The sequence below is a fragment of the Nocardia lasii genome (assembly GCF_042658545.1).
Lineage (GTDB): Bacteria > Actinomycetota > Actinomycetes > Mycobacteriales > Mycobacteriaceae > Nocardia > Nocardia lasii.
In genome coordinates, this window is record NZ_JBHSQN010000013.1 from 229,717 (window position 1) to 338,509 (window position 108,793).

At 69.4% G+C, this 108,793-nt stretch carries 106 protein-coding genes, 1 tRNA gene and 1 pseudogene; 63 read left to right on the top strand and 45 right to left on the bottom strand.

Features of this window, described 5'->3' with window-relative positions; all coding sequences use genetic code 11:
* The 4 genes from octT to lexA all read left to right on the top strand — a co-directional run.
* The coding region (gene octT, locus ACFP3H_RS19445) for a diglucosylglycerate octanoyltransferase (protein WP_378608054.1) at positions 1 to 1,578 on the top strand (1,578 nt) is incomplete at its 5' end.
* Between the two features lie 3 nt (positions 1,579 to 1,581).
* Complete coding sequence (locus ACFP3H_RS19450) at positions 1,582 to 2,424, top strand: DegV family protein (RefSeq protein WP_378608056.1); 843 nt, start codon at positions 1,582 to 1,584, stop codon at positions 2,422 to 2,424.
* A 72-nt stretch (positions 2,425 to 2,496) separates the two neighbouring features.
* Positions 2,497 to 2,994 carry a GNAT family N-acetyltransferase gene (locus tag ACFP3H_RS19455; RefSeq protein WP_378608058.1) on the top strand — a complete coding sequence of 166 codons (498 nt, stop codon included), beginning with the start codon at positions 2,497 to 2,499 and terminating at the stop codon, positions 2,992 to 2,994.
* 33 nt (positions 2,995 to 3,027) lie between these two features.
* Entirely contained in the window at positions 3,028 to 3,681 is a 654-nt protein-coding gene (lexA, locus tag ACFP3H_RS19460; protein ID WP_378608060.1) for a transcriptional repressor LexA, read from the top strand.
* 5 nt (positions 3,682 to 3,686) lie between these two features.
* On the opposite strand, the gene ACFP3H_RS19465 is transcribed toward lexA, so the two are convergent.
* The gene (locus tag ACFP3H_RS19465) at positions 3,687 to 4,310 is read right to left on the bottom strand and encodes a DUF2332 family protein (protein WP_378608062.1); all 624 of its coding nucleotides are present in this window, start codon (positions 4,308 to 4,310) and stop codon (positions 3,687 to 3,689) included.
* A gap of 178 nt (positions 4,311 to 4,488) precedes the next feature.
* Here ACFP3H_RS19465 and ACFP3H_RS19470 point away from each other — a divergent pair, with 178 nt between their 5' ends.
* The 5 genes and pseudogenes from ACFP3H_RS19470 to ACFP3H_RS19490 all read left to right on the top strand — a co-directional run bounded on the left by ACFP3H_RS19470 (position 4,489) and on the right by ACFP3H_RS19490 (position 12,151).
* The gene (locus ACFP3H_RS19470; protein ID WP_378608064.1) at positions 4,489 to 5,466 is read left to right on the top strand and encodes a ComEA family DNA-binding protein; all 978 of its coding nucleotides are present in this window, start codon (positions 4,489 to 4,491) and stop codon (positions 5,464 to 5,466) included.
* A 934-nt stretch (positions 5,467 to 6,400) separates the two neighbouring features.
* Positions 6,401 to 8,053 (top strand): annotated as a pseudogene (locus ACFP3H_RS19475) (ComEC/Rec2 family competence protein); the annotation flags it as partial.
* A gap of 1,348 nt (positions 8,054 to 9,401) precedes the next feature.
* Positions 9,402 to 10,373 (top strand): DNA polymerase III subunit delta, encoded by a 972-nt coding sequence (holA, locus tag ACFP3H_RS19480; protein WP_378608066.1) that lies wholly within the window; start codon positions 9,402 to 9,404, stop codon positions 10,371 to 10,373.
* A 5-nt stretch (positions 10,374 to 10,378) separates the two neighbouring features.
* Positions 10,379 to 10,789: a bleomycin resistance protein gene (locus ACFP3H_RS19485; protein WP_378608416.1), complete on the top strand. Its 411-nt coding sequence runs from the start codon at positions 10,379 to 10,381 to the stop codon at positions 10,787 to 10,789.
* A 162-nt stretch (positions 10,790 to 10,951) separates the two neighbouring features.
* Complete coding sequence (locus tag ACFP3H_RS19490; RefSeq protein WP_378608068.1) at positions 10,952 to 12,151, top strand: LCP family protein; 1,200 nt, start codon at positions 10,952 to 10,954, stop codon at positions 12,149 to 12,151.
* A gap of 6 nt (positions 12,152 to 12,157) precedes the next feature.
* Here ACFP3H_RS19490 and ACFP3H_RS19495 read toward each other — a convergent pair whose 3' ends face one another.
* Positions 12,158 to 12,403, bottom strand: a complete 246-nt coding sequence (locus ACFP3H_RS19495; protein ID WP_378608070.1) for a hypothetical protein — start codon at positions 12,401 to 12,403, stop codon at positions 12,158 to 12,160.
* A 115-nt stretch (positions 12,404 to 12,518) separates the two neighbouring features.
* Positions 12,519 to 12,779: a 30S ribosomal protein S20 gene (rpsT, locus tag ACFP3H_RS19500; protein ID WP_378608072.1), complete on the bottom strand. Its 261-nt coding sequence runs from the start codon at positions 12,777 to 12,779 to the stop codon at positions 12,519 to 12,521.
* 313 nt (positions 12,780 to 13,092) lie between these two features.
* On the opposite strand from rpsT, the gene ACFP3H_RS19505 reads away from it, so the two are divergent.
* The 3 genes from ACFP3H_RS19505 to ACFP3H_RS19515 are packed head-to-tail and all read left to right on the top strand — an operon-like array spanning position 13,093 to position 16,539.
* The gene (locus tag ACFP3H_RS19505; RefSeq protein ID WP_378608074.1) at positions 13,093 to 14,718 is read left to right on the top strand and encodes a circularly permuted type 2 ATP-grasp protein; all 1,626 of its coding nucleotides are present in this window, start codon (positions 13,093 to 13,095) and stop codon (positions 14,716 to 14,718) included.
* A gap of 4 nt (positions 14,719 to 14,722) precedes the next feature.
* Entirely contained in the window at positions 14,723 to 15,700 is a 978-nt protein-coding gene (locus ACFP3H_RS19510) for an alpha-E domain-containing protein (RefSeq protein ID WP_378608076.1), read from the top strand.
* Positions 15,697 to 16,539 carry a transglutaminase family protein gene (locus ACFP3H_RS19515; RefSeq protein ID WP_378608078.1) on the top strand — a complete coding sequence of 281 codons (843 nt, stop codon included), beginning with the start codon at positions 15,697 to 15,699 and terminating at the stop codon, positions 16,537 to 16,539. The genes ACFP3H_RS19510 and ACFP3H_RS19515 overlap by 4 nt, the downstream gene beginning before the upstream one ends.
* A 145-nt stretch (positions 16,540 to 16,684) precedes the next feature.
* Here the strand turns inward: ACFP3H_RS19515 and ACFP3H_RS19520 are convergent, their stop codons facing one another.
* On the bottom strand, positions 16,685 to 17,236 hold the full coding sequence (locus ACFP3H_RS19520; protein ID WP_378608080.1) for a type II toxin-antitoxin system PemK/MazF family toxin: 552 nt from the start codon (positions 17,234 to 17,236) through the stop codon (positions 16,685 to 16,687).
* 105 nt (positions 17,237 to 17,341) lie between these two features.
* Between ACFP3H_RS19520 and lepA the strand changes: the two genes are divergently transcribed.
* A complete protein-coding gene (gene lepA / locus ACFP3H_RS19525; RefSeq protein ID WP_378608081.1) occupies positions 17,342 to 19,180 on the top strand; it encodes a translation elongation factor 4 in 1,839 nt (612 codons plus the stop codon).
* 10 nt (positions 19,181 to 19,190) lie between these two features.
* Here lepA and ACFP3H_RS19530 read toward each other — a convergent pair whose 3' ends face one another.
* From ACFP3H_RS19530 to ACFP3H_RS19540, 3 genes are read right to left on the bottom strand one after another with little or no spacing between them, the layout of a single operon-like run.
* Positions 19,191 to 20,441, bottom strand: a complete 1,251-nt coding sequence (locus ACFP3H_RS19530; protein WP_378608082.1) for a HAMP domain-containing sensor histidine kinase — start codon at positions 20,439 to 20,441, stop codon at positions 19,191 to 19,193.
* A complete protein-coding gene (locus ACFP3H_RS19535; protein ID WP_378608083.1) occupies positions 20,438 to 21,130 on the bottom strand; it encodes a response regulator transcription factor in 693 nt (230 codons plus the stop codon). The genes ACFP3H_RS19530 and ACFP3H_RS19535 overlap by 4 nt, the downstream gene beginning before the upstream one ends.
* A 51-nt stretch (positions 21,131 to 21,181) precedes the next feature.
* Positions 21,182 to 21,592: a hypothetical protein gene (locus ACFP3H_RS19540; protein WP_378608084.1), complete on the bottom strand. Its 411-nt coding sequence runs from the start codon at positions 21,590 to 21,592 to the stop codon at positions 21,182 to 21,184.
* A gap of 280 nt (positions 21,593 to 21,872) precedes the next feature.
* On the opposite strand from ACFP3H_RS19540, the gene ACFP3H_RS19545 reads away from it, so the two are divergent.
* On the top strand, positions 21,873 to 23,924 hold the full coding sequence (locus ACFP3H_RS19545) for a hypothetical protein (protein WP_378608086.1): 2,052 nt from the start codon (positions 21,873 to 21,875) through the stop codon (positions 23,922 to 23,924).
* Between the two features lie 77 nt (positions 23,925 to 24,001).
* Entirely contained in the window at positions 24,002 to 25,771 is a 1,770-nt protein-coding gene (locus ACFP3H_RS19550; protein WP_378608088.1) for a GTPase, read from the top strand.
* Here the strand turns inward: ACFP3H_RS19550 and ACFP3H_RS19555 are convergent, their stop codons facing one another.
* The gene (locus ACFP3H_RS19555; RefSeq protein ID WP_378608090.1) at positions 25,772 to 27,739 is read right to left on the bottom strand and encodes a glycoside hydrolase family 15 protein; all 1,968 of its coding nucleotides are present in this window, start codon (positions 27,737 to 27,739) and stop codon (positions 25,772 to 25,774) included.
* Between the two features lie 141 nt (positions 27,740 to 27,880).
* Here ACFP3H_RS19555 and ACFP3H_RS19560 point away from each other — a divergent pair, with 141 nt between their 5' ends.
* The gene (locus tag ACFP3H_RS19560) at positions 27,881 to 28,111 is read left to right on the top strand and encodes a hypothetical protein (RefSeq protein ID WP_378608092.1); all 231 of its coding nucleotides are present in this window, start codon (positions 27,881 to 27,883) and stop codon (positions 28,109 to 28,111) included.
* A 93-nt stretch (positions 28,112 to 28,204) separates the two neighbouring features.
* Here the strand turns inward: ACFP3H_RS19560 and ACFP3H_RS19565 are convergent, their stop codons facing one another.
* A complete protein-coding gene (locus tag ACFP3H_RS19565) occupies positions 28,205 to 29,254 on the bottom strand; it encodes a M48 family metallopeptidase (protein ID WP_378608094.1) in 1,050 nt (349 codons plus the stop codon).
* Between the two features lie 74 nt (positions 29,255 to 29,328).
* On the opposite strand from ACFP3H_RS19565, the gene ACFP3H_RS19570 reads away from it, so the two are divergent.
* The 9 genes from ACFP3H_RS19570 to ACFP3H_RS19610 all read left to right on the top strand — a co-directional run bounded on the left by ACFP3H_RS19570 (position 29,329) and on the right by ACFP3H_RS19610 (position 40,170).
* Positions 29,329 to 29,418 (top strand): Ms4533A family Cys-rich leader peptide, encoded by a 90-nt coding sequence (locus ACFP3H_RS19570; RefSeq protein ID WP_019045829.1) that lies wholly within the window; start codon positions 29,329 to 29,331, stop codon positions 29,416 to 29,418.
* A 212-nt stretch (positions 29,419 to 29,630) separates the two neighbouring features.
* Positions 29,631 to 30,683 (top strand): sulfate ABC transporter substrate-binding protein, encoded by a 1,053-nt coding sequence (locus tag ACFP3H_RS19575; protein WP_378608096.1) that lies wholly within the window; start codon positions 29,631 to 29,633, stop codon positions 30,681 to 30,683.
* A 92-nt stretch (positions 30,684 to 30,775) separates the two neighbouring features.
* Complete coding sequence (cysT, locus tag ACFP3H_RS19580) at positions 30,776 to 31,627, top strand: sulfate ABC transporter permease subunit CysT (protein ID WP_378608418.1); 852 nt, start codon at positions 30,776 to 30,778, stop codon at positions 31,625 to 31,627.
* Entirely contained in the window at positions 31,624 to 32,430 is an 807-nt protein-coding gene (cysW, locus tag ACFP3H_RS19585; RefSeq protein WP_378608098.1) for a sulfate ABC transporter permease subunit CysW, read from the top strand. Before cysT ends, cysW begins: the two co-directional genes overlap by 4 nt.
* Complete coding sequence (locus ACFP3H_RS19590; protein ID WP_378608100.1) at positions 32,427 to 33,422, top strand: sulfate/molybdate ABC transporter ATP-binding protein; 996 nt, start codon at positions 32,427 to 32,429, stop codon at positions 33,420 to 33,422. Before cysW ends, ACFP3H_RS19590 begins: the two co-directional genes overlap by 4 nt.
* 372 nt (positions 33,423 to 33,794) lie before the next feature.
* Positions 33,795 to 34,799, top strand: coding sequence for an AurF N-oxygenase family protein (locus ACFP3H_RS19595; protein ID WP_378608102.1), 1,005 nt, complete (start codon positions 33,795 to 33,797; stop codon positions 34,797 to 34,799).
* Between the two features lie 12 nt (positions 34,800 to 34,811).
* Positions 34,812 to 36,398, top strand: a complete 1,587-nt coding sequence (locus ACFP3H_RS19600; protein WP_378608104.1) for an FAD-dependent oxidoreductase — start codon at positions 34,812 to 34,814, stop codon at positions 36,396 to 36,398.
* A gap of 493 nt (positions 36,399 to 36,891) precedes the next feature.
* Entirely contained in the window at positions 36,892 to 39,228 is a 2,337-nt protein-coding gene (locus tag ACFP3H_RS19605) for an Hsp70 family protein (RefSeq protein WP_378608106.1), read from the top strand.
* Between the two features lie 189 nt (positions 39,229 to 39,417).
* Positions 39,418 to 40,170 (top strand): HAD family hydrolase, encoded by a 753-nt coding sequence (locus tag ACFP3H_RS19610; RefSeq protein ID WP_378608108.1) that lies wholly within the window; start codon positions 39,418 to 39,420, stop codon positions 40,168 to 40,170.
* Position 40,171: 1 nt separating this feature from the next.
* On the opposite strand, the gene ACFP3H_RS19615 is transcribed toward ACFP3H_RS19610, so the two are convergent.
* The gene (locus ACFP3H_RS19615) at positions 40,172 to 40,570 is read right to left on the bottom strand and encodes a VOC family protein (RefSeq protein ID WP_378608110.1); all 399 of its coding nucleotides are present in this window, start codon (positions 40,568 to 40,570) and stop codon (positions 40,172 to 40,174) included.
* Between the two features lie 92 nt (positions 40,571 to 40,662).
* Between ACFP3H_RS19615 and ACFP3H_RS19620 the strand changes: the two genes are divergently transcribed.
* The gene (locus tag ACFP3H_RS19620; protein WP_378608112.1) at positions 40,663 to 41,601 is read left to right on the top strand and encodes a helix-turn-helix transcriptional regulator; all 939 of its coding nucleotides are present in this window, start codon (positions 40,663 to 40,665) and stop codon (positions 41,599 to 41,601) included.
* Positions 41,602 to 41,781: 180 nt separating this feature from the next.
* Here ACFP3H_RS19620 and ACFP3H_RS19625 read toward each other — a convergent pair whose 3' ends face one another.
* On the bottom strand, positions 41,782 to 42,474 hold the full coding sequence (locus ACFP3H_RS19625; protein ID WP_378608114.1) for an SGNH/GDSL hydrolase family protein: 693 nt from the start codon (positions 42,472 to 42,474) through the stop codon (positions 41,782 to 41,784).
* Positions 42,475 to 42,490: 16 nt separating this feature from the next.
* Positions 42,491 to 43,903, bottom strand: coding sequence for an MFS transporter (locus ACFP3H_RS19630; RefSeq protein ID WP_378608116.1), 1,413 nt, complete (start codon positions 43,901 to 43,903; stop codon positions 42,491 to 42,493).
* A 102-nt stretch (positions 43,904 to 44,005) separates the two neighbouring features.
* Here ACFP3H_RS19630 and ACFP3H_RS19635 point away from each other — a divergent pair, with 102 nt between their 5' ends.
* Positions 44,006 to 44,620: a TetR/AcrR family transcriptional regulator gene (locus tag ACFP3H_RS19635; RefSeq protein ID WP_378608118.1), complete on the top strand. Its 615-nt coding sequence runs from the start codon at positions 44,006 to 44,008 to the stop codon at positions 44,618 to 44,620.
* A gap of 253 nt (positions 44,621 to 44,873) precedes the next feature.
* Here the strand turns inward: ACFP3H_RS19635 and ACFP3H_RS19640 are convergent, their stop codons facing one another.
* The 5 genes from ACFP3H_RS19640 to ACFP3H_RS19660 form a co-directional block, all read right to left on the bottom strand.
* A complete protein-coding gene (locus ACFP3H_RS19640; RefSeq protein ID WP_378608120.1) occupies positions 44,874 to 45,704 on the bottom strand; it encodes a sirohydrochlorin chelatase in 831 nt (276 codons plus the stop codon).
* Entirely contained in the window at positions 45,704 to 46,999 is a 1,296-nt protein-coding gene (locus tag ACFP3H_RS19645; protein WP_378608122.1) for a sulfate adenylyltransferase subunit 1, read from the bottom strand. The genes ACFP3H_RS19640 and ACFP3H_RS19645 overlap by 1 nt, the downstream gene beginning before the upstream one ends.
* A gap of 84 nt (positions 47,000 to 47,083) precedes the next feature.
* Complete coding sequence (gene cysD / locus ACFP3H_RS19650) at positions 47,084 to 48,037, bottom strand: sulfate adenylyltransferase subunit CysD (protein WP_378608124.1); 954 nt, start codon at positions 48,035 to 48,037, stop codon at positions 47,084 to 47,086.
* Positions 48,034 to 48,753 carry a phosphoadenylyl-sulfate reductase gene (locus ACFP3H_RS19655; protein ID WP_378608125.1) on the bottom strand — a complete coding sequence of 240 codons (720 nt, stop codon included), beginning with the start codon at positions 48,751 to 48,753 and terminating at the stop codon, positions 48,034 to 48,036. Before ACFP3H_RS19655 ends, cysD begins: the two co-directional genes overlap by 4 nt.
* A 20-nt stretch (positions 48,754 to 48,773) precedes the next feature.
* Positions 48,774 to 50,546: a nitrite/sulfite reductase gene (locus tag ACFP3H_RS19660; RefSeq protein ID WP_378608127.1), complete on the bottom strand. Its 1,773-nt coding sequence runs from the start codon at positions 50,544 to 50,546 to the stop codon at positions 48,774 to 48,776.
* Positions 50,547 to 51,030: 484 nt separating this feature from the next.
* Here ACFP3H_RS19660 and hemW point away from each other — a divergent pair, with 484 nt between their 5' ends.
* The 11 genes from hemW to ACFP3H_RS19715 all read left to right on the top strand — a co-directional run bounded on the left by hemW (position 51,031) and on the right by ACFP3H_RS19715 (position 63,423).
* On the top strand, positions 51,031 to 52,248 hold the full coding sequence (hemW, locus tag ACFP3H_RS19665; RefSeq protein WP_378608419.1) for a radical SAM family heme chaperone HemW: 1,218 nt from the start codon (positions 51,031 to 51,033) through the stop codon (positions 52,246 to 52,248).
* A gap of 240 nt (positions 52,249 to 52,488) precedes the next feature.
* Positions 52,489 to 52,731 carry a hypothetical protein gene (locus tag ACFP3H_RS19670; RefSeq protein WP_067456243.1) on the top strand — a complete coding sequence of 81 codons (243 nt, stop codon included), beginning with the start codon at positions 52,489 to 52,491 and terminating at the stop codon, positions 52,729 to 52,731.
* Positions 52,732 to 52,987: 256 nt separating this feature from the next.
* On the top strand, positions 52,988 to 54,022 hold the full coding sequence (hrcA, locus tag ACFP3H_RS19675; RefSeq protein WP_378608129.1) for a heat-inducible transcriptional repressor HrcA: 1,035 nt from the start codon (positions 52,988 to 52,990) through the stop codon (positions 54,020 to 54,022).
* Between the two features lie 131 nt (positions 54,023 to 54,153).
* Complete coding sequence (dnaJ, locus tag ACFP3H_RS19680; RefSeq protein ID WP_378608131.1) at positions 54,154 to 55,308, top strand: molecular chaperone DnaJ; 1,155 nt, start codon at positions 54,154 to 54,156, stop codon at positions 55,306 to 55,308.
* 4 nt (positions 55,309 to 55,312) lie between these two features.
* Positions 55,313 to 56,053, top strand: coding sequence for a 16S rRNA (uracil(1498)-N(3))-methyltransferase (locus ACFP3H_RS19685; protein ID WP_378608133.1), 741 nt, complete (start codon positions 55,313 to 55,315; stop codon positions 56,051 to 56,053).
* 114 nt (positions 56,054 to 56,167) lie between these two features.
* Positions 56,168 to 57,247, top strand: a complete 1,080-nt coding sequence (locus tag ACFP3H_RS19690; RefSeq protein WP_465263768.1) for a PhoH family protein — start codon at positions 56,168 to 56,170, stop codon at positions 57,245 to 57,247.
* 107 nt (positions 57,248 to 57,354) lie between these two features.
* Positions 57,355 to 57,903, top strand: a complete 549-nt coding sequence (gene ybeY, locus ACFP3H_RS19695; RefSeq protein WP_378608137.1) for an rRNA maturation RNase YbeY — start codon at positions 57,355 to 57,357, stop codon at positions 57,901 to 57,903.
* Complete coding sequence (locus ACFP3H_RS19700) at positions 57,900 to 59,261, top strand: hemolysin family protein (RefSeq protein WP_378608139.1); 1,362 nt, start codon at positions 57,900 to 57,902, stop codon at positions 59,259 to 59,261. The genes ybeY and ACFP3H_RS19700 overlap by 4 nt, the downstream gene beginning before the upstream one ends.
* Positions 59,254 to 59,589 carry a cytidine deaminase gene (locus ACFP3H_RS19705; protein ID WP_378608141.1) on the top strand — a complete coding sequence of 112 codons (336 nt, stop codon included), beginning with the start codon at positions 59,254 to 59,256 and terminating at the stop codon, positions 59,587 to 59,589. Before ACFP3H_RS19700 ends, ACFP3H_RS19705 begins: the two co-directional genes overlap by 8 nt.
* Positions 59,582 to 60,490: a GTPase Era gene (era, locus tag ACFP3H_RS19710; protein ID WP_378608143.1), complete on the top strand. Its 909-nt coding sequence runs from the start codon at positions 59,582 to 59,584 to the stop codon at positions 60,488 to 60,490. The genes ACFP3H_RS19705 and era overlap by 8 nt, the downstream gene beginning before the upstream one ends.
* Before the next feature lie 92 nt (positions 60,491 to 60,582).
* The gene (locus ACFP3H_RS19715) at positions 60,583 to 63,423 is read left to right on the top strand and encodes a type 1 periplasmic-binding domain-containing protein (protein ID WP_378608145.1); all 2,841 of its coding nucleotides are present in this window, start codon (positions 60,583 to 60,585) and stop codon (positions 63,421 to 63,423) included.
* A 199-nt stretch (positions 63,424 to 63,622) separates the two neighbouring features.
* Here the strand turns inward: ACFP3H_RS19715 and ACFP3H_RS19720 are convergent, their stop codons facing one another.
* On the bottom strand, positions 63,623 to 65,050 hold the full coding sequence (locus ACFP3H_RS19720) for an amidase (RefSeq protein WP_378608147.1): 1,428 nt from the start codon (positions 65,048 to 65,050) through the stop codon (positions 63,623 to 63,625).
* 143 nt (positions 65,051 to 65,193) lie between these two features.
* Here ACFP3H_RS19720 and ACFP3H_RS19725 point away from each other — a divergent pair, with 143 nt between their 5' ends.
* From ACFP3H_RS19725 to ACFP3H_RS19745, 5 genes are all read left to right on the top strand, one after another.
* Complete coding sequence (locus ACFP3H_RS19725; protein ID WP_378608149.1) at positions 65,194 to 66,057, top strand: alpha/beta fold hydrolase; 864 nt, start codon at positions 65,194 to 65,196, stop codon at positions 66,055 to 66,057.
* Complete coding sequence (locus ACFP3H_RS19730; RefSeq protein ID WP_378608151.1) at positions 66,044 to 66,646, top strand: TetR/AcrR family transcriptional regulator; 603 nt, start codon at positions 66,044 to 66,046, stop codon at positions 66,644 to 66,646. The genes ACFP3H_RS19725 and ACFP3H_RS19730 overlap by 14 nt, the downstream gene beginning before the upstream one ends.
* Before the next feature lie 57 nt (positions 66,647 to 66,703).
* Positions 66,704 to 67,462, top strand: coding sequence for a DNA repair protein RecO (gene recO, locus ACFP3H_RS19735; protein WP_378608153.1), 759 nt, complete (start codon positions 66,704 to 66,706; stop codon positions 67,460 to 67,462).
* A gap of 95 nt (positions 67,463 to 67,557) precedes the next feature.
* Positions 67,558 to 68,367 carry an isoprenyl transferase gene (locus ACFP3H_RS19740; RefSeq protein ID WP_378608155.1) on the top strand — a complete coding sequence of 270 codons (810 nt, stop codon included), beginning with the start codon at positions 67,558 to 67,560 and terminating at the stop codon, positions 68,365 to 68,367.
* 65 nt (positions 68,368 to 68,432) lie between these two features.
* Positions 68,433 to 68,786, top strand: coding sequence for a YbjN domain-containing protein (locus tag ACFP3H_RS19745; RefSeq protein WP_378608421.1), 354 nt, complete (start codon positions 68,433 to 68,435; stop codon positions 68,784 to 68,786).
* A gap of 4 nt (positions 68,787 to 68,790) precedes the next feature.
* On the opposite strand, the gene ACFP3H_RS19750 is transcribed toward ACFP3H_RS19745, so the two are convergent.
* Entirely contained in the window at positions 68,791 to 69,528 is a 738-nt protein-coding gene (locus ACFP3H_RS19750) for an LGFP repeat-containing protein (protein ID WP_378608157.1), read from the bottom strand.
* Positions 69,529 to 69,633: 105 nt separating this feature from the next.
* On the bottom strand, positions 69,634 to 70,254 hold the full coding sequence (locus tag ACFP3H_RS19755) for a TetR/AcrR family transcriptional regulator (protein ID WP_378608159.1): 621 nt from the start codon (positions 70,252 to 70,254) through the stop codon (positions 69,634 to 69,636).
* A 102-nt stretch (positions 70,255 to 70,356) separates the two neighbouring features.
* On the opposite strand from ACFP3H_RS19755, the gene ACFP3H_RS19760 reads away from it, so the two are divergent.
* Entirely contained in the window at positions 70,357 to 71,331 is a 975-nt protein-coding gene (locus ACFP3H_RS19760) for a hypothetical protein (protein ID WP_378608161.1), read from the top strand.
* A gap of 236 nt (positions 71,332 to 71,567) precedes the next feature.
* Here the strand turns inward: ACFP3H_RS19760 and ACFP3H_RS19765 are convergent, their stop codons facing one another.
* From ACFP3H_RS19765 to ACFP3H_RS19805, 9 genes are all read right to left on the bottom strand, one after another.
* Positions 71,568 to 72,326 carry an ESX secretion-associated protein EspG gene (locus ACFP3H_RS19765; protein WP_378608163.1) on the bottom strand — a complete coding sequence of 253 codons (759 nt, stop codon included), beginning with the start codon at positions 72,324 to 72,326 and terminating at the stop codon, positions 71,568 to 71,570.
* Positions 72,313 to 73,665, bottom strand: a complete 1,353-nt coding sequence (locus ACFP3H_RS19770; RefSeq protein ID WP_378608165.1) for a hypothetical protein — start codon at positions 73,663 to 73,665, stop codon at positions 72,313 to 72,315. Before ACFP3H_RS19770 ends, ACFP3H_RS19765 begins: the two co-directional genes overlap by 14 nt.
* Positions 73,662 to 74,042: a hypothetical protein gene (locus tag ACFP3H_RS19775; protein ID WP_378608167.1), complete on the bottom strand. Its 381-nt coding sequence runs from the start codon at positions 74,040 to 74,042 to the stop codon at positions 73,662 to 73,664. The genes ACFP3H_RS19770 and ACFP3H_RS19775 overlap by 4 nt, the downstream gene beginning before the upstream one ends.
* An 11-nt stretch (positions 74,043 to 74,053) precedes the next feature.
* On the bottom strand, positions 74,054 to 74,626 hold the full coding sequence (locus ACFP3H_RS19780) for a DUF3558 domain-containing protein (RefSeq protein ID WP_378608169.1): 573 nt from the start codon (positions 74,624 to 74,626) through the stop codon (positions 74,054 to 74,056).
* Positions 74,627 to 74,769: 143 nt separating this feature from the next.
* Positions 74,770 to 75,264, bottom strand: a complete 495-nt coding sequence (locus tag ACFP3H_RS19785; protein ID WP_378608171.1) for a hypothetical protein — start codon at positions 75,262 to 75,264, stop codon at positions 74,770 to 74,772.
* 10 nt (positions 75,265 to 75,274) lie between these two features.
* A complete protein-coding gene (locus tag ACFP3H_RS19790; protein WP_378608173.1) occupies positions 75,275 to 77,116 on the bottom strand; it encodes an alpha/beta hydrolase in 1,842 nt (613 codons plus the stop codon).
* Entirely contained in the window at positions 77,116 to 77,409 is a 294-nt protein-coding gene (locus ACFP3H_RS19795; RefSeq protein WP_378608175.1) for a type VII secretion target, read from the bottom strand. The genes ACFP3H_RS19790 and ACFP3H_RS19795 overlap by 1 nt, the downstream gene beginning before the upstream one ends.
* A gap of 107 nt (positions 77,410 to 77,516) precedes the next feature.
* On the bottom strand, positions 77,517 to 77,942 hold the full coding sequence (locus ACFP3H_RS19800; protein ID WP_378608176.1) for a Fur family transcriptional regulator: 426 nt from the start codon (positions 77,940 to 77,942) through the stop codon (positions 77,517 to 77,519).
* 3 nt (positions 77,943 to 77,945) lie between these two features.
* Positions 77,946 to 78,290 carry an ArsR/SmtB family transcription factor gene (locus tag ACFP3H_RS19805; protein ID WP_378608178.1) on the bottom strand — a complete coding sequence of 115 codons (345 nt, stop codon included), beginning with the start codon at positions 78,288 to 78,290 and terminating at the stop codon, positions 77,946 to 77,948.
* A gap of 187 nt (positions 78,291 to 78,477) precedes the next feature.
* Between ACFP3H_RS19805 and ACFP3H_RS19810 the strand changes: the two genes are divergently transcribed.
* Both ACFP3H_RS19810 and ACFP3H_RS19815 read left to right on the top strand, forming a co-directional pair.
* Positions 78,478 to 79,878: a glycine--tRNA ligase gene (locus ACFP3H_RS19810; protein WP_378608180.1), complete on the top strand. Its 1,401-nt coding sequence runs from the start codon at positions 78,478 to 78,480 to the stop codon at positions 79,876 to 79,878.
* Between the two features lie 182 nt (positions 79,879 to 80,060).
* Entirely contained in the window at positions 80,061 to 81,356 is a 1,296-nt protein-coding gene (locus ACFP3H_RS19815) for a phthiocerol/phthiodiolone dimycocerosyl transferase family protein (RefSeq protein ID WP_378608422.1), read from the top strand.
* A 24-nt stretch (positions 81,357 to 81,380) separates the two neighbouring features.
* Here the strand turns inward: ACFP3H_RS19815 and ACFP3H_RS19820 are convergent, their stop codons facing one another.
* Positions 81,381 to 81,854: a GyrI-like domain-containing protein gene (locus tag ACFP3H_RS19820; protein WP_378608182.1), complete on the bottom strand. Its 474-nt coding sequence runs from the start codon at positions 81,852 to 81,854 to the stop codon at positions 81,381 to 81,383.
* A gap of 275 nt (positions 81,855 to 82,129) precedes the next feature.
* Between ACFP3H_RS19820 and ACFP3H_RS19825 the strand changes: the two genes are divergently transcribed.
* Positions 82,130 to 83,434, top strand: coding sequence for a diacylglycerol/lipid kinase family protein (locus ACFP3H_RS19825; RefSeq protein WP_378608184.1), 1,305 nt, complete (start codon positions 82,130 to 82,132; stop codon positions 83,432 to 83,434).
* Positions 83,435 to 83,440: 6 nt separating this feature from the next.
* Here ACFP3H_RS19825 and ACFP3H_RS19830 read toward each other — a convergent pair whose 3' ends face one another.
* Positions 83,441 to 85,423, bottom strand: a complete 1,983-nt coding sequence (locus ACFP3H_RS19830) for a TPM domain-containing protein (protein WP_378608186.1) — start codon at positions 85,421 to 85,423, stop codon at positions 83,441 to 83,443.
* A gap of 58 nt (positions 85,424 to 85,481) precedes the next feature.
* On the opposite strand from ACFP3H_RS19830, the gene ACFP3H_RS19835 reads away from it, so the two are divergent.
* On the top strand, positions 85,482 to 86,159 hold the full coding sequence (locus tag ACFP3H_RS19835; RefSeq protein WP_378608188.1) for an MBL fold metallo-hydrolase: 678 nt from the start codon (positions 85,482 to 85,484) through the stop codon (positions 86,157 to 86,159).
* Positions 86,160 to 86,162: 3 nt separating this feature from the next.
* On the opposite strand, the gene ACFP3H_RS19840 is transcribed toward ACFP3H_RS19835, so the two are convergent.
* Both ACFP3H_RS19840 and ACFP3H_RS19845 read right to left on the bottom strand, forming a co-directional pair.
* Positions 86,163 to 86,444 carry an MGMT family protein gene (locus tag ACFP3H_RS19840; protein WP_378608190.1) on the bottom strand — a complete coding sequence of 94 codons (282 nt, stop codon included), beginning with the start codon at positions 86,442 to 86,444 and terminating at the stop codon, positions 86,163 to 86,165.
* Positions 86,441 to 86,608: a hypervirulence associated TUDOR domain-containing protein gene (locus ACFP3H_RS19845; protein ID WP_378608192.1), complete on the bottom strand. Its 168-nt coding sequence runs from the start codon at positions 86,606 to 86,608 to the stop codon at positions 86,441 to 86,443. Before ACFP3H_RS19845 ends, ACFP3H_RS19840 begins: the two co-directional genes overlap by 4 nt.
* A 190-nt stretch (positions 86,609 to 86,798) precedes the next feature.
* Here ACFP3H_RS19845 and ACFP3H_RS19850 point away from each other — a divergent pair, with 190 nt between their 5' ends.
* Genes ACFP3H_RS19850 through dnaG form a run of 3 tightly spaced genes read left to right on the top strand, consistent with a single transcriptional unit; the run spans position 86,799 to position 90,634 of the window.
* Positions 86,799 to 87,428, top strand: coding sequence for a YdcF family protein (locus ACFP3H_RS19850; protein WP_378608424.1), 630 nt, complete (start codon positions 86,799 to 86,801; stop codon positions 87,426 to 87,428).
* Positions 87,412 to 88,683, top strand: a complete 1,272-nt coding sequence (locus ACFP3H_RS19855; protein WP_378608194.1) for a deoxyguanosinetriphosphate triphosphohydrolase — start codon at positions 87,412 to 87,414, stop codon at positions 88,681 to 88,683. Before ACFP3H_RS19850 ends, ACFP3H_RS19855 begins: the two co-directional genes overlap by 17 nt.
* 25 nt (positions 88,684 to 88,708) lie before the next feature.
* Complete coding sequence (dnaG, locus tag ACFP3H_RS19860) at positions 88,709 to 90,634, top strand: DNA primase (protein ID WP_378608196.1); 1,926 nt, start codon at positions 88,709 to 88,711, stop codon at positions 90,632 to 90,634.
* An 87-nt stretch (positions 90,635 to 90,721) separates the two neighbouring features.
* On the opposite strand, the gene ACFP3H_RS19865 is transcribed toward dnaG, so the two are convergent.
* The gene (locus ACFP3H_RS19865; RefSeq protein ID WP_378608198.1) at positions 90,722 to 90,967 is read right to left on the bottom strand and encodes a hypothetical protein; all 246 of its coding nucleotides are present in this window, start codon (positions 90,965 to 90,967) and stop codon (positions 90,722 to 90,724) included.
* Positions 90,968 to 91,178: 211 nt separating this feature from the next.
* Here ACFP3H_RS19865 and ACFP3H_RS19870 point away from each other — a divergent pair.
* From ACFP3H_RS19870 to ACFP3H_RS19885, 4 genes are all read left to right on the top strand, one after another.
* A tRNA-Asn gene (locus ACFP3H_RS19870) sits at positions 91,179 to 91,251 on the top strand.
* Between the two features lie 48 nt (positions 91,252 to 91,299).
* On the top strand, positions 91,300 to 91,440 hold the full coding sequence (locus ACFP3H_RS19875; protein WP_378608425.1) for a type II toxin-antitoxin system Phd/YefM family antitoxin: 141 nt from the start codon (positions 91,300 to 91,302) through the stop codon (positions 91,438 to 91,440).
* Positions 91,437 to 91,691 carry a Txe/YoeB family addiction module toxin gene (locus ACFP3H_RS19880; RefSeq protein ID WP_378608200.1) on the top strand — a complete coding sequence of 85 codons (255 nt, stop codon included), beginning with the start codon at positions 91,437 to 91,439 and terminating at the stop codon, positions 91,689 to 91,691. Before ACFP3H_RS19875 ends, ACFP3H_RS19880 begins: the two co-directional genes overlap by 4 nt.
* Positions 91,692 to 91,836: 145 nt before the next feature.
* Positions 91,837 to 92,235, top strand: coding sequence for a DUF4870 domain-containing protein (locus ACFP3H_RS19885; protein ID WP_378608202.1), 399 nt, complete (start codon positions 91,837 to 91,839; stop codon positions 92,233 to 92,235).
* 91 nt (positions 92,236 to 92,326) lie between these two features.
* Here ACFP3H_RS19885 and ACFP3H_RS19890 read toward each other — a convergent pair whose 3' ends face one another.
* Positions 92,327 to 92,518 carry a hypothetical protein gene (locus ACFP3H_RS19890; RefSeq protein WP_378608204.1) on the bottom strand — a complete coding sequence of 64 codons (192 nt, stop codon included), beginning with the start codon at positions 92,516 to 92,518 and terminating at the stop codon, positions 92,327 to 92,329.
* A complete protein-coding gene (locus ACFP3H_RS19895) occupies positions 92,515 to 93,039 on the bottom strand; it encodes a hypothetical protein (protein ID WP_378608206.1) in 525 nt (174 codons plus the stop codon). The genes ACFP3H_RS19890 and ACFP3H_RS19895 overlap by 4 nt, the downstream gene beginning before the upstream one ends.
* 128 nt (positions 93,040 to 93,167) lie before the next feature.
* Between ACFP3H_RS19895 and ACFP3H_RS19900 the strand changes: the two genes are divergently transcribed.
* Positions 93,168 to 93,623 (top strand): DUF6892 domain-containing protein, encoded by a 456-nt coding sequence (locus ACFP3H_RS19900; protein WP_378608208.1) that lies wholly within the window; start codon positions 93,168 to 93,170, stop codon positions 93,621 to 93,623.
* Between the two features lie 70 nt (positions 93,624 to 93,693).
* Complete coding sequence (locus tag ACFP3H_RS19905) at positions 93,694 to 95,286, top strand: serine/threonine-protein kinase (protein WP_378608210.1); 1,593 nt, start codon at positions 93,694 to 93,696, stop codon at positions 95,284 to 95,286.
* 5 nt (positions 95,287 to 95,291) lie between these two features.
* On the opposite strand, the gene ACFP3H_RS19910 is transcribed toward ACFP3H_RS19905, so the two are convergent.
* From ACFP3H_RS19910 to ACFP3H_RS19930, 5 genes are all read right to left on the bottom strand, one after another.
* Positions 95,292 to 95,459: a hypothetical protein gene (locus tag ACFP3H_RS19910; RefSeq protein ID WP_378608212.1), complete on the bottom strand. Its 168-nt coding sequence runs from the start codon at positions 95,457 to 95,459 to the stop codon at positions 95,292 to 95,294.
* Positions 95,460 to 95,966: 507 nt separating this feature from the next.
* Positions 95,967 to 96,593 carry an MBL fold metallo-hydrolase gene (locus tag ACFP3H_RS19915; RefSeq protein WP_378608427.1) on the bottom strand — a complete coding sequence of 209 codons (627 nt, stop codon included), beginning with the start codon at positions 96,591 to 96,593 and terminating at the stop codon, positions 95,967 to 95,969.
* On the bottom strand, positions 96,587 to 97,672 hold the full coding sequence (locus ACFP3H_RS19920) for an S-(hydroxymethyl)mycothiol dehydrogenase (RefSeq protein ID WP_378608214.1): 1,086 nt from the start codon (positions 97,670 to 97,672) through the stop codon (positions 96,587 to 96,589). Before ACFP3H_RS19920 ends, ACFP3H_RS19915 begins: the two co-directional genes overlap by 7 nt.
* A 37-nt stretch (positions 97,673 to 97,709) precedes the next feature.
* Positions 97,710 to 97,949 (bottom strand): three-helix bundle dimerization domain-containing protein, encoded by a 240-nt coding sequence (locus ACFP3H_RS19925; RefSeq protein WP_378608216.1) that lies wholly within the window; start codon positions 97,947 to 97,949, stop codon positions 97,710 to 97,712.
* A gap of 74 nt (positions 97,950 to 98,023) precedes the next feature.
* A complete protein-coding gene (locus tag ACFP3H_RS19930; RefSeq protein WP_378608218.1) occupies positions 98,024 to 98,674 on the bottom strand; it encodes a TetR/AcrR family transcriptional regulator in 651 nt (216 codons plus the stop codon).
* A gap of 155 nt (positions 98,675 to 98,829) precedes the next feature.
* Between ACFP3H_RS19930 and ACFP3H_RS19935 the strand changes: the two genes are divergently transcribed.
* Entirely contained in the window at positions 98,830 to 100,863 is a 2,034-nt protein-coding gene (locus ACFP3H_RS19935; protein WP_378608220.1) for a CocE/NonD family hydrolase, read from the top strand.
* Positions 100,864 to 100,877: 14 nt separating this feature from the next.
* On the opposite strand, the gene ACFP3H_RS19940 is transcribed toward ACFP3H_RS19935, so the two are convergent.
* From ACFP3H_RS19940 to ACFP3H_RS19950, 3 genes are read right to left on the bottom strand one after another with little or no spacing between them, the layout of a single operon-like run.
* Entirely contained in the window at positions 100,878 to 101,654 is a 777-nt protein-coding gene (locus tag ACFP3H_RS19940) for a DUF72 domain-containing protein (RefSeq protein ID WP_378608222.1), read from the bottom strand.
* 1 nt (position 101,655) lies between these two features.
* Entirely contained in the window at positions 101,656 to 102,615 is a 960-nt protein-coding gene (locus ACFP3H_RS19945) for a TIGR03557 family F420-dependent LLM class oxidoreductase (RefSeq protein WP_378608224.1), read from the bottom strand.
* A gap of 22 nt (positions 102,616 to 102,637) precedes the next feature.
* Positions 102,638 to 102,901: a plasmid stabilization protein gene (locus tag ACFP3H_RS19950; protein WP_378608226.1), complete on the bottom strand. Its 264-nt coding sequence runs from the start codon at positions 102,899 to 102,901 to the stop codon at positions 102,638 to 102,640.
* Positions 102,902 to 103,016: 115 nt separating this feature from the next.
* Between ACFP3H_RS19950 and ACFP3H_RS19955 the strand changes: the two genes are divergently transcribed.
* From ACFP3H_RS19955 to ACFP3H_RS19970, 4 genes are all read left to right on the top strand, one after another.
* A complete protein-coding gene (locus ACFP3H_RS19955; RefSeq protein ID WP_378608228.1) occupies positions 103,017 to 103,664 on the top strand; it encodes a rhomboid-like protein in 648 nt (215 codons plus the stop codon).
* Positions 103,665 to 103,771: 107 nt separating this feature from the next.
* Positions 103,772 to 104,674 carry a metal-dependent hydrolase gene (locus ACFP3H_RS19960; RefSeq protein ID WP_378608230.1) on the top strand — a complete coding sequence of 301 codons (903 nt, stop codon included), beginning with the start codon at positions 103,772 to 103,774 and terminating at the stop codon, positions 104,672 to 104,674.
* Entirely contained in the window at positions 104,671 to 105,765 is a 1,095-nt protein-coding gene (locus ACFP3H_RS19965) for a PDR/VanB family oxidoreductase (RefSeq protein ID WP_378608232.1), read from the top strand. The genes ACFP3H_RS19960 and ACFP3H_RS19965 overlap by 4 nt, the downstream gene beginning before the upstream one ends.
* 32 nt (positions 105,766 to 105,797) lie before the next feature.
* Positions 105,798 to 107,570: an SDR family oxidoreductase gene (locus ACFP3H_RS19970; RefSeq protein WP_378608234.1), complete on the top strand. Its 1,773-nt coding sequence runs from the start codon at positions 105,798 to 105,800 to the stop codon at positions 107,568 to 107,570.
* Positions 107,571 to 107,575: 5 nt separating this feature from the next.
* On the opposite strand, the gene ACFP3H_RS19975 is transcribed toward ACFP3H_RS19970, so the two are convergent.
* The gene (locus ACFP3H_RS19975; RefSeq protein ID WP_378608236.1) at positions 107,576 to 108,079 is read right to left on the bottom strand and encodes a glycine-rich domain-containing protein; all 504 of its coding nucleotides are present in this window, start codon (positions 108,077 to 108,079) and stop codon (positions 107,576 to 107,578) included.
* Between the two features lie 53 nt (positions 108,080 to 108,132).
* Here ACFP3H_RS19975 and ACFP3H_RS19980 point away from each other — a divergent pair, with 53 nt between their 5' ends.
* Positions 108,133 to 108,480 (top strand): hypothetical protein, encoded by a 348-nt coding sequence (locus ACFP3H_RS19980; protein WP_378608238.1) that lies wholly within the window; start codon positions 108,133 to 108,135, stop codon positions 108,478 to 108,480.
* Positions 108,481 to 108,793: the final 313 nt, after the last annotated feature.

Genomic DNA, 108,793 nt, shown 5'->3' on the forward strand with positions numbered 1-108,793 from the left:
TCCGGCTCGGGGACGGCGGATTCCGACCCGGTTGCGGGCTCCGACGGTGAGGACGCCGCCGATCCTGCCTCGAATTCTGTTGCGGGGCAGGAAGATGCCGTCGCAGCGGACGAAGTCCAGGAGACTACGGCTACCGTCGCTGATTCGACTGCGGCGCATTCTGACTCCGATACCGTCTCCGAGAACGCTTCTGCCGCTGTAAATGCCGTCGGCAATGAGGCGCCGGAGGCAGCGGGCGAGCACCCGATAGTCGATCCGCTTGGTGCGCAGGAAGATTCCGTCACCGCCGGTGCGGCCCCCCTCGTTCAGGCGGCCGAGTCCACGGTGGACGTAGATACTTCGGCCGCGCCGGTCGGCGGATCCACGGTCGAGACTTCGACCGAGGTCGCCGACAGTTCCGCCGCAGGGTCGACCCCCACGGGGGAGATCGACAGTGCCGCAACCCAGGTAGCCGTCTCCGCGGCACCGATCGACACGGGGGCGGTCGGCGATTCCGCCGGCCCGGCCGTCGTCTCCGCGGCACCGACCGCGACGGGCGCAGTCGATGATTCCGCTGCGGTGGCTGTCGACGGTTCGACTGCCCGGGTAGTCGCCTCCGCGGCACCGAATTCCACGGAAGCTGTCGACAGTTCCGCTGTCCCCGTTGCCGTCATCGCACCGACGACCGCCACGGACACTCTCGCCTCCGCCCCCGCCTCGGTCGACGCGGAACCGGCCGAACTCGCGCCCGCGGCTCCACTGCTCGCCGAGCCGACTCTTTCCACCTCGGTCCTGGAATCCCCTGCGCGCCAGGAGGAATCCACCACGGTGGCGACCACCGAGGCCCCGCTGGTTCAGCAGGTCGCGGCCCCGCGCCCGGTCGAGTCCGCGGCTCCGCGTCCGGTGCTGCTGGTGATCGCCGACTCCCTCGCCTACTACGGCCCCAAGGGCGGCCTGCCCGCCGACGATCCCCGGATCTGGCCGAATATGGTTGCCGCCGAACTCGATTGGGATGTCGAACTGATCGCCCGGATCGGCTGGACCTGCCGCGACGCCTACTGGGCGCTGATCGGCGACCCCCGGGTGTGGGCCGCGGTGCCCCGCGCCGGCGCGGTCGTCTTCGCGGTCGGCGGCATGGACACCCTGCCCTCGCCGCTGCCGACCGCGCTGCGCGAGATGATCCGCTACATCCGACCGCCGCGTCTGCGCCGTGGTGTGCGTGCCTCCTACAACTGGTTGCAGCCCAAGCTGTCCAAACTCGGTCGCCCCGTTGCCCTTCCGCCCCGGGTCAGCGTCGACTATCTCGAGCAGTCGCGTACCGCCCTGAACCACCTGCGGCCGGAGTTGCCGGTGGTGGCGGTGTTGCCGTCGGTGCATCGGTGCGAGGCCTACGGCCGCGTGCATCGTGGTCGGGCCCGTGCGGTAAAGGCGCTGCAGGCGTGGTCCGGGCGCACCTCGGTGCCGCTGGTGGATCTCGGCGAGGCCGTGCGTGAGGACATCGAATCCGGTTCGGCCAACCCCGACGGCATCCACTGGGGTTGGGCGGGGCACGCCGCGGTCGCGACGGCGATGACCAAGGCGTTGCAGGAGGTCAAGTAGTCCGTGGCCGTTGTCGTGGTCACCGATTCGGCGGCGGGATTGTCCGCGGACCTCGTCGCCGAGCTCGGTATCGAAGTGGTGCCGTTGCACGTTCTCGTCGGTGAGCGCGAGATCCGCGAGGGCATCGATCCCATCGAGATCGATTACACGGCGGATTCGGTCACCACCTCGGCCGCGTCCCCCGGCGAGCTGCGCGAGGCCTACGAACGCGCGCTCGACCACAGCGACGGCGACGGCGTAGTGGCCGTTCACCTGTCGCGCCGATTGTCGGCGACCTGGGAATCGGGTCGACAGGCGGTGCGCGATATGGGCGCCGAAAGTCGTGTGCGCGTTGTCGATTCGCTCGGCGCCGGCCTGGCGACCGGGCTGCCGGTGCTGGCGGCCGCGCGGCGCGCCAGGGCGGGCGACGCGGTGGACGCGGTCTACGAACGCGCGGTAGCCGCGGCGAGCAAGATGCGCACGTTCATCCTGGTCAACCGGACCGAACAGCTCCGCAAGGGCGGCAGGCTGAGCAGCGCGGCGGCGTTCTTCGGCAGTGAACTGGTGACCAAGCCGCTGTTGCAGCTGGTGGAGGGCAAACTCGAACTGCGCGAGAAGGTGCGGACCAGGTCGCGGGCCTACAACAAGCTGGTCGACGCCGCGGTGGACGCGGCGGCTCTCGACGGCGCCGCGCTCGGCATCCAGCACCTCGGTGCGCCCGAAGCCGCCGAGACCCTGGTGGCACAGCTGCGCGAGCAGCTGCCCGACGTGCGCGAACTCCATGTGGCCGAGTTCGGTCCCGCGCTCGGCGTGCATCTCGGTGTCGGCGCGCTCGCGGTCGCGGTGCTGCCCGGCGGATGTGCCTGAGCCGTGCCGGGTCAGAATCTCGCTGAGGAGAATCCCTCCGGTGTGGGCCCCGGCCTGCCTACCGTGGACGGTATGGACCGCACCTCTGCCACACCCCAACTCGACGTGCCGTTGCGCGTGCGCACGGTCGACTGGGACGACCCCGATGCCGAGACGCTGCGCGCGGAGATGTCGGCCGAGGTCGGCCCGCGCTACGCCTACCTCGAGCTCGGTGAACGCGGACTCACTCCGAACGCGGTCGACCTCGACACCGTGTACCGCACCTTCGTCGCCTACTCCGACACCGAACCCGCCGGTCACGCCGCCGTGCGGTGGAACGACGGCGACCTCGAACTCAAGCGCATGTTCGTGCGCCCCGCCTACCGGGGCACCGGCACCGCGACCGCGCTGCTGCGCGCCGCCGAAGCCGCCGCGCGCGAAGTTGGCCGGCCGCGGCTGATCCTGCAGACCGGGCATCTGCAGCCCGACGCGGTGCGCTTCTACGAGCGCAGCGGCTACCACCGGATTCCGCTGTTCGCGCCGTATCACGTGCTGCCGCTGTCGAACTGCTTCGCGAGGAACCTGGACTGAGGTCGTGCTCGCGGGTGGTTCTACGATTCCCCGATGACCGGATACGACGACTTCGACCATTTCGACGCCGCGAACCTGCCGCCCCGCAGGCAACACATCCTGGCTGTGATCAGGGATTCGGTACTCGCCCACGGCTACGCGCCCAGCACGAGGGAGATCGCCGACGCGGTGGGCTTGCGATCCACCTCCACGGTGTCCCGGCACCTGGCGGCCCTGGAGGACGACGGGTATCTGCGTCGCTCGTCCACCGTCACCCGTCCCATCGACACGCGCCTGTTCCTGCGCGGCTCGTCCACCGGCGCCGATTCCGACGCCTCGGTCTCGGTCCCCGTCGTCGGTGACATCGCCGCGGGCACCCCGATCCTCGCCGAACACAACCCCGACGACGTCATGACCCTCCCGCGCGAACTGGTCGGCCGCGGTGAGGTTTTCGGCCTGCGCGTGCGCGGCGACTCGATGATCGACGCCGCGATCTGCGACGGCGACCTCGTCGTGGTCCGCAGCCAGCGCGAGGCCAACTCCGGCGACATCGTGGCCGCCATGATCGGCGAGGAAGCCACCGTCAAGGTCTACCGCCGCCGCAACGGCCACGTCCTCCTCGAACCCCGCAACCCCGCCTACTCCGTCATCGACGGCGACGAAGCGATCATTCTGGGCCGCGTCGTCTCGGTGATGCGCCGCCTCTGACCCCGCTACGCCGGACCGAACCAGTCCAGCGACTGCCCGTGCGGTCCGGCGTAAGCCAACGGTTCGTCGTCGAGCGCGAGCACCAACCGGGCCGCTGCCTCGGTGTCGCGCGGGGGGCAACCGGTCGACGAGCCCCCGGGGAGTCGGTCCGGGATCGGGACCGGGCCGGTGGTGGTGCAGGTCAACATGACTCGTGATGGGCCATCGAGCGGATCCAGTGCGGTTGCGTCGTAGCGGTAGCTGAAACGGTCCGGGTACAGGCATAGTCCGGCTGAGGTGCCGACTTCGACGAGTGCGAGGGGACCGGGGAGCTGGGTGAGGACGGGGAGCAGGGTGGCTGCTCGGCCCGCCTCGTTCGTCTGTGTTCGTCGGCGCAGTGCGGTTGCCGAGATCGCCGCCCAGTTCGCCCGTACCTGCTCGCGGTACTCGGCGTAGGGAACCGCGGTCGCGCCGTTCACTCGCGCGGCAGCCAGGACCAGGTTGGGTTGTCGCTTGTCCGTGGGCAATTCGTTGATCAGCGCCAACACCACCGGGTCCGCGCTGATATCGAGTGCGCGCCTGTGGTACAGCGCCGAGTTGTCGCGTGCCTCGCGGAGCGCGAAGTCGCGAAATCGTTGTGCGAGTTCCATATCTACCTGAGTACGTCGATTCGGCCATGCGCGCACCGTATCCACTCAGGTCGACGAGACTCCGCCTGCGAAGGCTCATGAAGGGGAGTTATCCACAGGGAAAAAGTTATCCACAGGTTTCTTGTTTGCCCAGGTCGGCCGGATAGCGCGGGAGCGGCGTCGGCATAGCGTCGATCCCATGTCACGACACGAAGAGCACGAGCGGGTACGGCAGCGGTTGGGTGGGTTGGCGGTGCGGGAACGGGCGGACAGTCCGCCACCGCACGGTCCCGAGTCGCGTTCCGGTGCGGGCGACCCACGCGGTGATGGCGAAGGTCATTGGGACGATGACGAACTCGCGCCCTCCTCGGATCCGGTCGGAACGCCGGGGTGGCTCGACGACGGCGGCTCCGCCGGGCGAAAGCGGTTGGTGCCCGAGCGCTTTCGGGAAGCTCGGTTGGATCCGGGTCGACGCGGTGCGGTGGTGCTCGGGTTGGTCGGGGTGATCGCGGTGGTGCTGACCGGCGTGCTGGTGCTGCGCGATCAGCCGGTCGCGCGGGCCGTGCCGCCGGTTCCGGTCCTGCGTGCCGAAAGCATCGCTGCCCCTGCGGATCCGACCCTCGCGGTGTCCGCGGTCACCGGGCCGGGGTCGGGCACCCCCGCAGAAGTCGTGGTGAGCGTCGTCGGTCTGGTGGAAAGGGCCGGGCTGCACCGCCTTCCGGACGGCTCCCGGGTCGCCGACGCCATCGACATGGCAGGTGGCACCCGCGAAGGCGCCGACCTGGCGGGGCTGAACCTGGCCCAACGCCTGTCCGACGGTGACCAGGTGGTGATCGGCACCGCCGATCCTCGAGCGGGCCAACCCCGCGTGGGCAGCACCACGATCGGCGCGGGTCACGCACCGGACGCGTCGACCACCGGTGGTTCCAGCACGTCGGGCTCGCCCACGACCGGGCCGGTCTCCGGCGGCGCGGGCGCCGGCAAGTCCCGCGTCGACCTCAACACCGCCACCGAGGCCGAACTGGACGCCCTCCCCGGCGTCGGCCCGGTTACCGCCAAAGCGATCCTCGCGTGGCGCTCGACCAACGGCCGCTTCACCGACGTAGCCCAACTCGGCGAAGTCGACGGCATCGGCCCCGCCCGCCTGGCCCGCCTCCGCGACCTGGTGACGACATGATGCGGCTGGTCGGCCCACCCGAGTGGCAGGAACCGCGCCGCCCCTCAACGGATCACTTCCCCGCGACGACGGTGCGTGACTTCGGCGTAGCGATCGCCCTGACCGAACTCGAACGCACAACCCAACACCCGGACGTGACCACATGAACTGCCCGATCTGGCCGTGCGCGCGACACGAGAGCCACAGCACCACACCTGATCCCCCGACCTGCACATCAGACCCGAACGATGCCCTCCCGCCGGTGTGCTCGAAAGGTTTGGGCGAGAACCGTTGTGCCGATGACCGAGCTGAGGGGAAGTCCCGGAGGGCAAAGTCGAGCCGTGACGACGGGGCCGGTTGATGCGGTCGGGGCTGGGCAGCGGTCCGATCCCGGCGCCACCGAAGTCGTCGGGCATCCCGAGCCGCCCGTTCGGGTTGTGACGACCGGGCGGGTCGAGGCCAGGTTGGGCATGGCGAACCGATACGGGGCGTTGGAGGCCGGCGAGGCGTCTGGGGGAGTGGTCGTTCGGAGGCACGGGCCGGGAGCGAACTGACGGCGGAACGGGCGGGGAGCGAGCTGACGGAAAGGGCGGGGAGCGAGCTGACGGCGGAAAGGGCGGAGAGCGAACTGACGGCGGAAAGGGGGTCAGGCGGGACCGGGCGCGAGGAATGGACTGGCGGTTGTCGAGGTCGGGCGTGATGCGTTGGAGGGGGCGGGCTGGTGATCGGGGAAGGAGGGCGGCGGGTGGATCGGGGGGTGTTGGGGGAGGCGTTGGGTCGGGTGGAGCGGGGGCTGCGTGGCGGGGAGGCCGAGCGGGGGGAGGGGGTGGAGGAGACCGAGCGGCAGGTGCTCGATATGCGGTTGGTGCCTGCGGCGCTGGGGTGTTGGGGAGTGACGATCGTGGCGATCACGGTGGGCTGGGTGGCGGGGTTGGTGGTGGCCGGGGTGGCGGCGATGGGGGCTACCGGGTGGTGGGTGGTGCGGCGGTGGGCGGTGGCGCGCGGGCGGGAGCGGTGGCGGGTGGTCGCGGTGGTGGGGTTGGCGGCGACGGTGCTGAGTGTGGGATTCGGGGTGGCGGGGGCTTGGCGGGAGCATCATGTGCGGTCACATCCGCTGCGGGAGGCGTTCGGACGTTCGGTGACCGTGGTCGCGGTGGTCACCGATGACGCGAAGCCGATGCGCGGCAGCACGTTCGGGGGTGAGCGGCGGTGGATCGTGAAGGCCGCGCTGCGGGAGTTCGGGCGCGGGCAGGGGTGGACGGAGGCCGGCGGCGCGGTGGTAGTGCTCGCCATGGGAAGTGACTGGGCACAGCTGTCGCCGGGTCAGGCGGTGCGGTTTCGGGCGGAGGTGAGTGAACCCAACCGCGCGGATCTGACGGTGGCCACCCTGCGCGGGGCGGAGGCACCGGAACGGATCGGTGTGCCGCCGTGGTGGCAGCGGTTCGCCGCGAGTGTCCGAGGTGATCTCGTCGATGCTGCGGGGCGTGCCCTGCCGCCGGCTGCGGCGGGGCTGCTGCCCGCGCTCGTCGTGGGCGACACCTCGGCGCTGTCCACGGAAGTGCGCGATGCGTTCGAAATCGCAGGGCTCCAGCATCTTTGCGTGGTCAGCGGGGCGAACTTCACGATCATCCTGACAGCACTGCTCGCACTCACCCGGCTACTCACGGCGGGCCCCCGGGTCAGTGCGGCGGCGGCCACGGCGGTGGTCGTGATGTTCGTGGTGATCGCCCGCCCGGACCCGAGCGTGCTGCGCGCGGCGGCGATGGGGTCGGTGACCGTGCTGGCCTTGCTCACCGGTCGACGGAAACAGGCACTACCGGCCCTGTGCGGGGCGGTGATCGGATTGCTCGCTGTCGCACCGCAATTAGCGGTCAGCGCCGGATTCGCCCTGTCGGTGTCGGCCACGGCCGGACTGATCCTGCTCGCGCCGAGCTGGGCGGACTGGCTGCGGGCGCGCGGGTGGTGGCGAGCACCGGCGGAGATCGTCGCGGTGTCGGCGGCCGCGTTCGTCGTCACGGTGCCGCTGTTGGTCGCGCTGTCGGGAAAGGTGAGTCTGGTCGCGATCGTGGCCAACGCGCTCGTCGCGCCGGTGGTCGGGATGATCACGGTGATCGGAGCCGTGGGCGCGGTGGTCGCGTGCGTGTGGGGCGAGGGCGCGGTGTGGGTGCTGTGGTGCGCCCGACCGCCGATGTGGTGGTTGCTCGGGGTCGCGGACCATTCGGCGGCGGTGCCGGGCGCGATGATGAAGGTGCCGGGCGGTGCCGTTGGGGGACTGGTCGCCACGGCGGTCGTCGTCGCGCTGGTCGGGGCGCTGTGGTGGTCGCGCACCCGCCGACTCCTGGCGGTGACCGCGCTGGGGATCGCGATCGTGCTGCTCCCCGTGCGTCTTCTGCAACCCGGTTGGCCGCCGTCGGGTTGGGTGCTCGCGATGTGCGATGTGGGCCAGGGCGACGGATTCGCGCTCTCGGTCGCGCCGGGCGCCGCGATCGTCATCGACGTCGGCCCCGACTCCCGCGCGATCCGCACCTGCCTGGACCGCCTGGACATCACCCACATCCCACTACTGATCCTCACCCACCCCCACGCCGACCACATCAACGGCCTCGCCGGCGCCCTCCGCGGCCGCACCGTCGACGCCATCGCCACCGCCCCCGGAGAACTCCGCCCCGCCATCGCCCGAACCTGCGCCACCACCCACCCCCTCCCGACACCACAGCCCCACTCGACCGGCCCGGATCAGCCGTCACCGACCCGGTCCGGGATCGCTGCCCACCCGACCTCGACACCACAGCCCCACTCGACCGGCCCGGATCAGCCGCCACCGACCCGGTCCGGGATTGCTGCCCACCCGACCTCGGCACCACAGCCCCACTCGCCCGGCGGGGATCACCTGCCGCCCGGCCAGGCTGGTGCTGTCCTCCGCCCGAGCGCGGCTCCACCGCCACACTCGGCGGCCGCGGAGGAACTGTCGCCAACGCGCTCTGGGGCCGCCGGGCGACCCGATTCGGCACCGCAGCCACGCTCCACCGGCGCAGATCAGCCGTCGCCGAGCCGGTCCGGGATCGCCCTCCACCCGACCTCGGCACCACAACCCTCGGCCGACATGGATGAGCCGCCGCCGGACGGGTCCAGCGCTCTTGCCGGGTCAGCGCAGCACAACGGCGGGTCGGGCCGAATCCCGCCGCGGCAACAGGCGGATACGTCCCGGGGATCAGGAGAGAGGATCTGCCCTAGCGGAACGCCGGGGGAGTGGCTGACGGGTGACGACAAGGCACTCGGGAAACAGGCGGGGGAACAGGCGGATTCGCATGATCACGGCGGGGAGAGCGGCGGTGTGGAGCGGGTGGTGGAGCTGGCCGGGGAAGCCGGGGTCTCGCTGATGGAACTGTTCGCCGGACACGTGCTGACGTTCGGGGCGGTGGAATTGACGGTGTTGGGACCGGAAAGGAGAGTGCCGACTTCGTTGGCGGGCGATGAGGCCAACGATCGATCGTTGGTGGTGCGGGCGCGGACGCCGGCCGGGACCGCACTGTTCACCGGGGACATCGAGGCCGAGGCGCAGCGGCGAGTGCTGCGTACCGCGAACGTGCGGGCCGACATTCTCAAGGTCCCCCATCACGGATCTCGCACCACCACACCGGAATTCCTGCGCGCGGTGGCTCCGCGACTGGCCCTGGTCAGTGCGGGCGCGGGGAACAGCTTCGGTCACCCACACCCCACGGTGACCACCACACTGACCGCGCTCGGCGCCACGGTCGCGCGGACAGACCTCGACGGCGACGTGATGGTGGTGGGCACCGGCGCCGACCTACGAACCGTCACCGCCCGCCGTCGGGGGCCGCGGCGGAAAGGTGACGGCACGGGCGATGGGACCCCGCACCGGAACCGCGCCCCGAGATCAGCCCACCGCACGCCGCGCGCGCTCACCTGTCGGCGCCCCTCCGTAGGATCGGCTCGTGAGCGAACGCCCTGCCTCGGTGCACCTGGTCCTCGGCGACGAGGAACTGCTGGTCGAACGTGCGATCGCGAAGGTGACCGCGCAGGTGCGCGCGGGCGCCCCCGACCCCGACTCGGTGCCGGTGGATCGACTGCGGGCCGGGGACGCGAGCACCGCCGAGCTGGCGGAACTGTTGAGCCCGTCGCTGTTCGCCGAGGACCGGGTGATCGTGCTCGAGTCGGCCGCGGAGGCGGGCAAGGACGCGGTGGCGGTGATCACCGAGGCGGCGGCGGACCCGCCCGAGGGCGTGGTGCTGATGGTGCTGCACTCCGGCGGTGGTCGCGCCAAGGCCCTGGCCCCCGCGTTGCAGAAGAAGGGCGCGACCGTCCACGAGTGCGCCAAGCTCACCAAGGCCACCGAGCGGGTGGAGTTCGTGCGTGGCGAGTTCCGGGCCGTCGGGGTCAAGGTCTCACCCGAGGTCGTGCAGGTACTGCTCGAGTCGGTCGGGTCGGAGCTGCGCGAATTGGCCGCCGCCTGTTCGCAATTGGTGTCCGACACCGGCGGCAAGGTCGACGCGAACGCGGTCCGCCGCTACTACTCCGGCCGCGCCGAGGTGACCGGTTTCGACGTCGCCGAACTCGCCGTGGCAGGCGATCGCCGTGGCGCGATGGAGGCGCTGCGCTGGGCCACCGACCGCGGCGTCCCGCACGTCCTGCTGGCCGACGCCCTCGCCGACTCCGTGCACACCATCGCCAAGGTCGGCTCGGCGGGTCGCGGCGACCCCTTCGCCCTCGCCCAGAAACTCGGCATGCCCCCCTGGAAGGTGAAGAAGGCCCAGGCTCAAGCCCGCGGCTGGAACCCCACCACCATCGGCACCGCCCTGCAGGTCGTCGCCACCCTCAACGCCGACGTCAAAGGCGGTGCCGCCGACGCCACCTACGCCGTGGAACACGCCCTCGCCCGCATCCTCGACCTGCGCGCCACCGGCTGAACCCCATGCCCCGGTTGATACCTGAACTCATCTGCTCGGATCTTCGGGCCAGCCTGGAGTTCTACCGCCTACTCGGATTCGGCATCCGATACGAGCGACCCGAGGAGCGTTTCGCCTACCTCGAACGTGACGGCGCCGACCTCATGCTCGAACAACCGACCGACCATGACCGCCTCTACCCGCGCGCGCCGCTCGAACACCCCTACGGGCGCGGCATCAATCTCACCATCGACGTGGACGACGTCACCGCGGTGCACACTGCCGTCACCGCCGTCGGCGTGACTCTCTACCTCCCGCTGGAAGACCGCTGGTACCGGCGAAGCGCCGATGCCGTCGGGGTGCGCCAGTTCGCAGTGCAAGATCCGGACGGCTATCTGCTGCGGATTTCGCAGGATCTGGGCACGCGGCAGCATTGACCGGCGCCGCGCGTCACCCCAATCGGGACCGAATCGCGATGTCTGTCCGGTCTTACAGCTGGCACAGTTGATCATGAGATGGCGGAGTCGACTGGGAGCCGGAACGGACGTAGCGGGCGCGGTCGACGCGCTCGGGGTTCGGCGGGGCGTGTTGCTCGGCAGGTGGTGAAGGGGTTCGCGGCGCTGTTGTCGGCGGTGGTGGTGATGGTGACCGCGTACGGGTGGTCGACGGCGGGCAGTTTCGACGCCGGGTTCCTGCGGTCGTACGCGATCGGGGAGGACGCACCGCACTCGCTGGGTGGTGACATCAACATCCTGCTGATCGGGTTGGACACCCGCCGCGATCACAACGGCGACGAACTCTCGCCCGAGATCCTCGAGCAACTACACGCCGGCGACGGTGACGAGGGCGGCTACAACGCCAATACCCTGATCCTGGTCCATATTCCGGCCGCGATGGACAAGATCGTCGCGGTGTCCATCCCGCGCGACGACTATGTGCCGGTCAGCGGCATCCCCGGCTACACCCACGCCAAGATCAAGGAGGCGTACGGGTTGAAGAAGGCGGCCGTGCAGGACCAGATGATGGACGACGGCGTCACCGATCGGCGCGAGCTCGAGCAGGCGGGTCGGGAAGCGGGTCGGGCCTCGATCGTGGCGGCCGTGCGGGACCTGACGGGTGCGCCGATCGATCGGTTCGCCGAGGTCACGCTGGCGGGCTTCTACGATCTGGCCGACGCGCTGGGCGGGGTGGAGGTCTGCTTGAACAAGCCGGTCAAGGACTCGGAGTTCTCCGGGGCCGATTTCCCCGCGGGTCGCCAGCACCTCGACCCCGCCCAGGCCCTGGCTTTCGTCCGGCAGCGGCACGGCCTGGAGAACGGCGATCTGGACCGCACCCACCGCCAGCAGGCGTTCCTGACCTCGGTCGCCCGGCAGTTGCGCAGCGCGGGCACCCTCACCGACCCCGGCAAACTCAGCGCCCTGATGGACGTGGCCCACCGCAATATCGTGCTCTCCGACGGCTGGAACATGACCGATTTCGTGCGCACCCTCGGCACCACCGACGACCCGGAGGTCGAGTTCCGCACCCTGCCGGTGCTGCGCTACGACGTGATCAACGGTCAGTCGGTCAACATCGTGGACAAACAGGCCATCCGCCGCGAGATCGCCATCGCCTTCGGCCTGCCGGTGCCCACGAGCACCACCCAGCGCTCCTCCTCGCGCACGTCGGCACCGCCCACCTGGTCGGAGAAGACGGGCGGCTGGCAGACCGGCGCGACCACCTCGGTGCGCGAAACACCCGACGTGGGCAAACCGGTCCGCAGCGACATCACCTCGGGCCAGGTGCCCTGCGTGAACTGAGCCGACTCACTCGCCGACGACGGCCAGCGGCTCCTCGTCGTCCTCGAGGTCGTCGCAGCGGCCCTCCCACTCGTCGTAGAGCGGCACTTCGTCTTCCCGGGTGACGATCCAGGCCAGGGACAGACCGTCGTCCTCGTCGGGCACCATCACGTTCTCGATCTTGAGCCCGATGCCCAGGATCTCCGCCGCGCGGATCACCTCGGCCAGGTCATCGCCTCGTACCACTGTCTGATTCGCGTACACCGTCAACATGGCGCGAATGGTAGCCCCCGGGTGGCGGTACGACAAAAGCCGCCGTGGTCATCGAGGCCACGACGGCTGCGTCTTGCGTTGTCGTCGATCAGCGAGCACCGGGCTCGCCGACGAATCAGATCTTGTTCAGAGCCAGCGCGAGCGCGGACTTCTTGTTGGCCGCCTGGTTGGCGTGGATGACGCCCTTGGACGCGGCCTTGTCGAGCTTGCGGCTCGCGAACTGCAGCTGGGCAACAGCCTTTTCCTTGTCACCGCTGGCAGCGGCCTCACGGAAGTTGCGGATCGCGGTGCGCAGCGCGGACTTGACCGACTGGTTACGCTTGCGCGCTTCCTCGTTGGTACGGATCCGCTTCATCTGGGATTTGATGTTGGCCACGCCTGTATCCTCTGGTTTCCTGTCGCTGGGTGGTGTTCGGTGAAAGCTCGTCGGGCGCGCGCCCACGATGCAGCAGATGGTGCTGAACTACGGGTAACACCGCGCCGAAGATCGAGGTTACCAGCTCGCCATCCCCCGACGAAATCGGCCCCCGCGACGAACAGCGCCGGGGCGCGCTCGCCGGATTCGTATATATCGGAGGTGATGCAAAGAATTTACCTGCGTCTCACACGACGCTGCTGCCGGGTGATGCACAGTTTTTGTCATGACCTCCACCACTGCGCCGAGTACGGCTCGATCTGCATCACCGGCGATGGTGAGAACGAACGGGCATCCGGCTTCCACGCACACCGGATTGTTCGAGGGATACGGCCCCGGCCGGTTCGCTGACGCGTTCGACGAGATGTTCGAACGCTCGGGCAAGGTCCGGGCGCCGTACCGGGGAATCCATGCCGCGATGGTCGCCAACGACGTCGATGACCTGGCCAAACGCTCCGACGCGTTGGACCGGGCGTTCATCGATCAGGGCATCACCTTCTCGCTGTCGGGCCAGGAGCGGCCCTTCCCGCTCGACCTCGTGCCGCGTGTCATCGCCGCCGCCGAGTGGGCCAAACTCGAGCGCGGGATCAAGCAGCGGGTCACCGCGATGGAGCTGTTCCTCGCCGACGTCTACGGCGAGCAGAACATCCTGCGCGACCAGGTGATCCCCAAGCGGCTCGTGACCTCGTGTGAACACTTCCATCGGGAAGCGGCCGGGCTGGTCCCGCCCAACGGGGTGCGCATCCATGTCTCCGGCATCGACCTCGTCCGCGACGAGAAGGGCGACTTCCGGGTCCTCGAGGACAATCTGCGCTCCCCGTCGGGCGTGTCCTATGTCATGGAGAACCGGCGCACGATGGCCCGGGTGTTCCCCGATCTGTTCTCCTCGCACCGGGTCCGCGCGGTGGGTGACTACCCCGGCCACCTGTTGCGCGCGCTGCGGGCCTCGGCGGCGCCCAACGAGGCCGACCCGACCGTGGTGGTGCTCACCCCGGGCGTGCACAACTCCGCCTACTTCGAACACTCGCTGCTCGCCAGACAGATGGGCGTGGAGTTGGTGGAGGGGCGCGACCTGTTCTGCCGCGACAACGTCGTCTACATGCGCACGACCGCGGGCGAGCGCCAGGTCGACGTGATCTACCGGCGCATCGACGACACCTTCCTCGACCCCATGCACTTCCGGCCCGATTCCGTGCTCGGCGTCGCCGGGGTGCTCAACGCCGCGCGCGCGGGCAATGTGGTGATCTCGAGCGCGGTCGGCAACGGCGTCGGTGACGACAAGCTCATCTACACCTACGTGCCGCAGATCATCGAGTACTACCTCGGCGAGAAGCCGATCCTGGGCAATGTCGACACCTTCCGCTGCTGGCTCGACGACGAACGCGAGGAGGTGCTCGACCGGGTCGCCGAACTGGTGATCAAGCCGGTCGAGGGTTCCGGCGGCTACGGCATCGTGATCGGCCCCGACGCCACCGCGCGCGAGCTCGAGGCGATCAAACGCAAGGTCAAGGCCGATCCGCGCGGCTGGATCGCGCAGCCGGTGGTGCAGCTCTCGACCGTGCCGACCAAGATCGGCAACGACCTCGCGCCGCGCCACGTGGACCTGCGCCCGTTCGCCGTCAACGACGGGGAGGACATCTGGGTGCTGCCCGGTGGGCTCACCCGCGTCGCGCTGCCCGAGGGCTCGCTGGTGGTGAACTCCAGCCAGGGCGGCGGCAGCAAGGACACCTGGGTGCTGGCCGCGCGCTCGGGCACCGACGAACGCGAACTGGCCGGTGACGAGCTGGTCAGCGAACCGCCGCAGGCCGATTCGTTCGAACTGGGTCGCGAACTCAGTACGCCGCAGGCCAACCAGCAACAACAGCAGCAACAGCAGACCCAGCGGCTGATCGGGGAATAACACCATGCTTGCTCGAAACGCCGAATCCCTCTATTGGATCGGCCGATACGTCGAGCGCGCCGACGACACCGCGCGCATCCTGGACGTCGCCGTGCACCAACTGCTCGAGGACGCCACCGTCGACGCCGACCGCACCTCCCGCGTGCTGCTCAAGGTGCTCGGCATCGAACCGCCCGAGGGCCTGCGCCTGGACGTGTGGTCGGTCACCGACCTCGTCGCGTTCAGCCACGCCCACGGCGTCTCGATCAGCGATTCCATCACCAAGGCCCGCGAGAACGCCCGCGGTGCCCGTGAGGTCACCTCCAGCGAGATGTGGGAGTGCCTCAACGCCACCTACAACGGCATGGCGGCGGCGGAGAAGGCCGCGCGTGGGCTCGGCCCGCACGAGTTCTTCTCCTACATCAAGGGCCGCGCGGCGATGTTCACCGGACTCACCGACTCGACCCTGAGTCGCGACGACGGCTACCGCTTCCTGCTGCTGGGGCGCTCGATCGAACGCATCGACATGATGGTGCGCCTGCTGCTCTCGCGCGCGGGCGACAAGACGTCCTCGCCGGCGTGGGTCACCGTGCTGCGCTCGGCGGGCGCGCACGACACCTACCTGCGCACCCACCGCGGCGCCCTCGACGCCGCCAGGGTCGCCGAGTTCATCCTGATCGACCGCCTGTTCCCGCGCTCGGTGTTCCACACCCTGCGGGTGGCTGAGGCGTGCCTGACCGAACTCGATCAGCGACCGGGCAGCCGCGTCGGCGCCCGGCACGAGGCCCAGCGCGTGCTCGGCCGCGCCCGCAGCGAACTCGAGTTCCTGCCCCCCGGTGTGTTGTTGGAAGACCTGCAGGCCCGCCTGTTGGCCCTGCAGAAATCGTGCCGCGAGCTCAGTGAGGCCGTGTCACGCCAGTATTTCCATGCCGCCCCGTGGGTGGCGTGGACCGACGTGCGCAGCAAGCAGGACGTTCGCGTGCAGGTAGAGGGAGAGCTATGAGTTGGCGGATCAGGGTGGTGCACACCACCGGTTATGTCTACGACGCGCCCGTGACGCGCTCGTTCAACGAGGCCAGGCTCACCCCGCGCGCCGACAGCAGACAGAACGTGATCCTCAATCGCGTCGAAACCGTGCCCGCGACAAGGGCTTACCGCTACACCGACTATTGGGGCACCGCGGTCACGGCCTTCGACCTGCACGCACCGCACACCGAACTCGAGGTGACCGGGTCCTCGGTGGTCGAGACCGAGCCGTTCGCCGAACCCACCGAGGAACTGACCTGGGACGAGTTGCAGGGCGGGCGCATCATCGACCGCTTCGACGAAATGCTCAGTCCCACCGCGTATGTGCCGCGCGACCGCAAGCTGGCCACGGTGGCGCGGCAGCTCTCGCGCGGGGAGGAACCCGCCAAGGCGGTGGTGCGCGCGGCCGAGTGGGTGCACAAGGAGATGGACTACATCGCGGGCACCACCTCGGTGCACACCTCCGCGCTCGAGGCGTTCGCCGAGCGGCGCGGCGTGTGCCAGGACTACGCGCACCTGACGCTGGTGTTGTTGCGCAGCATGGGAATTCCGAGCCGGTACGTGTCGGGGTATCTGCACCCGAAGGCGGGCGCGGAGATCGGCGAGACCGTGGCCGGGGAGTCGCACGCGTGGATCGAGGCGTGGACCGGGCAGTGGTGGGGTTATGACCCGACCAACAATCTGGCCGTCAACGAACAGCACGTCTCGGTCGGGGTCGGCCGCGACTACGCCGACGTGCCGCCGTTGAAGGGCGTGTTCTCCGGGGGCGGCTCGACCGACCTGGAAGTGGTGGTGGAGGTCACGCGGCTCGCGTAGGACTGCTCGAGGCCCGGGGATCAGCGCTGCCCAGAGCTGATCCCCGGGTTGTCGGTGTGGTGAACGCGCGGCCCGGTCGGGAGTCGCGGCGGACCACCGACCAGTCGTCGAGCACCGATCCGCTCGGGCTGGACGCGAAACCGATTCAGCTCCAGCTGTATTCGGCGACCAGGCGGTGCGCGACCAGGTCGAAGGTCTTGCGTTCGACGATGGCGCCCTCGCGACGGATTCCGTCCTCGGGAACGTCGAGCACCCGGTCCAGGCGCACCCAGCTCGGTCGCCCGTCGTGATCCCACGGGCCCGTCCCGATCCCGACCCAGTTGTGATCGTGGGCGCGCTCGGCCTGTGACGACAGCATCAACCCGAGCAGGGTCCTGCGGTCGCGTCCGACCACCAGCACCGGCCGGTCCTTGCCGTTGGTCGGGTCCTCCTCGAAGGGCACCCAGGTCCACACGATCTCGCCCGGATCGGCGCGCCCGTCGAGCTGCGGGCAGTAGACGATCTGGCGGGCGCGATGGGCGGTCGGCACCGGCGTGGAGGCCGTCGGACGCACGGCCACAGCGGGTCCGGGCTTGGTCGACAGCACGTCCACCAGCTTCTCGAGCAACCGCGGTCCCTGCTTGCGCACGATCTTGGGCCCCTGTTCCTTGGCGATGACGCCGAGTTGTTTGCCGAGACTGTTCCAACTGCTGGCCATCTGTGAAATATAACGCCGACCCCCGCTTCGGTGCACCGGTGAGAGGGGCGGAGTTCGGCTCATGGGACGATAGGCCCAGTTCGCCGATACCCCTCGAGGAGTGGAGTGGCTTCCAGTTTTGTCGATACGACGTTCACCGATCCGTCCCGGATCAGGAACTTCTGCATCATCGCCCACATCGACCACGGCAAGTCGACCCTTGCCGATCGGATGTTGCAGCTGACCGGTGTGGTCGAAGCGCGGGCGATGCGCGCGCAGTACCTGGACCGGATGGACATCGAGCGTGAGCGCGGTATCACGATCAAGGCCCAGAACGTGCGGTTGCCGTGGCAGGTCGACGGCACCGAGTACGTCCTGCACATGATCGATACCCCGGGCCACGTCGACTTCACCTACGAGGTCTCCCGCGCGCTCGAGGCCTGTGAGGGCGCGATCCTGCTGGTCGACGCCGCGCAGGGCATCGAGGCGCAGACCCTGGCCAACCTGTATCTGGCGCTGGAGAAGGATCTCACGATCATTCCCGTGCTGAACAAGATCGACCTGCCCGCCGCCGACCCCGATCGGTACGCGGCCGAGATCGCCCACATCGTCGGCTGCGAACCGGACGACGTGCTGCGGGTCTCGGGCAAGACCGGTGTCGGCGTGCGAGAACTCCTGGACAAGGTGATCGAGGCCGTGCCGCCGCCGGTCGGCGACGCCGACGCCCCCGCGCGCGCGATGATCTTCGACTCGGTCTATGACACCTACCGCGGCGTGGTCACCTACATCCGCGTGGTCGACGGCAAGATCTCCCCGCGCGAGAAGATCAAGATGATGTCGACCGGTGCCACCCACGAGTTGCTCGAGGTCGGCATCGTCTCGCCCGAACCCAAGCCCACCCAGGGTCTGGGCGTCGGCGAGGTCGGTTACCTGATCACCGGGGTGAAGGACGTTCGCCAGTCGAAGGTCGGCGATACCGTCACCAGCGCGCGCAACGGCGCCGTCGAAGCCCTCACCGGCTACCGCGAGCCGCGCCCGATGGTCTACTCGGGTCTGTACCCGGTCGACGGTTCGGACTACCCGGACCTGCGCGACGCGCTCGACAAGCTCCAGCTCAACGATGCCGCGCTCACCTACGAGCCGGAGACCTCGGTGGCGCTCGGCTTCGGTTTCCGCTGCGGCTTCCTCGGGCTGCTGCACATGGAGATCACCCGCGAGCGGTTGCAGCGCGAGTTCGACCTCGACCTCATCTCCACCGCGCCCAACGTGGTGTACCGGGTGGAGATGGAGGACGGCACCGAACACGTCGTCACCAACCCGTCGTACTGGCCCGAGGGCAAGGTGCGCCACATCTACGAGCCCATCGTGAAGTGCACGGTGATCTCGCCGAGTGAGTTCATCGGCTCGATCATGGAACTGTGCCAGCAGCGTCGTGGCGAGCTGGGCGGCATGGACTACCTGTCCGAGACCCGCGTCGAACTGCGCTACACGATGCCGATGGCCGAGATCATCTTCGACTTCTTCGATCTGCTCAAGTCGCGCACCCGCGGCTACGCCAGCCTCGATTACGAAGAGGCAGGCGAGCAGGAAGCCGATCTGGTCAAGGTCGACATCCTGCTCCAGGGCGAGGCGGTCGACGCGTTCAGCGCGATCGTGCACAAGGACGCCGCGCAGGCCTACGGCCACAAGATGACCACCAAGCTGCGCGAACTGATCCCGCGCCAGCAGTTCGAGGTGCCGATCCAGGCCGCGATCGGCGCGAAGATCATTGCCCGCGAGAACATCCGGGCGATCCGCAAGGACGTCCTGGCCAAGTGCTACGGCGGCGATATCAGCCGTAAGCGCAAGCTGCTCGAGAAGCAGAAGGAGGGCAAGAAGCGCATGAAGACCATCGGTCGCGTGGAAGTCCCCCAGGAAGCCTTCGTGGCGGCGCTGTCCTCCGACTCGGACAAGCCCAAGAAGTAGTCGCTCGAACTCAGGCGCCGGTCCCCACCGGCGCCTGAGTCGTCGTTACGCGCAGCCGCACCCCGCCCAGTGGGCTGTGCTCGAGTTCGGCGGTACCGGAATGCAATACGGCCTGCTGCCGGACCAGGGCGAGACCGAGGCCGGAACCGGGGGAGCCGGGGCGCTTGGCGAAACGGTCGAAGGCGTTCCGCGCCAAGGATTCCGGGAGTCCGGTGCCGTTGTCGTCGACGGTGATCTCGACGCCGTCGGGAGTGGGATGCGCGGTCACGAGGACCTCGGTGGCGTGGCCGTGGGTGACCGCGTTGGCCACGGCATTGGTGACGATCAACCCGATGCCGCCGGGAAGTCCGTGCAGCGCAAGCGACTCCGTGACCAATTCGACCGCCACGCCGGGATGGGACCGGCGCGCGTTCTGCACCGCCCGGTCGAGGACCTCGGCGAGGTCGAACTCCTCGAACGCGTCGCGATCGGTGAGTTCGCCGATGGCCAACCGTTCCAGATCGGTGAGCGTGCGCTCGATCTGACTCTCGGCCGCCAGCACCTCGGCCAACACCACACCGCGCTGGTCGGCGGGCAATTCCGCGGCCTCGAGCACCTGTAGGTCGGTGCGCATGGCGGTGAGCGGGGTGCGCAGTTCGTGTGCGCAGACGGCGGCGAAATCGCGGGCGCTCGACAGGGCCTGCCTGGTCTCGTCGTGCGCGGTCTCGAGCCGGACCAGCATCCGGTTGATGGCGTCGGAAAGCTCCTCGGCCTCCTTCGCGCCCCGGCCCGACAGCGGCGGCAATTGGTCGAGGGTGTCGATCTCGTGGGTGGCGTTGGCCAGGCGGCGCAGCGGGCGGGCGACGAATCCGGCCAGCACCCAACCCAATACGGCCGCGATCACCACCGCGGCGACGCCGATCCCGAGCCCGATGAGCTGACTGCGGGTGATCGCGGCCGCGGCGGAATCGCGATCGGGATCGAGCTGGACCACCAGCCCCGGCGCCCCGTGGACCTGCGCGAGCGCGCTGTCGCCGCCACTGTCGGGAATCGTGATGGTGCGGTCGAGAGGTACCGCCGGCGTGGAATCGGCGGGCGGGTCGGGCAGGTCGATCCGGGTCGCAACGCGCACGTGCATCCCGGACACGGTCCGGTCGACCTGGCTCGTCCCCGTCACCGTCAACAACGCGGCATAGGAGAGGCCGAGGGTGACGGCCACCAGCGCGGCCACCACCGCCGAGACCAGCGCGACCCGGAACCGCAGCGACCGCGCGGCCCTCACGGCTGATCCCGCAGCACGAACCCGACCCCACGCACCGTGTGCACCACCCGCGCGACCCCGTCGACCTCGAGCTTGCGCCGCAGATAGGACACGAACACATCGACCACATTGGTGTCGGTGTCGAAGTCGTATCCCCAGACCGCGGACAGGATCTGCTCGCGCCCGAGCACCACGCCCGGATTGCGCGCCAGCATCGCCAACAGCTCGAACTCGCGTTTGGTCAGCTCGACCGGTGTCGAGCCCGCGTGGACCCGATGCCCGGTCAGATCGATCACCACCGCGCCGACCTGCACCGTCTCGCCCGCGGTCGCCACCGTCATCGGTCGGCGCCGCAGCAGCGCGTGCAGGCGGGCGACCAACTCGCCCAGATCGAACGGTTTGGTGAGGTAGTCGTCGGCGCCCCGCTCGAGCGCGGCGATCCGGTCGCTGACCGCGCTGCGCGCGCTGAGCACACAGATGGGGATGTCGTTGCCCATCGCGCGCAGGGCGGTGACCACCCCGACCCCGTCGAGTTCGGGCATGTTCACATCCAGCACCATCGCGTCGGGCCGGGCGGAACCGACCAGGGTGAGCGCACGGGCACCGTCGGCGGCGGTGATCACCTCGAAGCCGGAGAGCTCGAGGCCGCGCCGGAGCGACGCGAGCACCCTGACCTCGTCGTCGACGACCAAGATCTGCTGTCCGGTCATGCGCTCACCCTAGTGTCGTCCCTTCGTTGTCTCTGGTCGGTCGGGGATTCGCTACGCGGCCGGGTCGTAGGGTCGGGCCGGAACGACGTCGGCGCCCTCGGGTGCGGGGACGGTGACGCGAACGCCGTCGCCGCGGAACGCGGTGCATTCCGCCGACCCGGGGCCTTCGACGATCACGGCCTGCGCCGGAACGGGAACTGCGTGCTCGAGCGGGGTAGCCGGCACGGGGCCGTCGATGATCACGGTCTGCGAGTGCCCGCCGGGCGGCGTGGGAACGAGGTGATCGACATGCGGTCCGGCCGTGGCTGACGGCGGCAGGTCCGGTGCGACGCACACGACGGTGGCGCGCTGCTCGGACCCCGTGACCGGATCGGCGGACGCGGCCCCGGCTGTCGTGGCGGTGAGTACGGCGAGCCCGCCGAGCAGTGCGGCGGTCTTGGCGCGGGGGGACAGTGTGGTCATGGTCTGGCTCCTGACTGCGGTTTTCCGCCGACCCCTCGGTCGGCGAATCCCGACGGTAGGACGAGGATCTTCACGTTCGGTTGAGCGATCGTTAGAGTTCGGTGGGGAACGTCGGCCCCGGTTTTCGAGGGCTCGCCGAACGGCGCTGTCCGCCATTAGAGTGGGCGGCGCACGTTCTGCCCGAAATGACAGTTCGACGTTCCCGAAATAGTGTTTGATGGGCCTCACTTCGCCTCGTGCTGTGGTGAGGCACAACAGCGATGCGAGTGTTGGAGCTTTGATGACGCGTGATCTGCCGATCGACGATGATGCCGCGCGCACAGAAGGAGCCGACACCGCCTATCGCGTCGCCAACGGCGTCGCCAGGGTCGCCAGGGCGGGCGCGTATGTGACCGGCGGTGCGCTGGTCGCGGCCAACGGGACCGCGCGCGAGCCGGGCACCAGCCACGCCGACAGCCGCTACGCGGGCTGGTCGCAGCAGACCGGGTCCGCCGATCCGAGCCCGGACGCGCCGAGCCCGATCGTCACCTTCCCCGATCTCCCCGTGGAACCCGAGTTCGATGCGCGGCCCTACGACCCGTTCCCCGGGGTGTCGGCCGAGGCCACGCTGGTCGCCGAGGCGGACGAATCCGAGTGGCGCCCCGAGACTTCCGGCAGCGACCGCGATTTCCGCGTCCCCGCCACCGACGAGTCCTCCAGCGCGATCGGCATTCCCGGCTACCGCTACACCGATCCCGGCTACGGCGAGAGCCTCCCGCTGCCCGGCACCGGCCCGGACGCGGGCCTCGAGCTGCCCGATTCCGACGGCACCGCACCCGGTTTCGAGCTGCCCGGCTTCGGCCAGCCCGGTCTGGGCCTGCCCGGTTTCGACGGGCTGCCCGGCAACGGCTTCGGCATCCCCGGCTACGACAGTGTCGGGCTGCCCGGCGCGGGTCCGGCGGGCCCCGGTAGCCCCTTCGACGGCATCGGCGATCTCACCGGATTCTTCGACGGCGTCGGCGCGATGATGACCACCAACTGGCAGGTCGACGCCCACGTCGGCCTCGACGGCGTGTGGTTCACCTCGCAGATGAAGGTGGACCTGCAGGTCGGCCAGGTCGGCGACCAACTCGACAACTACAGCCAGTGGCTCGGCTCCGGCCTGAAGGTCCCCGGCGAACCCGGTGGCACCCTGCCGACCGGCGTCGGCGGCCCGTCCACCGGCAGCGCGGGCCCCGACGGGCTTCCGGGTCTCCCCGGCTTTCCCGGCTCCTCCTCGGCCGCGCCGGGCGATCCCTCGAACACCCCCGGCCTGCCCGGTGCCTCGAACACCGCAGGCCTGCCCGGCGCCTCCGCCGGCGCTCCCGGTACCTCCGCCGGTGCCCCCGGCCCATCCGGTCTGCCCAGTTCCTCGGGCGCTCCCGGCCTGCCCGCCCCGACCATCGCCCCGGCCCCGGCGCTCGCGGCCCCCGCCCCCGCCCCGGCCCCAGCGACCCCGTTCGCGCAGACCCCGATCGCCCCGGCCCCCGCGCCGATCGCCCCCGCCGTGGTGGCCCCCGCCGCCATGAACCCCGTCGTGGCCACTCCGATGCAGACCACCATCCAGCCCGACGCCGCCTCCACCCCGATCGCGAATGTGCTCGTCCCGGCGGCGGTCTCCCCGCTGACCGCGCCCGCCGCCGACGTGCCCTCGCTGTTCGCGCCGAGCACCCCCACCAAACCTGTTGAGCTGCCCGATCTCTCGGGCACCACTGGCACCCCGACGACCGCGCCGGTGACCGTGCCCACCCCGTCGCCGACGATCGACCTCGACACCCCCACCACCGTGAAGCTGCCCGAGGCGCCCACGGCGACCCCGACCACCCCGGACCTCACCCAGGCCCCCATCACCGTGACGCCTTCCGTGCCGGTCATCCCGACCGTGCCCGAGACCAGCACGCCGGGAACCACCGGCGGGGTCACCACCGCGCCCTCGACCGGCGCGAGCACCCCCTCGGTCGTGACCCCGACCCCGTCGGCGGCCAACCCGACCCCCACGGTCGACGTCCCGACCCAGACCGCGCCGCAGCCGACCGCGACGGTGCCGACCCAGCAGCCCACCGTGCCCGCGACCAGCCAGCCCACCGTCGACATCAACCCGCCCACGATGCTCACCCCCGCGCCCACCGTCGCCCCGACGGTCGTGCCGGTGAAGCCGCCGCTGGTCGAGACCAAGCCGATCGCCGCCGAGTTCGATCATCACGGCGGCGGCTACCATGGCGTCTCGGCCGGATTGTTCGATGCGGGTCTCGGCGGCGATGTGATGGTCGCCGCGTTTCCCGTCGAGCACCACGGGTATGAATTCGTGGTCTGAGACACGACGATCGGCCGTGTCGACGCAGTGAGAGTGAGGGACTTGTGTCTGCCGCAGCCGGATTGCAGACCGCGACGGTGAAACATCCGGATGCGATGGCGCCGGTGCTGTCCCTGGTCGACGAACTGCGGGAGCTGGTCCGCTCCGCCGGACGCAACGATCTCGACGCGCGCCTCGGCATGGTGCGGGCCAGGATCAGCGATCCGCGGGTGCGGATCGTGGTCGTCGGCGAGCCGCAGGCGGGCATGAGCACGCTGGTCAACAGCCTGGTCGGGTCGCCGGTCAGTGCCACCGAGGGCAAGCCGAGCGTGCCGGTGATCGTCGAGTACGGCGCCGCGCCCACGGCGATGCTGGTGAAGTCGGCGCCCGGCGGTCGGGTCGAACGCGTGCCGGTCGATCCGCTCGACCCGCTGCCCGCCCTGACCACGCTCGGTGTGCTGCGCGCCGAATTCGCCGAGCCGAGCGAGCTGTTGGCCGACGGCCTCGTCGTGATGGACGCGCCGGGCGCGAGCGCGCATCAGGCCGCCGCCTGGTCGATGATCGCCGCCGCCGACGTGGTTCTCTACGCCGCCGACGCGGCCGCCGAACTCACCGAGGCCCAGCTGGACTACCTGCGCCGGATCGAGCAGGTGTGTCCGTCGGTGGTCTGCGTGCTCACCAAGATCGACCGCAATCCGCACTGGTCACTGACCCAGCGCCGCAACCGCACCCTGCTCGACGGCGCGGGCCTGAACTTCGCGGTCGCGCCGGTGTCGGGGCTGCTGCACCGCCAGGCCACCGAGTACGGCGACCAGCAGCGCGACGCCGAGTCCGGTGTCCCGCAGCTCATCGACCACCTGTACGAATCCGTGGTCGCGCGGGCGGATTCGGTGGCGGTGGCGGCCGCGGTGCGCGATATCGCGCTGATCACCGACCAGCTCACCGTCACGTTGCGGGCCGAGGCCGAGACCCTGCGCGACCCCCATCGTCGCGCCGAGATCACCCAGCGCCTGGCCGCCGCCCGCACCGCGGCCGACCAGTTGCGCCAGCGCACTGCCACCTGGCAGGTCACCCTCGTCGACGGCAGTGCCGAACTCGGCGCCGATATCGAACACGATCTGCGCCACCGGTTACGCAGCCTGGTGCGCGAGGCCGAGGCCGAGATCACCCGCACCGACCCCGCCCACAAGTGGGCCGACTTCGCCTCCGAACTCGACGCGCGCATCTGCGAGGCGGTCGAGGAGAACTTCGTGATGGCGCACTACCGCGCCGTGGAACTCACCGAGCAGGTGGCCTCGAAGTTCCCGCCCGACAACCGAACCCCGCCGCTGCCCGAACTGCGCCTGACCAACCCCGGTGACGTGCTGGAGCCGGTGCAGCCGCTCGAACCGCTCGAGAGCGCCAAAGCCGGTGTGGGACAACAGCTGTTGACCGCCCTGCGCGGCTCGTACGGCGGCATCCTGATGGTCGGTCTTGTCACCAGCCTGCTCGACATGTCGCTGGTGAACTGGTACTCGGTGGGCGCGGGCGTGCTACTGGGCATCAACGCGCTGTGGGACGACCGCAAGAGCCGCAAGCAGCGCCGCCAGGCCGAGGCCAAGGTCGCCGTGGCCCGGTTGGCCGACGACGTGATCTTCCAGGTGGGCAAGGAATCCCGTAACCGCCTGCGCACCCTGCAGCGCGTGCTGCGCGACCACTACACCGAGATCGCCGCCGAGGTGGGCCGCACCGCCGACGAGGCCCTGCGCGCCGCCGAGGAGACCGGCCTGCGCTACGGCGACCACCGCGAACTGCGCATCACCGAGATCGACGCGGGCCTGCGCACGATCGCGGGCCTGCGCGCGCGAGCCGACCACCTCACCTACTGACTACGGCCGATTGGCCGGGGTGTGGGCGGGCTGGAACTGTCCGGCGTTGCGCTGATCCTCCGCCCTGATCACATGGGTGACCGCGTTGATCAGGGCCAGATGGGTGAACGCCTGCGGGAAATTGCCCAGGTGGCGGCCGGTGCGCGAGTCGATCTCCTCGGCGTAGAGGCGCAGCGGACTCGCCAGCCCGAGCAGCCGTTCGCACAGGTGGGTCGCGCGTTCGAGTTCGCCGATCTCCACCAGCGCCGACACCAGCCAGAACGAGCAGATGGTGAACGTGCCCTCCTCGCCCTCCAGCCCGTCGTCGGTGGTGTCGGTGTGATAGCGCAGCACCAGCCCGTTGACGGTGAGGTGGTTGGCGATGGCGAGCACCGTGGCGCGCACGCGGGGGTCGTCGGGCGGGAGGAACCGGGTCAGCACCACCAGCAGCAGGGACGCGTCGAGGGTGTCGCCGCCGTAGGTCTGGGTGAACACACCCCTGGTGTCGACCCCGTGTTCGAGCACGTCGTCGCGGATCTCCTCGGCGATCGCGAACCACTCGGCCGCGCGCGTGCGACGCCCGTGCAGTTCGGCCAGGCGCGCGCCGCGGTCGAGCGCCACCCAGCACATCACCTTCGAGGAGGTGAAGTTCTGTGGTTCGCCGCGCACCTCCCAGATTCCGCGATCGGGGTTGCGCCAGTTGGCGATCGCGGCGTTGACGGTGCGTTCCAGCAGCGGCCACAGCGATTCGGGGACCTGCCCGCGCGACTTCACGTGCAGGTACACCGCGTCGAGCATGGTGCCCCAGATGTCGTGCTGGTCCTGGTCGTAGGCGGCGTTGCCGATCCGCACCGGCCGCGCGTCGTCGTAACCGGACAGATTGGGCAGCTCGTACTCGGTGATGTGGCGTTCGCCGCCGATCCCGTAGAGCACCTGTAGTGGCAGCGCGTCACCGTTCTCGCCGGTGGTCACGTCGTCGAGGAAGGCGAAGAAGTCGTTGGCCTCCCGGTCAAGGCCCAGGGTGTACAGGCCCCACAGGGCGAAGCTGGCATCGCGCACCCACGTGTAGCGGTAGTCCCAGTTGCGGTGTCCGCCAGGGGTTTCCGGCAGCGAGGTGGTGGAGGCGGCCAGCAGCGCACCGGTCGGCGCGTAGGTCAGGCCCTTGAGCGTCAGGGCGCTGCGCTGCAGGTAGCTGCGCCACGGATGGTCGGGGAAATCGCCGAGGGTGATCCAGCGCCGCCAACACTCGGTGGTGGCCCACATCTTCTCCGCGGCCTCGTCATAGGTGGCGGGCGCGGGCAGTTCCGACCAGGTGAGCGCGACATACACCCGATCGCCCTCCGACATCCGCGTGCGCGCCCGCGCCTCCCGGCCCTCCAGACCCAGCCGCAGATCGGTGGTGAGCACCAGCGTCGGCCCGGACTCGGGTTGCCCGGCCGCGCGCGCGGTGGCCTGCTCGTAGACCTTGCCGGTGTACTCCCACTTGGCCCCGCCCTGGTGATAGTCGAAGGAGGGCTGGCAGCTCATCTCCAACTCCACGGTGCCGCTCACGCACTTGACCGTGCGCAACAGGATGTGTTCGGCGTCCCAGTCCATCGGGGTGCGTCGATGGGTCTTGGACCGGGCGATGTTGTTGTGCCACGGGCCCAACACCAGGGTGTCGCGCACGATCAACCAGCCGGTCTCGGTCTGCCAGGTGGTCTCGAGGATCATCCCGCCCGGCAGATACCGCCGCGCCGCGGGCACATTCACCCCGTAGGGGCCGATGCGGAAGTGGCCGGCGCTGCGGTCCAGGATCGCGCCGAACACGCTGGGGGAGTCGGGGCGTGGCACACACATCCACTCCACCGAACCGCTGCTCGCGATCAGGCAGCTGGTCTCGCAATCGGACAGGAAGGCGTAGTCGTCGATCGGCGGGAAGGCGCCGCGACGACCACTGGAGGAGACCGGACTCAGAATCGGCAGGCTGTCAGCGCTGGAAGACTCCATACCCCATGATCACGCCCGATATGCGTCGGCGTCCACCGCTGCGCGCGAGGTTCTCGGCGTATCCGCCGGTCGGCGCCGCGATTTCGGGTGCGCGCGAGCGGGCGGGAAAAGTGGCCCGCGCGAGCGACTAGGCTGGGCGACGTGGAACGCATCGCGGGTTGGTGGGACGGGTTCGAACTGTGGGTGGCGGGATTGCCGTTCATCCCGCAGTTCCTTGTTGTGCTGGTCGGGATGGTTCCGGTGAGCTTCGCGATCGCCTTCCTGCTCGACCGTGGGCTGCGCGCGGTGTTCCGGGCGCTGGGCCGCGACGACGCCGAACCGGCCCCCGCGGTCGCGGCCGAGCGTGAGCCCGTCGGCAGCGGGGTGCGGTGATGCCACGCTCCCGCGTTCAGCTCGCGCTCATCGCTCTGCTCGTGCTCGTTGTCATCGCGTGGTTCTTCACGCGATGACAACGCGAGCGCACGGCTAGTTCTTACGCCAGTCGTCGAAACGCTTGCCCAGGTCCGAGACGGTGCGTCCGACCTCTTGGCCCACCGTGCTCACCGCCGAGCCGACATCGCGGCCCAGATCGCGCACGGTGCGCACCAGCAGGTCGTCGGACTGGTCGAAGGACTCGCGATAGTGTCGCGCCGCCTCCTTGACCTCGTCGCTGATCTTGGCGTTGCGATCCTGTTCGCGGCGCGGATACGCGCCCGCGAGCACCCGCTCGTAGTCGCCGGACTGGATCCACCGGCGCAGCTCGGCCGCCCGCAGGACCGAGAACGGGTGGGTCTGCAGTTCGAGATTGAGCAGCTTGAGCACCCCGTCGCGCAGGTCGCCCGAGCGCAGGTAGTCGTCGGCCTGGTCGAGGAACGCGCCGTGGTTCATCTCGTGCAGCCACGCCCCGCCTGCGGTCTTCATGTGCACGCGCACCGAGGCCTCCACGTCCTGGCTGCACAGCAGGCCCGCGCGGTCGCCGGACAACTCCGACTTGCGACTCCACTCCAGCAGCGCCGCCACGATCGCGCGCAACGCCCACCCGCCGACCGGCAGCCAGCCGACCGAGGCCGACAGCCGCATCAGGTGCATGAGCATCGTGCGATACACCGCGTGCCCCGACAGCGCGTGCCCGAGTTCGTGGCCGATCACGAAGCGCAGTTCCTCGGTGTCCATCAGCTCGAGCAGCCCGGTGGTGAGCACGATGAACGGCTTGTCCATCCCGATGGTGAACGCGTTCACCGACGGGTCCTGCAGCACGAACATCTCCGGCGTGGCCTGCGCGTCGAGCACCCCGACGCAGTCCGCGCGCAACTCGTGCAGCGTGCGGAACTGGCGTTCGTCGACCCGCACGGCCGTGGCCAGATACATCAGCCGGTGCTGGCGCTCGCGCAACAACCCCGACAGCGCCCGCAGCACCGTGTCGAAACCGCTCAGCGAGCGCAACGCCACCAGCGCGGTGCGGTCGGCGGGGTGTTCCCATGCGCGCGTACTGATCTCCGGGAAACGTGTGCGCACCCGGTCAGGAGCCATGGTCATGTGGTGAAATCCCCCCTGGTTAGAGAACTCTCGTCAATTGCGATCATCATGTCCCAATCTGCTACAGTCTGCCTGTGTCGTCGAGTGTCGCCCCGCAGATCCGCCATGAGTTGGCGTTGATCGCTGTCGGCAACCTCGCGGTCGCGGACATCCTCTGTCGATGATCGGCCACCGGACACGCCTGCGCGTTTCTGCCCAGTAGACTGGCGCGCGCTTTCCATCGCAGTCGTCGTCCGTAACTCCGGGGGCCCCAGGGCCCGAGTCGCGCCACTGTCGCGGTGTCCATCATCGCGACAGGTCTACCGATCGTCGAAAAGCACTCCCTGTCGCACGAGAATCATTGTGCCGCAGGTCCTTTCCCGAAAGGTTCACCCCGATGTCTCGCAATACCTGGATCGGCTCGCGTCGTCGCGCCGCCGCTATCGCGCTCACTGCTGTCGCCGCGGTCACCCTGGCGGCCTGCGGTGGTGGCGCCAGCGACTCGACCGACGGCGATGCCACCGTGGCCGACGGCAGCGGGGGCACCATCAACCTCTACGCCTACGCGGTCCCCAAGGTCGGCTTCGACAAGGTCGTGCCCGAGTTCAACAAGACCGACGCGGGCAAGGGCGTCGTCGTCCAGGCCTCGTACGGCGCCTCGGGCGACCAGTCGCGCAAGGTCAAGGACGGCGCCGAGGCCGACCTGGTGAACTTCTCCGTCGAGCCCGACATCACCCGTCTGGTCGACGCGGGCCTGGTCGACGCGAACTGGAACGCCGACGCCAGCAAGGGCATTCCCTTCGGCTCGGTCGTGACCCTGGTCGTGCGCAAGGGCAACCCCAAGAACATCAAGGACTGGGACGACCTGCTCAAGCCGGGTGTCGAGGTCGTGACCCCGAACCCGTTCAGCTCCGGTTCGGCCAAGTGGAACCTGCTCGCCCCCTACGCGGCCAAGAGCGACGGCGGCAAGAACCAGCAGGCCGGCCTGGACTACCTGTCGCAGCTGGTCTCGCCCGACCACATCAAGGTGCAGCCCAAGTCGGGCCGCGAAGCCACCGAGACCTTCCTGCAGGGCACCGGTGACGTGCTGCTGAGCTACGAGAACGAGGCCATCTTCTCCGAGCGCAACGGCGATCCGGTCGAGCACATCAACCCGCCGGTCACCTTCAAGATCGAGAACCCGGTCGCGGTCCTGAAGAACGCCAAGAACCTGGACAAGGCCACCGCGTTCCGCGACTTCCTGTTCACCGCCGAGGGCCAGAAGGCGTGGGCGCAGGCCGGCTTCCGTCCGGTCGATCCGAAGGTCGCCGCCGAGTTCGCCAAGGACTTCCCGACCCCGGACAAGCTGTGGACCATCGATGACCTCGGTGGTTGGAAGGCCGTCGACAAGGACCTGTTCGCGCAGGGTACCGGCAAGGTCGCGGTCATCTACGACAAGGCCACCAAGTAGTCGGTGACCCGGCTCACACGCGATACTGGACAACTGTGACTGACAGCAGTGGGCACGCCGGGATCGGGGAAACCCCTGATCCCGGCGTTGCCGTGAAACTGGACAAGACGCCGCCGTCCGCGCGCGGGCCCCGCTGGTCGTGGCTGCGCGTCACCGGCTCGGTGGGCCCGGTCGGCATCGGCATCGCCCTCACCTGGCTCAGCGTCATCGTGCTGTTGCCGCTGGCCGCGCTGACGGTGAGCTCGTTCGAGCAGGGCTGGTCGGGCTTCTGGGACGCGGTCACCGCGCCCTCGGCGCTGGACTCGTTGCGGATCACCGTCGGCGTCTCGATCGTGGTGGCCGTGATCAACGTGGTGATGGGCACCCTGATCGCCTGGGTGCTGGTGCGTGACGAGTTCCCCGGCAAGGGCATCGTCAACGCGCTGATCGATCTGCCGTTCGCGTTGCCCACGATCGTGGCCTCGATCGTGCTGCTCTCGCTCTACGGCCCCAACAGCCCGATCGACATCCACCTCAACGCCACCCAGCCCGGCCTGGTCGTCGCGCTGGCGTTCGTGACGCTGCCGTTCGTGGTGCGTTCGGTGCAGCCGGTGCTGATCGAGGTCGACCGGGAGGTGGAGCAGGCCGCGCTGTCGTTGGGCGCGAGCAACTGGGTCACCTTCCGCCGCATCGTGTTGCCCACGCTGACCCCGGCGATCATCTCCGGCGGCGGCCTCGCCTTCGCCAGGGCGATCGGTGAGTACGGCTCGGTCGTGCTGATCGGCGGCAACATCCCGCGCGAGACGCAGATGACCTCCCAGTACATCCAGCAGCAGATCGAGGTCGACCGGCCGCTCAACGCCGCCGCGGTGTCGGTGGCGCTGCTCGTCATCGCCTTCGCCACCCTGCTGGTGCTGCGCATCCTGGCCGAGCGCACCGCGCGCAGGGAAGAGGCGGCACGATGAAACTGTCCGGATTCACCCGGATCTCGCTGCGCACGGTCGCCCTGGGCTACCTGCTGATCCTGCTGGTGCTGCCGCTGGTGATCATCCTGCTGCGCACCTTCGAACGCGGGATCGGCGCCTTCATCGCCTCGATCACCACGCCCGCGGCGATCTCGGCGTTCCAGCTGTCGATGATCATCGTGGCCATCGTCGTACCGCTCAACGTGGTCTTCGGTGTGGTCACCGCCCTGGCGCTGGTGCGCAGCAAGTTCCCCGGCCGCAGCCTCATGCAGGGCATCGTCGATCTGCCGTTCGCGGTGTCGCCGGTGGTCGTCGGTGTGGCGCTGATCCTGCTGTGGGGCGCGGGCGGCTGGTTCGGCGGCCTGGAATCAGTGGGCTTCAAGGTGATCTTCAGCCTGCCGGGCATGGTGATCGCGACCATCTTCGTGACGCTGCCGTTCGTGGTGCGCGAGGTGGAACCGGTCCTGCACGAGATCGGCGACGATCAGGAGCAGGCCGCGGCCACCCTCGGCGCCTCGCGCTGGCAGACGTTCTGGCGCATCACCCTGCCCGCGATCCGCTGGGGCCTGACCTACGGCGTCGTGCTCACCGTGGCCCGCGCGCTCGGCGAGTTCGGCGCGGTCATCATGGTCTCCACCGCGATGCCGGGCAAGTCGCAGACGCTGACGCTGCTGGTCCACGGCCGCTATATCGACGACCACAACACCTTCGGCGCCTACTGCGCGGCCACGCTGTTGATGGGCATGGCCCTGGTCGTACTCCTCCTGATGACTCTCCTCGAACGCAAGCGGGGCACCGAATGATCACCGTGACCAACGCGCGCAAGAACTACGGTTCCTTCGCCGCCCTCGACGATGTCAGCATCGACATCCCCGCCGGCCAGCTCACCGCCCTGCTCGGCCCCTCGGGTTCGGGCAAGTCGACGCTGCTGCGCTCGATCGCCGGACTCGAGTCGCTGGACTCGGGCGTGGTGGTGATCGCGGGCAACGACGTGACCCACGTGCCGCCGCAGAAGCGCGATATCGGCTTCGTGTTCCAGCACTACGCGGCGTTCAAGCACATGACCGTGCGCGACAACGTCGCCTTCGGGCTGAGCATCCGCAAGCGGCCCAAGAAGGAGATCGACTCCCGCGTCGACGAACTGCTCGGCATCGTCGGTCTCGACGGTTTCCAGCACCGCTACCCGGCGCAGCTCTCGGGCGGTCAGCGTCAGCGCATGGCGCTGGCCCGCGCGCTGGCGGTGGACCCGCAGGTGCTGCTGCTCGACGAGCCCTTCGGCGCGCTCGACGCCAAGGTGCGCACCGATCTGCGCCAGTGGCTGCGCAGGCTGCACGAGGAGGTCCACGTGACCACCGTGCTGGTCACCCACGACCAGGAGGAAGCCCTGGACGTGGCCGACCGGATCGCGGTGATGAACAAGGGCCGCATCGAGCAGGTCGGTTCGCCCGAGGACGTCTACGACCGGCCCGCCAACGAGTTCGTCATGTCGTTCCTCGGCGCGGTGGCCCGGCTCAACGGCCACCTGGTCCGCCCGCACGACATCCGGGTGGGGCGCGATCCGTCGATGGCGATGGCCGAGCACGAGGGCACCGCGGAGTCGGCCGGGGTCACCAGGGCCACGGTCGAGCGGATCGTGCGCCTGGGCTTCGAGGTGCGCCTGGAACTGCGCAACGCCGCCACCGGTGATCAGTTCGCCGCCCAGGTGACCCGTGGCGACGCCGCGGCGCTGCGGCTGACCGAGGGGGAGACCGTCTACGCGCGCGCCACCCGCATCCCGGACCTGCCGACCGTCTAGACCGCACCGATCACGACCGGGGCCCCGCGACACCGTGTCGCGGGGCCCCGTCGTGTTGTCGACGAATTCGCCGGGGCGCTCGCGCGGGGTCCGCGGCCACGGATCGGCGCAGGTTGACCGGTACCGGCGGTCCGACTTCCGATTCGCCGCGCTCGATAGCGAACCAATTTTCGCGTCCTCGTGCGGGCTCATGGTGACTGTGCATGACACAGTGTCACAGGTAGAGGCGTTTTTACTGGTGAGTAGCTTTTTTGACCGGCGTTTCGACGCGCCGAACACGCGAAATCCGGCGTTCGGCGGAGTTGACGTGACTCTCTGTAGGTGTAACCATTGGAAACAGTAAACGTCCCTAGAGGAGAGGCAGTGACGACGATGTCTGCGCCAACCACCCCTGACGTCGATCCTGTAGTCGTGGAGGCTCAGGCGTACGCCGAGAAGTTGCTGATGCTGTCCGAGGCGTCGGTGGATCGCCACTTCGACCCGTTCGAGGACATCGACTGGGACGCACCCGACTTCCACCCCGATCACAAGCCCGAGCGCTGGATCCTGGTCACCTCGGCCGACCCCATCGGTCGCCACCCCTGGTACCAGGCGCTCCCGCAGGAGACCAAGATCGCGATCGGCAAGGTCCGTCAGGCCAACGTCGCCAAGGTCGGCCTGCAGTTCGAGGCCATCCTGATCATCGGGATGATGCAGCACATCTTCAACCTGAAGAACAACGACCCCGAGTTCCGGTACTGCTCGCACGAGATGATCGAAGAGCACAACCACACCCTGATGTTCCAGGAGATGGTCAACCGCGTCGCCGACGTGCCGGGCATGAACCCGCTCGTGCGCTCGCTGCGCCACCTGGCCGCCCCCGCGGGCGCCTTCCTGCCCAACTTCTTCTTCATGGCCGTGCTCGCCGGCGAAGAGCCGATCGACCACATCCAGAAGGACATCCTGCGCTCGGGTGACGACATCCACCCGATCATGCGCGGCGTGATGGCGATCCACGTGGCCGAGGAAGCTCGCCACATCTCCTTCGCCCACGAGTTCCTCAAGAAGAACGTCCCGGCCCAGCCCGCGCTGAACAAGGCCGTGCTCTCGATCACCATGCCGATCGTGATGTTCGTGCTCGGCCGCGCGATCGCGACCCCGCCCAAGACCTTCTTCAAGCAGTTCGACATGCCCGCCGACGTGCGCAAGGAGCTGTTCTACGGCTCCAAGGAAGCCAAGCGCACCTTCGCCGACTACTTCGTCGACGTGCGCGCGCTGGCCGAGGAGATCGGTCTGATGAACCCGATCGCCCGCAAGGTCTGGCAGCTGCTGGGCATCGACGGCCCGTCCAGCCGATACCGCTCCGAGCCCAAGCGCTCCGCCAAGCACGCTGCCTGAGACGATAGCTCTATGCCATACGTTGTCACCCAGTCATGCTGTAGTGACGCCTCGTGCGTCTACGCATGTCCGGTCAACTGCATTCATCCCACCCCGGATGAACCGGATTTCCGCACCGCGGAGATGCTCTACGTCGATCCGTCGGCCTGTGTGGACTGTGGCGCCTGCGCCACGGCCTGCCCGGTCGACGCGATCACCTCGTCGAAGAAGCTGACCGAAGAGCAGAAGCCGTTCATCGAGATCAACGCCGACTTCTACCGCGTGCAGCGCGACCGTCCGACGTTGGCCGCACCGGTGATGCCGCCCGCGATCGACACCCGGCGTTCCCCGCTGCGCGTCGCCATCGTCGGCTCGGGCCCCTCGGCGATGTACGCCGCCGACGAGCTGCTCACCCAGCCCGGCGTCGCCGTCACGATGTTCGACCGGCTGCCGCAGGCCTACGGTCTGGCCCGCCTCGGCGTCGCGCCCGATCACAAGCGCACCCGCAAGGTCGCCGACCTGTTCGACGTGATGTCCAAGCAGGACGACTTCGGTACCTACCTCGATGTGGAGATCGGCGAGCACATCAGCCACGCCGAGCTGCTCGAGCACTTCCACAGCGTGATCTACGCCGTGGGCGCGTCCTCGGATCGCAAGCTCGGCATCCCGGGCGAGGGCCTGGCGGGCAATGTGTCGGCCACCGATTTCGTGGCCTGGTACAACGGCCATCCCGAGCACGCCGACGACCGGTTCGATCTGGATCAGAAGCGCGTCGTCATCGTCGGCAACGGCAACGTCGCCCTGGACGTGGCCCGCATCCTGACCGTCGATCCCGCGCTGCTCGCCGATACCGACATCGCGCCGTACGCGTTGACGGCGTTGCGCGAGAGCAAGATCGAAGAGGTCGTGGTGCTCGGCCGTCGTGGTCCGGCCGAGTCGGCGTTCACGGTGCCCGAGTTCGTCGGCCTGCTGGCCGCCGATATCGACATCGCGATCGAGGGCGAGCTGCCCCCGGTCACGCCCGAGCTGCCCTACAAGGTCGAGCAGAAGCTGCGCCTGCTGCACAGCGTCGCGGACCGGCCCTTCGGCGAGCGCAAGCGCATCGTGTTCCGCTACCTGTCCTCGCCGGTGGAGATCGTCGGCACCGACGCGGTCACCGGGGTGCGGGTCGAACGCAACGAGCTGGTCGCCGGCGCCGAGGGTCGCACCAGCGCGGTGCCGACCGGCGAGGTCGAACTGCTGGAGGCCGGGGTCGTGCTGACCTCGGTCGGCTATCGAGGGGTGCCGACCGTCGGTCTGCCGTTCGACGAGGCGCGCGGGGTGATTCCGAACGAGGCCGGTCGGGTGCTCACCGCGCCCGGTGGCGAGGTGCTGCCCGGCACGTATGTGACCGGCTGGATCAAGCGTGGTCCGACCGGTTTCATCGGCACCAACAAGTCGTGCGCGCAGGAGACCGTGCAGCAGCTGGCCGCTGATTTCAACAGCGGTTCGCTGCGGGCGCCGGTGCGTGACGCCGCCGCGTTCGATCGGCTCGTGCGCCTGCGTCGTCCGCAGGCCGTCGCCGGTGGTGCGGCGGTGCCGCGCGAGGCCGGTTTCAAGCGCATGTTCGCTCGCGGCTGAGGTCGCTCGTATCCACGAAGGCCCGCATCGTCACTGGGAGACGATGCGGGCCTTCGTCGCGTTGACGTGTCAGTGAAAATGGCGTCTACTGATAAATAGGAAAACAATTCCTCGATAATCGCAATCGCGTCGATGGTAAATGAATTGGTTACCGGTCGGTAAGTGCGTTAATTTGCCTTGATAACAAACCTGTGGAATGTGTAGTGCAGCAACGAAATTGATTACTCGCGAGTAGCTGCTTCTCGTAGTCTGCAATTCACCGCCCAGCGTTCAGGGGGGTAGATATTTAATCTTCAACCATCTCACCAGGGTCTATTCCCCGGGTATGGCTCATAACCGTCGCCGAGGTATCAATCCGGCAGCAATTCGCCCACACGGCAGTTAATCTGGGCGAGCTGTTTGGAAGACGACCGCGGCCACATGGTGCGCTCGCGTGCTGGACGTGGTCACGGTGCGTTGACGGGATAGCGAAAACATGACCAGAGGTCTGGGCTTGAGTATCGGTGTGGCCAATGCGATGTCGGCGGTAGTCGCCGACGATCCGGCCAAACCGTCGGTGCGCGCACGCCGCACCGCACTGACATTCGACGACGCGGGCAGGCCCCGCATCGGCGCGATCAACGAATTCGCCTCGGCGATCACGGATTTCGCCGACCTCACCCGCGAGCCGGAACCGATCGTGATCGGTGGGCGGTTCTTCTCCGCGAGCGATCTGATCGCCGCGGTCGTGGCCGGTCTGGTCGAGTTGGCCGAACCGCCCTCGGGCATCGTATTGACCTATCCCGCGGTGTATTCCGAGAAACAGGTCTCCCGGCTCGGTCAGGCGCTGCACCTGGCAGGCCTCGGGCAGGTGCTGCTCGTGCCGGAGCCGGTCGCGGCGGCGGAATGGTTGGAAGTCGATCGCGGACCGCTGAATTCGGGTTTCGTGCTCGTCTACGACCTGGGTGCCACCAGCCTCGATCTCACGGTCGTGCGCGTCGGCCCCGACTGGCCGCACCACCCGATGATCGGAACTCCCGTGCGGTCCACCGACTTCGGTGGCAAGCCGCTCGGTGAGATGGTCGCCCGATACGCGGGCGAGCCCGGTCAGGGCCGGGCCACCCAGACGCTCACATCCATGGTCAATATCGACAGCCTGCGCGCCGACCACATCCGCGACACCTTCCCGCTGGTCAGCAATGCCATGTCCGCGGCCGGACTGCGCCTGGCCGACCTCTCGCGCATCCTGCTCGTCGGCGGCGCCTCGCGCCCACCCGAAGTGGTGCGCACGCTCGGTGAGCTCGGCGTCCCGGTGGTCTCGGTCGCCGATCCCGGTCAGGTCATCGCCGCCGGTGCCGCCGCGCTGGCCGCCCGCACCTTCGCACCCGAACAGCGCGGCGGCGCCACGGTGCCCCACGTCGCGGTCTTCTCCAGCGCCGCGGTGGTTTCCGCGCTGGCCATGTCGGCGATGACGGTCTTCGGCAGCCCCTTCGACCCCGGCCTCACCCCCGTCCACGACCGCTTCCCCGCCTTCGGCGCCCCCGTCGACGCCCTGCTCTACGACATGAGCGCCGACCTGCTCGCGACCGGCACCACCGGCCTGATCGACCAGGTCGACCCGACCAACAGCCGAATCCGGCTCGCGGCCGCCGCCCGCAGCGCCTACGAGAACTTCGTCGCCCCCGCTGGCCCTCGCACCGAAGCCCGCGGCGGCGCCCGCACCGGCGCCGACCGCAGCGTCGCGGGCAACCACGACCGGCGCAACGACTGCAAGTCCCCCGTCCAGGCTCGCACCACCTACGGCGACCCCGCCCGCTTCATCAACCCCTTACCCTTCGGCCAACCGGCCGCCCCACCCCAGACAACCCCCGGCCTCCCCGGCGGCGGCCCGATCGCCGGACCCGGGCCTGTTCCCGGAATACCCGGTGTTCCAACGATTCCCGGCACACCGGGCACCGTGCCCGCGCCTGGCACCGTGCCCGCGCCTGGCACCGCGCCTGCGCCCGGTACCGCGCCCGTGCCTGGCACCGCTCCGGCCCCTGCGGCTGCTCCGGCGGGTGGTGCACCGACAACCAACAGTGTCGGAATCACCACCGGCCTCGGCACATCCACCCCGTCGGCCGAAACCTCTACCGGCACAGCACCTTCCGATACGGGCCCCGGTGGTGCACCCGCTGGCGGTACGCAGTCCGGTGGTAGCGGTGGTGGCACGGCTGGTTCGCCTGGCGGAACCTCCGGCGGCACAGACACTTCCGGCGGCACCGGCGGTGCGCCGAGCGGAGGCGGTGCACCCGGTGGCGGTGCACCCGGTGGCGGCAACGGCGGTGCCTCCGGTGGCGGTGCATCCGACGGTGGGGGTGGCGGTGCCTCCGGTGGTGGGGCGTCCGGCGGTGGGGGCGGGGCAGCCTCCGGCGGTGGAGGTGGCGGTGCTTCCGGCGGTGGCGGTGGGGGCGGCGGCGCATCTTCCGGTGGCACGGGTGGCGGAAACTCATCCAGTGGCGGCTCCGGTGGCAGCGCATCGAGTGGCGGCGGTGGCACATCGGGCGGCGCATCCGCCGGTGGCGGCTCGGGCGGCGGCGCGTCGAGTGGCGCGTCGGGCGGCGGTGTATCCGGTGGCGGCGGCTCCGGTGGCGGCGCATCATCCGGCGCCGCGTCGGGCGGTGGCGCGTCCGGCGGAACCTCCTCCACCGGCGGAGGCAGCGGCAAGCCCGCCAACGGCGGAAACTCCTCGGGCCGCGGGAAATCATCCGGCGGCGGAAAGTCCTCCGGCGGCTCGGACAGCGGCGGCTCCTCTTGCGGTGGCGGCGGTGGCGGCGGTGGCGGCGGTGGCGGCGGTGGCGGGCGCCGCTGACCAGGGCTGGCCACACAAACGTTCGGTCGGTGGTAGGGCCGACTTCGGTGCGCAGTGTCGTTCGGGGCGAGGTGGGTTCGGCGGGGGTGTGCGGGTGGGTGGGGAAAATGGGAGGTGGGGGGAGGTGGGGGCGGGCACAATGGGTGGGTGGGATCAGATGGGGGAGCGCCGAAACTGATTGCGCTCGATGTGGATGGGACCCTGTTGGCTACGGGGTCGCAGATCAGCGCGCGGGTCGCGGGGGCGGTGGCCGCAGCGGTGCGGGCGGGGGCGCATGTGGTCGTGACGACCGGGCGCACGGTGCTCACCACGCGACCGGTGCTGCGCGAGTTGGGGTTGGCCGACGGGCACGCGCTGTGTTCCAACGGCGCGGTGCACATCGATGTGGCGCGGGGCGAGCCGGTGGCGGTGCAGTCGTTCGATCCGGGTCCGGCGGTGCTGGCCTTGCGCACCCTGTTCCCGGAGATGATCTTCGCCGCCGAGCGGGTGGGGATCGGCACCTGGGCGACCGGGCACGGGCCGGGGGAGTACTCGATCGGCGACTTCCGGCTCGTCGATCACCGCCAACTCAGCAGTCAGCCGACCCCGCGTCTCAACGGCTGGTGGCCCGCGGGCACCCCGGAGGAGATGCTGCGCCTGCTCGAGACCTTCGATGTTCCCGAGGCGTCCTGGGTGCACGGCGAATACGGTCCCTGGCTCACGGTTTCGCGTCGCGGTGTCTCCAAAGGCTGGGCGCTGGAACAACTCCGGCTGCTGCTCGGGGTCGAACCGGAGGCCACCCTCGCCATCGGCGACGGCTTCAACGACCGCGAAATGCTGCGCTGGGCAGGCCATTCGGTGGCCATGTCCGGCTCGCCCCCGGATGTGATCGCCCTGGCCGACGAGGTGACCGGCCACGTCAGCGAGGACGGTGTCGCCACCGTCCTCGAACGTTGGTTCTGAGTCAGCCCGCCATCGCCACATAGTGCGGGTTGCTCATGATCCCGAGTACATTGCCGAACGGGTCGAGCACCGCCGCGGTCGCGAACCCGGCCCCGTCCCCGCGCTCGGTGATCGGCTCGTACTCGGTGGCGCCGAGCTCGAGCAGTCGGGCGAAGGTGGCGGCGAGGTCGTCGACCTGCCAGAACACCAGCCCGCCTCCACCGGGTGCGTTGTGCGCGCCCGACGGCGCGTAGGCGCGATTGATGATTCCCAGTTCGGCCTGCAACGGCCCGAGCCGGAATTCGTAGTAGCCGCCCGGTACCTCGTAATACGGTGCCGTGCCGAGGAATTCGCTGTACCAGTCCTTGGCGGCGGTGAGGTCGTCGGCGTAGTAGGTGGTGGTGGCCATTCCGCGCAACATGTCTGCTCCATTCGGTCGTCGCTTCGTTATCGATGACTTTGCCAGGCAAAGTGCTCACCGAATGAGCACTTTGTTCGGCAGAATGGTCGAGTATGCGAGCGGACAGATTGGTAGCCACCCTGCTGTTGATGCAGGCGCGCGGTCGGGTGACCGCCGCCGAGGTCGCCGCCGAACTCGAGGTCTCCGTGGCGACGGCCCGGCGCGATCTCGAGGCCCTGTCGGCCGCGGGCATCCCGGTGTACCCGCAGTCGGGTCGCGGCGGCGGATGGTCGCTGATCGGCGGCGCCCGCACCGACCTGTCCGGGCTCACGGCCGGGGAGACCAGGGCCTTGTTCCTGCTCGCCGGACCCGCCGCCCACGCCGCGCCGGAGCTGAAATCCGCGCTGCGCAAACTGGTTCGGGCCCTGCCGCACACCTTCCGCGAGGACGCGGCCGCCGCGGCTGCCGCGGTGGTTGTCGACCCGGCTCGCTGGGGTCGCCCCGACCCACAGGCCCCCGCCGTCCTCGACTCGCTGCGCCGCGCGGTAGTCGATCGTCGCCGCGTTCGCATCGCCTACCTGCGCAAAGGTGAGCGCACCGTCCGCACGATCGACCCGTGGGGCCTGGTCGAGAAGGAAACGATCTGGTACCTCATCGCGGGCACCACCGCCGGCCGCCGAACCTTCCGCCTCGACCGCATCGAGGAGGTCACGATTCTCGACGAAACAGCCGACCGCCCTGCGGATTTCGACCTCCAGGCGGAGTGGTCGGAGATCGTCGAGCGGGTGGAGGACCGCCGCGCCGCCGTCGCCGCGACAGTCCTCGTCTCCCCCGAACTGGCCCCCGTCCTGGCCGACCAGCAGGGCCGCCACTGCACCCTCCTCGGTCCCGCCCCCGATGGCCGGGTGCGCGCCCGCATCACCGCCGACACCACGAAGATGGTCGCCCGGCAGTTGGCGGGCTGGGGCGCCGACCTCGAGGTGCTCGGCCCCGCCGAGGTCAGAGCCGCCCTGGTGGCACTCGGCACCGAACTCGTCCGCGACAACAGCTGAACACCACGCCCGACTCCCGCAGGCCGCGCCCCGACGCCAAGGGCGAAGCGCTACGACCCCGCGATCAGCGCTGGCTGTACCTTCGCGGCGGTTGCGGCCTGCTTGTGGTGGAGGTGCTACGACCTCGCGATCCGCGTGGGCAGTGCCGTCGCAGCGGCACACCTGCCCACGGCGAAGGCGCTACGACCCGGCAATGCGCGCCGACAGCGTCTTCACCGTCTCGCTGGCTACGACCGCCTGTCCACTCGTGGTGAAGTGGATCAGGTCCGCGCTCATCAGGTTCGGCCGTGTTTGCACCGGGTGATTCCAGAATTCGGTGAGGACCGCGTCGAACTCGACAGCCACGGCGCGCGTCACCTCGTTGAGTGCGATCATCTGCGCCCGCATGGGGCGCATCGGCGCCATCCGCTCGGTGCTCCACACATCGGCCACCGTGAACACCGACAGCTGTGCGCCGGTGGCGGCCAGGGCGCGCAGGATTGTCGAGAGGTTGGCGTGCACTCCCGCGATATCCCCACCGGTGAACAGGTCGTTGCCGCCGCAGCTCACGTGGACGAGATCCGGTGCGAAGTCCACGATCTCGGCCAGTTGGTGTTCGATCACCTGCGCGGTGGTCGCGCCGATTCGTCCCGTATTGCGGTAGGCCAGTGCGGGATTCACCGCGCGCAGGTCCGCCGCCAGCCGGTCGGCCCAGCCGAGCGGCGCGTATCCGGGGCTCGGGTCGCCGGTTCCGGCGGCGAGCGAGTCGCCGAGGACCGCGAACCGCTGCCACGGCGCGCCCGCGAGCAGGGCGCCGACCTGTTCGGGCGCGAGCACCAACGGATCCTCGGCCTCGACCGGGTACCGCACGGAAAGTGGTGTGCTGGAAGACATGTCGTACTCCTTGGGTTCAGTTGGTCGGACGGGCCGGTGCCGGCCACGCGAGCAGTAGGGCGACGGCGAGGCTGATCGCGCCGCAGACGCCGAAGACGAGGTGGAATCCGCTCAGTGCGGTGTCGGCGCCGGCGAAGATGGCGGCCAGCAGCGCGACGCCGAGCGCGCCACCCACCTGGCGGGCGGTCAGGTTCATGCCGATCCCGGCCGCGAACTGTTGCGGCGGAACCGAACTCGCCGCGGCGGTGCCGAGCACGGTGACCACGATCCCGATCCCGCCGCCGCCGAGCAGCCCGGCAGGCACCCACGCCGACCACAGGGCCGGATCGGGTCCGAACGCGTCGGTCGCCATCCACCCCTGCGAGGCCGCGGCCATCAGCCCGCCGAGCACACCGATCCATCGCATCCCGTTCGGCGAGGTGATCCGCCCGGTGAGCACGGCGGTCACCATCGAGGCCACCGCGCCGACGGTCAGCGCCGCCGCCGACTCGAGCACCGAGTACTGCCAGATCGCGTTGAGGAACAACGGTCCGGCCAACAACCACGCGAACATCGACGCGCCGAACAGGAACGAGCCCGCGTTGGCGAGCGCGAATTGCCTGGTGCGCCACAGTGATACCGCGACGGCGGGACTGGCGTGGTGGCGTGAGCGAACCAGCGCGAACACCGTCAGCGCCACGCCGCCGATCAGGGCGACGAGCGTGCCGGGCGCGGTCCAGCCCCACGACCCGCCCTCGGTGACCCCCGCCACGATCGCCCCCAGCCCGATCGCGATGGACAGTGTGCCGAGCGGGTCGGGCAGCGCGCTGGTGCGCGCGGCGGTCTTCGCGCCTCCGGGCAGCTTCAGCCCCGGGATGATCAGGACCAGCGCGATCGGCACATTGATCAGGAAGATCGCGCGCCAACCGAACACCTCCACCAGCGCGCCGCCCAGCGCGGGCCCGACCACCGCCGCGAACCCGCCCGCCGCCGACCACGCGCCGATCGCGGCGCCGATCTTCTCGCGCGGCGTGGCTTCGAGGACGAGACCGAGCGCCGCCGGAACCATGAACGCCGCCGCCACGCCTTGCAGCACGCGCCCGGCGATGAGCCATGCCGCGTCGGGTGCGAACCCGCACAGCAGCGAGGTGACCGCGAATCCGGCCAGGGCCAGCGCGAACAGTCGGCGACGGCCGAGTACGTCGGCCAGGCGCCCGGCCGGGGTGAGCAGGGCGGCGAAGGCGATCGCGTACCCGCTGACGATCCAGGTGAGGGTGCCGGTGGCGGTGTCGGGATAGCTCTGGGCGATGGTCGGGAACGCGATATTGACGACCGAGAGGTCGAGGAAGGCGATGAAGGCCGCGCCCGCGGCGACCGCCAGGGTGCGGCCCGCGGCGTCGGCGGGGGTGGTGGCGGGGGGATCGTCGGGCCGAGCTGACACGTCGGTCATGCGGAATCCTTCGGGAGAAGAAATAAGAACGTACGATCGTTCGTAAATTAAAGTACGACCGATCGTTCGCCTTCGCAACCCCGTGGTGGAACAATGACTCCCATGACCGAGCTGACGGAACCCACCGACCAGCGCCTGGCCAAGGGCGCCCGCGCTCGGGCCACCATCGCCCGCCGCGCGGCCGAACTCGCCTCTGTCGAGGGCCTCGACGGGCTGAGCATCGGGCGCCTGGCCGCCGACCTCGGCATCAGCAAGAGCGGCATCGCCACCCTGTTCGGCACCAAGGAGGCCCTGCAGCTCGCCGCCGTGCAGTCCGCGCGCGAGACCTTCGTCGACCGCGTCATCGCCCCGAGCCTGCGCACGCCCCGCGGCGCCGCCCGCGTCCGCGACCTGGTCGAGCGCTGGTTCGCCCACATCGACAACCCCCCGTTCCCCGGCGGCTGCTTCCGCGTGGCCACCCTGTCCGAGTTCAGCAGCAAGTCGGGCCCCGTCCACGACGCCGTGGTGGCCGACCACGACGAGTGGTTCACCTTCCTCGCCGACGAGGTCCGCAAGGCCAGGGCCATGGGCGAACTCCCCGACACCGACCCCGACCTGCTGGTCTTCGAACTCGACGCGATCGTGAGCGCCGCCAATATCGCCCGCCAGACCGGTGATTCGGCCCGGGTGAACATGGCCCGCGCGATCGCCGACCGACTACTGGGCGTGCAGGCGTAGTCGGCCCGCCAGGATTTTGCCCGGGTGGACGAGGCTCGTGCGAGCATCGACCGACTGTTGGGCGCGCAGGCGTAGACACCCGCCACGATTCGGCCTGGGCGGACGTGGCTCGCGTGATCGCCGACCGACCGGTGGGCGGATGGGAGTTGACGACCCGCCGCCCGTCAAGTGCTGAATGGGTGTCGTGCGTGGCTGAAGCGAGCGGTGAGGGTGAACGGCGGACGCGAGTCGGGTGCGCGCCGCGCGAGTGGGATCAGGCGGAGAGTTCGAGATCGGTGGTGACGGCGCCGTCGTAACGGGCCCAGATCACCGAGACCAGTGCGGGATGCGCCCCGATCACCTCCGCGTGAACAACCCCCGGCGCGGCGGCGACCAGCCGATCGGTCAGCAGCCCCGGCGCCAGGAACCACGGCGCCACCGCGATCCGCTCGGCACCACGCGCCCGCAATCGTTCGACGGCCCACTCGACACCGGGTTCGACTGTCGCGAAACAGATTTCGGTCGGGCACCCGGTCAGATCCGCCAGCCGTCGCGCCACCACCGCGCTCCGCCGATTAGCGGCAGCATCACGCGAACCGACAGCAGCCACGGCGATCCCGAACGACTCCGGCGAACCGGTCGACGGCACCACGCTCAGTGGCAGGGTGCCGCAGGGCGCGGGCATCGGGCACACCGCCGCGACACGGTCGGCGAGGGCCGAGAGGAGTAGGGGATCGGGGCCGAGGACCGGTGCTTGGGTGAGCCGTAAGCGGGGGTGGTGGTGCGCGGCCGCCGTGAGCAGGGCGGGTAGGTCGACTCGGGCGTGAAAAGCGTTGCCCAGCAACAGGGGAACGACGATGACCTCGGTGTGGCCCGCGGTGGCGAGGTCGTCGACCACGTCCGCGAGCGCGGGCTCGTTGAGATCGAGGAAGGCGAGCCGGACGGCGATGTCGGGCCGGGCGGCGGCCACCCGCGCCACCACGGCCGCCATCGTCGTGGCCGAACGCGGATCGCGGCTGCCGTGGGCGACGGCGATCAGCGCGGGCCCGCCGCCGTCGCGCGGCACCACGGGGGCACCACGCGACGGGGCGAGCAGGCGGTACATCAGGCCGGGGTGCCGACCTCGACCGAGGTCAGCACGTCGCCGACCAGGCCAGCGGCGAGGGTGTTGCCGCCGGCGGGGTCGATCAGCAGGAACGACCCGGTGTGGCGGTTGGTGCGGTAGTCGTCGGCCGGGATCGGTTCGGCCAGGCGCAGCGACACGCGACCGATGTCGTTGAGCTCCAACGTCTCCGGGCTCGGCACCGCCGTCAGGGTCTGCTCGTCGAATCGCTCCACGAGCGCGCCGACGATCGCCTGGGTGGTCTTGGCGCCGTGCTTGAGCAGCAGCCGCGCGCCGGGGCGCAGGGCCTTGTCGCCCAGCCAGCAGACCGTGGCGTCGAAGGTGTCGATCGGCTCCGGCGCGTCGTGCGCCGAGGCGATGATGTCACCGCGCGAGATGTCGACCTCGTCGGCCAGGATCAGCGTCACGCTGCGCCCGACCTGCGCCACGGCCAGCTCGCCGTCGGGGGTGTCGATGCGTTCGACGGTGGTCTTCTTGCCCGAGGGCAGCACCACGATCTCGTCACCGGGGGAGACCGAACCGGCCGCGATCTGACCCGCGTAGCCCCGGTAGTCGGGGTACTCGGCGGTGCGCGGACGGATCACGTACTGGACCGGGAAACGCAGGCCCAGCGCGTGGGTGCCGGTCGAATCCGCGTCCACCGGAACCGATTCCAGGTGCTCGATCAGCGAGGGGCCGTCGTAGTACGGGGTGTTCTCGGAGCGGCTGGCGATATTGTCGCCGTGCAGCGCCGAGACCGGGATCTCGATGACGTCCTCGGTGGCCCAGCCCAGCTTCGAGGTGAGCTCGTTGAACTCCGCGGAGATCTCGGCGAACACCTCGGCCGGATTGTCGACCAGGTCGATCTTGTTCACCGCGAGCACCAGGCGCGGCACCCCGAGCAGCGCGAGCACCGCGGCGTGGCGACGGGTCTGCTCGATGACGCCCTTGCGCGCGTCGGTCAGCAGGATCACCAGCTGCGCGGTGGACGCGCCCGAGACCGTGTTGCGCGTGTACTGCACGTGCCCCGGGGTATCGGCGAGCACGAAAGAGCGCTTCGGCGTGGCGAAGTAGCGGTAGGCCACGTCGATGGTGATGCCCTGCTCACGTTCGGCGCGCAGGCCGTCGACGAGCAGCGACAGGTCGGGCGTGGACAGTCCACGGTCGACCGAGGCGCGGGTGACGGCGTCGATCTGATCGGCCAGCACGGACTTCGTGTCGTAGAGCAGCCGTCCGACCAAGGTGGACTTGCCGTCGTCGACAGAACCGGCGGTGGCCAGGCGAAGTAGGTCGCTCACTGTTCTGCCCCCGTCCGACCAACGTGGCTGTAACCATGGTCGTCGACAGAACCGGCGGTGGCCAGCCTCAATAGGTCGGACATATCAGAAATAACCCTCTCGCTTGCGGTCTTCCATGGCGGCTTCCGAGACACGGTCGTCGCCGCGAGTGGCGCCACGCTCAGTAAGTCGGGACGCCGCGACCTCGGCCAGGATGGCCTGGTTGTCGGCGGCGTCGGAGATGATGGCGCCGGTGGTGGAACCGTCGCCGACGGTGCGGTAGCGCACCGAACGGGTCTCGAGCACCTCGTTCTCGTTCGGCCCGCCCCACACGCCGGGCGTCATCCACATGCCGTCGCGCGAGTACACCGGACGCTCGTGCGCGTAGTAGATCGACGCCAGGTCGATGTCCTCGCGGGCGATGTAGCGCCAGATGTCGAGCTCGGTCCAGTTGCTCAGCGGGAACACCCGCACGTGCTCACCGGCGGCGTGCTTGCCGTTGTAGAGGTTCCACAGCTCGGGGCGCTGACGCTTGGGATCCCACTGGCCGAAGGCGTTGCGCAGCGAGAAGATTCGCTCCTTGGCGCGCGAACGTTCCTCGTCGCGACGGCCGCCGCCGAAGACCGCGTCGAAGCGGTGCTCGGTGATGGCGTCGAGCAGCGGCACGGTCTGCAACGGGTTGCGGATGCCGTCGGGACGCTCGGTCAGGCGACCGTCGGCCAGGTACTCCTCGACCGAGGCCACGTGCAGGCGAAGGCCGTAGCGCTCCACGACCTTGTCGCGGAACTCGAGCACCTCGTCGAGGTTGTGGCCGGTGTCCACGTGCAGCAGCGTGAACGGCAGCGGCGCGGGCCAGAAGGCCTTGAGCGCCAGGTGCAGCAGGACGGTGGAGTCCTTGCCGCCGGAGAACAGGATCACCGGACGCTCGAATTCGCCCGCGACCTCACGGAAGATGTGGATCGCCTCGGATTCCAGCGCCGCGAGGGTGTCGAACTCGGACAGGCCGAGTTCGCGTTCGGTGGTGTTGGTACTCACAGGCTCACTCCCGGTGATAGTCATGATTGGTGTAACCCGCATTCGGTCTTGGCGATACCGGCCCAGCGCCCGCTGCGCGGATCGGATCCCGGCTCGGGCTTGCGCGTGCACGGCGCGCACCCGATGGACGGATAACCCTCTTCCACCAGCGGATTGACGAGGATGCCGTTGGCCTCGATGTAGGCCTGCATCTCGTCGTCGGACCACGGTGCGATCGGGTTGATCTTCACCAGGCCGAAGGCTTCGTCGAACGAGATCAGCGGTGCGTTGGCGCGGGTGGGCGCCTCCACCCGGCGGATGCCGGTGATCCACGCGTTGTAGCCGCTCAGCGACTTCTTCAGCGGGACGACCTTGCGCAACCGGCAGCATTCGGCGGCGTCGCGGGCGAACAGATCCTTGCCCAGCAGTGCGTCCTGCTCGGCGACACCGGCCTCGGGCGCCACGTTGACAACGTTGACCCCGTACACGGCCTCGACCGCGTCGCGGGTGCCGATGGTCTCGGCGAAGTGGTAGCCGGTGTCGAGGAACAGCACGTCCACGCCGGGGCGGGTCTGCGCCGCGAGGTGCACCAGCACACCGTCCTGCATGTTCGAGGCGACGATGTAGCCGTTGCCGAACACCCGGTCGGTCCAGGCGATCAACTCGGCGGGCGAGGCGTCGGGGCCGAGTTCGGCCGCGCCCTGCTCGGCGAGCGCGCGCAGTTCGTCTTCGGCCAGTTTCGCCGCGAGATTCGTTGTCACAGTGGGGATCTCCTCATCGCCTATCGCAGGTCGGCTTCGTCGGCGCGTACAGCCCACACCGCGAAGCGTTCCCCTGATTCCCGGTTCTTGACGAAGTTGCGCACCACGCGCTCGATGTAGTCGCCGAGTTCGACGCTGGTCACCTTGTGCTGGCGCAGCTTGCGGCCGAACGCGCTGTCCAGGCCGAGGCTGCCGCCCAGGTGCACCTGGAAGCCCTCCACCTGCGTGCCGGTGCCGTCGTCGACGAGCTGGCCCTTGAAGCCGATGTCGGCGATCTGGGACCGGCCGCACGAGTTCGGGCAGCCGTTGATGTTGATGGTGATCGGCACGTCGAGTTCGGCGTTGATGTCGGCCAGGCGCTGCTCGAGTTCGGGCGCGAGCACCTGCGAGCGCTTGCGGGTCTCGACGAAGGAGAGTTTGCAGAACTCGATCCCGCTGCACGCGAGCAGGTTTCGTCGCCAGATCGACGGCCGGGCCTGCAGGCCGAGCGGCTCCAGCTCGTCGATCAGCGCGTCGACCTGGTCGTCGGCGATGTCGAGGATGATCAGCTTCTGGTACGGGGTGAAGCGGATGCGATCGGAGCCGTACTTCTCGGCGGCGTCGGCGACCTTGCTCAAGATGGTGCCCGAGACGCGACCGGCGATGGGGGAGAAGCCCACGGAGTTCAGCCCGTTGCGCAGCTTCTGCACACCGACGTGGTCGATGGGCTTGGCCGGCTGCTCCGGTGCGGGGCCGTCGATCAGCTTGCGCTTCAAGTACTCGTCCTCGAGCACCTGGCGGAACTTCTCGATGCCCCAGTCCTTGATCAGGAACTTCAGGCGGGCCTTGGTGCGCAGGCGGCGGTACCCGTAGTCGCGGTAGAGCGAGACGACCGCCTCCCACACATCCGGCACCTCGTCGAGCGGCACGAACGCGCCCACACGCTGGGCCAGCATCGGGTTGGTGGACAGACCGCCGCCGACCCACAGGTCGAGGCCGGGGCCGTGCTCGGGATGGTTGACGCCGACGAAGGCGATGTCGTTGATCTCGTGCACCACGTCCTGCTGGCCCGAGATCGCGGTCTTGAACTTGCGGGGCAGGTTGGAGTATTCCTTCTTGCCGATGTAGCGCTTGACGATCTCGTCGATCGCCCAGGTGGGGTCGATGATCTCGTCGAGCGACTCCCCGGCCAGCGGCGAACCCAGCACCACGCGCGGGCAGTCGCCGCACGCCTCGGTGGTGTGCAGGCCGACCGACTCGAGCCGACGCCAGATCTCCGGGACGTTCTCGACCTCGATCCAGTGGTACTGGACGTTCTCGCGATCGGACAGGTCGGCGGTGTCGCGGCCGAACTCGGTGGAGATGGCGCCGATGGTGCGCAGCTGGGCGGCGCTGAGGGCGCCCGCGTCGCAGCGGACCCGCATCATGAAGTACTTGGCTTCGAGCAGGTCGATGTTGTCGTCGTCGGTGTAGGTGCCGTCGTAGCCCTCTTCACGCTGGGTGTAGAGACCCCACCAGCGGAAACGGCCACGCAGGTCGGCCTTGTCGATCGAGTCGAAGCCGCCCTTGGCATAGATGTTCTCGATGCGCGCGCGCACGTTGAGCGGGTTGTCGTCCTTCTTGGACTGTTCGTTCGGGTTCAGCGGTTCGCGGTAGCCGAGGGCCCACTGGCCCTCGGAACGGCGGCGCACGGGCTTGCCGGTACGGGCGCGCGGCGCGACCGGGGCATCGCCGGTGGGCCGAACGGGGCGCTTGGCGGTCGGCCGCTGCGCGCCGGCTTGCTCGGTCGAACCGGCGTCGGTGCTCGACGTCATGGTGGGGTCGCTCCTGCGGGGTGATGGGACACGTGCTGAAGGCGCGAGGGGCTGGCTCGCGTCAGGGAGTCAGCGGGCCGATGAAAGTCGATGGCACCGGGGGATACCCGGGCGTGGAGCCGCTGCGCTACCGGTGAGAACCGGGCCGACAACAGGCGCTACAGACACGCAGGAAGTCGACGTGGCGACGGGCCACGAGACGTACTCCGGTTGCGTGCATGCGTCCTATTGTGCCATGTCAGCCGGGTCGCTCCGACCGCAAGGAGATATTTCCCGCAGTTTCTAGGGAAATCCCCTGGACGGTCGTACCATCCTGTGACCGGCGTCATAGGGCCCGGCGCGCGGTGGCTCGTGATGCCGCGATCGCCACGGGTGTGCGCCGCGCCACACCGGGGCGGGTCGCGTGAGCCGGTCGATCGGCGCGGGTCCGCGAACCACGACCGCCGCGGGGCGGCGCGCCGGGACCCGGCAGACTGGAGGGGTGATTACCAGCGCTGCTTCCGGGGCCCCCGGCGTGAGTCCGGCCGACGCCGATCGGCCGGTGCTGCGCGATTTCGGCGGCGGCGCGTTCGGGGTGTACGTGCACGTGCCGTTCTGCGCCACGCGCTGCGGATACTGCGACTTCAACACCTACACCGCGGGCGAACTCGGCACCTCGGCCTCGCCGCAGTCCTGGCTCGAGGCGCTGCGCGGGGAACTCGCGACCGCCGCGACCGAATTCGGCGCACTGCCCAGTTCCACGCCCGAGGTCTCGACGATCTTCGTCGGCGGCGGCACCCCCTCGCTGCTCGGCGGCGACGGCCTGGCCTCGGTCCTCGACGCCGTGCGCGCGAACTTCACCCTGGCCGCCGACGCCGAGGTGACCACCGAATCGAACCCGGAGTCGACCTCGCCGGAGTTCTTCGACCGCATCCGCGCGGCCGGCTACACCCGGGTGTCGCTGGGCATGCAGTCCGCCGCGCAACACGTGCTGAAGGTGCTCGACCGCACCCACACCCCCGGCCGCGCGGTCGCCGCCGCCAAGGAGGCGAGGGCCGCCGGGTTCGGGCACGTGAACCTCGACCTGATCTACGGCACCCCCGGGGAGACCGACGCCGATCTCGACGCGAGCCTGGACGCGGTGCTGGCCGCCGGAGTCGACCACGTCTCGGCCTACTCGCTGATCGTCGAGGACGGAACGGCGTTGGCGCGCAAGGTCCGTCGCGGTGAACTGCCCGCCCCCGACGACGACGTGCTCGCCGCCCGCTACGAACGCATCGACAGCCGGCTGGCCGAGGCCGGACTGTCCTGGTACGAGGTGTCGAACTGGGCCGCCGACGACGACGCCCGCTGCCGCCACAACCTCGGCTACTGGGACGGCGGCGACTGGCTCGGCGCGGGCCCCGGCGCCCACAGCCACGTCGGTGGCGTGCGCTGGTGGAACGTCAAACACCCCGCCCGCTACGCCGACCGCGTGGCACTGGGTGGCCTGCCCGCCGCCGGGTGGGAGGCCCTCACCGACGACGAGCGCTACACCGAACACCTCATGCTCACCGTGCGCCTGCGCACCGGCCTGCCACTGGCCGATCTCGCCCCCGGCGCGTCGCGGGCCCTGGACCGCGTCCTCGCCGACGGCCTCGCCCGCGTCGCCGACGACCGGCTCGTGCTGACCGACCGCGGCCGACTGCTCGCCGACGGCATCGTGCGTGACCTGCTCGACTGATCGACAGCGTTTCGACCGCGCTCGGAATCGCGCGCCGGTGATGTCCTCGTGATCTGATTTTCGGACAGTTTCGGGATTGGGACCGGAAACAAAGATCGCCCGGTCATCGTGGGGTAGAAGACTGATGCACACCTGGTGACAGCCCTGCGCGAGCGGGGTGCGCGAACGGCATTTTCGACGGGTTCGAGGTGGAAGATAACGATTAGGGGCGTAAGCTTCGGCTCGATCCTAGGGAGTTATATGTCCACCGAACGGCACATCACCCTCGTCCACGAGCAGAGCGAATTCGCCGAGGCGCGCTCCGCTGAGAAGGCGGAGAACGCTCGTCAGTGCGCGGTCGCCGCGCGGACGGTCGCTTCGCACTCCAACGACGCCGAAGACTGCACCTCGCTGCTGGCGATGCTCGGCCTCGATGCCCTCGCGGGCAAGCAGGTAGGCGCACCCGACTCCGCCGCTCGCTGCGGCGCGGCCGCCCGCGTCTGACTCGACCTCGGCCGCCCGTGCTCGGGCGGCCGCTGTCGTCTCTCCGGTCGACTCGCTGACACCGCTGTCGGTTCGCGTCGCCGATCACTGTTCACCGCCCCCAGCGCCGGATGATCGCCGGTGCCGAGCGCTCGCGCGATCCGGCGATGTCGGCCCGGCCGACTAGACTGGACAGGGTGACGCCGCGCGCGTCAGCGTGCGACCCTGTGCGAACGGTCCGCATGGCGTGTCCGGTTCGAGCGAGGAGGTGGGGTCGATGGCGTCGAGCACCGAGGATCGGCGTTTCGAGGTCCTGCGAGCGATCGTCGCGGACTATGTCGCCACCAAGGAGCCCATCGGCTCCAAATCCCTCGTGGAACGGCACAACCTCGGCGTCTCCAGCGCCACCATCCGCAACGACATGGCCGTGCTCGAGGCCGAGGGCTACATCACCCAGCCGCACACGAGCTCGGGCCGCATCCCCACCGACAAGGGCTATCGCGAGTTCGTCGACCGTATCGCCGAGGTGAAGCCGCTCTCGGGTGCCGAGCGGCGCGCGATCATGGAGTTCCTCGAATCCGGCGTCGACCTCGACGACGTACTACGCCGGGGCGTGCGCCTGCTGGCCCAGCTCACCCGCCAGGTCGCCGTCGTGCAGTACCCCACCGTCTCGGCCTCGATCGTGCGCCACATCGAGGTCGTCGCGCTCAACCCGGCCCGGCTGCTGCTGGTGGTGATCACCGACACCGGCCGCGTCGATCAGCGCATCGTCGATCTGGGCGCGGTGATCTCCGACGAGGACCTCGCCGCCGTGCGCGGCCTGCTCGGCAGCGCGATGGACGGCAAGCTGCTCTCGGTGGCCAGCGCCTCGGTGGCGGGCGTGCCCGAACGTGCGCCGGCCAAGATCCGTGACGTGCTCGTCCGGGTCTCCACGGTCCTGGTCGAGACGCTGGTCGAGCACCCCGAGGAACGTCTCGTACTCGGCGGCACCGCCAACCTCACCCGCAATGTCGCCGACTTCGGCTTCCCCGGCTCCCTGCGCACCGTGCTCGAGGCGCTCGAGGAACAGGTCATCGTCTTGAAATTGCTCGCCGCCGCGCAGCAGCCCGGACAGGTGACGGTGCAGATCGGCGAGGAGACCCAGGTCGAGCAGATGCGCGGCACCTCGGTGGTGTCCACCGGTTACGGCGCGGCGGGCGCGGTCCTGGGCGGCATGGGCGTGCTCGGACCCACCCGGATGGACTATCCGGGCACGATGGCCTCGGTGGCCACGGTCGCCCGCTACATCGGCGAGGTCCTCGCCGAAAGGTGACCTCGCCGCCCGAACGACCACGGCCGGGCTGTAAAGTTCGATACTTCGGCCGGTAAAGTTGAGTGGATTCGACTAAAGAATGCGCCCGGCGCTGTCGCCGGCCCACACCGACCAAGGACTAGAGAACTCACGTGGCACGGGATTACTACGGACTGCTCGGCGTCGGCAAGAACGCCACCGACCAGGAGCTCAAGCGCGCTTACCGCAAGCTGGCCCGCGAACTGCACCCCGATGTGAACCCGGACGAGGTCGCCCAGGCCCGCTTCAAGGAAGTCTCCACCGCCTACGAGGTGCTGACCGACCCGGAGAAGCGGCGCATCGTCGACCTCGGCGGCGACCCGCTCGAGAACGGCGGCGGCGGCGCGGGATTCAGCGGTGCCGGTTTCGGCGGGCTCGGCGATGTCTTCGAGGCGTTCTTCGGCGGGATGAGCGGCCAGGGCGGTGGTCAGCGCAAGCCGCGCGGGCGCGTGCAGCCCGGCGCCGACTCGCTGATCCGCACCCGGCTGAGCCTGGCCGAATGCGCGGTCGGCGTCACCAAGCACCTGACCGTCGACACCGCCATCCTGTGCGATGTCTGCGTGGGCTCGGGCACCAACGGCAACTCCAAGCCGGTGCGCTGTGAGACCTGTGACGGCGCGGGCGAGGTCCAGTCGGTGCAGCGTTCGTTCCTCGGCCAGGTCCTCACCTCCCGGCCGTGCCCCACCTGCCGTGGCGCGGGCGAGACCATTCCCGATCCCTGCCACAAGTGCGGCGGCGACGGTCGCGTGCGCGCGCGGCGCGAGATCGCCGCGCCCATCCCGGCCGGTGTCGCCAGCGGCATGCGGGTTCGCCTGGCCGCCCAGGGCGAGGTCGGCCCCGGCGGCGGGCACGCCGGTGACCTCTACGTCGAGGTCGTCGAGCAGCCCCACGACACCTTCGTGCGCGACGGCGACGACCTGCACTGCACCATCCGGGTGCCGATGGTCGACGCGATCCTGGGCACCACCGTGGTCGTCGACACCATTCTCGACGGGCCCACCGAACTCACCGTTGCCCCGGGCACCCAGCCCGGCGAGGTCCTGCAATTGCGCGCCCACGGCATGCCCCGGCTGCGGTCGGGTGCGCGCGGCGACCTGCTCGCCCACCTCGACATCGTCGTGCCGAGCAAGCTCGACGGCAAGCAGACCGACCTGCTGCGCAAGTTCAAGGGCATGCGCGACAAGGATCGCGCCGAGGTGATGTCGACCCAGTCCGAGCACAACAGCGGCCTGTTCGCCCGGCTGCGCGCGTCGTTCAGCGGACGCTGAGCCCGTGGCCGCGACGGTCTTCTACCTCGACGAGGTCCCCGAACCGGGTTCGATCGCGGTGCTCGACGGCCCGGAGGGTCGCCATGCCGCGACCGTGCGCCGGATCAAGGTCGGCGAGCCGATCACCCTGTCCGACGGCAACGGTGTGCTCGCCGACTCCGAGGTCGTCGCGGCCCAGAAGGATCGACTCGAACTGGCCGTGCGCGACCGGCGCCTCGCCGCCCCGCCCACGCCGGCGGTGACCGTGGTGCAGGCGCTGCCCAAGTCGGATCGCTCGGAGTTGGCGGTCGAGCTGATGACCGAGGCGGGCGCGGACCTGATCGTCCCCTGGCAGGCCGCGCGCTGTGTCGCGAACTGGGAAGCCAAGGCCGCCAAGGGAATCGACAAGTGGCGCGCGGCGGCCAAGTCCGCGGCGCGGCAGTCCCGGCGCGCCTACATCCCCGAGATCGCGGGCCTGCATCGCACTCGCGACCTGGTCGAACTGGTGCGTCAGGCGAAAGCCGACGGCGCGGTGGTCGCCGCCCTGCACGAATCCGGGGCGGGCAAATTCACCGAACTGCCCCTGTCCGCGGCGAGTGAGGTCGTGCTGATCGTCGGCCCCGAGGGCGGCCTCGACGACAGCGAACTCGCGGCCCTGACCGAGGCGGGTGCCGACATCGTGGTGCTCGGCCCGACCGTGCTGCGCACCTCCACCGCGGCCGCCGTCGCGTTCGGCGCCCTGGGAGCCCTGACTCCGCGCTGGTAGCACGAGCATTTTTATCCACTGTGCGGTGTCAGTGCTCGGCGGTAAACTGGTCTCATCGAACACCAGGTCGAGACCGGAAGCAGGCTATAGCCACTTTTGAAGAACACAGGCGAGATCGGCGATCCCACCACTCCAGTAACCGGCGGTCCCGGTGCCTCCGCACCGGCGCCGCGCACCGTGCGTTCCAGCATCGAGCTCGCCCCGGAGTCGGTTTTCGGTTTCCTCGGCTCGGCTGACCAGAACCTGCGTCAGCTCGAGGAGCTCCTGCCCGCCGACATCCACGTGCGCGGCAGCACGGTCACCATCACCGGCAAGGCGGGCGATGTGGCGCTGGCCGAGCGCGTCATCGAACAGCTCGTGGCGCTGACCGGGCGCAACCGGGTGATCACCCCCGAGGCCGTGCGGCACACCGTCTCCATGCTCACCGACGAAGGCGTGTCCGAATCGCCCGCCGAGGTGCTGAGCCTGGACATCCTGTCGCGCCGCGGCAAGATCATCCGCCCCAAGACCCTGAACCAGAAGCGCTATGTCGACGCGATCGACGCCAACACCATCGTGTTCGGCATCGGCCCCGCGGGCACCGGCAAGACGTATCTGGCCATGGCCAAGGCGGTGCAGGCCCTGCAGTCCAAGCAGGTCACCCGCATCATCCTGACCAGGCCCGCGGTCGAGGCCGGCGAGCGCCTCGGCTTCCTGCCCGGCACGCTCAACGACAAGATCGACCCGTACCTGCGCCCGCTCTACGACGCCCTGCACGACATGATGGACCCCGAGGCCATCCCCAAGCTGCTGGCCTCGGGCGTCATCGAGGTCGCGCCGCTGGCGTACATGCGCGGCCGTTCGCTCAACGACTCGTTCATCATTCTCGACGAGGCGCAGAACACCACCGCCGAGCAGATGAAGATGTTCCTCACCCGCCTCGGCTTCGGTTCGCGGATGGTGGTCACCGGTGACATCTCGCAGGTCGACCTGCCCCACGGGCAGCGCTCGGGTCTGCGCGCGGCCGCGGAGATCCTCACCGACATCGACGACATCCACTTCTCGGAGCTCACCAGCGCCGATGTGGTCCGTCACCGGCTGGTCTCCGACATCGTCGACGCCTACGACCGGGCTGAGTCAGAGACCCGCGCGGTCCCGGGCCCGCACTACCCCGGCAATCGCGCCCAGCGCAGGGCCGCAGGAAAACGCGGCTGACACACTCCTTCGTCGCACCCTCTGGTCAGTCCAGAATCGAGGCGGACACGACCGGTGGGTCCGATGCCGCTCCCGGCGGCATCGGACCCAGACCGTAGGCTGAACAGGTGAGCATCGAGATCGCCAACGAATCGGGCATGGACATTCCCGAAGAAGACCTGGTCAGCGTCGCGCGTTTCGTGATCGGTCGGATGGATGTGCATCCGGCCGCCGAACTGTCGATGGTGCTCGTCGATCTCGACACCATGGCCGACCTGCACGTGCGCTGGATGGACCTGCCCGGCCCCACCGACGTGATGTCGTTCCCGATGGACGAGCTGGAGCCCGGCGGTCGCCCCGACAGCCCGGAGCCCGGTCCGTCCATGCTCGGCGACATCGTGTTGTGCCCGGAGTTCGCGATGGGTCAGGCGCAGAAGGCCGATCACTCCCTCGATCACGAGCTGGCCCTGCTCACCGTGCACGGCGTGCTCCACCTGCTCGGCTACGACCACGCCGAGCCGGAGGAGGAGAAGGAGATGTTCGCGCTGCAGGCCCAGCTGCTCGAGGAGTGGTACGAGAGCCTGCGCGAGGAGCAGCGCCGCGCCGAACTGGCCGAGCGTGACGACCGACTACTCGGCAAGGCAGGTTTCACCACTCCCGGTGAAGGCCCCGCGTGACCGCACTGACCCTCATCCCGCTGGCGATCGCGTTGATCGGGATCGGTGGGGTGTTCGCCGGGGTGGACTCGGCACTGAACACGGTGTCCCCGGCCCGCCTCGACGACATGGTCCGCGAGGACCGACCCGCAGCCGCGCGCCTGCGCGCGATCGTCGACGACCGCCCCCGCTATATCAATCTCGTTGTCCTGCTGCGCATCCTGTGCGAGATCACCGCCACCGTGCTGCTGGTGGCGGCGACGCTGGACTTGTGGACCGAGACCGTCGCGCTGCTGGTCACCGCCGCGCTGATGGTCGTCGTCTCCTATGTCGTGATCGGTGTCGGCCCGCGAACCCTGGGCCGCCAGCACGCGTACTCGATCGCGCTGGCCGCCGCGGTGCCGTTGCAGATCATCGGCGCGGTGCTGAGCCCGGTGAGTCGCCTGCTGATCCTGCTCGGCAACGCCATCACCCCCGGTAAGGGCTTTCGCAACGGCCCCTTCGCCTCCGAGATCGAGCTGCGCGAAGTGGTCGACATGGCCCGCGAGCGCGGCGTGGTGGCCGACGACGAACGCCGGATGATCCAGTCGGTCTTCGAACTCGGCGACACCGCCGCCCGCGCGGTGATGGTGCCGCGCACCGAGATGGTCTGGATCGAGGACGACAAGACCGCCGCCCAGGCGATGTCGCTGGCTGTGCGCTCCGGCCATTCCCGGATCCCGGTGATCGGCGAGAACGTCGACGACGTGCTCGGCGTGGTCTACCTCAAAGACCTTGTGCCCTATGCCGATCGGGCCCGCAAGGTCTCGGTGCGCGATGTCATGCGCCCCGCGGTCTTCATCCCCGATTCCAAACCGCTCGACGCCCTGCTCGACGAGATGCAGCGCCGCCGCAACCACATGGCCCTGCTCGTCGACGAATACGGCGGCATCGCCGGGCTGGTGACCATCGAGGACGTGCTCGAGGAGATCGTCGGCGAGATCAACGACGAGTACGACACCGACGAGACCCCGCCCGTGGAAGACCTCGGCGACGGCCGCTTCCGGGTGTCCTCGCGCCTGTCGGTGGAGGACCTGGGGGAGCTGTACGGCCTCGACATCGAGGATGACGACGTCGACACGGTGGGCGGGCTGCTCGCCCACGAACTGGGCCGCGTTCCCCTGCCCGGTTCCAAGGTGACCGCCCACGGTTTGGTGTTGCGCGGGGAGGGCGGCGCCGACGCGCGCGGCCGCATGCGGGTCAACACCGTGCTGGTGCGCGCGGCCACCGACAAGGCCGACAAGAAGACCGACAAGCCCCGCAAGGGCACCACCGACGAGGCCACCGCCGACACCGACAAGGTGCGCGTGCCCGACGACAACGGAGACAACCATGAGTGAACTCGACCCCGAGGACAACAAACTGCTGGTGCTCGCGCGCGGCGCGCAGGGCCGCACCGGCGGCGCGAGCGGCGCCGCCGTGCGCGACACCGACGGCCGCACCTACGCCGCGGGCGAGGTAGCCCTGACCACCCTGCGCCTGACCGCCCTGCAGGCCGCCGTGGCCGCCGCGATCTCGAGCGGCGCCGAGGGTTTCGAAGCCGCCGTGGTGCTCGGTGGCGACGCCGACGACGCGGGCATCGACGCCGTGCGCGAGGTCTCCGCGTCGGCCTCGGTCATTCGCGTCGACCGCACCGGCGCCGTCCGCAGCGAGGTGCACCGTGGCTGACGGCAAGGAATTCCATTCCGGCTTCGTCTGTTTCGTCGGCCGCCCCAACACCGGCAAGTCGACGCTGACCAACGCCCTGGTCGGCACCAAGATCGCGATCACCTCCTCGCGCCCGCAGACCACCCGCCACACCATTCGCGGCATCGTGCACCGCGAGGACGCCCAGCTCATCCTGGTCGACACCCCCGGTCTGCACCGCCCGCGCACCCTGCTCGGCCAGCGCCTCAACGATCTGGTCCGCGACACCTACTCCGAGGTCGACCTGATCGCGCTGTGCATTCCGGCCGACGAGAAGATCGGCCCCGGTGACCGCTGGATCGTCGAGCAGATCCGGATGATGGCGCCCAAGACCAAGATCCTCGGCGTGGTCACCAAGATCGACAAGGTGGGCCGCGACGAGATCGCCCACCAGCTGATGGCGCTGTCGAAGCTGCTGGGCCCGGAGTCCGAGGTCATTCCGGTCTCGGCCGTGAAGGGCGAGCAGGTCGAGGTGCTCGTCGATCTGATCGCCGCGCAGCTGCCCGAGGGCCCCGCGTTCTACCCCGACGGCGAGATCACCGACGAGCCGGAGGAAACCCTCATGGCCGAGCTGATCCGCGAGGCCGCCCTCGAGGGCGTGCGCGACGAGCTGCCGCACTCGCTGGCCGTGGTCATCGAGGACGTCGAGCCCTACGCGGCCAACGAGGACATGCTCGAGGTGCACGCGCTGCTCTACGTGGAGCGCCCGAGTCAGAAGGCGATCATCATCGGCAAGAACGGCGCCCGCCTCAAGGAGGTCGGCACCAACGCCCGCAAGCAGATCGAGAACATCCTCGGCACCCGCATCTATCTGAACCTGCACGTGAAGGTCGCCAAGGATTGGCAGCGCGATCCCAAACAGCTGGGGCGCCTGGGCTTTTGACCGTTTGATCCTCGGTCGATCGGGGTATCGTTTCGCGAACAGAACGGTTCGCGCGGCGGTGTCACGCTGATCGACCGGGGAGGGGAGCGGACGTGCCCGATGCCAACGATGTCGGCAAACTGCTCGAGCTGCTCCGCGCGCTCGAGATTCCCGATACCCGCCCGCGCGTGCTGCGCACCCTGGTCCGTGGGCGGCGTCGGGTGCCGCGCCCGATCGTCGAGGTGGTCGGTGTCTCCGGGCACGCCGCGCTGATCGGCGAGATCTACCGCTGGCTCAGCGATTCCGACGGCAGGCGCGCCACTCCGCGCGTCAAGCTCGACCTGCGCGCGGCCGACCTGCCGCGCACCCAGCTCACTCCCGATTTCGCCGCCATCGACGCGGGCCCGCACGCCAACGATCCCGAGATCCCCGGCCACTGCCTGCCGATCATCCAGCAGTTCGTGGCCGGTTTCGCCGCCGACGACACCGCGATGGGCGCGATCAAGTTCCCGCGCTACCGCACCGCCGACTGGCTCACCCGCCAGCGCGTCACCGCCGACGAGTCCGAGGCCCCCGACGAACTGCGCCGCCGCCTACCGAAGCTGTTGCGCAGCGGTTCCCCGACGAGTCGCTCCGATACCGCCGAAGGCGTTGCGGGCGACACGATTTCGCGCGTGGTGTTCGGGGTGCTTGCACTATGGCCGGTGCTGCGCCTGTGGCTGTGGGTGTCCGGGCGCATTCCCGGCATGTCGAAGGTGACCCGCTGGTTCCTGCACCAGCGCTACCTCGCACCCGAATTGTCGGGCAGTTTCCTGGGTTTCGCCTCCCGGCTCACCGCCTCGCACCGCGTCGACGAGAACGAGGAGCAGGTCGCCAAACTGCTGGTCCACGCGTTTCTCGAGGACCTGCGCGATGCCTACCGCCGTCGGATCTGGCGCCCGTCGAGCTGGCGGCGCACCGCCTACCCGGTGGCCCTGCTCGGTGGCCTGGCCGAGGGCAGCGACGGCGCCCGCATCCTCACCTGGATCAACGAGATCCGCAACGAGACCGGCCTTTTCGACCCGCTGGTCGTCCTCGCCCTGCGCGACGCGGGCCCGCCGCGCGAGGTCGCCGAGCTGTCCGACATCAGCGACCTGCGCCCCCTGCGCACGCTCGAGAGCCTGACCGACGCGCCCACCCCGCAACCGGCGGACCCGCTCCAGGAGTGGTTGCGCGAGATCGACAATCGGCGCACACACCGTCAGACCGACGCCTGGTTCCTGCCGTTGCGCGCCATCCTGCCGCCCGACTCCACCCCGCGCGTGAGCGATCCCCGCTTCCGTGGGCTGGCCCTGCCGCCCGCCCCGCCGATGGCCGCGCGCAGCTGGTTCGTCGGCCTGTGCGTGCTGATCCCGATCGCCCTGGCCGTGGCCGCCACCCTGGTGTACTTCCCGCCGCTGCGTGGCGTCGCGTGTTCGCACTGGCCGTGGACCGACGGGATCTCGGTGAGCGTGCGCGACGGCGAGTGCGTCGGCTACAGCGACAACGACCGCCAGACCTTCGCCGACGACCCCGAGCTCACGACCATGCAGCGAGAGGTATTCCGCCTCAACACCGTGTCCCTCGACGCCAAGGCGAAGAACCCGAACCGCCCCCTGGTGTCGCTGGTCTACTTCGCCGGCCTGAGCTACGTCGACACCAATGTGCGCTACCCGCACGCCCAGGTCGAGGAACTCGCCGGCCTGGCCGTGCAGCAGCGTCGCGCCCTGCTGGCCTCCGACGAGTCGGAACCGTTGCTGCGCATCATCATCGCCAACGGCGGCTCCGACATGCGCCACGCCGGGTGGGTGGTCGACAACGCGCTGCGTCCCCTCGTCGCCGACGATGCCAGCGTGCTCGGCGTCGTCGGTATCGACCGCAGCAACGACGAAACCCGCAGGGCCATCACGCGTCTGGGCGAACTCGGGGTCCCGGCCGTGGCGACCACCCTGTCCGCCGACGGTCTCGAACAGGCCTCGCCCCTGTATTTCCAAGCGGCCCCGAGCAATACGGTGCAGGCCCGCCTCGTCGCCGACTACGTCCAGGGCGCCCGCGACCTCGACGGCACACCCCGCTACGACAAGGTCGCCATCTACCACCCCGAAGCCGCAGGCGACCTCTACGTCACGACGTTGGTCGAGGACGTCCGGGAGGAACTCACCGAACGCGGTGTGGCACACCAGAGTCTGAGCTGGCGCGAACAGCAGCAGCTCTACCGTTTCCCCGCCCCGTGTGAGACCGCCGGCTTCGACCGTCGCACCCTGCTATTCTTCGCCGGCCGCAACGACGACTTCCCGACCTTCGCCAAATCGGTGAGTCGCGGCTGCCTCAGCGGCGCGGGCCCGGCGATCCTGGGCAACGACGCCGTCACCCGCCTGATCACCGATCAGAAGGCCACCGCCGCGCTGCCGACCAACCTCACGGTGCGCTACGTCGCCAAGGCCGCGCCGGTGATGCTCGGCGGGGCCGACTGCGTCCGTGGCACCGGCAAACTCGGCGACCAACCGGTCGCGTTCGAACACGAACAGCTCTGCGCCGAACTGGCCGGACTCATCGAAACCCTGCGCGGCTACGACGAACTCACCGACTACCGCCCCACCTGGGCGGGCGACCGCACCGGCCTCGCCTTCGACGTGAGCGGGCTGTTCCTACAGGCCGTGCGCAGCAGCCGCGGAGTTCTGGCCGACCTACCACCCAACCGCACCGCCATCGCCGTGCAACTGCGCGAATCCGACTACCGCGGCGTCACCGGCACCCTCGGCTTCTCCACCAGCCGCGTCGCCGACGGCTCCTCGATCGCGGTCCTGGTCACCACCGCCGTCGGCGCGGGCGGCCCCCAACGCTGCCTGATGATGTTCCCCCGCCGCGCGGGCCAGGACGGATGCCCACCCGGCACGAAGAGCGACCTGGAAGGCTGGACGGAACCGGGCCGGTGACCCTGCCACCGCCGCCGGACTTGTCTCGCACCATCCCGACGCCCGTCGCACGGTCGGCCGCTCGGTGTCGTGCCGGACGGGTCTAGCACGATCCGGATGCCCGTCGCACGGTCGGCCACTCGGCGTCGCTGTGCCCGGCAGGCCGCCGATCACCTCCGCGCGCGCACCGACGGCGAACTCGGCAGCGTGGCGCCGTCGATCACCACCACTGGGTGGGCCGCGTCCGCTCCCACCGCAGTTCCGATTCCAGTTGCGCCGCCAGCGAAATCAGCGTCGGTTCGCTGTTCGCGGTGCCCATCAGCTGCGCGCCGATCGGCAGCCCGGCCTCGGTGAAGCCGGCGGGCACGTTCACACTCGGCCAGCCGAGCACATTCCACGGCCAGGTGTAGGGGCACGCGGCGGTGATCAGGTTGTTGGTGGCCCCGACGCCGATGCCGTCGATCTCCTCCACCCGGGGCGCGACCTTGGCCGTGGTGGGCGCGAGCACCAGGTCGTAGTCGTCGAAGAACGAGCCGATCTTGCGGTGCAGCAACGGTTCCGCGCGTCGAGCCGCCGCGAGCGCGGGACCGCCGAGCACCCGGCCGATACGCGAGTTGGCGGTGGTGCGCGGGTCGACGACCGCTTCGGGCATATCCCGGTGCACCCGGCTGATCCCGGCCAGCGAACGCGGCAGGAACGTCGCCCCGATCAGCAACCCGTAGTGCAGGTCCGTCACGGTGACGGTGTGGCCGAGCGCGCGCAGCGTGGCGGCCAGCGCGTGGATCGCCGCCGCGATCTCGGGTTCGAGCGCGGTTTTGGTCGCGGTGTACGGAATGCTCAGGGAGAGAGCGATTCTCAGCCTGCCCGGATCACGACCGACGGCCGCGCTCGCCTCGATCGGCGCGGGCGTGTGGCGATCCCCGGCGTGCGGTCCGGCGGCCACATCCAGCAGCAGCGCCGCGTCCCGCACGGTCCGCGCCAGCGGCCCGTTCACGGTCAGCCCGTTGAACGCCTCGGCCAGCGGCCAGGTGGAGATCCGCCCGCGCTGCGGCTTGATCCCGACGAGATTGGTCCACGACGCCGGAATCCGCACCGAACCGGCACCGTCGGATCCGAGCGCGGCGGGCACCAACCCGGCCGCGACCGCCGCCGCCGATCCGCCAGAGGACCCACCCGGCGTGCGCGCCCGATCCCACGGATTGCGCGTGTATCCGAACGCGTCCCCGCTGGTGAACGGCAACTGCCCCAGCTCGCACGTATTGGCCTTGCCCACGATCACCGCGCCCGCGGCCCGTAGCCGCCGCACCGACTCGGCGTCGGCGGTCTTGGGCGTGAACTCGCCCCCGCACCCGAACGCCGTCGTCTCCCCGGTGATATCGGTGTCGTCCTTGACCGCGATCGGCACCCCGAGCAGCGGCAGTCGCACGCCCGAGGCGCGTCGCGCGTCCGCCTCGGCGGCCTCGCGCAGCGCCGCTTCCCGGCGCACCACCCGGAACGCGTTGAGCGTCGGCTGTGACGCCTCGATCCGATCCAGCGCGTCGGTGACCACGGCCACCGAGGACACCGCCCCGTCGGCGATGGCCGCCGACAGCTCGGTGAGGCCGAGCTCGGCCGAGGGTTCCGGCGCGATGCGGTCGGGCGCAACCATGTGAACTCCATCTCTCCAGGCGATTCCCTCGACCGTATCGCCGGACCTGGTCACCCGTCCACATCCCCTAGGGTGGGTATAGACATACATACCGAATGTATGTAACAGTGAACAGGCCCAGCACTCGACCAGGGGAGGACCCCATGGGAACCAGCTCAGCACTCGGCCCGGCGCGCGAAGTCGCCCTCTCGTCCGGCCGCATCCGCTACCACGACACCGGCACCGGCCCGCCGGTCGTGTTCGTCCACGGCCTGCTCGTCAACGCCGACCTGTGGCGCAAGATCGTCCCCGGCCTCGCCGCCGAGGGCCACCGCTGCCTCACCCCCGACTGGCCGCTCGGCGCCCATTCGCTCCCGATGCCCGACGCCGACCTCAGCCTCCCCGGCCTCGCCGACCTGATCGCCGAGTTCCTCGACGCGCTCGACCTCACCGACGTCACGATCGTCGCCAACGACACCGGCGGCGCGCTGACCCAACTCCTGATGACCCGCCGACCCGAACGGATCGGTCGGGTCGTGCTGGCCGCCGTCGACTGCTACGAGATCTGGCCGCCGCTGTTCGTCGCCCTGATGAAGATCGTCCGGATTCCGGGCACGATCGCGCCCCTGCTCGCCGCGATGCGGTGGCGATTCGTCCAACGCCTCCCGCTGGCCTTCGGCTGGGTCGCCAAACGCGAACTGCCGCAAGACATCATCGATTCCTACGTGCGACCCGCGCGCCGCGACCCGGCGATCCGCGCCGACCTGCGCCGTTTCGCGGCCGCCGCCGACACCGGCTGCACCCTCGACGCGGCGAAGCGTTTCGCCGAGGTCGACCTCCCGGTGCTCGTCGTCTGGGCCACCGAGGACAAACTGTTCCCGATGTCGTTGGCCGAGCGACTCGTCGCCGACCTCCCGCGCGCGAGCCTGCGCACCGTCGACGATTCCTACGCCTTCCTCGCCGAGGACCGCCCGGAGTTGCTCACCGAACTGATCGTGGAGTTCACTCGGCTGCATGCAGCGCCGTAGCCAGGAGGATCGCTCTCGCACCACCAGGGCCGCGCTCGAGCGGGCAGGTCGCACCCTGTTCGCCGAGCGCGGCTTCGCGGGCACCTCCGCCGAGCAGTTGGTCTCGGCCGCCGGTGTCACCCGCGGCGCCCTGCACCACCACTACGGCGACAAACGCGGCCTGTTCCTCGCCGTCCTCGAACAGGTCGAGACCGAGGCCACCGACGAGATCGCGCGCGTGCTCGCCGCCGCCGACCCCGACGACGTGCTCGCGGGCATGACCGCGGGCCTGGCCTGCCTGCTCGAGATGTGCACCCGCCCGGAAATGCTGCGCATCGTGCTGTCCGACGCCCCGACCGTCCTGGGCTGGCCCGCGTTCCGCGAATTCGAGTCCCGCCACGCCCTCGGTCTGCTCACCGACCAACTCCAACGCGCCACCGACGCGGGCCTGATCCCGACCGCCCCCGTGCCCGTGCTGGCGCAACTGCTGCTCAGCGCCATCTCCGAGGCCGCCCTGATCGTCGCCCACGCCGCCGACCCCGACCGCGCCCGCGTCGAGACCCAGCAGTCGTTGCTGCTGCTGGTCGCCGGACTCCTGCGTCAGGGCTGATCCGCCCGTACGCGGGTCGTGACCTCGGGTGTCGGGCCCGCGTGCGAGACTGGCCACGTGCGTTTGTATCGGGATGAGGCGGTGGTGGTTCGCCAGCACAAGCTGGGCGAGGCCGATCGCATCGTCACGCTGCTGACCAGGCAACACGGGCTCGTCCGGGCCGTGGCCAAGGGCGTGCGGCGCACCAAGTCGAAATTCGGGGCGCGGCTGGAACCGTTCTCCTACATCGACGTGCAGCTGCATCCCGGCCGCACCCTCGACATCGTCACCCAGGTGATCACCGTCGAGGCGTTCGCCGCCGACATCATCGACGACTACGGCCGCTACACCACCGCCTGCGCGATCCTCGAGACCGCCGAACGCCTCGCGGGCGAGGAACGCGCCCCCGCCCCGAAACTGCACGCCCTCACCGCCAGCGCCCTGCGCGCCATCGCCGCCAAGCACCGCCCGCACGAACTCGTCCTCGACGCCTACCTGTTGCGCGCCATGGGTTTCGCCGGGTGGGCGCCCGCCCTGGACGAATGCGCCCGCTGCGCCACCCCCGGCCCGCACCGCGCCTTCCACGTGGCCGCGGGCGGCGCGGTGTGCGTGCACTGTCGCCCGCCCGGCGCGAGCACCCCCATCACCGGCGTGCTCGACCTGCTCGTCGCGCTGCTGAAGGGGGAGTGGGCCTACATCGAGACCGTCCCCGACAATGTCCGCCGCCAGGCCAGCGGGCTGGTCGCCGCCCACCTGCAATGGCACCTCGAACGCCAACTGCGCACCCTGCCGCTGATCGAACGCTCCCCGGTAGGGCAGCGGGCCGAGGTCGGCTGAGGGCCGCTCTCGGCGCTGTCTCGCGGTCGCCGCGTGGCCCGTGTCCCGATCCGCCGACCGGAGCCCGTGCGGCCCGCGCCCGGCGATCAGGCAGGATGGTTGCCGTGATCCTGCGTCGTGACCCTTCTCCCGCGAGCAAGCCGCGCACCGTGCGCCCGCCGTCTCAGCACCCTTCCGGCGCCCGCCCGCCCGCGATCCCGCCGGAGCTCGTGCCCAACCACGTCGCGCTGGTGATGGACGGCAACGGCCGCTGGGCCCAGGAGCGTGGCCTGCCGCGCACCGCCGGACACGAACGCGGCGAGGCCGTGCTCATGGACTCCGTCGAAGGCTGCATCGAGCTGGGCGTCAAGTGGCTCTCGGCCTACGCCTTCTCCACCGAGAACTGGCGGCGCAGCCCCGACGAGGTGCGCTTCCTGATGGGCTTCAACCGCGACGTGATCCGCCGCCGCCGCGACGAGATGCACGAGATGGGCGTGCGGGTGCGCTGGGCCGGTCGCCGACCCCGCCTGTGGCGCAGCGTGATCAAGGAGCTCGAGGTCGCCGAGGAACTCACCCGCGACAACGACGTGATGACCCTGACCATGTGCGTCAACTACGGCGGTCGCGCCGAAATCGCCGACGCGGCAAGGGAACTCGCACGTCGGGTCGCGGCGGGCGAACTCGACCCGGAGAAGATCGACGAGACCGCCTTCGCGCGCTACCTCTACGAACCCGACATGCCCGATGTCGACCTGTTCCTTCGCCCGTCCGGCGAGTTCCGCAGTTCCAACTTCCTGATCTGGCAGGCCGCCTACGCCGAATTCGTCTACCAGGACACGCTGTTCCCCGACTTCGATCGGCGTAACCTGTGGGACGCCTGCCTGGAATACGCCAAGCGCGATCGCCGCTTCGGTGGCGCCAAATGAGTGATGGAGCCGACGTGGTCACCCCCGAGCTCGACCTGCAAGCCCGCACCGGCGCCTGCCTGCAGATGCAGGAGATCGACGTGCGCGTCGACGCCGACGGTTCACTGGGCTTCGAATACAACGGCGCGCTGTGCTCGATCCGCGCGGTTACCCTCGCGCCCGGCCTCACCGTGCTGTCGCTGACCAGCGTGCTGGCCTGGGATCGGCCGTTGAAGCCGCAACTGCACAAGCGCGTGGCCGAACGCAACAACGAGATCCAGTTCGGCTCGGTCACCCTGATCGCGCGCGGCAAACTCGGCGACGTGATCCTGCGCTACACCTTCCCCGCCGAGGGGCTCGACGACGGCGCGCTCACCACCATGCTGCTGCTGGCGCTGTCCGGCGCGAACAAGGCCCGCCAGGGTCTGCTCGCGCCGTAGCGCGTCAGTTTCCGGGCTTCCAGGTGAGCTTGCCGCCCTGGAAATCCTGGGCCTTGCCGCCCTGGAAGTCGTATTCGTCGCTGGTCGGGTAGCCGTAGCGGCCGTTCTCCGCGCCCGCGCGGATCCAGTCGGCCTGGATGCTGCCCCACACCGCGTGCGCGCCGGTCTTGGCGGTCCAGTAGATGGCGCCGGTCGGGAACATCGTGAACTGGCCGTCGCCCTTGCCCGCCGCGGACACGTCGGTGAGCGGGAAGCCCAGCGGGCTCGACTCCCAGCCCAGCGCCGCCCACTTGTCGCGGATCGGGCCGCTGATCTGGTGCGCGCCGGTGCCGACGGACCAGTAGATCGAGCCCTTCTGGAAGTGGTTGAAGCGCCCGGCGCCGCCCGGGGTGGACTGCTCGCGGGTGACCGGGTAGCCGAGCTTGCCCGATTCGTTGCCGGTCTCGGCGAACTTGTCGCGGATCTGGCCCGCGACGGTGTTGGCGTTGGTGTCGGGGTGCCAGTAGATGGCCGCGTTGTTGGCGAAGGTCTGGTACTTGCCCCCGGCCGCCGCGTCCGATTCCGGCGAGGTCGGATCGCCCAGCGCCGGGCCGCCGACCTGGTCGTACTCGGTCTCGATCGCGCCGCCCACCTCGAACCCGCCGATCATCCGGGCCTGCGCGGAGCCCGCCATGGCCGCGGGCAGGGCGGCCGCCACGGTGGCGGCGGCGAGGACGGCGAGGGTTCGTTGGTGCAATGCCACAGGAGACTCCCTGGTCGGATCGATGTTCCACGCCCCGGCGGCGTCGATCCCGCCGGTGCCGCGTCCGAACCTACCCGCTCGCCGCCGCCGGTAACAGTGAGCTTTCTAACGTTCACCGACCACGGCCGCCGGGGGCGTGACCGGGAACAGCATCGCCACCCCGCTCGCGAAATCGGCCGGCGTCACGTCCTCGAGCAGCAGGTGTTGCAGGATGAACCCCGGCAGCAGGCCGATGATCGTCTTGGCGAACACCTCCACATCGGCATCGGCGGGCAGCCAACCCAGCTCGCGCAACGCCACCCCGTACTCGCGCCACAGCTCGCGCATGGACGCGATGCCCGTGCGCACCGCCGTGCCCGCCTCCGGTGACACCAGTGCCAGCGCCCACGCCTGCGGTGCCAGGCGCAGCGGCCCCTCCGGTCCAGTGCGCTTGACGATCTCGGTGGTCAGCAGCCGCACGACCTCGGCCGGGGGCGGGGTGGGCTCGCTGTGGATGATCTCGGCGAGCCGCTCGCGCAGCGGTCCCATGGTGCGCTGCACGAGCGCGCCGATGATCTCGTTCTTGCTGGTGAAGTACCGATACACCGCGCCCGCCGACATCTGCGACTCGGCGAACACGTCCTGCATCGACGTCTCGTGGAACCCCTTGCGGGCGAAGCACAGCTGCGCGGCGTCGAGGATCTGCTGCCTGCGGCGTTCGAGGTGTTCTTCACTGACTCGGGGCATGGTCCCAAACTAAAACGAATATTCGTTCTTGACAAGCTTCGGGCGCGGTGCGACGGTGGAGACACCAAAAAGAACGAACATTCGCTTTAAGGGGAAACCGTCATGTCGATCACCCGCCGAGCAGTAGCTCTCGGCCTCGCGGCGACCGTGCTGCAAGCCCTGCTCCTGATCGCCTTCGCCTGGCCCACCGTCAACCTCGCGCCCCGCGACCTCCCGATCGCCGTCGCCGGCCCCGCCGCCACCCAGGTCACCCAGCAGCTGCACCAGCGCAGCCCCGACGCCTTCGAGATCACCACCGTCGCCGACGCCACCGAAGCGCGAAAGAAGCTGTCCGACAACGAGATCTACGGCGCCATCGTCACCGGCAACGGCGCACCCCAGATCCTGGTCGCCTCCGCCGCCTCACCCGCCGTGGCCCAGCAGCTCACCGCGCTGGCCCAGCAGCTCAGCGGCACCCCCGCCGTCGCGGTCGAGGACGTGATCGCCACCGACCCCGACGACCCGCGCGGCGCCGGCTTCGGCTCGATGGTCCTGCCCCTGGTCATGTCCGGCATCGCCGCGGCCGTCCTGCTCACCCTGCTCGTGCCCACCCTCGGCGCCCGCCTGCTCGGCCTGGCCACCTTCGGCGTCACCGGCGGCCTGCTCAGCACCCTGATCTTCCACACCTGGCTGTCGATCCTGCCCGGCTCCTACCTCACCCTGGCCGCCATCGCCGCCCTGGCCATGTTCACCGTCGCCGTCACCATCGTCGGCCTCGCCGCCGCCATCGGCCGCCCCGGCCTCGGCCTCGGCGCCCTCACCATGCTCCTGCTCGGCAACCCCTTCTCCGCCGCCACCTCCGCCCCCGAACTCCTCCCGCAGCCCTGGGGCACCCTCGGCCAACTCCTCCCACCCGGCGCCGCCACCTCCCTGCTCCGCTCGGCCGCCTACTTCGACGGGGCGGGCGCCCTGGCCCCCCTCACGGTCCTGCTCACCTGGACAACCGCGGGTATCGGGCTGCTCACCCTCGCGGCCTTCCGTACCCGCTGGGTCAGCGAGCCGACCCCGACCCCCGAGCAGGTTCCCGTCCCCGCCTGACCCTCGACACCGAGATGCTCCGCACAACCACCCCGGTCGTGCGGAGCATCTCGCGCTCGACCGGTCGTTCGCGTGCTGCGAACACCGGCGATCGGCTCAGGGAGTGATCGCACTGACGCCCGGCAGATCGCCGAACTTCGCTTTCGTATCGAGGGAGACAACCACCCGACCCGTCTCGGCGGAGTACAGCTGAGAAGTTCCGGGATGCCTCGGCGGCAGACATCGTGGTCAGCTCGTCAGGGGACAACAGGGAACTCCTGGTGGTAGCGCTGGGCTCGGGTGAGCATGCGGCGGATGCCGGCGATCATGCGGGGGGTGGGGAGGGGTTCGGCGATGATGGGGTCGCCGGTTTTGACGTAGTAGCGGCCGTCGGGGTAGTCCATCCACCAGAAGGTGCGGGCGGGGGCGGGGCGGTGGTCGAGGGCGGGGCCGGAATAGGCGGCGATCTCGCCGAAGGCGCGGCGGGGGCGGTGGAAGACGCGCTCGAGTTGTTCGGCGGAGCTGAGGCGGCCCGCGCGGTATTCGAAGTGTTCCTCCTCCTCGGCCAGTCGGTCGCGGCGGACCTCGAGCGGGGGTTTGGTGCCCGGTGGGGTGCGGGGGAGTGCGGCCACGGTCAGCGCGGCCACCTGGTCGGCGGTGCAGTAGGTGAGGGTGACATCGGCGCCGGTGTCCTCGTCGGCGCCCGACGCCTGGGTGAGGGTGGCGCCGACCGTGCCCCGGATCGCGCCGTGGAACCGGATGAGATTCGAGTTGTCCCTACCCACATAGCCTTTGGACTCGACCCTGGCCTCCGGCGCGAGCAGCACGTCGAGCGCGCGTTCGACCGCCGGATCGTACTTGCGCAGCAGACTCTCGACGGCGGCCTCCCGGTGCTTGCGCAGATCCTCGAATTCGACGATGTCGGTGCGGTATTGGAGCGGGTAGGGCAGCCGGTCGCGACCGTACCCGGACCACAGGATCTCGAACTCGAGGCCGGTGAACTCAGCTCGGTGCACTGTCGTCGTCTTCGTGTGCGCCGATCACCGGGGGTACGGTCCTGAGCCCGTCCGTGCCGAGCAGGGAGTCGCCGTTGTCCTGGGTGATCAGGTAGTCGGGGATGCCGGTGGTGCGTTCGTCGTCGGAGTTGTTGCGTCCCGCACCGGGGGCGCCCATGCCGCCCATACCCATTGCGCCGCGTCCACCGGTGGCGGTGGCGGCGGCGCGCGAGCCCGCCGCCGCGGCGGCCGCGCCGGGCGACTGGCTACCGGGGACGGCTCGACCGGGAGTCGCGCCGGTCGGGGTGCCGCCGCCACCCTGGCCTCCGCCTCCGCCTCCGCTTCCGGTTCCGGTTCCGCCCCGTCCGACGCCGACCGGACTGCCGACGAGCGGGCTGCCCGCGCCAGGGCTCCCGGCAGTCGGACTGCCGGGAGCTGTCGCGCCGGGGCTGGTCGGCGTCGTCGCGGTCGGTGTGCTGGATTGCGGTGTGGTGCTCTGCGGTGTGGTCGAAGTGGGATCCGTCGAAGTCGGTGTGGTCGAGGGTGATTCGGTGGTCGGCGCCGTAGCGGCAGGGTCGGTGCCCGGCGTACCCGCTGCCGGGTCGTCGGTGCCGGTGGGACTACCGCCGTCAGTGCCCGGATTGCCCTGGCCCCCAACGGCATTGGAACCGCCATGGGAACCCGGAGCGCCCGAGTCGCCGACGATGGTGGGCGCGGTCGGCAGGTAGGGCACGCCGTTGTCGGTCTGACCCGCCACCTGGCTGTACACGGTGCGCAGGATCCGCCTGCCCTCCTGGGTGGCTTCCTCGCGGTTGTGATCGTCGACCTTCATCACCCCGTCCGCCGGCAGTGTCTTCCCGGTGACATCGGCACGCTCGGTCAGCCCCGGCATCAACGCCTGCGTCTGCTCGATCCCGGTCCGCATCTCGGCCAGCTTCCAACTGATCGCCGTCGCCGCCTGCGACAGCGGAAGCGACTGCTGCGCATAGTTGTTCACCGCCGCCACCGCCGCGGACGCCGCCGCGCCCGTCCACCCACCACGCCCGTCGGCCCCGGTGACGGTCCGCGCGAACTCCTGATTGAACCCCACGAAGGTGCCCATCAGCGCGCCCCCGATATTCCCCCACGCCGTCACCGCGTCATCGACGAGCTGCGGTCTCATCGCCGCCACCGCCGCCTGCATCTGCTCGAGCGTCATCGAGTCGTAGCTGTCCGGGGTGGTGATGTGCGGCGGCTGGATATCGTCTTTGAAAATGGTGGCGTAGTTCCCCGCCGCCTGCCACCCATAGATCTTGGACCGCTCCGCGTTCCACTGCTCCTGCGCGGCGATCACCTTGGCCTTGTAATCCTCGTACGTCACAGGTGTTCTCCCGCCGCCGAGATCCTGGCACCGCTGCTCTGATCCTGCTCGACGAAGTTCGCGATCGCCTTGGCGACAACCTCTTTCGCCGTCTTGACGGCCTCGATGTGCTTCTTCAACGCTTCGTCGAGGGGGCGGTCGCCGCCGGATGCGGTGAGCGAGAACTTGCGCTCGAGAGTCTGGCTCGAGTTGAAGGAGCCGAACCCGGAGATATTGCGGACCTGGTCGATCTGGGCGTAGATCTCTTCCAGTCGGTCCAGATGGTCGTCACAGACCGTGTCCAGGCCCTTGCCGATTTCGGGATCGAGCGCGAGCTGACCGGCTTCGGCCTGAACCAGGAGTTGACCCCATTCAGCAGGGTCGATGCTGAGTAGCATTGTGCACCCTCTCAATCGGCGGGCAGGAATACAGCCAAGCTGTCGGTGAGGCGGCGTACCTCCGCGCACGGCGGGGGCGGCGACGACGCGCTGACCCGGTTCAGTAGTCGGAACAGGACAGACCCGTCCGGGACTTCGACGGCCAACGTGCAGCCCTGGTCATGGGTGGCCCCGGTTGTGCGCAGTTGGAGCGCGGTGTGGGAGCCCACGGTCGTGTCGCTGAAATCGGTGAAGTCGGTGCGCGACCGAGATTCGGCGAGTGTGTGTTCCGACGACAGAACCGAAAAGGTGTACTGCTTGGCCGAGTCCTGCCAGCTGCAAGTCTTCCACCCCGAGAAATCGACTCCGGCGACTTCCTTCTTTCGGCTGCCGACATTCAACCCGAGCTCACCGATCGCCGAATCCGGCAACGAACACGGATCCCACACCTTCGCCTCGGCATCCACCGAGGTAGGACTCGCCGCCACACTCACCACACTCGTCTGCGGAACCCCACTCGCTCGCTCCCCACCCCCGCACCCCACGACAACCGACCCCGCCAGCGCAAGACCGAAAACCCGCACCCCACAACCTAGAACTGTCATCGCCCTATCCCTCCCACAGAACCGGTCCCCACCCTGACATCCCCGCCCGCGATCGTAACGACTCTCGCCTCCGCCGCGCGAACGCGCGCGACCGAGTTGGTGAGCGCTGACAATTCGCGCCGCCCACCGCGAAGGACCCTGCCCTACTCCCGCGCACACGGCGAGGAAGCGGTGATGCTGAACCGCACTTCGCGGCTCGTCGCGTGTCGCTGTGCGCCGACGGAGAATCCCCTGGCGTCCTCATAGGTCCGGTTCACCGGGTCGTCGCCGGGTACGGGATCGGGGACGAGGGTGAAACCGGACGCTGTCAGTGCTTCGAGGTTGGCCAGCAGCTGATCGATCAACTCCGGCGAGGGGTCGATCACCGTCCTCGAGTGGTGCGGTGTCCACGGAGGGCCCACCGCCCGCAAGGTATCCGGGTCCGTCCGACAACCCGCGCCGAGCGCGACATTGCTCACCGCCACATCCGTTCGCTCGGGCCAGACCCGGTGGAAATTGGTCGTGACGATGGAGCCGGCCTCGGCCACGGTCACGCCGGACGCTTCCGCGATCTGCTGGTCGGTCGGTCCCTCGTCGACGAAGGTGGAACACCCGGTGAGGGTGGAGACGCCGATCACGGCGGCGAGCACGTATCTCATAGGGGCCATCTCACTTGATGTCGATCGTCGGGCCCGGTGCGGGATTGTCGGTGACGCGCGGATTGCGGTACGGCTCTATCTCGATTCCCAACGCGGCGGCGGCTTGCTTGGCGGCCGCGGCCTTCGCGGCGTCGAAACTCTCCTTCGCGCCGTTGCCGTTGTCGCCCAATCCGATGTCCACGTACGGAGTCTCGATCCCACGTTCGACGTAGGCGGTGGCGTCGGTTCCCGCGATCACCCCGACGATATTCCGGAACGCCGTCGACTGCGGATCGTCCCAATACTTGCCGTGCCCGTCGGAGCCGAAGACGACCTCACCGACGCTGTGGGAATCGATCTGGCTCCCATAGAACCCCGTATCCAACCGCGTAACCCCCGGAACCTCATCCGGATCCCCACCCAGAACCCCCGACCCATGCGGATTCCCCGGCAACACGATCCCACCCGGAATCCGAAGCCCCGCTTCGGGATAGGACTGCACCACCCCGATCAGATCCCCCGGCGCCGTCATCGAATACCGCCGCACCTCGGGATTCGGATTGTTCCACCCGCTGTCGAACACCCCCGTCCCCGCCGATGACGCGTGCAGGATCCGATCCGCCCGCAACCCCAACTGCTCGGCCGACCCGACGATCGAACCGCCGTAGGAATGCCCCACATAGGACACCGGCGTCCCGGGCACGGATCCCGCTACCTCGCGGTCGATTTCGCGTCCGAAGTCGACGAGCCGAGGAGCCATGTCGGCCGCGAACCGCGGACTCGGCGCCCCGTCGGACAGACTCGTCAGACTCTGTGGGAAGTCGCCTTCCATGTACAGCAGGATCGGCCCGCCCGTCTGATCGGCGAGGTTCCAGGCCGCCACGTGATTGGACCCGGACCCGTTCAGATTCGTGCTGGTCCCGGGCACGTAAACCCCAACCCCTGGCACGCCGGGCTTCATGTCGCCGATCATCTCGATCATCCGACCGTTGCCCTCGGTGCTGAACATCACGAACTTGCGATCGACCATCCCCAACTGCGCCGTCGAGCTACCGGCCGCGAGCGTGGCGGGCCCCGCGGGATCGGGAATCGGCGTCAGCATCGCCTCGAGCTGGCGGATCCGGGATTCGTCGCGGTCGGCTTTCGCCTTCTCCGAGGTCAACGCGTTGCGAACATTGATCTCGTTGGCTTCGATCCGCATCACGAACGGCACCCCGTTCAGATTCCCCAGCTTCTCCGGCGCCGCGATCACCAACTGGCGCTGCGCTTCCTGACTCAACCCGGCCAGGAACGTGGCCCGCTCGTCCGGCGACATCGCCGCCAGCCGGATCGCCACCGCGTCGGGATCGTGCAGCGACCCGTCGGCCAGGGCGATATCGGGCTGCCCGTCGCGCATCGCCCCGAGATCGCCCACCGATTCCCGCAGGCGCGTGCCGAACACCGTGTCCAGCCGTTCCAGCTCGTCCAACCCGCCGAGCAGATTCAGCTGGAAGACCCCGGCCGCCCCCTCCTTCTCGGGATCGACGTGGGTCACCCGCCCGTCGGCGGCCACCTCGAAACCCTGCCCGAGCGCGAGGTCGCGCTGGGCCAGCACATAGGTTCGGGCGTGCTTCAAGCCCTGGTAGGCGTCTTCGGCGTCGTCGGCGACCCGCAGCAGGACCGTGCGCACCTCGTACCCGTGGTCGACCTCCTCGTCGATCCGGCGCGAGGCCGCCTCCCTGGTCTGCCCGTGCCAGCTCCCCGCCGCCGAGACCGCGCGCGAGCAGTCGTCGACCGAGCTCGACAGCACATCGGCGTTGGCGCGGGCCGCCTCGGCGGCGCGGTGCAGGCCCTCGAGATTCCAGGTGTCGAGCTGGGGGATCGTGGGCCGCATCAGCGCGCTCCCAGCTTCGAGATCTCGCCCGCGATCGCGGCATCGGTGGCCTGGATATCGGCGGAGAACCGGTCGACGAGGTCGGCCAGGGTGGAATACCGCTCGGCGATCGAGGTCATCGCCTGTCGCGCCGGATCGGCCAGCTCGCGCACGGCGGCCAGCACTTCGCTGCCCACCCCGCCCGCCTCGCCCATCGCGGCCCAGCTCAGCGCCTCGACCTCGGCACCCTCGCGACGCCAGGTCGTGGCGATGGTTGTCAACTGATCGGGCTCAACGCCCAGGGTCGGACTCACGAGTTCCCCTCCTCCGTCGCCGAGAGGACTACGCGTCCGAGTGGACCGGTCCCTTCGTGAAGGTTGGACGGGGCACGCGCAGCGAAGGTTCCATCATGTGACGTGAGTCACACGGAAGCGCGGTTATGCACGCACTCGCGACACGTTCCGAAGATCTCGAGGGTGTGGCTCACCTCGGTGAACCCGTGGTCGCCCGCGATCGCCTCGGCCCACGCCTCGACCGTCGGCCCCTCGACCTCGACGGTGCGCCCGCACTGGCGACACACCAGGTGGTGATGATGCCCGCTCGAGCACTGCCGGTAGACCGATTCGCCGGTGTCGGTGCGCAACACGTCGACCATGCTCGCGTCGGCCAGCGATTGCAGCGTGCGATACACGGTGGTCAGGCCGATGTTCTCGCCGCGCTTGCGCAGCTCGTCGTGTAACTCCTGGGCCGAACGGAACTCGTCGATATCGCCGAGCAGGGCCGAGATGGCGCTGCGCTGACGGGTGCTGCGAACCCCGACCTGCTTCGCGGTGGTGTGCTCTGCCACGGTTTACCCTTCCTCGGCATGGGCGACGGCATCGACCACGATATGCGCCAGATGATCGTCGACCAGTTCGTAGAGCACCTCGCGACCCGAGCGCTCGCCGTGCACGACGCCCGCCGATTTCAGAATCCGCAGATGCTGGCTGACCAGCGGCTGGGTCACTCCGAGCGCGTCGACCAGCTCGTGCACGCAGCGCGGCGACTCGCGCAGCTGCAACACGATGGCGATCCGCACCGGCGCGGCCAGGGCGCGCAGCAGTTCGCCCGCGTCCTCGAGCACCGTGCGCGCGGGCACGGCGGCGGGGGCGGCGGAGTGGTATGGGGTGTGCGGGTGCGCGGGCACGGTGGTCATGAACCAACTCCTTAATGGAAACAGATTCCATTTTGATATGCATAATTGCGCATGTCAAATGACGCGCCGCGCGGACACCTCGGGTGCTGCGAACTCGGTGGACACGTGCCGATACGCTCTTATGCAAGACGAACGCCGTGTCGCACCGCAATAGTGCCGACACAGCGAACATTCCGACTCGCAGTGGATGGAGAAATCTCGCGTGGCACCCAAGTCGAAGGTGGACACCGTTGCCAACCTCGCCAAGCGCCGGGGTCTGGTCTACCCGTGCGGTGAGATCTACGGAGGCACCAAGTCGGCGTGGGACTACGGTCCGCTCGGCGTGGAACTGAAGGACAACATCAAGCGGCAGTGGTGGCGCACCATGGTCACCAGCCGCGACGACGTCGTCGGCCTGGACTCCTCGGTGATCCTGCCGCGCCAGGTCTGGGAGGCGTCGGGCCACGTGGCCACCTTCTCCGATCCGCTGGTCGAGTCGCTGCACACGCACAAGCGTTACCGCGCCGACCATCTCATCGAGGCGTACGAGGCCAAGCACGGCCACCCGCCCGCCAACGGCCTGGCCGACATCAACGATCCCGACACCGGCCAGCCCGGCAAGTGGACCGAGCCGCGCAACTTCTCCGGCCTGCTCAAGACCTTCCTCGGCCCGGTCGACGACGAAGAGGGCATGCACTACCTGCGGCCCGAGACCGCGCAGGGCATCTTCGTCAACTTCAAGAACGTCCAGGAGACCGCGCGCAAGAAGCCGCCGTTCGGCATCGCCCAGATCGGCAAGAGCTTCCGCAACGAGATCACCCCGGGCAACTTCATCTTCCGCACGCGCGAGTTCGAGCAGATGGAGATGGAGTTCTTCGTCAAGCCCGGCGACGACGTCGAGTGGCACAAGTACTGGATCGAGACCCGGCTGTCCTGGTACACCGACCTCGGCATCGACCCGGACAACCTGCGCCTGTTCGAGCACCCGAAGGAAAAGCTGTCGCACTACTCGGCGGGCACCACCGACATCGAGTACCGCTTCCGCTTCCAGGGCAGCGAATGGGGCGAGCTCGAGGGCATCGCCAACCGCACCGACTACGACCTCAAGACGCACTCGGAGCACTCCAACGTCGACCTGAGCTACCGCGATCAGGCCACCGGTGAGCGCTACACCCCCTACGTCATCGAGCCCGCGGCCGGTCTGACCCGGTCGCTGATGGCGTTCCTGGTCGACGCCTACACCGTCGATCAGGTGCCCACCGCCAAGGGCACCACCGAGGAGCGCATCAGCCTGCGTCTGGACCCGCGCCTGGCGCCGGTCAAGGCCGCGGTGCTGCCGCTGTCGCGCAACGCCGACCTCACCCCCAAGGCCAAGGATCTCGCCGCCCAGCTGCGCCGCAACTGGAACGTCGACTTCGACGACGCGGGCGCCATCGGCCGCCGCTACCGTCGCCAGGACGAGATCGGCACCCCGTTCTGCATCACGGTCGACTTCGACACCATCGAGGACCAGGCCGTGACGATCCGCGAGCGCGACTCGATGGCCCAGGAACGCATCGCCCTGGACCAGGTCGAGTCCTACCTGGCCGCCCGCCTCATCGGCGCCTGACACCCGCGAAGCCCGCGCCGACCCGGCGCGGGCTTCGTCGTGTCCTGGACCGCTGATCACCACGCTCTCCTGTCGGTTTTTCGCGCGACAGCCCGCCACCGGAGCGTGGTGATCTTGTTTCGGCGTGCAGGTGATCACAGTGCGTAGCTGACGGTTTGCGTTGGGTCGGCGCGTGGCTCACGATGTGCGATGTGCTGTGGGAACCGGAAGACGTGGTGCGGGTGCTCGACCCGTCGGAACAACGATTCGTTCGGCACGCCACGTTCACCGGACGATCGGTGACGGTGCGGGGCGAACTGGACGCGGCGGCGCTGGGCGCGGCGTTCGCGGCCCTGCAGGCGACGTTCCCGATCCTGGTCTGCCGGATCGTCGAGGACGCCGACGAGACCGGGATCCTGCTGCTGCCGGGGCATATCGAACCGGTCGGCGCGTGGGTGAGCTTCGGCGATCCCGACGAGGTGCGGATTCCGGCCGAGTCGATGGATCCGGGCGCGCAGTTGGCGTACCTGGATGTGGTTCTCGCCGAAGAGGATCGGGCGCGGGTCACGTTGTTCGCCCACCACAGCGTCGCCGACGCGGGGCATTGTGTCGAGCTGTTCGCGCGGCTGTGGGACTACTACACCGAACACGTGGAGACCGGGACGATCGCGCGCGCCGAGGCGGACTCGACGCAGGTGGCCGGGTATCCGGTCTCGCTCGAGCTGCTGCTGGCCGAGCGGGGGATCGGGCGCGGGGAGCGGTCGGGGCTCGAATCGGTGAGTCGACCGCTCGTCGTCGCCGATCCGATCGCCGTCGAACGGTCCGAGCCCGCACCGCCCGCGTTGGCGCGACCCGAGCGGATCCAGCTCGACCCGACCGCGACCGCGCGGGTGCTCGACACGGCGCGCGCGCACGCGGTGAGCGTCAACGGGCTGGTCACCGCGGCGGTGTTGCGGGCCTACGCGGAGCTGTCCGGGGCCGATCGCGTGTCGTGCGTGTACCCGGTCGACCTGCGCAGGCGGCTGGACCCGCCGGTCGCGGCCGAGGCGGGCACCAACCTGGCGGGTCTCGCCGCGTTCGTGACCGACGCCGCCGACACCGAGGACCTGGTCGAACTCGCCCGCCGGATCGGCACCAGCCTGCACAACGACCTGGCCGACGGGGTGATCGAACAGTCCGTCCTGCACTTCCCCGACTTCTACGGGCCCGCCCGCGTCCACTCCACCGCGGGCCACGTCGCCCTCACCAACACCGGCACGGTGCCCACCTTCCGCGCCCCCGCCGACCTGGTTCTCGACGACTACGAGATCGTCTACCTCTCCGCCCACCCCCGTCCCTCGACCGGGGCGTCCGCGGCCGTCACCTTCCTCGTCTACACCTACCTGGGCCGCCTGACGATCGGCCGACTCGGCGGCGGCGCCCACGCCGCCGAACTCCTGGACACGGTCGTCGCGGAACTGACCTGGTCGGCCGCCGACCAGGAAGCCGCATCCGCCTGAGTTCGACCGGCACGACGGCGCACGCTACTTCGGCACGAGCGGCTGCTGAAGCTCGGTGACCCACCCGTTGGGGTCGGGCGTCCACTCCAGCGTGACCTCGCGACAGGGCGCGCCGGTGCTGAACCCGTTGTCCGCCACCCACCGGGTCAGCGCCTGCCAGGCCGCGCCGATACCGTTCACATTCCCGCGATAGACGGTACTCGCCACCTGCGCGAGCGGCGGCAGCTCGACAATCGAAAAGTCCGGCGCCGCTGCGGGTTCCACAGCTACCGGCACGCACGCGTGCACCCCCACCGTCCCGTCGTCACGCCGGTCGTACCAGGCGAGCGCGGGCCCCGCGATCGCGATCCCGGCCTTCTCCAGCCGATCCGACAACTCGCTGAACAGCGGCCCGATCACCGGACTGATCGCCTGCGACTCGAATCCCACCGCCCAACTCGACGATTCGGCCACCCGAACCGCGGGCACCGACTTGATCACCACATCTGGCTCGGACAAGAGGCCCTCCTGGACTGATTCGGTCGGTATGGCGCGTGGCTCGTCCGCCCGGCGGATCGGCCATCAACTCACCCGCGATGGTCCCGCACCGGGCGGCGCCTGCGGGTCATCCGAAACGGGTGAACCCCGCCGACCGAGTTGCCGGTAACCTCCGTGCATACCGCGAGGTCAGCGGCCCCGCGCAGGAGACGAACCTGTGCTGATCCAGGTCAGGAGTGGTCGTGGCGAAGCTGGAGATCAAGCGCAAGTCCGAGTTCACTCGCGCCGAGTAGCCGGTGGCGACACACCCCGGTGACCGCGCGCGCCGCTGGTGGGCGTGGGCGGCGCTGCTCTGCGCCGTCGCCGCGGCGGTGGTCCCGATCCTCGCCGCCGGCTTCGTCGGCGCTGTCGCCCTGCTCGCCGCTTGCGCAGGCAGCCTGGTGATCACGGTGGCCGCGCTCTACTCGTTTCTCCGACACACCGGAGTGCTGCGCTGGCTCTCGCTCGCCGTGGCGATCCTCGCGCCGATCCTGGTCGCGATCTGGTTCGTGCGCGAACACCTGCTGTGGGTCGTGCTCGTCGCCGGTGCGCTCGCCCTGGCCGCGCTCGCCGCCGCCCGTACCGCGCTGCGTCGCAGTGCCGCGGAGACGGCGATGCCCGAATACTCCGTCGCCCCGCCGCGGCGCCCGTTCCTGATCATGAATCCGCGCTCCGGCGGCGGGAAGGTCGCCGAATTCGACCTGGTGCGCAAGGCCGAGGAGCTGGGCGCCACGGTCGCGCTGCTCGACGGCCCCGACCTCATCGACGTCACCGCGCTGGCCGAACAGGCGGTCGCCGACGGCGCCGATCTGCTCGGTGTCGCGGGCGGCGACGGCACCCAGGCCCTGGTCGCGGCGGTCGCGGCCGCACACGACCTGCCCTTCCTGGTGATCAGCGCGGGCACCCGCAACCACTTCGCGATGGATCTCGGCCTCGACCGCGCCGACCCCGCCCGATCGCTGGACGCCCTGCGCGACGGGGTGGAACTGCGCGTCGACCTCGGCACCGTCAACGACCGCCCCTTCGTCAACAACGCCTCGTTCGGGGTCTACGCCGAGATCGTGCGCAGCCCCGAGTACCGCGACGACAAGGCCGCCACGGTCCTGGCCCTGCTCCCCGACCTGCTCGCCGGCCACCGCGGCCCGACCCTGATCGGCCGCATCGGCGACACCGTCGTGCCGGGCCCACAGGCCATCCTGGTGAGCAACAACCCCTACGACACCAACGACCTCGCGGGCCTGAACCGCCGCGCGCGACTCGATCGCGGCGCACTCGGCGCGGTCACCCTCTCGGTGTCCAACACCAGAGAGGCGGTCGCCCTGCTCCGCCGCACCCGCCTACGCGGCCTGTCCCAACAACTGCCGGTCGAAGTGATCATCGAGGCCGACACCGAAGAGATCCCCGCCGGCGTCGACGGCGAATCGATGCTCCTACGAACCCCCGTACGCTGCACCATCCGCCCGGGAGACCTCCGAGTCCGGGTCCCGAGAACCAGACCGGGCGTCCGACCTCCGGCGGTCGCGGTGGATTGGGTACATCTGTGGCGCATAGTCCGAGGCTGACCGCGATCAGAACCTGCCACCCCGGCTGACCCTGCGCGAGCCCGAGGACCCCCCATACGACCCCGGCCGATACCCGCCACCACCACCGCGCGACCCACCCCGCGAACCCCCGCTCATCGCCCCGCGAATCAACCCATCGAGCAGGATCCCACCCAGCACCGCCCCGGTCTGCGACCCACCCGCCATCGGCTGGCGCGTCTCCCACGCCCGCACACTCGCCTGCGCCTGCTGCATCGCCCGCCCCCCGAGCTCGGCCGCGGTCTGCGCGCTCATCAGCGCGCGCTGGGGGTCACTGCCCGCCAGCCCGCGCGCCTCGTCGAGATGGCGCTGCGCCTCCGACAGTCGCGTCCGTGCCTCGGCGTCGACCCCGCCGCGTCGCGTGCTGATGAACGAGGACGCGCCCTCGATCCGGGCGGCGGCGTCGGTGAGTGTCCGGTCGAGTCGACGGCGCAGATCCTCCACTGCCAGTTTGCGATCCGAGGCCGCCGCGATCGCCCGGTCCAATTCCGCGTCGGCGGTGACCGCGGTGTGGAAGGTGCCGAGCGGGTCGCTGTCGGCATTCGGGGTGTTCAGCGCGGCGGTGGCGGTGGCGATCGCGGTGGCGAGGTCGGCGCCACCGAATTCGGCGAGGCTCTTCGCCGCACCCAGATCGGCGCGCAGTTCCGCGAGCGCGGCGGGCAGCCCGTCACGAGCCTGCTGAATATTGGCCGCGGCCTGATCGACCGCGTCGAGCAGCGCCCGACCCTGGGTGATCGCCCCCTCCGCACCCCGGATCGCCGCCACCGCGCCACCCTGCTGCCCGACGGGCTGGGCCAGCGCGGCACGCGCCGTCTCGATGTTGTTCTCCGCGAAGGAGACTCGCTCCCGCGCCATCCGCACATTGTCGCGAATCGGCGCGATCACCGACGCCGGATAATTCGACGTGAGCCGCCCCAGTTCGGCTTCCGAGCGCGGCATCCGGGCGGTCAGGTCGATGATGTCGCGGGTGAGCGCGTCGAGCCGGGCGGGCGCGTCGATGAGCAGGTCGCGCATGGCGTCGAAATCGGCGACCTGCGCGTCGAGTTCGCGATCGGCCTTGCCCGCCGTGGCGAGCAGGTCGATCAACATCGCCCGCTGCTGATCCGGCGTCTCCGGGATGGCGTCGTCGAGCTGTTGCCGGATCGTGAACGCCTTCGCCGTGGCGGCGCGGGCGGCCCCGAGCGCGGACCGGAACGGCGTCACCGCCGTATCGCCGAATTCACTGGCGGCCAGGGCCAATTCCTCCTCGCTGGTGCGCACCGCGTCGTCGATCTCGACCAGTCGCTCCCGCGACAGCGCGTGCAAGGTCGGCAGCGACAGCCGCGCCAGCGCCGCCGAATCGGTCGGGTCCAGCGCTCGCGCGTTGACGAGCTCGGCCCGCTCCCGATCCCCACGCCGCTTGCGCGAGAACAGCATCAATCCACCGGCCGCCACGAGCACCACCAGCCCGATCAACGCCAACGCACCCCACGGCACCCGGGTGCCCGTCATCGCCGAACCGATCCCCTCCGCGGTGTCGACCGCGGCCTGTGCCCACTCCTGTTGCGCCAGTGCGGGTTCCACCGAACCGCCGAGGATCGAGTCCAGTTCGGTCTCGTTCACACTGTCGGGCAGGGTGCCGTCGAGCCAGTACCCGCGATCCTCCACCGCCACCGCGAGCAGCAGGTCACGCTCACTGAACCCCGACAGCGCCGAGGTGCGCGCCGCCCAGTCGCGCGCCGCCATCGACCCGAAATCGCGCACGTAGATCACCCAGAGCTTCACCTGGTGATCGCGAGCGAGCGCGTCGACCGCCGCGTTCACCCGCGCCTCGTCGCCCGCGTCGAGCACGTTCGCGGCATCGACGACCCGCGGACCCATCCGCTGCGGCGGCTCGGCGACGGCACTCGGCGCGCACAGCACCCCGACCACCGCGAACATCGCGACGAGTACACGCAGCAGAGGGGCGAAACGCAACGGCGACAGCGGCATGCGTCGAATCTATCGGTCGCGCCCGACAAGTACAGCCGATGGCTTCTAGGATCGCCCCATGGTCACAGTCGATCGTCACTACACCGGCCACGTCACCGCGAGCGGAAGCGCCCAGCAGCGCGACGTCCCCGGCGCCCGCATCGTGAAGATGTCCGTCGGCCCGATGGACAACAACACCTACCTGGTCCAGTGCGCCACCACCGGCGCGGCGATCCTCATCGACGCCGCCAACGACGCCGAACGCATCATCGAACTGACCGCCCTGGAAACCCCCGGCCAGATCGAGCGGATCGTCACCACCCACCGCCACCCCGACCACTGGCAGGCCCTGACCGAGGTCACCAAAACCCTCGATGTCCCCACCGCCGCCCACATCCTCGACGCCGACCACATTCCGGTCCGCCCCGACCGTCGCCTCGAAGACGGCGACACCATCGATGTCGGCGACCTCACCCTGAAGGTCATCCACCTGCGCGGCCACACCCCGGGATCCATCGCCCTCGCCCTCACCGACACCGAAGGCCACACCCACCTGTTCACCGGCGACTCCCTGTTCCCCGGCGGCGTCGGCAAGACCCACAGCCCCACCGACTTCGACACCCTCCTGTCCGACGTCACCACCGCGCTCTTCGACGCCTACCCCGACGACACCGTCGTGTACCCCGGTCACGGCGACGACACCACCCTCGGCATCGACCGCCCGAACCTGCCCGAATGGCGCGCCCGCGGCTGGTGAGCCTCAGTCGAACGCCGCCCTGGCCCGGCGAAGGTCCACCTTCTCGCCGACCAGGGGAGTGCCCTCGGCGACGAGCAGCGCCAAGGCCCCACCGTCATGGCAGGTCGCGGGCCTGCCGTCGGCATAGGTGACCCGCCACCACGGCACATCCGCACCGAGCAGACTCATCGCCCGCCCCACCTGCCGCGGCCCGACACCGATCGCCCGTCCGATATCGCCGTAGGTGGCGACCCGCCCGACCGGAATCGAGACGACCACCTCGCGCACCTGATCGACGACACTCATGGCAGTTTCGTCAGCGCCCCACCCTTGTGCAGGGCGATGTGGTCGGTCTTGTCGCTCTTGATCGAGTACTGCGGGTCCGCGGGCGAACAGTGATGGGTGTACCCGTGGAAATCCACGTCGTGGGTGTGTTTTTCGATATCGCCCACCGCGAATTGCGCAACCATCTCGTCCCCTTCGACGTCGGGAGATCCAGTCTAGGGACGCGGCCGGGCGAAGCAGTAGTTCACCGGAACGGAATCCGGCGGTGACCGCTGACGCCACGGCGTGTCGGCCCGACCTGGCAGACTGACGAAGGTGAAATCGGGTTACTCGCGAACAGCGCCCGCCCCTGATGTCCGGCAGCGACGCGGGGTGATGTCGACGGCCTCGGTGTGGATCGTCCGGCTCGTCGTCGGCGCGGTGCTGATGGGGTTGGTGCTGGTCGCGGGAACCGCGGTGCGGGTGTGGCAGGTCGCGCGGATCGACGACTACACCCCCGCCGACGCGATCGTGGTGCTCGGCGCGGCCCAGTATTCGGGCACGCCGTCGTCGGTGTTCGAGGCGCGGTTGTATCAGGCGTGGCGGCTCTACGACCTCGGCGTGGCGCCGCTGGTGATCACCGTCGGCGGCAAGCAGGAGGGCGATCTCTACACCGAAGCCGCTTCCGGCAAACGGTATCTGGAGGACAAGGGCGTGCCCAGCGAGCACATCCTGGCCGTCGAGACCGGCTCCGACACCCTGCGCAGCATCGAAGCCGTCGCGTCGGCGATGCGCGAGCGCGACTTGTCATCGGCCGTACTCGTGAGCGACCCGTGGCATTCACTGCGCACCAGGACCATGGCACGAGACGCCGGTCTCCAGGCATGGACCGCACCCACGCGCACCGGCCCGGCCGTCTACACCAGGGAGTCGCAGTTCCACGGCATCGCCCGCGAGACCGGGGCGCTGCTGTGGTACCAGCTCACCCATTTCTCGGCAGATTTCTCCTATGAGGCGGGACAGTGAGATGACCGACGACTACACCCCGCACGACCAGGAACGCATGGTCCACGAGCCCGGCAAGATCGCCTGGCCCGGCGCCGCGGCCAAGGGACACCGCAGCGAGTTCTCCCGCGACCGCGCCCGCGTGCTGCACTCCGCCGCACTGCGCCGCCTCGCCGACAAGACCCAGGTCATGGGCCCGCGCGAGGGCGACACCCCGCGCACCCGGCTCACCCACTCGCTCGAGGTCGCCCAGATCGGTCGCAGCATCGCCGACGGCATCGGCGCCGACCCCGACCTCGTCGACCTGGCCGGCCTCGCCCACGACATCGGCCACCCGCCCTACGGCCACAACGGCGAACGCGCCCTGGACGAATTCGCCGACGAGTACGGCGGTTTCGAGGGCAACGCGCAGAACCTGCGTATCCTGACCCGCCTCGAACCCAAGATCCTCGACGACGACGCAGAGAGCTTCGGGCTCAACCTGACTCGCGCGGCCCTGGACGCCACCCTCAAATACCCGTGGGGCAGAAGCGGTTCCGGCACCAAGTTCGGCGCCTACGACGACGACCTCGAGCGCCTGGCGTGGGTCCGCAAGGAAGCGCCCGAACGCAAACAGAGCCTCGAGTGCCAGATCATGGACTGGTCCGACGATGTCGCCTACTCGGTGCACGACGTGGAGGACGGCGTGATCGTCGGCCGCATCGACCTGCGCGCCCTGGCCGACCCCGCCGAACAGGCCGCGCTGGCGCAGCAGGGCCACGGCCAACACCCCGACCAGTCGATCGAGGCACTGGCCGCCGCCGCGCAACGCCTGTCCGAACTCGACATCGTGCGCGACGCCGCCGGCTACGACGGCAGCTTCGCCGCCTCGGTGGCCCTCAAGCGCCTCACCAGCGAACTCGTCGGCCGCTTCGCCACCGCCGCCATCGCGGCCACCCACGAGCGCTACGGCCAGGGCCCGCTGCGCCGCTACGAGGCCGACCTGATCGTGCCGCCGGTGGTGGCCGCCGAGGTCGCCGTCCTCAAGACCGTGGCCCTGCGCTACGTGCGCTCCGACCCCGGCCACCTGGCCCGCCAGCAGACCCAGCGCGACCGCGTCCAAGCCGTCGCCGACCGCCTGCTCACCACCGCTCCCGCCCACCTCGACGCCCAGCTGCTGCCCTGGTTCAACGCCGCCACCACCGAGGCCGCCCGCGTGCGCGTGGTGATCGACCAGATCGCCTCCTACACCGAGAGCCGGTTCGAACGGGTCGCCGCCTCGCTGGACTGCCGCTGACCCGACCCGACTAGACTCGGGCACCGTGGCCGGACGAATCCCAGATCGCGATATCGCGGCGATCCGCGAACGTGTCCGGATCGAAGATGTAGTCGGTGAGTACGTGGCGCTCAAGCGCGCGGGCGCCGACTCGATCAAAGGTCTGTGCCCGTTCCACGACGAGAAGTCGCCGTCGTTCCATGTGCGCCCCAACCACGGGCTCTTCCACTGCTTCGGCTGCGGCGAGGGCGGTGACGTCTACAAGTTCCTGCAGCAGATCGAGCACATCGGTTTCGTCGAGGCCGTCGAGCAAATGGCCGACCGGGTCGGCTACCAGATCAACTACGAGGGCGGGGGCACCTCGGTCCAGCGCGACCGCGGCACCCGCTCGCGCCTGGTCGCCGCCAACGCCGCCGCGCACGAGTACTACATGGGCCTGCTGCACCAGCCCGAGGCCGAGGTCGCGCGCAAGTACCTGACCGACCGCAATTTCGACCAGGCCGCCTGGCAGCAGTTCGGCTGCGGGTACGCGCCCGCGGGCTGGGACACCCTGACCAAGCACCTGCAACGCCTCGGTTTCGAGTTCAAGGAACTGGAGGCGGCCGGGCTGTCCAAGCAGGGCAAGCACGGCCCGATCGACCGCTTCCACCGTCGCCTGCTGTGGCCGATCCGCAACCTCGGCGGCGAGGTGATCGGCTTCGGCGCGCGCAAGCTGTTCGACGACGACACCATGCCCGGCAAGTACGTCAACACCCCGGAAACCTTGCTGTACAAGAAGTCTCAGGTGCTGTTCGGCCTCGACCACGCCAAGCGCGACATCTCCAAAGCGCACCAGGCCGTCGTCGTCGAGGGCTACACCGACGTCATGGCCATGCACCTGGCCGGGGTGAAGACCGCCGTCGCCTCCTGCGGCACCGCCTTCGGCGAGGAACACCTGCAGGTCCTGCGCCGCCTGCTGATGGACGACAACTTCTGGCGCGGCGAGATCATCTACACCTTCGACGGTGACGCCGCGGGCCAAGCCGCCGCCCTGAAGGCGTTCAGCGGCGATCAGCGCCTGGCCGGTCAGACCTACATCGCCGTGGCCCCCGACGGCCAGGATCCGTGCGAACTGCGCCAGCACTCCGGCGACAGCGCCGTGCGCGACCTGGTGGCCCGGCGAACCCCGCTCTACGAGTTCGTGATTCGTGGCCTGCTGGCCGAACACAACCTCGACGACGTCGAAGGTCGCGTCGAGGCGCTGCGCCGCACGGTGCCCGTCGTGGCCCAGATCAAGGACAACGCCACCCGCAAGGGTTACGCCACCAAACTGGCCGGTTGGGTCGGCTGGGACGACATCCAGCTGGTCGTGCGCCGCGTCGGCGAGGAAGCCAAGAAGAACCGTGCCGGCGGCCCCACCGCACCCGCCCTGAAAACCGGCGCCGCCGCCCTGCCCGCGCCCCGCGCCGAGGAGGGCTCCTCGGTGCGCCCGGCCCCCAACGACCCGGTCCTCTACGCCCAGCGCCAAACCCTCAGCGCCGCACTGCAATACCCCGGCATCGCGGGCGTGTCCTTCGACGCCATCGACACCGCCGCCTTCACCCACCCCGCCTACATCGCGGTCCGCATCATGATCGCCAAGGCGGGCGGCACGGCGGCCGGTCTCGGCGGCGCCGAATGGGTGGCCGCGGTCGCCGACCACACCGACGACCTGATGATCCGCGCCCTGGTCTCCGAACTGGCCAACGAGCAGCTCCCGGTCCGCACCCAGAACGACATCCCGCGCTTCATCACCGGCATCCTCGCCCGCACCCAGGAAGCCTGGGTCGGCCGCCAGATCGCCGAACTCAAATCCAAGCTCCAGCGACTGTCCGCCAGCGAGGAACCCGACACCTACATGGCCCTGTTCGGCGACCTGGTGGCCCTCGAGCAGTACCGCAAGAGCCTGGCCGCCCAGGCGATGGGCAACGAGGGTTACGCGGCGGGCGCCTGAGCTCAGTTCGCGATACCGACCGCCGCGCGTAGGTGCTCGCCCGCGACGGACTCCGCTTAGCGACGCGGGCCGCCTGCGACCCTGAGCTCAGCGGCGCAGCTGGTTGTGCGGGATCAGCACCGTGGTTCGCTCGTCGATCGGCTCCATCGGCTCCAACTTCGGCCGCGTGCTCAACTTGTCCGACAGCTTCTGCCGACTCGCCGACACCAGCTTCTTGGTCACCGGGCTACCCGCGACCGCTCGCGAGGCCGCGGTGATCTGCTCGTAGCGCGCCCGACCGGCCTTGGTGCCCAGCACATAACCGGCCGCTACGCCGATGATCAACCGCAGCATCTCCTGAAGCTCCTCCCACGTCTGTGTGCGTGCTACATCCTGCCCCAGCCGCCCCACCCCTGTCGATCCGGCCACCCCCATCCCCGACACATCGTTACCACCACATGTCCGCAGGTAGCGCCCCGATTTGGGATCCAACGACCCGATACGCTAAAGTTTCATCTCGGTCAGCCCGCCAAAGCAGACCGCCTGAGACAACCACTCAGGGCAATCCCCTATAGCTCAATTGGCAGAGCAGCCGACTGTTAATCGGCAGGTTTCTGGTTCGAGTCCAGATGGGGGAGCAGTAGAGGTCCTCGCTTACGGGTGGGGGCCTTTTTTGTTGTGTCCTGCTGAGTGAAGAGGATTTCAACTCGATGCAGGAGACGCTCTACCTGTTGCGATCGCCTGCCAACGCGGCCCGATTGGCTCAGGGGATCGCGCAGGCCGAATCAGGGGATGTGGTGGAGTTCCAGCCAGAAGGGGACCGATGAGAGTCGTCTTCGTCAAGGTCGCTTGGGAAGATTACACACACTGGGTCAGCACCGACCGTAAGGTCGCCATCCGCATCAACCGTCTGATCGACGACATCACCTGTGATCCCTTCAACGGTTTCGGCAAGCCCGAGCCGCTGCGCGGGGACAAGTCGGGCTATTGGTCCCGCCGCATCGACACGGAACGTCGGCTCGTCTATTCGGTCTCGGGGGAGACAATCACAGTCGTCCAGGCCAGATACCACTACTGAACATCCGCACACCCGCGCCCCGATCGCGATATGGCCGTCAGCGGGGTTGGGGGACGCGATGAATCCTGGTCGGTGGGTCTGTGACCTTTGAGTTCAGAGGAAAGTTGGGATCGGTAGGTGGGGTCGCGCGGCGTCTACTTACCGCATGACATCTTCTCAGCTTCCCCCGAACCACCCCCAGTCCACCGGCTTGGACAAGAAGACCAGCGCCATCCTGTCGTACGTGCTGGGCTGGGTTACCGGGATCATCTTCCTCTTCGTCGGAAAGAACGATCCCGATGTGAAATTCCATGCCGCGCAATCGGTCGTCTTCTTCGGAGCGGTCTCGGTGCTCAACGTCGTGCTGAGCATCGTGGGCTCGCTCCTCGGTTTCGTGGGGATCATCTTCAGCCTGGCCGGACTCGCCCTCGCGGTCTTCGCGATCGTCGTCTGGGTGATGGCGATGCTCCAGGCGAACAGCAACGGTGGCGCCCGCGCGGACCTTCCGATCGTCGGGAAATTCGTTGCCCCGTATGCCGATCAGCTGGCGGCCGCGGTCAAGTAGCCGGATACGCGAACCACGTGCAGTCAGGTCCTCCTCAACGCAACGGCCCGAGATCGTCTCGGGCCGTTGGTGTCTGCGCGGACAGGGTGGATCAGGCGGTGAGCAGTGCGATCACGGGCAGCGCGGTGAGGACCACCAGCAGCGTCACGACGACCTTCGCCAGACGTGCCCGGCCGGGTCCGGGCGCGACGACGAGCGGTGCGGCTGCGGCGATGACGGCCGCGCCGGTGATGACGAGCGCGACCGTCCTGCGTAGTCGATTGCCCCGTTCCCTCGAATTCACAAGCGGTGCAGCGTGCCTGTGGCTGACGGTGGCCGACCGGGGCGCTCGAAGTGGAAGGGCAGGCCGAAGCGGGCGGCCAGGGCGGGCCCGATGGTGGTGGCTTCGGTGGCTTCGGACCAGGGTGAGCTGTTGTCGGTGAGCAGGCGGATGTCGGTGCCGTGTCGGAGCAGGGCGAGGTGGTGTTCGGCGTCCGGGTGCGTGGCGATCGCGGTGAGTGTGACGAACCAGCCGTCGGTGTCGCTGTCCCAGCGGGCGTCGATGGAGCTGGGCGTTCGGGGCAGGGCGGCGACTCGCGCGGTCAGTTCGTCGAGGTCCAGTGGCGGGGTAATCCTGACCCAGGGCGTGCCGAGCTCGAGGTGGCGCTCGAAGAGCATCTGCTGGGACTCGAAGATCCCCGGCCGAGGATCGTCGAGCGCGTCGCGAACCACCATGATGGCGGGCAGTTTCCGATGGCGGACGATGAGCTCGTCGACCTGCGCGCGCGACTCGGGGGAAAGACGTTCCCACAGTGAGTGTTTCATCAGAACCTCCCGGCCGGCGTGTGCCGTCATCGACTGCGTGTAAAGCCCTGCAAGACAACATAGTTCGGCCTGCCGCCGCCAGCGCGTGATGGGTTGCTTGTCGTATAGCTCCCTTAGACTTCGCCGCCATGACCGTGTTCGTGGATTTCAATGTCAAGTTGCTCGTCATCGACAAACTGATGTTCGGGGAGTCGCCCAGCCTCGCGCCGTGGTCGCTGAAGGAGGCGATGGAGGCGTCCGGCTTCACCGGTGACCTGTGGGACCACTCGCACACCCATTACTTCGACCAGGTCATGCCCGACGCGGCGGCGTACTTCGGCAACCTCGACCTGTCCGCCGACGTTCTCGCCGGAGTCGAGGAATTGGGTGTCGACGGCGGCCTTCCGATCTACTTCGAGTGCTGTCCCCACTGGGATGGTGAATCCGACATGTTCGATGTCACCGCCCTCGATGACCTCGCGTTGCTGCCGAATCTTCGACGGGTGGTCGTAGGGTGCGAGATATTGCCTCGCTCTATGTGGGAAACCTTGCGCGGTAGGGGAATTGACGTAGTGGTGCTGGGCGAGCGCGAGCACGCGGAGTAGCGCGGCGCGGGTGGGTTCGCCGGTCGGGCGGGGCGGATAGCCTGGGGGCGGTCGTGGCGAAGGAGCGGTGATGGAGTTCGGTTCGGGGGCGAGCTTGGCGGGGTATCGCATCGAGCGCAGGCTCGGTGGGGGTGGGATGGGGGCGGTGTATCTGGCTCAGCATCCGCGGTTGCCGCGTCGGGACGCGGTGAAGGTGCTCGACGCGCGGCTCGCGGTGGAGCCGACGTTTCGGGCGCGGTTCGAGCGGGAGGCCGATCTGGCGGCGCGGTTGCGGCATCCCAATGTCGTGCAGATCTTCGACCGCGGGGTCGACGGTGACCGGTTGTGGATCGCGATGCAGTTCGTGGACGGGCTCGACGCGGCGCAGTTGTTGCGGCAGGGGTTGTCGGTGCTGACCCCGCACCGGGCGGTGCGCATTGTCGCCGAGGCGGCCGAGGGGTTGGATTACGCGCACCGGCAGGGGCTGCTGCACCGCGACATCAAACCGGCGAATCTGCTGATCGCGCGTGCCGACGACGGCACCGACGAGGTGCTGGTCACCGACTTCGGGATCGCGCGCAGCATGGGCGAGACGACCAGTCTCACGTCGGCGGGTTCGGTGCTCGGCACCCTCGCCTACGCCGCGCCCGAGCAGTTGGAGGGCGATCCGCTCAGCGTGCGCACCGATGTGTACGCCCTCGGCGGCACCCTTTACGAGCTGCTCACCGGGTTCGTTCCGTTTCAGCGGGAGAGTGCGGCCGCGTTGATCAGCGCGCACATGATCGAACCGCCGCCGCGCGCCTCGGCCGCGAATCCGGCGCTGCCGCCCGCGCTGGACGCGGTGATCGCGCGGGCGATGGCGAAGAATCCGGACGACCGGTTCGCCAGTTGCGGGCAGCTCGCGGACGCGGCGGTGGCGGCGCTGACCGGCCGAACGACCGGCGACACCGCTGTGCTGTCGCGGGAAACCCCGCCGCGTCGTGCGCGGACGCGATGGGTCGTGCTCGGGGCGGGCGCGGCGGTACTCGTCGCGGGGGTCGGCGCGTTCGCCCTCGTCAGCGAATCGGATTCGACCGTTCCGGTCGGACAGATCGCCGCGGTCGCGGACAGTCCCACCGCGGCGACGGTCCTTCGCCCCTGGTTCGATGACGTGCTGGCCGGCGATCTGGGCGCCCTGACCCGCAAATGCTGGACCCAGTCGCCCACCGAGATCCCCCGCATGTGCGGGGACGCGGAACAGATCTCCGACGCGGTACGCCGCCCTGGCAGTCACGGCCGGTTCGGACCGTACTGGCAGAACGACACCCTGCGAGTGAGCTTGCGCCCCAGCGAATTACGGTCCGAATACGGGTGTCCGATCGTCGGTGCTCCGACGGAGACCGGGCTCACCGACGAACAGGCCCGCTACACGGTCGAACGGTATCTGAGTCGGGCGGTCGGCCTGCCGGTGAACCCGGCCGATGTCGAACCGAGCTACCCCCTGCTGTGTCGCGACGCCCAGCCGGGGTCGGTGCTGTCCGGGGTGAAGAAGTTCGCGGCGCTCACGGTGCGCGACTCGACCGGTTCGGCCGTGACCGTCGCCGCGCCGGTGACCGGCGGGGACGGTGCGACGACCACGGTCGACTTCACCCTCGACCACGCCGCGAACGGCTTCTGCATCGCCCGCGTCGAACGGGCGGGCTGAGCGGCTCAGGCGGTCCTGATCCGCAGTGTGGGCTGGGCGGCCTCACGCAACCGCGCGGGCACGTCGACCACCTCGGCCTGCCAGTGCGGCGGCAGGCAGCCCCGAAGACGGCCGGCCAGGCGTCGCAGCGGGGTGCTGATAGGGGCCTCGGGGGTGCTCATCGCGTCGGTCATCATCTTCCCTTTCGGGGTCGGACGTGCGGATTGTCGGCGGCGATGCCGCTCGAAGGACGGTGCTGAACTGCTGAGGCCTCGTTACCGACCGTAAGCCGCCCCCACCCCCGAGGTCACCCCCACCGCCGACTATTGGGGGCCGTACCGGGGGGAGTTAGGGGTATTAGGGGCAGACGCCGCCGCAGGAGGTAGACCGTGCGGGGACCGGACCCCCGCGCCGAGCGCCACAGTCGGCGACCGTTCGGCACCTCCCGCAGGGCGCCCCGACCTCGCCGCGCCTGGCAAACCTCGTCGACCGCCGCCTGACCGGCTACGGCCACCGCCATGACCTGATCTCCTGGATCGGCGAAACCAGCCCCCACCGCCGCGACAAACTCCTGACGATGGCCGAGGGCGTCGACTGGACCAGCTGAGATCCCCTCCCGGCTGGATACAAGATCACCAGGCAACCATGGTCGAAATTCGGGCGGAATTCATCCATGAGTGCCTGGTGATCAACTGTCCAGCTCAGTGCCCGCGGGCGATCCAGTCCGCCAGGGCCGGCTTTTCGGTGCCGATGGTGGTGGTGTCCCCGTGGCCGGTGTGGACGGTGGTTTCCTCGGGGAGGGTGAGTAGTCGGTCGCGGATCGAGTCGATGATCGTGTCGAAGTCGGAGAAGGAGCGGCCGGTGGCGCCGGGGCCGCCGGCGAAGAGGGTGTCGCCGGTGAACAGGGCCGCCAGGTCGGGGACGTGCAGTGATACCGAGCCGGAGGAGTGGCCGGGGGTGTGCAGGAGGTCGATGTCGGTGCCTGCCACGGTGATTCGGGGGGTGTCGGCGAGTGAGTGGTAGGAGGCGTCCGGGTGGGTCATGCGCCAGAGGGGCTCGTCGCCGGGGTGGAGCAGGACGGGGGCGTCGAGGCGCTCGGCGAGTTCGGGGGCGACGGTCACGTGGTCGTTGTGGCCGTGGGTGCACAGAATCGCGGTGACGTGCCGGTTGCCGACCGCGGCGGCGATGGCGTCGGCGTCGTGGGCGGCGTCGATGACGAGCACTTCGGTGTCGTCCCCGAGGAGCCACACATTGTTGTCGACGTCCCAGGTGCCGCCGTCGAGCGCGAAAGTGCCCGAGGTGACCACTCTTTCGATGCGGGTCACCAGACCACCACCGAACGCAGGACCTTGCCCTCGCCCATCGCGGTGAACGCCTGCTCGACCTCGTCGAGGCCGATGCGCTCGGTGACGAACCGATCCAGCGGCAACCGGCCCTGCCGGTACAGGTCGATGAGCATCGGGAAGTCGCGTTCGGGCAGGCAGTCGCCGTACCAGGAGGACTTCAGCGACCCACCGTGCGAGAACAGGTCGATGAGCGGCATCTCCAGCGTCATCTCCGGGGTGGGGACGCCGACGAGCACCACGGTGCCTGCCAGGTCGCGGCCGTAGAAGGCCTGCTGCCAGGTCTCGGGGCGGCCGACCGCGTCGATCACCACGTCGGCGCCGAAGCCGTCGGTGAGCTCCTTGATCCGCTCGACCACGTCCTCGCTGGTCGCGTCGATGGTGTGGGTGGCGCCGAAGTCCTCGGCCCAGTCCAGCTTTCGCTGATCGCGGTCGATCGCGATGATCGTGCCCGCACCGGCCAGGCGCGCGCCGACGATGGCGGCGTCGCCCACGCCACCGCAGCCGATCACGGCGACACTGTCACCGCGCGAGACGTTTCCGGTGTTCACGGCGGCGCCGATCCCGGCCATCACGCCACAGCCGAGCAACCCCGCGACGGCCGGGTCGGTCTCGGAATCGACCTTGGTGCACTGCTTTTCGTGCACGAGCGTCTTGTCGGCGAACGCGCCGACCCCGAGCGCGGGAGTGAGCGGGGTGCCGTCGGTGAGTGTCATCGGCACACTCGCGTTGTGGGTGTCGAAGCAGTACCAGGGCCGCCCCCGCCGGCACGCCCGACACTCCCCGCAGACCGCCCGCCAGTTCAACACCACGAAATCGCCTGGCACCACATGCGTTACCGCCGCGCCGACCGTCTCGACCACCCCGGCCGCCTCGTGCCCGAGCAGGAACGGGAACTCGTCGTTGATCCCACCCTCGCGATAGTGCAGGTCGGTATGGCACACCCCGCAGGCCTGGACGCGGACCACCACATCGTGCGGCCCCGGATCGGGAATCACGATGTCGACGGTTTCGACCGGCGCATCCTGCGCGCGAGCGATGACCCCGCGGACGGTGTCGGGCATGCGGACCTCCTCATGGTTGACGTGAGCTCCGTCAACGCTAGCCCGAGCGCACACCCGACCGATCCGGGATGGGCGGGATCTCCCCGGTCGGCGTGCCGAGCTCCTCCTTCACATGGTGCTCGACGAGCAACGGCACATAGTCACGGATATGCACCTTCCCGAACGCGTCGTACACGTTGTGCACGATGTCGGCGAGCTCGGCGGGGGCAATGGTCGGGTACCGGATGATCAACCGCTCGATGACCTCATCGAGCTGTCGGTTCTCGTTAGTGGTCATACTCCTGGCCTACCCACAGTCACCGCCGATCAACGGCACCGACGCCTGATTGTTCGCCGAGAACTCTGTGGGGCCTAACCGGTTTCGGGCCCGAGCTTGGCCAAAACCGCGTTGACCACCAGGCACGCGCTGTCCACCACGTCGGTCATCGGTTGGTGGTAGTCGTCGAGGACCCATTTCTGGGCGATGATCACGATCGCGCCGACCAGGCCGAACAGGACGGTGCGCACGCTGACGGTGGGGTGGGTTTCCAGGTCGACGTGGGGGGTGATCAGGGCGAGGCAGATGTCGACCAGGGCGTCGAGGACGTCGTAGTAGGCGCGGTCGACCGCGGGGCTCACGCCGAGGATCTCGAAGAACGCGATGCGGGGTACTCGGGGGTCGTCGAGGATGAGCTGGAAGTACGCGGTGAGGGCGACGCGCACCTGCTGGTCCACGTCGGCGTCGGCGTCGCGCAGGCCGGTGTGGATGGCCTCGATCATCCGCGCGGCCGTCTCGCGATACACCTCGAGCAGCAGATCCTCACTGTCGGAGAAGGATTCGTAGAAGTAGCGTTTGCCGACCCCGGCGGTCGCGCAGATGGTGGTGACCGTGGTGTTGCGGTAGCCGTCGATACCGAAGGCGTCGGTGGCCGCGTCGATCAGCCGGGTGCGGCGTTCCTGCTGACGCTGCCCGGGCGCGGCGCCGCGGTAGCGGCGGCCGTCGTCGAGTTCGGGCGCTGTCACAGGGGAGATTCTGTCAGGTGATCGCGGCGGGGAGCGCGCGGGCGCTGATCGTGGATTGCCCAGAACATGTTCTTGCGATCGAACGTGACGCACGCTACGTTACTTTGCGGTACGGGAACGTCATGGTTCCCGATGGTGGAGGGCTGAACCGAAGCATGATCACACATCGTGGACGGCTGGCTGCGCTCGTCGCAGCCGTCGTCGTTTTCGCAGGCGCCGTCGCATCCGCGCCGGTCGGCCAGGCATCACCGAACGCGGAGGGCCTCGACGCGCAGTTCGTCGCCACCCACAGCGCAGCGCAGCAATACCCCAACATCTTCATCGAGTGGGACGTGCCGATCACCATGAGTGACGGCACGGTATTGAAAGCCAACGTCTATCACCCGGCCGGGGCCGACGGGCAGCCGATCGCGGCGCCGACACCGACGATCGTCAACATGACGCCCTACACCAAGCTGGTGTCCAACGTCGCCGACTCGACCCTGTCGGTGCCGGGCCTGTCGGAACTGCTGAACCCGGTGTTGGCGAACCTGGACTTCTCGCCGTTCGGTTTCAGCAGCCTCAGCGACATGCTGCGGATCGTGCCCGGCGGCGCCGCGCGCACCTTCGCCGTCGACCGGAACCTGATCCGCAGCGGCTACACCCAGGTGGTGGTCGACGTGCGCGGCACCGGTTTCTCGCAGGGCACCTGGCAGGTGTTCGGTGAACGCGAGCAACTCGACGGCCCCGAGGTCGTGGACTGGGCGGCGAAACAGGGCTGGTCCAACGGCAAGATCGGGATGAGCGGGGTGTCCTACTCGGGCATCAACCAGGTCCAGACCGCCCAGCGTCACCCCGAAGCGCTGAAGGCGATCTTCCCGATCGTGCCCGGTAGCGACCTGATTCGCGACGTGGCCGCGCCCGGCGGCAACCTCGGCATCGGCTTCATCCCGATGTGGTTGCTCGCCGTCAACGGCGCGAAACTGCTGCCGGACATGGTGTCGATCCTGACCGGCACGTTCGACTCGGTCTGGTTGGCCGATCGCATCCGCGACCCGTTCACCTTCTTCAATGTGCTGATCGCGGCGCTGAGCACGCCGACCGTCGACCAGATCCCGCCGGAGCTGGCCCCGATCCTCGACGACGACAGCCCGCTGCGCACGTCTTGGATCGGCAAGCCGGATCAGGTGCGGGTGCCGACCTTCGTCTACGGCGGCTGGCACGACCTGTTCACCCACACCACCCCGCAGATCTACAACGCGGTCGATGTGCCCGCCGAGCAGAAGAAGCTCGTCATGGACGACATCTACCACATCACGTTGAGCTCGGGCATGGGTCAGCCGGGCGGCCCCGCGCCGTTGGACGCGTTGCAGCGCGCGTGGTTCGACAAGTGGCTCAAGGGAATCGACAACGGCATCGATCGCTACGACCCGGTCGCGTTGTGGCAGCAGGGAAGTGAGCAGTGGACCAGCGATGTCTCGTTCCCGCGTCCCGGGATGGAGTACCGGCGGATGTATCTCGACGGCGCCTCCTCGGGGACCGCGCCGGGCGCCCGCTTCGACGGCAGTCTGGTCACCGAACCCGGTGCGGCCCAGCGTGTGTCGATCGAACCCGGACTGACCACGCTGTGCTCGCGCGATGCCGCGCGCGGTATGGCGGGCCTGTTGCCGCTGCCCGATGTCTGCCTGAAGGACGCCCGCATCGCCGAAAGCGCGGGCCTGACCTTCACCTCGGCCCCGGTGACCGGGCCGACCAGGATCTCCGGTTCGATCGCCGCCCACCTCAACACGGTGCTCGACGCGACCGACGGCTACTGGACGGTGACGGTCAATGATGTTGCCCCCGACGGCCGTTCGACGGTCTGGACGCAGGGTCAGGTGATGGCCTCGCTGCGTGCGGTCGACGAGTCCAAGTCGACCAGATCGCCCAACGGCGACTACACCGAGCCGTTCCCGTTCCTCACCCTGGACTCCCGCCAACCGGTGGTCCCCGGTGAGCCGACCACGGTCGACATCAGCATTCGCGGCACCGACGGTGTGCTCCTGCCCGGCCACCGCCTGCGCGTGGATGTGTTCCCCAGCAACTTCCCCAGCGTGGTCCCGCTGCGGCCGTTGCTGAACGAAAGTGGCTTGAAGACACAGCATCTCGAGCTGGACCCGGCGCGTCCGAGCTGGGTCAATATCCCCTTGGGGGCCGATCCCGGCTGGTGAACGACACGGCGGTGTCAACGCCGTGGGGTGGCATGCAGGTCGGGCACCCGGGTCACATCCCCGCCCGCCGACGCGGCGAGGTGGGCGAAGGTGACGGCGTTGCGCACCGCCGCCCCGCCGTGGTCGTTGTTGAAGTAGACGTAGCTGTCCTCCTCGGCCGACCAGGTGTCGAGCAGGCGGTGCGCCCAGCCGGTCAACGCGTGCGTGCCGTAGGAGGGCAGCGGTTTCGCGCGCCCCGCGTGCAGGCGCAGGTAGCCCCAGTCGGTGGTCCGCCACCGCGGGGTGACGGGCTTGGAATCGCGGTCAGCCCAGGTCAGTGCCGCGCCCCGGGCCTCGAGTACCGATCGGATGTCGTCGGTCCACCACGAGTCGTGGCGCGGTTCCACCGTCACCCGCACGGAGTCGGGGAAGCAGCGCAGGCACTCGTCGAGCAGCTCGGCGTCCGCGCGCAGGGTGGGCGGTAGTTGGAGCAGGATCGGGCCGAGGCGATCGCCGAGGCCCGCGGCGTGGTCGAGCAGCCGGTGCACCGGTTCGGCCGGGTCGCGCAGGCGTTTGATGTGGGTGAGATAGCGGCTCGCCTTCACCGCCATGACGAAACCCGCGGGCGTGCGTTTCCGCCAGGCGGCGAAGTTCTCCCGGCTGGGCAGCCGATAGAACGCGTTGTTCGACTCGACCGTCGCGAACGCCGTCGCGTAGTGCTCGAGCCACAACCGCACCGGCACGCCCGGCGGATACAGCACCCCGCGCCAGTCGCGGTACTGCCAGCCGGACGTGCCGACGTACATGGTCACCTCAGCCCCGCGCGCGCAGCAGTGGCCCGAGTTCGCTGTCGAAGAAGTCGAGGAACGCGTCGGTGTCGGGGCCCGCGTTCATCAGCACGATGTGGTCGAAACCGGCGTCGACGGCCGCGCGAACCGCCTCGACATAGGGTTGCGGATCACTGCCGCAAACGAACGATTCGAGCATGTCCGCCTCCCGCACCGTCGTCGACGCGGCGGCGAAGTTCGCCGGATTGGGCAGCTCGCTCATCACCTTCCAACCGCCGGTCGACCACCGATTCGTCGACAGCGCGGCTTGCGCGCCCGCCCGATCGCTCTCGGCGAAGGCCACCCCGATCTCGACATAGCGCGGCCCCGAACCGCCCTTGCGCTGAAATGTCCGCACCAGTTCGGGGTCCGATTCGGTGGCGAAGAGCCCGTCGCCGAGTTCGGCGGCGATCGTGGCCGCGCCCGGCCCGCCTGCGGCCACCGCGAGCACCGGCGGCGTCGCGGGCAGGTCGAACACCCGCGCGTCCGAGAGCGACAGATACTGCCCGTAGTAGCTGCGATAACCGCCGCGCCACAGCAGTCGGATGATCTCGAGCGCCTCCCGCAACATCCGATGCCGGATCAGCACCGGCGGGAAATCGTGCCCCACGATGTGCTCGTTGAGCCGCTCACCGGCCCCGATGCCGAGGGTGAACCGCCCGTCGGACAGCAGCGCGGTCGTGGCGGCGGCCTGGGCGATGATGGCGGGGTGGTAGCGGATGATCGGGCAGGTCACCCCGGTGGCGAGGCCGAGGCGCTCGGTGCTCGCCGCGATCGTGCCAAGCACCGACCAGGCGAAGGGGGAGTGGCCCTGGTTGTCGAGCCACGGGTGGAAGTGATCGCTCATCTCGACGAAATCGAAGCCGACAGATTCGGCCCGAACAGCTTGTCGCACAAGCTCTTTCGGTCCGAACGCCTCGGCCGCCAACTTGAATCCGAGCTGCATGGCGAACCCTTTCGCAGTGGGGTCAGTCGCGGCCGAGGGCGTTGGCCAGTTCCTGCTTGGTCATCTTGGAGCGACCGTCGATATTGCGACGGCGGGCCTCGGCGTAGAGCTCGTCGCGGGTGCGACCCCGGCTCGACTCGGTCTCGCCGTGTTCGGCGCGGGTCTTGTTCACCGTCGCCGCGGCGATCCGCTCGGCCCGCTTCTCCCCGGCGCCGCGCTCGAGTTCGGACTTCTTGATGTCTTTGTACTGCCGTTCGCGCTTGGCGCTCCACGCTTGCTGAGGCATCCTCGTTCCTCTCGATCGGCGATGACGGACTCCTCTGCCGCCTACCCCCGGATCGGTCGCGAAAACCGAAGTCGAGTGCGAAAGATTCCGGCCCGCGCCCTGGCACACTGTGGCGGTGGGCGCACTCGGTGAGTCGGCGAACCGCGCGTGGCGGTGGATCCGCAGCGCTCCCGGCACGTACCTGTGGCTCGCGGCGCTGGCCGTGACCACGGTGATCATCGACGTCCTGCCGCCCGACGAGGCGCGCGAGTGGCTCGATCACCGCTCCACCAACCTGCGGAATCTGGGCACCGACCCGCTGCGGGTCCTGTTCACCAGCGCGTTCTGGACCGACGGCAGCGGCTGGCCCGCCTACGCGGTGCTGTTCACGCTGTTCCACGCCAATGTCGAACGGTGGCTCGGCACCTGGCGCTGGCTGGTCGTGGTGGTGCTCGCCCACGTCGGCGCCACCTATGTGAGCCAGGGCGTGCTGCTGTGGGCGATCCACAGCGAGGAGGCGCCCGAGAAGGCCATGTACATCCTCGACGTGGGCGTCAGCTACGGGCTCGCGGGCGCCGCCGCGGTGCTCGCCTACCGGCTGGTGACGCCGTGGCGGTGGTGGTACGTCCTCGGCGTGCTGGCCGTGCTGATCCCGCCGATCTTCCTCCATCGCACCTTCACCGATATCGGGCACGCGAGCGCGGCCGCGGTGGGTTTCGGCTGCTATCCGCTGACCAGGGGACGTGGCCGCCGATGGGATCCGAGCACGCTGCGGAAGCATTAGGTGTTACGCGAAGTAATGGATAACTGTATGATGGAGATCACCGAACAGGTCGCAGCGTCGCGACTTGGCGCACAGGCTCTGTGCGCGCGGTTGATCGAGGAGTACCGATGAAGTTATTTCCTTGGGGACGCGACACTCCCGATGTCGATCCCGGCGTGGTCGCCCTGGCGGCCCGCAATGTCAGCTTCGACTGGGCGGGCATCGACCTGCAGTGGATGTCGTCCGAACCGATCGCCGGCCACCTGATCAGCGCGTTGAACATGCTGCTGCCCGAGGGCGAGCGCATGTTCATCGAGACCTATCGCGAAGCCCTCCCGTACGTCAAGGACGAGAAACTGCGCGAGGACATGCTCGGTTTCATCGGCCAGGAGGCCATGCACGCGCAGACCCACGCCAAGGTGCTCGAGCAGGTGTTCATCGCCCACGACGTCGACGCGGGGCCCTACCTGCGGCAGATGGAGTACCTGTTCCGCATCTCGCTCGGTTCGCGCGGCGGCGACGATCGCGCGGCCCGCCAGATCCTTGTCGAACGGCTCGCCTTCATCGCCTGCCTCGAGCACTTCTTCGCCTGGCTCGGCGACTGGATCCTCAACGCCGACCTCGAGCGCTTCGGTGCCGACCCGCGCATGGTCGACCTGTTCCGCTGGCACGGCGCCGAGGAGGTCGAACACCGCACGGTCGCCCACGACGTGGCCGAGTACTTCGGGGTCGGGTACGTGCGCCGCTGCGCGTCGATGACGCTGGTGTTCCCGATCTTCCTGCTGGTGATGGTGCGCGGCCTGCGCTTCCTCGCCCACCAGGACCGGCAGCTGCCCGACTACGGCTACCCGCGCCTGCTCGGCGGGGTGTTCGCCGCGATGTGGCGCGGCGCGTTGCCGGGGGTGCCCTCGCTGGTCGGCAGCGCGCTGTCGACCTTCCAACCCGGCTACCGACCCGAGAACGTCGGTTCCACCGCGCAGGCGCTGGCGTATCTGGCGGCCTCGCCGGGCGCCAGGGCGGCCGCGTCGTGACCACCCGCGACATCCCCGCCGACCTCTACGGCAAGCGTCGCCACGACCCGACCGTCGCGGTCATCGACGCCATCGCCGGCGCCCGACTGCGCTGGAGCGCGCTGGTCAACCGCCACGATCTGCGTCCGCGCGTGAACGACCGCCGCCTGCCGGTGGTGGTCACCCGACGCCGGATCCAAGCCCACGACCAGGACGTGGTGAGCCTGCGCCTGGCAGCTCCCGACGGCCGGGTCCTGCCGCGCTGGCGACCCGGCGCCCACCTGGACCTGGAACTGCCCTCGGGCCGACTGCGGCAGTACTCGCTGTGCGGCGACCCCGCCGACGAGCGCGCCTACCAGATCGCGGTGCGCCGCATCCCCGGCGGCGGCGGGGGCTCGCTCGAGGTGCACGACGCGCTGCCCGTCGGTTCCCGGCTGGTCGTGCGCGGGCCGCGCAACGCCTTCCCATTCGCCATCCCCGGCCACGGATCACCGTCGCGCCGACTGCATTTCGTCGCGGGCGGCATCGGCATCACGCCGATTCTGCCGATGGCCCGGCTCGCGCACCGCCTCGGCGTGGAGTGGACGCTGGTCTACAGCGGCCGCAGCCGCGACACCCTCCCATTCCTGGCCGAACTCGAGGGCTTCGGGGCGAACGTGACAGTGCGCACCGACGACGAACACGGCCTGCCCACCGCCGCCGACCTGCTGCCCGGCGTCGAACCCGGCACCGCGGTCTACGCCTGCGGGCCCACCCCGATGACCTCGGCCGTCGTGGCCGCGGTGCGCGAGATGCCGGAGGTGGAACTGCATTTCGAGCGATTCTCACCGCCGCCGATCGTCGACGGCACCGCCTTCGAGATCGAACTCGCGTCCACCGGTGCGGTGCTCACCGTGCCCGCCGACCGGAGCATGCTCGACACCATCCTCGACGCGCGCCCCGATCAACCGTATTCGTGCAGGCAGGGCTTCTGCGGCACCTGCGTGGTGCGGGTGCGCGCGGGCGAACCGGACCATCGCGAGACCGCGTTGTCCGATGCCGACCATGCCGACGGTGCCATGCTCGCCTGTGTATCCCGTTCGCGCGGTGCGCGATTGGTGCTCGACCTGTGAATCCACCTCTGAGTCAGGGAGTCCGAAAGACCGTGACCGACAACAGCCCGCAGCCCGCCAACCAGCGCACCGTCCGCAGCGGCGAGTTCGACCTCGCCGTGTTCGAGTACGGCGACCCGAGCGCCGAGACCCTCGTGCTCGTGCACGGCTGGCCCGACTCACATCACCTGTGGGACAGGGTCATTCCGCTGCTCACCGACCGCTTCCACGTGGTCGCCTACGACACCCGCGGCCACGGCGAGTCCACCCGCACCCAGCGCACCGACGACTTCCGCCTCGACGAACTCGCGCGCGACTTCTACGCCGTGCTCGACGCCGTCAGCCCCGATCGCCCCGCCCACGTGCTCGCCCACGACTGGGGTTCGGTGCAGGTCTGGGAGGCCGTCTGTGAGCCGGGGGCCGCCGAGCGCGTCGCCTCGTTCACCTCGGTCTCGGGCCCCAACCTCGACCACCTGGCCAGCTGGGTGCGCAACCGGCTCTCGCGCCCGTCGCCGCGCAATATCTGGCAGCCGATGACCCAGCTCGCGTCCTCGGCCTACACGTTCTTCTTCATGACCCCCGGCCTGCCGCGGGCCACGTTCAACGCGGTCGGCACCGAAAAGGTGTGGCAGCGCGCGGTATCGCTGATGAACGACACCCCCGCCGCCAATGTGAAGCTCGGGCCGACCTTCCGTCGCGACATGGTCGACGGGCTGCTCATCTACCGCGCCAATATCGTGCAGCGCATGCTCAGCCCGCGCGAGCGCCGCACCGAGGTGCCGGTGCAGCTGATCGTCGCCGGTCGCGACGTGGCGGTGCGGCCCGCCGGATTCGACGACTCCGCGCGCTGGACCGACCGCCTGTGGCGGCGCGACGTGCCCGCCGGACACTGGATGCCCTTCTCGCACCCGGAGACGCTGGCCACCGCCACCACCGAGCTGATCGACGCGCTCGCCGGAGCCGGTGTCTCGCGGGGGCTGGCCAGGGCCGAAGTCGGTTCTCCGCGCCGGGAATTCGAGCACAAGCTGGTCGTCGTCACCGGTGCGGGCAGCGGGATCGGGCGCGAGACCGCTTTGGCGTTCGCGCGACTCGGGGCCGAGGTGGTGGTCTCCGATGTCAACGAGCTCGCCGCCAAGCAGACCGCCGAACTCGTCATCGCCGAAGGTGGTGTGGCACATCCCTATTCGCTGGACGTGTCGAACGAGGACGCGGTGCGCGAGCACGCCGACGCGGTGATCGCCGCGCACGGTGTGCCCGACGTGCTGATCAACAACGCCGGCGTCGGCCAGGCGGGCGCGTTCCTCGACACGCCCTCGGCCGAATTCGATCGGGTGCTGCGGATCAACCTCGGCGGAGTCGTCAACGGCTGCCGCGCTTTCGGTGCCGCGATGGCCGAACACGGCCTGGGCGGACACATCGTGAACCTGTCCAGCATGGCCGCCTACAGCCCCCAGCGCGATATGGCCGCCTACGCCACCAGCAAGTCGGCGGTGTTCATGTTCTCCGACTGCCTGCGCGCCGAACTCGCCGATCGCGGCGTCTCGGTCTCGACCGTGTGCCCCGGCATCGTGCACACCAATATCGTTGCCACCACCACGATCTCGGGCGTCTCGGCCGAGGAGGAAGCCGCGACCCAGCAGAAGTTCGACAAGCTCTACGAGCGGCGCGGCTACACCCCCGACCGGGTGGCCGCCCAGATCGTGGCCGCGGTGCGGACCGGGCGCGACATCGTCCCGGTGACGCCGGAATCGTGGCTGCAATACCGGATCAACCGGATCGCCCCCGGCGCGGTGCGTTTCGCCGCGCGCCGGATGAAGCTGGTCTGAGTCCGCTACGCCCGGCGCAGTCGCTGCTCCACCGCGGCGACGTGCCGGGCGTCCACACCCCACGGGTCCGCGACGCCGACCCGCCGATCCAGGTCCCACAGGACGCATTTCTCGTCGGGTCGCGCGACCATCGACCAGGCCACCACGGTCCGTCCGAGCTGTTCGGCCATCGAACCGTGGTCCTGTGTGCTGTCACCAACGCCGTCGGGGAAGTGGTGCAGGAACCGGCCGTAAGCCTGGTCACAGAATCTCGCGTAGAGCTGGGTACACAGGATCAGCCCGTGCCACGCCTCGTCGACCGCGTGCGAGGGCATGCCGATCACCTGATCGTCGCGCAGGGCCGCGCCGCAGCACCGTAGCCATTGCCGCAGACCGGTTTCCACGAGTTCGCGCGGTTGCCACGGGCAGGTCTTGAAGATCGCTTCGGGTAGCGGCAGGGCCGCCACGGTGCGATCGACCGTCGCGAAGTCGATGGGTCGTCGGCCCGGTCGCCGGAGAGTGAACGCCACAATTCACTCTAGGACCACTGGTGGCGGGGCGATCAGGGGGTTAGCCTGCCGCAATGGTGATGACGCTCGTGTTCGTGCTGGGAATTCTGGCACTGGGTACCGCTGTGCTGGTGACGACCGTGGTGTTGCTGGTGCGCAAGTTGAGTCCGCCGCGTTCGGGTCCGCTGGATCCGCGGTGGGTGGCCGGATCGGCCGGGACGGCAGGCACGTTCATGTTCTTCGACGCGACGTCGGGGCAGCAGTGGGAGCCGTGGGACGCGGGCGGTCCCGGTGGGGGCTCTTCCGCCGACTGCGGCGGGGGTTCGAGCGGCAGCGGGTGCGGCGGGGGCAGCAGCAGTAGCTGTGGTGGGGGCAGCAGCAGTAGCTGTGGCGGCGGTGGCGGATGCGGCGGCGGGTCCTGAGCTCGGTCGGGTTTGTCGCCGACACCAAACCCGGTGTGTCGCTTTGACGCTGGCTGCGCGATTGTAAAGTATCAAGCGCCGCAACGGAATAGGCGTTAAGTTATGTTCCGTGCAGGGACTGATTATTCTCGTGGCCGTCGTCACGGTTCTGTTGTTGGTAGTCGGAGTGATCAAGCTGGCCAGCAATCCAGGGGAGAACATCGAACGTCGCGAAAGCGAAGCACGAGCACGGGCCCGCCAGCAGGCCTCGTAACCCCCCGCGAGCACACCCATCGGCGATCGGTCGCCACCCACCGTGGCGACCGATCGCCCT

What these genes read in the sequence shown, in the direction of transcription:
- ACFP3H_RS19900 (WP_378608208.1), top strand. Translation starts at nt 93,168, where the DNA reads ATGACCGTGTTCGTGGATTTCAATGTCAAGTTGCTCGTCATCGACAAA.
- ACFP3H_RS19785 (WP_378608171.1), bottom strand. Translation starts at nt 75,264, where the DNA reads ATGAGATACGTGCTCGCCGCCGTGATCGGCGTCTCCACCCTCACCGGG.
- ACFP3H_RS19805 (WP_378608178.1), bottom strand. Translation starts at nt 78,290, where the DNA reads ATGACCACCGTGCCCGCGCACCCGCACACCCCATACCACTCCGCCGCC.
- ACFP3H_RS19485 (WP_378608416.1), top strand. Translation starts at nt 10,379, where the DNA reads ATGCCCCGGTTGATACCTGAACTCATCTGCTCGGATCTTCGGGCCAGC.
- ACFP3H_RS19845 (WP_378608192.1), bottom strand. Translation starts at nt 86,608, where the DNA reads ATGGTTGCGCAATTCGCGGTGGGCGATATCGAAAAACACACCCACGAC.
- ACFP3H_RS19660 (WP_378608127.1), bottom strand. Translation starts at nt 50,546, where the DNA reads ATGACGTCGAGCACCGACGCCGGTTCGACCGAGCAAGCCGGCGCGCAG.
- ACFP3H_RS19640 (WP_378608120.1), bottom strand. Translation starts at nt 45,704, where the DNA reads ATGTACCGCCTGCTCGCCCCGTCGCGTGGTGCCCCCGTGGTGCCGCGC.
- ACFP3H_RS19730 (WP_378608151.1), top strand. Translation starts at nt 66,044, where the DNA reads ATGCAGCGCCGTAGCCAGGAGGATCGCTCTCGCACCACCAGGGCCGCG.
- ACFP3H_RS19725 (WP_378608149.1), top strand. Translation starts at nt 65,194, where the DNA reads ATGGGAACCAGCTCAGCACTCGGCCCGGCGCGCGAAGTCGCCCTCTCG.
- ACFP3H_RS19760 (WP_378608161.1), top strand. Translation starts at nt 70,357, where the DNA reads ATGTCGATCACCCGCCGAGCAGTAGCTCTCGGCCTCGCGGCGACCGTG.
- ACFP3H_RS19935 (WP_378608220.1), top strand. Translation starts at nt 98,830, where the DNA reads ATGATCACACATCGTGGACGGCTGGCTGCGCTCGTCGCAGCCGTCGTC.
- ACFP3H_RS19755 (WP_378608159.1), bottom strand. Translation starts at nt 70,254, where the DNA reads ATGCCCCGAGTCAGTGAAGAACACCTCGAACGCCGCAGGCAGCAGATC.
- ACFP3H_RS19565 (WP_378608094.1), bottom strand. Translation starts at nt 29,254, where the DNA reads ATGACCATGGCTCCTGACCGGGTGCGCACACGTTTCCCGGAGATCAGT.
- ACFP3H_RS19810 (WP_378608180.1), top strand. Translation starts at nt 78,478, where the DNA reads ATGGAGAAATCTCGCGTGGCACCCAAGTCGAAGGTGGACACCGTTGCC.
- hrcA (WP_378608129.1), top strand. Translation starts at nt 52,988, where the DNA reads ATGGCGTCGAGCACCGAGGATCGGCGTTTCGAGGTCCTGCGAGCGATC.
- ACFP3H_RS19545 (WP_378608086.1), top strand. Translation starts at nt 21,873, where the DNA reads ATGACGCGTGATCTGCCGATCGACGATGATGCCGCGCGCACAGAAGGA.
- cysD (WP_378608124.1), bottom strand. Translation starts at nt 48,037, where the DNA reads ATGACTATCACCGGGAGTGAGCCTGTGAGTACCAACACCACCGAACGC.
- ACFP3H_RS19960 (WP_378608230.1), top strand. Translation starts at nt 103,772, where the DNA reads ATGAAGTTATTTCCTTGGGGACGCGACACTCCCGATGTCGATCCCGGC.
- ACFP3H_RS19505 (WP_378608074.1), top strand. Translation starts at nt 13,093, where the DNA reads ATGGTGAGAACGAACGGGCATCCGGCTTCCACGCACACCGGATTGTTC.
- ACFP3H_RS19620 (WP_378608112.1), top strand. Translation starts at nt 40,663, where the DNA reads ATGCGAGCGGACAGATTGGTAGCCACCCTGCTGTTGATGCAGGCGCGC.
- ACFP3H_RS19780 (WP_378608169.1), bottom strand. Translation starts at nt 74,626, where the DNA reads ATGACAGTTCTAGGTTGTGGGGTGCGGGTTTTCGGTCTTGCGCTGGCG.
- ACFP3H_RS19905 (WP_378608210.1), top strand. Translation starts at nt 93,694, where the DNA reads ATGGAGTTCGGTTCGGGGGCGAGCTTGGCGGGGTATCGCATCGAGCGC.
- ACFP3H_RS19835 (WP_378608188.1), top strand. Translation starts at nt 85,482, where the DNA reads ATGGTCACAGTCGATCGTCACTACACCGGCCACGTCACCGCGAGCGGA.
- ACFP3H_RS19635 (WP_378608118.1), top strand. Translation starts at nt 44,006, where the DNA reads ATGACCGAGCTGACGGAACCCACCGACCAGCGCCTGGCCAAGGGCGCC.
- ACFP3H_RS19615 (WP_378608110.1), bottom strand. Translation starts at nt 40,570, where the DNA reads ATGTTGCGCGGAATGGCCACCACCACCTACTACGCCGACGACCTCACC.
- ACFP3H_RS19535 (WP_378608083.1), bottom strand. Translation starts at nt 21,130, where the DNA reads ATGACCGGACAGCAGATCTTGGTCGTCGACGACGAGGTCAGGGTGCTC.
- ACFP3H_RS19865 (WP_378608198.1), bottom strand. Translation starts at nt 90,967, where the DNA reads ATGCTGCGGTTGATCATCGGCGTAGCGGCCGGTTATGTGCTGGGCACC.
- ACFP3H_RS19515 (WP_378608078.1), top strand. Translation starts at nt 15,697, where the DNA reads ATGAGTTGGCGGATCAGGGTGGTGCACACCACCGGTTATGTCTACGAC.
- ACFP3H_RS19855 (WP_378608194.1), top strand. Translation starts at nt 87,412, where the DNA reads ATGAGGCGGGACAGTGAGATGACCGACGACTACACCCCGCACGACCAG.
- ACFP3H_RS19950 (WP_378608226.1), bottom strand. Translation starts at nt 102,901, where the DNA reads ATGCCTCAGCAAGCGTGGAGCGCCAAGCGCGAACGGCAGTACAAAGAC.
- ACFP3H_RS19720 (WP_378608147.1), bottom strand. Translation starts at nt 65,050, where the DNA reads ATGGTTGCGCCCGACCGCATCGCGCCGGAACCCTCGGCCGAGCTCGGC.
- ACFP3H_RS19830 (WP_378608186.1), bottom strand. Translation starts at nt 85,423, where the DNA reads ATGCCGCTGTCGCCGTTGCGTTTCGCCCCTCTGCTGCGTGTACTCGTC.
- ACFP3H_RS19670 (WP_067456243.1), top strand. Translation starts at nt 52,489, where the DNA reads ATGTCCACCGAACGGCACATCACCCTCGTCCACGAGCAGAGCGAATTC.
- ACFP3H_RS19705 (WP_378608141.1), top strand. Translation starts at nt 59,254, where the DNA reads ATGAGTGAACTCGACCCCGAGGACAACAAACTGCTGGTGCTCGCGCGC.
- ACFP3H_RS19880 (WP_378608200.1), top strand. Translation starts at nt 91,437, where the DNA reads ATGAGAGTCGTCTTCGTCAAGGTCGCTTGGGAAGATTACACACACTGG.
- ACFP3H_RS19745 (WP_378608421.1), top strand. Translation starts at nt 68,433, where the DNA reads ATGCAGGAGATCGACGTGCGCGTCGACGCCGACGGTTCACTGGGCTTC.
- ACFP3H_RS19625 (WP_378608114.1), bottom strand. Translation starts at nt 42,474, where the DNA reads ATGTCTTCCAGCACACCACTTTCCGTGCGGTACCCGGTCGAGGCCGAG.
- ACFP3H_RS19595 (WP_378608102.1), top strand. Translation starts at nt 33,795, where the DNA reads ATGTCTGCGCCAACCACCCCTGACGTCGATCCTGTAGTCGTGGAGGCT.
- ACFP3H_RS19470 (WP_378608064.1), top strand. Translation starts at nt 4,489, where the DNA reads ATGTCACGACACGAAGAGCACGAGCGGGTACGGCAGCGGTTGGGTGGG.
- ACFP3H_RS19925 (WP_378608216.1), bottom strand. Translation starts at nt 97,949, where the DNA reads ATGACCACTAACGAGAACCGACAGCTCGATGAGGTCATCGAGCGGTTG.
- lexA (WP_378608060.1), top strand. Translation starts at nt 3,028, where the DNA reads ATGACCGGATACGACGACTTCGACCATTTCGACGCCGCGAACCTGCCG.
- ACFP3H_RS19980 (WP_378608238.1), top strand. Translation starts at nt 108,133, where the DNA reads ATGGTGATGACGCTCGTGTTCGTGCTGGGAATTCTGGCACTGGGTACC.
- ACFP3H_RS19465 (WP_378608062.1), bottom strand. Translation starts at nt 4,310, where the DNA reads ATGGAACTCGCACAACGATTTCGCGACTTCGCGCTCCGCGAGGCACGC.
- ACFP3H_RS19895 (WP_378608206.1), bottom strand. Translation starts at nt 93,039, where the DNA reads ATGAAACACTCACTGTGGGAACGTCTTTCCCCCGAGTCGCGCGCGCAG.
- ACFP3H_RS19885 (WP_378608202.1), top strand. Translation starts at nt 91,837, where the DNA reads ATGACATCTTCTCAGCTTCCCCCGAACCACCCCCAGTCCACCGGCTTG.
- ACFP3H_RS19840 (WP_378608190.1), bottom strand. Translation starts at nt 86,444, where the DNA reads ATGAGTGTCGTCGATCAGGTGCGCGAGGTGGTCGTCTCGATTCCGGTC.
- ACFP3H_RS19775 (WP_378608167.1), bottom strand. Translation starts at nt 74,042, where the DNA reads ATGCTACTCAGCATCGACCCTGCTGAATGGGGTCAACTCCTGGTTCAG.
- ACFP3H_RS19790 (WP_378608173.1), bottom strand. Translation starts at nt 77,116, where the DNA reads ATGCGGCCCACGATCCCCCAGCTCGACACCTGGAATCTCGAGGGCCTG.
- ACFP3H_RS19575 (WP_378608096.1), top strand. Translation starts at nt 29,631, where the DNA reads ATGTCTCGCAATACCTGGATCGGCTCGCGTCGTCGCGCCGCCGCTATC.
- ACFP3H_RS19520 (WP_378608080.1), bottom strand. Translation starts at nt 17,236, where the DNA reads ATGGCCAGCAGTTGGAACAGTCTCGGCAAACAACTCGGCGTCATCGCC.
- ACFP3H_RS19510 (WP_378608076.1), top strand. Translation starts at nt 14,723, where the DNA reads ATGCTTGCTCGAAACGCCGAATCCCTCTATTGGATCGGCCGATACGTC.
- ACFP3H_RS19600 (WP_378608104.1), top strand. Translation starts at nt 34,812, where the DNA reads ATGCCATACGTTGTCACCCAGTCATGCTGTAGTGACGCCTCGTGCGTC.
- ACFP3H_RS19850 (WP_378608424.1), top strand. Translation starts at nt 86,799, where the DNA reads ATGTCGACGGCCTCGGTGTGGATCGTCCGGCTCGTCGTCGGCGCGGTG.
- ACFP3H_RS19945 (WP_378608224.1), bottom strand. Translation starts at nt 102,615, where the DNA reads ATGCAGCTCGGATTCAAGTTGGCGGCCGAGGCGTTCGGACCGAAAGAG.
- cysW (WP_378608098.1), top strand. Translation starts at nt 31,624, where the DNA reads ATGAAACTGTCCGGATTCACCCGGATCTCGCTGCGCACGGTCGCCCTG.
- ACFP3H_RS19540 (WP_378608084.1), bottom strand. Translation starts at nt 21,592, where the DNA reads ATGACCACACTGTCCCCCCGCGCCAAGACCGCCGCACTGCTCGGCGGG.
- ACFP3H_RS19590 (WP_378608100.1), top strand. Translation starts at nt 32,427, where the DNA reads ATGATCACCGTGACCAACGCGCGCAAGAACTACGGTTCCTTCGCCGCC.
- ACFP3H_RS19740 (WP_378608155.1), top strand. Translation starts at nt 67,558, where the DNA reads ATGGTTGCCGTGATCCTGCGTCGTGACCCTTCTCCCGCGAGCAAGCCG.
- ACFP3H_RS19555 (WP_378608090.1), bottom strand. Translation starts at nt 27,739, where the DNA reads ATGGAGTCTTCCAGCGCTGACAGCCTGCCGATTCTGAGTCCGGTCTCC.
- ACFP3H_RS19455 (WP_378608058.1), top strand. Translation starts at nt 2,497, where the DNA reads ATGGACCGCACCTCTGCCACACCCCAACTCGACGTGCCGTTGCGCGTG.
- ACFP3H_RS19630 (WP_378608116.1), bottom strand. Translation starts at nt 43,903, where the DNA reads ATGACCGACGTGTCAGCTCGGCCCGACGATCCCCCCGCCACCACCCCC.
- ACFP3H_RS19910 (WP_378608212.1), bottom strand. Translation starts at nt 95,459, where the DNA reads ATGACCGACGCGATGAGCACCCCCGAGGCCCCTATCAGCACCCCGCTG.
- ACFP3H_RS19815 (WP_378608422.1), top strand. Translation starts at nt 80,061, where the DNA reads ATGTGCGATGTGCTGTGGGAACCGGAAGACGTGGTGCGGGTGCTCGAC.
- ACFP3H_RS19495 (WP_378608070.1), bottom strand. Translation starts at nt 12,403, where the DNA reads ATGTTGACGGTGTACGCGAATCAGACAGTGGTACGAGGCGATGACCTG.
- ACFP3H_RS19920 (WP_378608214.1), bottom strand. Translation starts at nt 97,672, where the DNA reads ATGCCCGACACCGTCCGCGGGGTCATCGCTCGCGCGCAGGATGCGCCG.